Annotated in this window: 92 protein-coding genes, 7 tRNA genes and 1 other RNA gene (2 of these 100 running past the window's edge); 53 read left to right on the plus strand and 47 right to left on the minus strand. The window is 61.6% G+C overall.

What is annotated here, in order from left to right; genetic code table 11:
• The 7 genes from greA to groL form a co-directional block, all read left to right on the plus strand.
• Positions 1 to 216, plus strand: partial view of a transcription elongation factor GreA gene (gene greA / locus ACQRBR_RS02140; protein ID WP_040369181.1) — the end only. The gene continues 273 nt to the left of window position 1, outside the view; 216 of the gene's 489 nt are visible here — the last part of the coding sequence; the start codon falls outside the window, past its left edge; the stop codon is at positions 214 to 216.
• Between the two features lie 160 nt (positions 217 to 376).
• Positions 377 to 1,480: an AI-2E family transporter gene (locus tag ACQRBR_RS02145; protein ID WP_006004696.1), complete on the plus strand. Its 1,104-nt coding sequence runs from the start codon at positions 377 to 379 to the stop codon at positions 1,478 to 1,480.
• A gap of 5 nt (positions 1,481 to 1,485) precedes the next feature.
• Positions 1,486 to 2,343 (plus strand): D-alanyl-D-alanine carboxypeptidase family protein, encoded by an 858-nt coding sequence (locus ACQRBR_RS02150; RefSeq protein ID WP_168934984.1) that lies wholly within the window; start codon positions 1,486 to 1,488, stop codon positions 2,341 to 2,343.
• 86 nt (positions 2,344 to 2,429) lie between these two features.
• Positions 2,430 to 2,636, plus strand: a complete 207-nt coding sequence (locus ACQRBR_RS02155) for a twin-arginine translocase TatA/TatE family subunit (protein WP_006004692.1) — start codon at positions 2,430 to 2,432, stop codon at positions 2,634 to 2,636.
• A gap of 11 nt (positions 2,637 to 2,647) precedes the next feature.
• Positions 2,648 to 3,085: an ACT domain-containing protein gene (locus tag ACQRBR_RS02160; protein ID WP_006004690.1), complete on the plus strand. Its 438-nt coding sequence runs from the start codon at positions 2,648 to 2,650 to the stop codon at positions 3,083 to 3,085.
• Between the two features lie 476 nt (positions 3,086 to 3,561).
• Positions 3,562 to 3,852 (plus strand): co-chaperone GroES, encoded by a 291-nt coding sequence (groES, locus tag ACQRBR_RS02165; RefSeq protein ID WP_006004684.1) that lies wholly within the window; start codon positions 3,562 to 3,564, stop codon positions 3,850 to 3,852.
• Positions 3,853 to 3,912: 60 nt separating this feature from the next.
• Positions 3,913 to 5,559: a chaperonin GroEL gene (gene groL, locus ACQRBR_RS02170; protein WP_006004682.1), complete on the plus strand. Its 1,647-nt coding sequence runs from the start codon at positions 3,913 to 3,915 to the stop codon at positions 5,557 to 5,559.
• 463 nt (positions 5,560 to 6,022) lie between these two features.
• Here the strand turns inward: groL and ACQRBR_RS02175 are convergent.
• The 3 genes from ACQRBR_RS02175 to ACQRBR_RS02185 all read right to left on the minus strand — a co-directional run bounded on the left by ACQRBR_RS02175 (position 6,023) and on the right by ACQRBR_RS02185 (position 7,869).
• Positions 6,023 to 6,099, minus strand: a tRNA-Arg gene (locus ACQRBR_RS02175).
• Positions 6,100 to 6,413: 314 nt separating this feature from the next.
• Positions 6,414 to 7,109 carry a hypothetical protein gene (locus tag ACQRBR_RS02180; RefSeq protein ID WP_427812191.1) on the minus strand — a complete coding sequence of 232 codons (696 nt, stop codon included), beginning with the start codon at positions 7,107 to 7,109 and terminating at the stop codon, positions 6,414 to 6,416.
• A 196-nt stretch (positions 7,110 to 7,305) separates the two neighbouring features.
• The gene (locus ACQRBR_RS02185; RefSeq protein ID WP_427812192.1) at positions 7,306 to 7,869 is read right to left on the minus strand and encodes an HPP family protein; all 564 of its coding nucleotides are present in this window, start codon (positions 7,867 to 7,869) and stop codon (positions 7,306 to 7,308) included.
• A 755-nt stretch (positions 7,870 to 8,624) separates the two neighbouring features.
• Between ACQRBR_RS02185 and ACQRBR_RS02190 the strand changes: the two genes are divergently transcribed.
• From ACQRBR_RS02190 to ACQRBR_RS02215, 6 genes are all read left to right on the plus strand, one after another.
• On the plus strand, positions 8,625 to 9,833 hold the full coding sequence (locus tag ACQRBR_RS02190; protein ID WP_304020505.1) for an ammonium transporter: 1,209 nt from the start codon (positions 8,625 to 8,627) through the stop codon (positions 9,831 to 9,833).
• Between the two features lie 46 nt (positions 9,834 to 9,879).
• Positions 9,880 to 10,215, plus strand: coding sequence for a P-II family nitrogen regulator (locus ACQRBR_RS02195; RefSeq protein ID WP_427812193.1), 336 nt, complete (start codon positions 9,880 to 9,882; stop codon positions 10,213 to 10,215).
• A gap of 111 nt (positions 10,216 to 10,326) precedes the next feature.
• Positions 10,327 to 12,483 (plus strand): glutamine synthetase III, encoded by a 2,157-nt coding sequence (locus tag ACQRBR_RS02200; protein WP_427812194.1) that lies wholly within the window; start codon positions 10,327 to 10,329, stop codon positions 12,481 to 12,483.
• Between the two features lie 97 nt (positions 12,484 to 12,580).
• Positions 12,581 to 17,161 (plus strand): glutamate synthase large subunit, encoded by a 4,581-nt coding sequence (gene gltB, locus ACQRBR_RS02205; protein ID WP_427812195.1) that lies wholly within the window; start codon positions 12,581 to 12,583, stop codon positions 17,159 to 17,161.
• The gene (dapF, locus tag ACQRBR_RS02210; protein ID WP_427812196.1) at positions 17,154 to 18,053 is read left to right on the plus strand and encodes a diaminopimelate epimerase; all 900 of its coding nucleotides are present in this window, start codon (positions 17,154 to 17,156) and stop codon (positions 18,051 to 18,053) included. Before gltB ends, dapF begins: the two co-directional genes overlap by 8 nt.
• 2 nt (positions 18,054 to 18,055) lie before the next feature.
• Positions 18,056 to 19,291 carry an LL-diaminopimelate aminotransferase gene (locus ACQRBR_RS02215; RefSeq protein ID WP_427812197.1) on the plus strand — a complete coding sequence of 412 codons (1,236 nt, stop codon included), beginning with the start codon at positions 18,056 to 18,058 and terminating at the stop codon, positions 19,289 to 19,291.
• A gap of 259 nt (positions 19,292 to 19,550) precedes the next feature.
• Here the strand turns inward: ACQRBR_RS02215 and ACQRBR_RS02220 are convergent, their stop codons facing one another.
• From ACQRBR_RS02220 to ACQRBR_RS02275, 12 genes are all read right to left on the minus strand, one after another.
• Positions 19,551 to 21,218 (minus strand): sigma-54 interaction domain-containing protein, encoded by a 1,668-nt coding sequence (locus ACQRBR_RS02220; RefSeq protein WP_303878431.1) that lies wholly within the window; start codon positions 21,216 to 21,218, stop codon positions 19,551 to 19,553.
• A 318-nt stretch (positions 21,219 to 21,536) separates the two neighbouring features.
• Positions 21,537 to 21,613 (minus strand) — tRNA-Arg (locus ACQRBR_RS02225).
• 68 nt (positions 21,614 to 21,681) lie between these two features.
• Positions 21,682 to 21,951 (minus strand): 30S ribosomal protein S20, encoded by a 270-nt coding sequence (gene rpsT / locus ACQRBR_RS02230; protein ID WP_006004646.1) that lies wholly within the window; start codon positions 21,949 to 21,951, stop codon positions 21,682 to 21,684.
• 144 nt (positions 21,952 to 22,095) lie between these two features.
• Positions 22,096 to 24,186, minus strand: coding sequence for a glycine--tRNA ligase subunit beta (gene glyS / locus ACQRBR_RS02235; RefSeq protein WP_427812198.1), 2,091 nt, complete (start codon positions 24,184 to 24,186; stop codon positions 22,096 to 22,098).
• A 3-nt stretch (positions 24,187 to 24,189) separates the two neighbouring features.
• Positions 24,190 to 25,068: a glycine--tRNA ligase subunit alpha gene (glyQ, locus tag ACQRBR_RS02240; RefSeq protein WP_006004641.1), complete on the minus strand. Its 879-nt coding sequence runs from the start codon at positions 25,066 to 25,068 to the stop codon at positions 24,190 to 24,192.
• Positions 25,069 to 25,184: 116 nt separating this feature from the next.
• Positions 25,185 to 25,937, minus strand: a complete 753-nt coding sequence (gene recO / locus ACQRBR_RS02245; protein WP_427812199.1) for a DNA repair protein RecO — start codon at positions 25,935 to 25,937, stop codon at positions 25,185 to 25,187.
• Positions 25,937 to 26,941: a helix-turn-helix domain-containing protein gene (locus ACQRBR_RS02250; RefSeq protein WP_427812200.1), complete on the minus strand. Its 1,005-nt coding sequence runs from the start codon at positions 26,939 to 26,941 to the stop codon at positions 25,937 to 25,939. Before ACQRBR_RS02250 ends, recO begins: the two co-directional genes overlap by 1 nt.
• A 75-nt stretch (positions 26,942 to 27,016) precedes the next feature.
• Entirely contained in the window at positions 27,017 to 27,955 is a 939-nt protein-coding gene (locus ACQRBR_RS02255; protein WP_303878413.1) for a SurA N-terminal domain-containing protein, read from the minus strand.
• 81 nt (positions 27,956 to 28,036) lie between these two features.
• Positions 28,037 to 31,492, minus strand: coding sequence for a transcription-repair coupling factor (gene mfd / locus ACQRBR_RS02260; protein ID WP_427812201.1), 3,456 nt, complete (start codon positions 31,490 to 31,492; stop codon positions 28,037 to 28,039).
• Positions 31,493 to 31,704: 212 nt separating this feature from the next.
• Positions 31,705 to 32,025: an IscA/HesB family protein gene (locus ACQRBR_RS02265; RefSeq protein WP_081446798.1), complete on the minus strand. Its 321-nt coding sequence runs from the start codon at positions 32,023 to 32,025 to the stop codon at positions 31,705 to 31,707.
• Positions 32,026 to 32,201: 176 nt separating this feature from the next.
• On the minus strand, positions 32,202 to 32,528 hold the full coding sequence (locus ACQRBR_RS02270; RefSeq protein ID WP_168934998.1) for an IscA/HesB family protein: 327 nt from the start codon (positions 32,526 to 32,528) through the stop codon (positions 32,202 to 32,204).
• Positions 32,529 to 32,699: 171 nt separating this feature from the next.
• Entirely contained in the window at positions 32,700 to 33,026 is a 327-nt protein-coding gene (locus tag ACQRBR_RS02275; protein ID WP_006004629.1) for an IscA/HesB family protein, read from the minus strand.
• A gap of 120 nt (positions 33,027 to 33,146) precedes the next feature.
• On the opposite strand from ACQRBR_RS02275, the gene pyrR reads away from it, so the two are divergent.
• From pyrR to ACQRBR_RS02300, 5 genes are all read left to right on the plus strand, one after another.
• Positions 33,147 to 33,683, plus strand: a complete 537-nt coding sequence (gene pyrR / locus ACQRBR_RS02280; RefSeq protein ID WP_168935000.1) for a bifunctional pyr operon transcriptional regulator/uracil phosphoribosyltransferase PyrR — start codon at positions 33,147 to 33,149, stop codon at positions 33,681 to 33,683.
• A 345-nt stretch (positions 33,684 to 34,028) separates the two neighbouring features.
• Positions 34,029 to 35,123 (plus strand): YedE family putative selenium transporter, encoded by a 1,095-nt coding sequence (gene yedE / locus ACQRBR_RS02285; RefSeq protein ID WP_303953348.1) that lies wholly within the window; start codon positions 34,029 to 34,031, stop codon positions 35,121 to 35,123.
• Positions 35,123 to 35,341, plus strand: coding sequence for a sulfurtransferase TusA family protein (locus tag ACQRBR_RS02290; protein WP_303878386.1), 219 nt, complete (start codon positions 35,123 to 35,125; stop codon positions 35,339 to 35,341). Before yedE ends, ACQRBR_RS02290 begins: the two co-directional genes overlap by 1 nt.
• A gap of 48 nt (positions 35,342 to 35,389) precedes the next feature.
• Positions 35,390 to 35,986 (plus strand): DUF3343 domain-containing protein, encoded by a 597-nt coding sequence (locus ACQRBR_RS02295; protein WP_168935003.1) that lies wholly within the window; start codon positions 35,390 to 35,392, stop codon positions 35,984 to 35,986.
• The gene (locus tag ACQRBR_RS02300) at positions 35,974 to 36,873 is read left to right on the plus strand and encodes an NAD(P)H-hydrate dehydratase (protein WP_427812202.1); all 900 of its coding nucleotides are present in this window, start codon (positions 35,974 to 35,976) and stop codon (positions 36,871 to 36,873) included. The genes ACQRBR_RS02295 and ACQRBR_RS02300 overlap by 13 nt, the downstream gene beginning before the upstream one ends.
• A gap of 233 nt (positions 36,874 to 37,106) precedes the next feature.
• Here ACQRBR_RS02300 and ACQRBR_RS02305 read toward each other — a convergent pair whose 3' ends face one another.
• From ACQRBR_RS02305 to ACQRBR_RS02315, 3 genes are all read right to left on the minus strand, one after another.
• Positions 37,107 to 38,573, minus strand: a complete 1,467-nt coding sequence (locus tag ACQRBR_RS02305) for an SLC13 family permease (protein ID WP_427812203.1) — start codon at positions 38,571 to 38,573, stop codon at positions 37,107 to 37,109.
• 160 nt (positions 38,574 to 38,733) lie between these two features.
• The gene (locus tag ACQRBR_RS02310; RefSeq protein WP_297159220.1) at positions 38,734 to 40,452 is read right to left on the minus strand and encodes an FAD-dependent oxidoreductase; all 1,719 of its coding nucleotides are present in this window, start codon (positions 40,450 to 40,452) and stop codon (positions 38,734 to 38,736) included.
• 15 nt (positions 40,453 to 40,467) lie between these two features.
• A complete protein-coding gene (locus tag ACQRBR_RS02315; protein ID WP_427812204.1) occupies positions 40,468 to 42,108 on the minus strand; it encodes an FAD-dependent oxidoreductase in 1,641 nt (546 codons plus the stop codon).
• A gap of 213 nt (positions 42,109 to 42,321) precedes the next feature.
• Between ACQRBR_RS02315 and ACQRBR_RS02320 the strand changes: the two genes are divergently transcribed.
• A complete protein-coding gene (locus ACQRBR_RS02320; protein WP_427812205.1) occupies positions 42,322 to 45,363 on the plus strand; it encodes a sigma-54 interaction domain-containing protein in 3,042 nt (1,013 codons plus the stop codon).
• Between the two features lie 110 nt (positions 45,364 to 45,473).
• Here ACQRBR_RS02320 and ACQRBR_RS02325 read toward each other — a convergent pair whose 3' ends face one another.
• From ACQRBR_RS02325 to ACQRBR_RS02370, 10 genes are all read right to left on the minus strand, one after another.
• Entirely contained in the window at positions 45,474 to 46,982 is a 1,509-nt protein-coding gene (locus ACQRBR_RS02325; RefSeq protein WP_006004616.1) for a tripartite tricarboxylate transporter permease, read from the minus strand.
• Positions 46,983 to 46,992: 10 nt separating this feature from the next.
• A complete protein-coding gene (locus ACQRBR_RS02330) occupies positions 46,993 to 47,442 on the minus strand; it encodes a tripartite tricarboxylate transporter TctB family protein (RefSeq protein ID WP_303878347.1) in 450 nt (149 codons plus the stop codon).
• Between the two features lie 63 nt (positions 47,443 to 47,505).
• Positions 47,506 to 48,459: a Bug family tripartite tricarboxylate transporter substrate binding protein gene (locus ACQRBR_RS02335; RefSeq protein ID WP_427812206.1), complete on the minus strand. Its 954-nt coding sequence runs from the start codon at positions 48,457 to 48,459 to the stop codon at positions 47,506 to 47,508.
• 368 nt (positions 48,460 to 48,827) lie between these two features.
• Positions 48,828 to 49,727 carry a dTDP-4-dehydrorhamnose reductase gene (gene rfbD / locus ACQRBR_RS02340; RefSeq protein WP_427812207.1) on the minus strand — a complete coding sequence of 300 codons (900 nt, stop codon included), beginning with the start codon at positions 49,725 to 49,727 and terminating at the stop codon, positions 48,828 to 48,830.
• Positions 49,728 to 49,736: 9 nt separating this feature from the next.
• The gene (gene rfbC / locus ACQRBR_RS02345) at positions 49,737 to 50,291 is read right to left on the minus strand and encodes a dTDP-4-dehydrorhamnose 3,5-epimerase (protein WP_427812208.1); all 555 of its coding nucleotides are present in this window, start codon (positions 50,289 to 50,291) and stop codon (positions 49,737 to 49,739) included.
• Complete coding sequence (rfbA, locus tag ACQRBR_RS02350; RefSeq protein WP_427812209.1) at positions 50,282 to 51,178, minus strand: glucose-1-phosphate thymidylyltransferase RfbA; 897 nt, start codon at positions 51,176 to 51,178, stop codon at positions 50,282 to 50,284. The genes rfbC and rfbA overlap by 10 nt, the downstream gene beginning before the upstream one ends.
• 572 nt (positions 51,179 to 51,750) lie before the next feature.
• Positions 51,751 to 52,785 carry a dTDP-glucose 4,6-dehydratase gene (gene rfbB, locus ACQRBR_RS02355; protein ID WP_427812210.1) on the minus strand — a complete coding sequence of 345 codons (1,035 nt, stop codon included), beginning with the start codon at positions 52,783 to 52,785 and terminating at the stop codon, positions 51,751 to 51,753.
• A gap of 97 nt (positions 52,786 to 52,882) precedes the next feature.
• Positions 52,883 to 53,380, minus strand: a complete 498-nt coding sequence (locus ACQRBR_RS02360) for a helix-turn-helix domain-containing protein (RefSeq protein ID WP_427812211.1) — start codon at positions 53,378 to 53,380, stop codon at positions 52,883 to 52,885.
• Between the two features lie 152 nt (positions 53,381 to 53,532).
• The gene (locus ACQRBR_RS02365) at positions 53,533 to 54,444 is read right to left on the minus strand and encodes a glycosyltransferase family 2 protein (protein ID WP_427812212.1); all 912 of its coding nucleotides are present in this window, start codon (positions 54,442 to 54,444) and stop codon (positions 53,533 to 53,535) included.
• 155 nt (positions 54,445 to 54,599) lie between these two features.
• Positions 54,600 to 56,189 carry a hypothetical protein gene (locus tag ACQRBR_RS02370; protein WP_427812213.1) on the minus strand — a complete coding sequence of 530 codons (1,590 nt, stop codon included), beginning with the start codon at positions 56,187 to 56,189 and terminating at the stop codon, positions 54,600 to 54,602.
• A 473-nt stretch (positions 56,190 to 56,662) separates the two neighbouring features.
• Here ACQRBR_RS02370 and ACQRBR_RS02375 point away from each other — a divergent pair, with 473 nt between their 5' ends.
• From ACQRBR_RS02375 to ACQRBR_RS02420, 10 genes are all read left to right on the plus strand, one after another.
• Complete coding sequence (locus ACQRBR_RS02375) at positions 56,663 to 57,256, plus strand: recombinase family protein (RefSeq protein WP_427812214.1); 594 nt, start codon at positions 56,663 to 56,665, stop codon at positions 57,254 to 57,256.
• Between the two features lie 452 nt (positions 57,257 to 57,708).
• Complete coding sequence (locus tag ACQRBR_RS02380) at positions 57,709 to 59,478, plus strand: type I secretion system permease/ATPase (protein WP_427812215.1); 1,770 nt, start codon at positions 57,709 to 57,711, stop codon at positions 59,476 to 59,478.
• Complete coding sequence (locus ACQRBR_RS02385; protein ID WP_427812216.1) at positions 59,471 to 60,901, plus strand: HlyD family type I secretion periplasmic adaptor subunit; 1,431 nt, start codon at positions 59,471 to 59,473, stop codon at positions 60,899 to 60,901. The genes ACQRBR_RS02380 and ACQRBR_RS02385 overlap by 8 nt, the downstream gene beginning before the upstream one ends.
• Before the next feature lie 148 nt (positions 60,902 to 61,049).
• A complete protein-coding gene (locus ACQRBR_RS02390; protein ID WP_427812217.1) occupies positions 61,050 to 61,946 on the plus strand; it encodes a hypothetical protein in 897 nt (298 codons plus the stop codon).
• 27 nt (positions 61,947 to 61,973) lie between these two features.
• Entirely contained in the window at positions 61,974 to 63,281 is a 1,308-nt protein-coding gene (locus ACQRBR_RS02395) for a TolC family protein (protein ID WP_427812218.1), read from the plus strand.
• Positions 63,282 to 63,342: 61 nt separating this feature from the next.
• Positions 63,343 to 66,372, plus strand: coding sequence for a rhamnan synthesis F family protein (locus ACQRBR_RS02400; RefSeq protein WP_427812219.1), 3,030 nt, complete (start codon positions 63,343 to 63,345; stop codon positions 66,370 to 66,372).
• Between the two features lie 91 nt (positions 66,373 to 66,463).
• Positions 66,464 to 67,213: an ABC transporter permease gene (locus ACQRBR_RS02405; protein ID WP_427812220.1), complete on the plus strand. Its 750-nt coding sequence runs from the start codon at positions 66,464 to 66,466 to the stop codon at positions 67,211 to 67,213.
• Entirely contained in the window at positions 67,203 to 68,609 is a 1,407-nt protein-coding gene (locus ACQRBR_RS02410) for an ABC transporter ATP-binding protein (RefSeq protein WP_427812221.1), read from the plus strand. The genes ACQRBR_RS02405 and ACQRBR_RS02410 overlap by 11 nt, the downstream gene beginning before the upstream one ends.
• 2 nt (positions 68,610 to 68,611) lie before the next feature.
• Complete coding sequence (locus ACQRBR_RS02415; protein WP_427812222.1) at positions 68,612 to 69,751, plus strand: acyltransferase family protein; 1,140 nt, start codon at positions 68,612 to 68,614, stop codon at positions 69,749 to 69,751.
• A 9-nt stretch (positions 69,752 to 69,760) separates the two neighbouring features.
• Positions 69,761 to 70,702: a class I SAM-dependent methyltransferase gene (locus ACQRBR_RS02420; RefSeq protein ID WP_427812223.1), complete on the plus strand. Its 942-nt coding sequence runs from the start codon at positions 69,761 to 69,763 to the stop codon at positions 70,700 to 70,702.
• Positions 70,703 to 70,785: 83 nt separating this feature from the next.
• On the opposite strand, the gene ACQRBR_RS02425 is transcribed toward ACQRBR_RS02420, so the two are convergent.
• The 3 genes from ACQRBR_RS02425 to ACQRBR_RS02435 all read right to left on the minus strand — a co-directional run bounded on the left by ACQRBR_RS02425 (position 70,786) and on the right by ACQRBR_RS02435 (position 72,155).
• A tRNA-Met gene (locus ACQRBR_RS02425) sits at positions 70,786 to 70,862 on the minus strand.
• A gap of 327 nt (positions 70,863 to 71,189) precedes the next feature.
• Positions 71,190 to 71,266: transfer RNA gene (locus ACQRBR_RS02430), tRNA-Met, on the minus strand.
• A gap of 94 nt (positions 71,267 to 71,360) precedes the next feature.
• Positions 71,361 to 72,155, minus strand: coding sequence for an undecaprenyl-diphosphate phosphatase (locus tag ACQRBR_RS02435; RefSeq protein ID WP_427812224.1), 795 nt, complete (start codon positions 72,153 to 72,155; stop codon positions 71,361 to 71,363).
• 80 nt (positions 72,156 to 72,235) lie between these two features.
• Between ACQRBR_RS02435 and ACQRBR_RS02440 the strand changes: the two genes are divergently transcribed.
• Complete coding sequence (locus ACQRBR_RS02440) at positions 72,236 to 72,430, plus strand: hypothetical protein (protein ID WP_204674145.1); 195 nt, start codon at positions 72,236 to 72,238, stop codon at positions 72,428 to 72,430.
• Positions 72,431 to 72,847: 417 nt separating this feature from the next.
• On the opposite strand, the gene metG is transcribed toward ACQRBR_RS02440, so the two are convergent.
• Together metG and ACQRBR_RS02450 are read right to left on the minus strand one after the other, a co-directional pair.
• On the minus strand, positions 72,848 to 74,812 hold the full coding sequence (gene metG, locus ACQRBR_RS02445) for a methionine--tRNA ligase (protein WP_168935745.1): 1,965 nt from the start codon (positions 74,810 to 74,812) through the stop codon (positions 72,848 to 72,850).
• Between the two features lie 12 nt (positions 74,813 to 74,824).
• Positions 74,825 to 75,907 carry a PSP1 domain-containing protein gene (locus tag ACQRBR_RS02450; RefSeq protein WP_303740172.1) on the minus strand — a complete coding sequence of 361 codons (1,083 nt, stop codon included), beginning with the start codon at positions 75,905 to 75,907 and terminating at the stop codon, positions 74,825 to 74,827.
• A 298-nt stretch (positions 75,908 to 76,205) separates the two neighbouring features.
• Between ACQRBR_RS02450 and ACQRBR_RS02455 the strand changes: the two genes are divergently transcribed.
• From ACQRBR_RS02455 to ACQRBR_RS02490, 8 genes are all read left to right on the plus strand, one after another.
• Complete coding sequence (locus ACQRBR_RS02455; protein ID WP_303954747.1) at positions 76,206 to 76,754, plus strand: HDIG domain-containing metalloprotein; 549 nt, start codon at positions 76,206 to 76,208, stop codon at positions 76,752 to 76,754.
• A 27-nt stretch (positions 76,755 to 76,781) separates the two neighbouring features.
• Positions 76,782 to 78,101 carry an ATP-dependent 6-phosphofructokinase gene (locus ACQRBR_RS02460; RefSeq protein WP_427812225.1) on the plus strand — a complete coding sequence of 440 codons (1,320 nt, stop codon included), beginning with the start codon at positions 76,782 to 76,784 and terminating at the stop codon, positions 78,099 to 78,101.
• Positions 78,094 to 81,384, plus strand: a complete 3,291-nt coding sequence (locus tag ACQRBR_RS02465) for a UvrD-helicase domain-containing protein (RefSeq protein ID WP_427812226.1) — start codon at positions 78,094 to 78,096, stop codon at positions 81,382 to 81,384. The genes ACQRBR_RS02460 and ACQRBR_RS02465 overlap by 8 nt, the downstream gene beginning before the upstream one ends.
• Entirely contained in the window at positions 81,381 to 84,362 is a 2,982-nt protein-coding gene (locus ACQRBR_RS02470; RefSeq protein ID WP_427812227.1) for a PD-(D/E)XK nuclease family protein, read from the plus strand. The genes ACQRBR_RS02465 and ACQRBR_RS02470 overlap by 4 nt, the downstream gene beginning before the upstream one ends.
• 114 nt (positions 84,363 to 84,476) lie before the next feature.
• Complete coding sequence (locus ACQRBR_RS02475; RefSeq protein WP_303881162.1) at positions 84,477 to 85,607, plus strand: NAD(P)H-dependent flavin oxidoreductase; 1,131 nt, start codon at positions 84,477 to 84,479, stop codon at positions 85,605 to 85,607.
• Between the two features lie 64 nt (positions 85,608 to 85,671).
• Positions 85,672 to 86,151: a hypothetical protein gene (locus tag ACQRBR_RS02480; RefSeq protein ID WP_427812228.1), complete on the plus strand. Its 480-nt coding sequence runs from the start codon at positions 85,672 to 85,674 to the stop codon at positions 86,149 to 86,151.
• 186 nt (positions 86,152 to 86,337) lie between these two features.
• Complete coding sequence (rpmB, locus tag ACQRBR_RS02485) at positions 86,338 to 86,550, plus strand: 50S ribosomal protein L28 (protein WP_040369119.1); 213 nt, start codon at positions 86,338 to 86,340, stop codon at positions 86,548 to 86,550.
• 54 nt (positions 86,551 to 86,604) lie between these two features.
• The gene (locus tag ACQRBR_RS02490; RefSeq protein ID WP_427812229.1) at positions 86,605 to 87,573 is read left to right on the plus strand and encodes a rhomboid family intramembrane serine protease; all 969 of its coding nucleotides are present in this window, start codon (positions 86,605 to 86,607) and stop codon (positions 87,571 to 87,573) included.
• Between the two features lie 146 nt (positions 87,574 to 87,719).
• Here the strand turns inward: ACQRBR_RS02490 and ACQRBR_RS02495 are convergent, their stop codons facing one another.
• The 7 genes from ACQRBR_RS02495 to ACQRBR_RS02525 form a co-directional block, all read right to left on the minus strand.
• On the minus strand, positions 87,720 to 88,247 hold the full coding sequence (locus tag ACQRBR_RS02495; RefSeq protein WP_427812230.1) for a hypothetical protein: 528 nt from the start codon (positions 88,245 to 88,247) through the stop codon (positions 87,720 to 87,722).
• A gap of 156 nt (positions 88,248 to 88,403) precedes the next feature.
• Complete coding sequence (locus ACQRBR_RS02500) at positions 88,404 to 88,865, minus strand: PTS sugar transporter subunit IIB (protein ID WP_321127185.1); 462 nt, start codon at positions 88,863 to 88,865, stop codon at positions 88,404 to 88,406.
• Between the two features lie 5 nt (positions 88,866 to 88,870).
• Entirely contained in the window at positions 88,871 to 89,314 is a 444-nt protein-coding gene (locus ACQRBR_RS02505) for a PTS sugar transporter subunit IIA (RefSeq protein WP_006004575.1), read from the minus strand.
• A 68-nt stretch (positions 89,315 to 89,382) separates the two neighbouring features.
• Positions 89,383 to 90,285, minus strand: a complete 903-nt coding sequence (gene rapZ / locus ACQRBR_RS02510) for an RNase adapter RapZ (protein ID WP_427812231.1) — start codon at positions 90,283 to 90,285, stop codon at positions 89,383 to 89,385.
• 41 nt (positions 90,286 to 90,326) lie between these two features.
• Complete coding sequence (gene hpf, locus ACQRBR_RS02515) at positions 90,327 to 90,866, minus strand: ribosome hibernation-promoting factor, HPF/YfiA family (RefSeq protein ID WP_006004573.1); 540 nt, start codon at positions 90,864 to 90,866, stop codon at positions 90,327 to 90,329.
• Between the two features lie 22 nt (positions 90,867 to 90,888).
• Positions 90,889 to 92,319, minus strand: coding sequence for an RNA polymerase factor sigma-54 (gene rpoN / locus ACQRBR_RS02520; protein WP_427812232.1), 1,431 nt, complete (start codon positions 92,317 to 92,319; stop codon positions 90,889 to 90,891).
• A gap of 179 nt (positions 92,320 to 92,498) precedes the next feature.
• Positions 92,499 to 94,142: a CTP synthase gene (locus ACQRBR_RS02525; protein ID WP_006004567.1), complete on the minus strand. Its 1,644-nt coding sequence runs from the start codon at positions 94,140 to 94,142 to the stop codon at positions 92,499 to 92,501.
• Positions 94,143 to 94,350: 208 nt separating this feature from the next.
• On the opposite strand from ACQRBR_RS02525, the gene ACQRBR_RS02530 reads away from it, so the two are divergent.
• The 7 genes from ACQRBR_RS02530 (at position 94,351) to dtd (ending at position 100,801) form a co-directional block, all read left to right on the plus strand.
• A complete protein-coding gene (locus tag ACQRBR_RS02530; protein ID WP_006004563.1) occupies positions 94,351 to 95,163 on the plus strand; it encodes a phosphoribosylformylglycinamidine synthase subunit PurQ in 813 nt (270 codons plus the stop codon).
• Positions 95,164 to 95,356: 193 nt separating this feature from the next.
• A complete protein-coding gene (locus tag ACQRBR_RS02535; RefSeq protein ID WP_427812233.1) occupies positions 95,357 to 96,151 on the plus strand; it encodes a Nif3-like dinuclear metal center hexameric protein in 795 nt (264 codons plus the stop codon).
• Between the two features lie 10 nt (positions 96,152 to 96,161).
• Entirely contained in the window at positions 96,162 to 96,938 is a 777-nt protein-coding gene (locus tag ACQRBR_RS02540) for a zinc ribbon domain-containing protein (RefSeq protein WP_168935761.1), read from the plus strand.
• 13 nt (positions 96,939 to 96,951) lie between these two features.
• An RNA gene (gene rnpB, locus ACQRBR_RS02545) (RNase P RNA component class A) lies at positions 96,952 to 97,315 on the plus strand.
• A gap of 20 nt (positions 97,316 to 97,335) precedes the next feature.
• Positions 97,336 to 98,574: a 2-C-methyl-D-erythritol 4-phosphate cytidylyltransferase gene (gene ispD / locus ACQRBR_RS02550; RefSeq protein ID WP_427812234.1), complete on the plus strand. Its 1,239-nt coding sequence runs from the start codon at positions 97,336 to 97,338 to the stop codon at positions 98,572 to 98,574.
• On the plus strand, positions 98,571 to 100,310 hold the full coding sequence (locus tag ACQRBR_RS02555; RefSeq protein ID WP_427812235.1) for a long-chain-fatty-acid--CoA ligase: 1,740 nt from the start codon (positions 98,571 to 98,573) through the stop codon (positions 100,308 to 100,310). The genes ispD and ACQRBR_RS02555 overlap by 4 nt, the downstream gene beginning before the upstream one ends.
• Positions 100,310 to 100,801, plus strand: coding sequence for a D-aminoacyl-tRNA deacylase (gene dtd / locus ACQRBR_RS02560; protein WP_168935764.1), 492 nt, complete (start codon positions 100,310 to 100,312; stop codon positions 100,799 to 100,801). The genes ACQRBR_RS02555 and dtd overlap by 1 nt, the downstream gene beginning before the upstream one ends.
• A 464-nt stretch (positions 100,802 to 101,265) precedes the next feature.
• Here the strand turns inward: dtd and rnc are convergent, their stop codons facing one another.
• Positions 101,266 to 101,997, minus strand: a complete 732-nt coding sequence (gene rnc, locus ACQRBR_RS02565; RefSeq protein WP_427812236.1) for a ribonuclease III — start codon at positions 101,995 to 101,997, stop codon at positions 101,266 to 101,268.
• A gap of 144 nt (positions 101,998 to 102,141) precedes the next feature.
• On the opposite strand from rnc, the gene ACQRBR_RS02570 reads away from it, so the two are divergent.
• The 4 genes from ACQRBR_RS02570 (at position 102,142) to ACQRBR_RS02585 (ending at position 106,172) form a co-directional block, all read left to right on the plus strand.
• Positions 102,142 to 102,477, plus strand: a complete 336-nt coding sequence (locus tag ACQRBR_RS02570) for a hypothetical protein (protein WP_040369116.1) — start codon at positions 102,142 to 102,144, stop codon at positions 102,475 to 102,477.
• Positions 102,478 to 102,546: 69 nt separating this feature from the next.
• On the plus strand, positions 102,547 to 105,189 hold the full coding sequence (locus ACQRBR_RS02575) for a TIGR03960 family B12-binding radical SAM protein (protein ID WP_427812237.1): 2,643 nt from the start codon (positions 102,547 to 102,549) through the stop codon (positions 105,187 to 105,189).
• A 133-nt stretch (positions 105,190 to 105,322) separates the two neighbouring features.
• Positions 105,323 to 105,949, plus strand: a complete 627-nt coding sequence (locus ACQRBR_RS02580; RefSeq protein WP_427812238.1) for a GDSL-type esterase/lipase family protein — start codon at positions 105,323 to 105,325, stop codon at positions 105,947 to 105,949.
• Position 105,950: 1 nt separating this feature from the next.
• Positions 105,951 to 106,172 carry a hypothetical protein gene (locus ACQRBR_RS02585; RefSeq protein ID WP_040369113.1) on the plus strand — a complete coding sequence of 74 codons (222 nt, stop codon included), beginning with the start codon at positions 105,951 to 105,953 and terminating at the stop codon, positions 106,170 to 106,172.
• A gap of 412 nt (positions 106,173 to 106,584) precedes the next feature.
• On the opposite strand, the gene ACQRBR_RS02590 is transcribed toward ACQRBR_RS02585, so the two are convergent.
• Positions 106,585 to 108,396, minus strand: a complete 1,812-nt coding sequence (locus ACQRBR_RS02590) for a protein-disulfide reductase DsbD family protein (protein ID WP_427812239.1) — start codon at positions 108,394 to 108,396, stop codon at positions 106,585 to 106,587.
• A 199-nt stretch (positions 108,397 to 108,595) separates the two neighbouring features.
• On the opposite strand from ACQRBR_RS02590, the gene ACQRBR_RS02595 reads away from it, so the two are divergent.
• The 3 genes from ACQRBR_RS02595 (at position 108,596) to ACQRBR_RS02605 (ending at position 108,886) form a co-directional block, all read left to right on the plus strand.
• Positions 108,596 to 108,671 (plus strand) — tRNA-Lys (locus ACQRBR_RS02595).
• 32 nt (positions 108,672 to 108,703) lie between these two features.
• Positions 108,704 to 108,779: transfer RNA gene (locus ACQRBR_RS02600), tRNA-Lys, on the plus strand.
• 31 nt (positions 108,780 to 108,810) lie between these two features.
• Positions 108,811 to 108,886: transfer RNA gene (locus tag ACQRBR_RS02605), tRNA-Lys, on the plus strand.
• A 600-nt stretch (positions 108,887 to 109,486) separates the two neighbouring features.
• Here the strand turns inward: ACQRBR_RS02605 and glpK are convergent.
• Complete coding sequence (gene glpK / locus ACQRBR_RS02610) at positions 109,487 to 110,995, minus strand: glycerol kinase GlpK (protein WP_204625242.1); 1,509 nt, start codon at positions 110,993 to 110,995, stop codon at positions 109,487 to 109,489.
• Between the two features lie 105 nt (positions 110,996 to 111,100).
• Positions 111,101 to 111,916, minus strand: coding sequence for an MIP/aquaporin family protein (locus tag ACQRBR_RS02615; RefSeq protein WP_303881199.1), 816 nt, complete (start codon positions 111,914 to 111,916; stop codon positions 111,101 to 111,103).
• Positions 111,917 to 112,206: 290 nt separating this feature from the next.
• On the opposite strand from ACQRBR_RS02615, the gene ACQRBR_RS02620 reads away from it, so the two are divergent.
• Positions 112,207 to 113,151, plus strand: a complete 945-nt coding sequence (locus ACQRBR_RS02620) for a helix-turn-helix transcriptional regulator (protein ID WP_427812240.1) — start codon at positions 112,207 to 112,209, stop codon at positions 113,149 to 113,151.
• A 263-nt stretch (positions 113,152 to 113,414) separates the two neighbouring features.
• Here ACQRBR_RS02620 and ACQRBR_RS02625 read toward each other — a convergent pair whose 3' ends face one another.
• The 3 genes from ACQRBR_RS02625 to tpiA form a co-directional block, all read right to left on the minus strand.
• Entirely contained in the window at positions 113,415 to 114,407 is a 993-nt protein-coding gene (locus ACQRBR_RS02625; protein WP_321031577.1) for a Smr/MutS family protein, read from the minus strand.
• Between the two features lie 70 nt (positions 114,408 to 114,477).
• Positions 114,478 to 114,930, minus strand: coding sequence for a preprotein translocase subunit SecG (gene secG, locus ACQRBR_RS02630; protein WP_427812241.1), 453 nt, complete (start codon positions 114,928 to 114,930; stop codon positions 114,478 to 114,480).
• 42 nt (positions 114,931 to 114,972) lie between these two features.
• Positions 114,973 to 115,343 carry the 3' end of a triose-phosphate isomerase gene (tpiA, locus tag ACQRBR_RS02635; protein ID WP_303881210.1) on the minus strand. Its footprint extends 376 nt past the window's final position, so the window shows 371 of its 747 coding nt (coding positions 377-747); its start codon lies beyond the right edge, outside the window; its stop codon occupies positions 114,973 to 114,975.

Raw genomic sequence — 115,343 nt, forward strand, 5'->3', positions numbered from 1 at the left:
GTGGAAGACGTGGACACCGAAGAAAGCCGCACCTACACCATCCTTGGTCCCGATGAAGCCGAACCCGCCAAGGGCTCCATCTCCTTCCTTTCTCCCGTGGGCCAGGCCCTCCTGGGCAAGGAAGTGGGCGACGAAGTGAGCGTGGACATCCCGCGCGGCCGCGTCACCTATGAGATCGTGGACATCACCTTCCGCGGCTCCAGCATCTTCGACTAACCGTTGGCACCGGAACACTCTCAAGCCCTGCTGCATCCCTGCACAGGGCTTTTTTTCGGCTTCTGTCCCGCGGTCGTCCCTCTTCCCACAGGGAACTTGGCAGCTCCGGCCCCGCGTGCTATCCTCGCCCAGACCTATTCTGCCGCTTAAAGGTTCCCACATGCCCAACATGTTGCCGCGCCTCCTGTACATCCTTGCCGCACTGGCCTGGTTCCTGCTGCTCCGCCCCAACCCCGTCACCATCGTCATGGCCGGATGCTTCGCCTGCCTGACGCTGCCCGTCTACCGGCGTATGCGCTGCACGATCCGGCACTGGCGCAAGCGTCTGCGTCTGCGCCATCCGGGCAGGCTGGGGCACATCGTGATCTCCTGCTCCCATCGCCTACCGCTGTACGGCTATATCGTCATGATCTTCTCGGCTGTGGTCATCCCCATCAGCACCCTGGTACTGCTGGTGTCGCCCCAGGTGGCCGGCGGTCTGGCCAGGCTGCGGGAACTTCAGGCAAACAACTTCCAGCTGCCGCCCGAATGGGTCATGCGATTCCAGGAGCTGCGTCACAGCCTGGCGGACTATCCCAAAGTGGACAAGATGATCTCGGAGTTCCTCAGCAACCTCGATGCCATGCTGGCCGATACCATGGGCCTGCTCATCAACCGCAGCGTAGACGTACTGGGCGGCACCATGACTGTCCTCTGGACCCTTTTCCTCTTCGTGACGCTTACGGTCATCTTTGCCGCCTACGCAAGCCGCATCAACCTGATCACGGCCCGCATCTTCCATATCCCTGCCACCATGCTGCGCCGTTTCGTCCTGGCCATCCGCCGGGCACTGCAGGGCGTCATGCTGGGCATCGTCCTGGTGGCCATCGCCCAGGGGGTCCTGTGCGGTATCGGCTTTGCCGTGGCGGGCATCAAGCAGCCTGCCTTCTGGGGGCTGCTTGCCACGGTCGTGGCGCCCATCCCCTTTGTGGGCACGGCGCTTGTCTGGGGCCCGCTCTGTCTTTCCCTCTGGTTCTCCGGCGCCACCATGCCCGCCGTGGGCCTGGCCCTCTGGGGCACGCTGGCCGTGACCAGCGTGGACAACATCCTGCGCCCCCTGTTCCTGCAACAGGGCATCAACGCTCCTTTTTTCGTGCTGATCATCGCCATCCTCTGCGGTCTTGGCAGTTTTGGTCCCATGGGGCTCATCATCGGCCCCGTGCTGCTGGCCATCGCCATGCAGGCTGTGGAAGAAGCCCATCAAACCTACCACCATACGGCCTGAAGCTCATGTTCCACTCCCCCTCCATCCCGGGGCGCTGGCTGTGCGTCCTGCTGCTTGTCCTTGCCATGCTCTCGCTGCCTGCCGGTGCCGATGCGGCCCGCAGGGCCCGCGCTGCCGTCATGATCAACCTGAGCAACGGCAAGGTGCTGTACGAACACAACCCCAATCTGTCCATCCCGCCCGCCTCTCTGACCAAGGTCATGACCATGTATGTGGTCATGGACCGCATCAAGATGGGCCGCCTGAAACGCAACACCAGCATCCGTGTCCATCCTACGGCCCGGGTGGGCGGTTCCAGCATGCGTTTGCGTCCCCGCCAGCGAGTCACCGTGGACCAGCTCCTTACCGGTATGGCCGTGGCTTCGGGCAATGACGCCGCCATGGCCATATCCCAGCATATCAGCGGCAACAGCCGCAACTTCACCCACCTTATGAACCACAAGGCACGCCAGCTCGGCATGACCCGGACGGTCTTCAAGAACCCCACGGGCCTACCCGCAGCAGGCCAGCGCACCACGGCCCGCGACATGGCCACCCTGGCCCGCGCCTATCTGCGCAGCCATCCCCAGGCCATGCGCTACCACAGCCTGCGCTCCTTCCGCTTCAACGGGCGTACCCTGGGGGCCACCAACACCATGCTGGGCATCCCCGGTGTCGATGGTCTGAAAACGGGCTGGACCGTGGCCTCCGGTTACAACATCATCGTCACGGCCCGCCGTGGCAAGACCCGTCTGCTGGTGGTGGTCATGGGCGGCAGGAGCCGCGCCGCCCGCGACATGGTCGCCCACAGTCTCATCGAGGCGGGATTCAAGGCACCCGCCTCTCCCCAGCAGGTACGCAAGCGCATGCGAGGTGTCCTTTAGCGCAGCACGTCTTGACCTCGGCACCTTCACGTCGTATGTTTTTCAAATCAATGGCCTGAAAGGCTCAACATTCAAGGGAGGCCCCCATGTTCGGCATCGGCATGCAGGAACTGTTACTTATTTTGATCGTAGTGCTGCTCATCTTCGGCGCCAACAAACTGCCGGAGATCGGTGGCGGGCTGGGACGGGCCATCCGAAATTTCCGCCGGGCCTCGTCCGAGCCTGACGAGATCGACATCACCCCCGGCAAGGACAAAAAGCCCACCTCGGGCGACGATGCTCCCAAAGCGTAGAGGATCCTGCCATGAAAGCTGAACAACTTTCCGTTTTTCTGGAAAACCGCGCCGGCCGTCTGGCCGAAGTGACCCATACGCTGGCTGAGGCCGGCGTCAACATCCGCGCTCTTTCCCTGGCTGATACCTCCGATTTCGGTATCCTGCGCCTCATCGTTGATGACCAGGAAAAAGCCAAGTCCGTTCTTAAGGAACACAGCTTTACCCTGGGCCGCACCAGCGTGGTCGCCGTGCAGGTGCCCGATACCCCCGGCGGTCTGGACAGCGTGCTGCAGTTCGTCTCGCAGCATGGCATCAATGTGGAATACATGTATGCCTTCATCACCCGTGAAGCTGACTGTGCCATCATGATCTTCCGTTTCGACAAGACCGACCAGGCCGTGGACCTGCTCAAGGCCAACGGTTTCACGGTCCTGCCGCCGGATCAGCTGTTCGGCAACAAAGACTAGCCTATCTTGCAGATAGCTGTTTTCAGGCCCCGCCCATGCGGGGCCTTTCTTTTTTGGGGCCCGCAACCATCCCAGCGTCTGCCCCGATGCATCCGGTCTCCCCCCTCACCCCGGATTGCCTGTGCCGACACAAGGCTGGCTGCACGCTTGCAGCCGCATCCTCTACATTTTTTCACCCTGCTCCCGCCGCGTTTTTTCCGGCATCCCCCAGTACCCGGGAAAGCAGCTGGGAAGAAAAGTTTTTTATCTTTATAACATGTTGATATTATTTATTTTTATGATAAAAATCGACTTTTCTGCAAAAAAAATTCCTTTTTGCCCCTTTTCAAGCGCAAAGAGTGTCTTATCTACTATCCCGTTGCGGGACCGCAGCAATGGTTTACGGCGGTCATGACGCGATAATTTCAGCTCCGCCCCGCGGACGCTGTGCATGCCACCCAAGCGTGGCCATAAAAATTTTTGGAGGATCTGACACCATGAAACTGCAGCCCCTGAACGATCGTGTGCTGGTCAAGCGCCTGGAAACCGAAGAAAAGACCGCCGGCGGTCTGTACATCCCCGACACCGCCAAGGAAAAGCCCTGCAAGGGTCAGGTGATCGCTACCGGTCCCGGCAAGGTCCTGGAAAACGGCACCCGCGTTGAACTGGCCGTCAAGAAGGGTGATCAGGTGCTCTTCAACAAGTACGCCGGCACCGAAGTCAAGCTGGACGGCATCGACCATCTGGTGATGCGCGAAGAAGACATCCTCGCCATCCTGACCGACTAACGCACACGCGCCGGTCATACACTCTCTCCGCTTTTCGATTATTCCCAGGAGGAAAATATAATGTCCGCTAAAGAAGTTCTCTTCGACGTGAAAGCCCGCGAAAAACTGGCGCGTGGTGTTGATAAGCTGGCCAATGCCGTGAAGGTGACCCTCGGCCCCAAGGGTCGTAACGTTGCCATCGAAAAGTCCTTCGGCGCTCCCGTCATCACCAAGGACGGCGTGACCGTTGCCAAGGAAATCGAACTGGACGACAAGTTCGAGAACATGGGCGCCCAGCTGGTGAAGGAAGTCGCCTCCAAGACCTCCGACGCCGCCGGTGACGGTACCACCACCGCCACCATCCTGGCCCAGGCCATCTACCACGAAGGCGTGAAGCTGGTGGCTGCCGGCCGCAATCCCATGGCCATCAAGCGCGGCATCGACAAGGGCGTGGAAGCCCTGATCGGCGAACTGGCCAACCTGGCCAAGCCCACCCGCGACCAGAAGGAAATCGCCCAGATCGGTACCATCTCTGCCAACTCCGACGCCACCATCGGCAACATCATCGCCGAAGCCATGGCCAAGGTTGGCAAGGAAGGCGTGATCACCGTTGAAGAAGCCAAGGGCCTGGAAACCACCATGGACGTGGTGGAAGGCATGCGCTTCGACCGCGGCTATCTCTCTCCCTACTTCGTGACCAACGCGGAGAAGATGGAATGCGAGATGGACAACCCCTACATCCTGTGCACTGAAAAGAAGATCTCCAGCATGAAGGACATGCTGCCCGTGCTCGAACAGGTCGCCAAGGTCAATCGTCCTCTGGTGATTCTGGCCGAAGACGTGGAAGGCGAAGCCCTGGCTACCCTGGTGGTCAACAAGCTGCGTGGCGCCCTGCAGGTCGTGGCCATCAAGGCCCCCGGCTTCGGCGATCGCCGCAAGGCCATGCTGCAGGATATCGCCATCCTGACCGGCGGCCAGGTGGCTTCTGACGACACCGGCACCAAGCTGGAAAACATGACCCTCAACGACCTGGGTACCGCCAAGCGCGTGGTGGTCAAGAAGGAAGACACCACCATCGTTGACGGCGCCGGCAAGGCCGACGAAATCAAGGCCCGCGTGAAGCAGATCCGCGCCCAGGTGGAAGAATCCACCTCCGATTACGACCGCGAAAAGCTGCAGGAACGCCTGGCCAAGCTGGTGGGCGGCGTGGCCGTGGTCCATGTGGGTGCCGCTACCGAAGTGGAAATGAAGGAAAAGAAGGACCGCGTGGAAGATGCCCTGAACGCTACCCGCGCTGCTGTGGAAGAAGGCATCGTGCCTGGCGGCGGTACCGCTCTGATCCGCGTGTCCAAGGTGCTCGACAGCATCAAGCCCGCTGACGACGACGAACTGGCCGGCGTGAACATCATCCGCAACGCCATCGAAGCTCCTCTGCGCCAGATCGCCCACAACGCCGGCTTTGAAGGCTCCATCGTTGTGGAAAAGGTCCGCCAGGGCAAGGACGGCTTCGGCTTCAACGCCGCTACCGGCGAATACGAAGACCTCATCAAGGCCGGCGTCATCGACCCCAAGAAGGTGACCCGTACCGCCCTGCTGAACGCTGCTTCCGTGGCCTCCCTGCTGCTGACCACCGAATGCGCCATCTCCGAAAAGCCCGAACCCAAGAAGGACGCTCCTGCCATGCCTGACGGCATGGGCGGCATGGGTGGCATGGGCGGCATGTACTAAGCCGCCGCGAAGCCCCCGCTTCCGACTGAATAAAAAAGGCCCCGCTTCCGGCGGGGCCTTTTTTTGTATCCGAGGCTTCCCGGTAATACGATCACGACCAGGCACTCTTACTTCGTCAGCAGCGAAACTAAGGTGAACCAATTCCGGGTTGCTGACTTCTTGGGACTTCGAGAAACTACTCTCTTCCAGACTGTTCAAAATAATGAGGCGCCCCCCAGAGCGGGGAGGCCGGTGTCCGCCATGAGCGAGATCAATAAGGAAAGATAGCAGGGCAAAGCGATAGTCAGTCTCTCCACGCCTCGCCTTGGACGTGAAAACTGCTCACCATATCCTCTTCAAGTAAAGGGGGAGGCTCTGGACAGGGACAGCGCGATAGCATGCGGCATCTTTGCCCGCACGCCCTGCTGAAGAAAAGATACAAAAAAAGCGGTAGCCTGTTACAGCTAACCGCTTGTTTTTGTTGTGGTGCGCCCGAAGAGATTCGAACTCCTGGCCTACAGGTTCGTAGCCTGTTGCTCTATCCAGCTGAGCTACGAGCGCGTCGTGAGGGTGTTCTTATAGAAAAGCGGGCAGCCTGTCAATGCTCTTGAGGAAAGAAAACGATTTTTTTTTGAAGCGTACCTCGGGGGCGCGGTCACCGGACATTCTCCTGTGGGCCCCCTGCCCTCGAAGCCTTGCTAAAAAAACATTCCATCCCATATGCAGACATCGACAGACTGTTGGCAGCCCCCCGGCTGGCCTTCTAGTCAGCAGTCTTTCCATTTATCTTCTCTCCCACTATGTCCTGCCAAACAATACCGCCCCGCCTGAAAACATCAGACGGGGCGGTATGTTGTGATTACAGGAAGCCCGGCCTATTGAGCAGCGGGCGTGCCGCGCAGGCAGCGCAGCAGGGCATCGTAGCTGCCGATGCCGTTCAACCCAGTGGACATGGCCACACACTGGCGGAAAGCCGCCGTAGCTGCGGCCTCAGCGGCAGTACACTGCTGCATGACGTCAGCATTGCCCTGCGAGAGCTGGGTGCAGTAGTTGGCCGTATCGTAGCCCAGCAGGTTCGCCACAGGCGAGGCCGGAGCAGCCGCAGGAGCCGGGGCAGCAGCCGCGGCGGGCTGTCCACCTTCGGCAGGCGCAGCAGCGGTAGCGGCGGTGGCATCAGAGCCGGACAGAGCGCTGTTGAGCAGATAGCCGCCGGCAAGGCCGGCACCCACCCCCAGCAGGGCGCTGCCCATGCCGCTGCCCTGCGACTGCGGTGCGGCCATGGTCTGGCCGGGGGCCATCGTCTGGCCAAAGGGCATGCCCTGGGCCGTAGTGGGCTGGGTGGCCGTAGCGGCAGGAGCCGTGGTCGTCGTCTTGGAAGCGGTCGCCGTAGCCGCCGCTGCCGGGGCAGCGGTCGTCTGTTGCGTGGCCGTCGGGGCAGGCTGGGTCACCGGTTTGCTGACCGTACGCGGGCGCACGCGGTTACGCTTGACCGCCGCATCCGAACAGTCCACAGAAATCATGGCACCCGCCACCAGAAGGCCCAACAGCACGGTAAAGACCTTTTTTATCATCAACAATCTCCTTTAAAAAGGGAATAGCCACTGAGGGACAGTGCTTCGGTTACTCCTTTTATAATGTAGCCTATTCCCTTTCCGCAGGCAAGACAGACGGATAACAGGGAACATACAGGCAGGCCCGCCCCTTCTCTGCCGGATCCTCCGATCCTGTCATGCGACAGCCTGCGCCCTGCCGAACCGTCCGTGAACTTTACCTTCCTGACAAGATATGGAGCCCCGTCGTCTCTCCCTCTTTCACGCGCACACGACCGTACAGGCGGGTCCACAGATGTGCCGCTGCCGTCATGGCCCAGGCTACGGCTAGCATGAGGGCAGCACCCGCCAGGCAGGGGACTACAGCATACCAGAAGCCCAGCTGCCGGATCTGCTCTCCGCCTGTGACGGCGATAAGGGCCGTGGCCCCTCCCGGCGGATGTACTGTCCCGCTCAGCAGCATGACGGCGATGGCTGTGGGCACGCAAAGGCATACAGCCCAGAAGGGCGGCAGCCATTGTGCGCAGGCCACACCGACAAGAGCAGAAAAAAAGTGCCCTCCCAGCAGATTGCGTGGACGGGACAACGGACTGTCCGGGGCTGCGAACAGCAGTACCGCCGAGGCACCAAAAGAACCTATCAACATGGGCACGCCGTAATCGCCTACGGCCAGTCTGTCCAAAGCCGCCACCAGTAACAGGCCGCAGCAGCTCCCCAGCCAGGCGCGCCCTACCTTGAGAGCACTTGCGCCCCTTCCTGCCAACCATGCTTGTCCGGGCATCCTGATCTCCTTGTCTGTGTTTGAAGGTCATCCTCTTGTTCCACAGGGAGATACCCGCATCATGCTCTGGCTTCCGTGTGCGGGCGCACGAAAACCATCTTTTCCCGGCAAGAAGCAGGATGGGTTCCTCACCATGCAGGCAGGCCAGCTTCGCCTTTGCACAGATCCTGTCCAGGGCATATCTTTCCGCCCTTGTTGTCTTGGTCCGCAGGGAACTATCCGGCACAAAACAACGCTTCGTAACATAGCGTCTGTCCGTCCGGACCTGCGGCTCCGCTTTGTCCACATTTTGGTATAAATTTAAAAAAATATAATTATATTAATATGATATATTTCAATTTTTAGTGATTGGATGTTCAATCAATGTAGAGTGTATCCAGTTTCTACATCTTGGTAGAAAAATAAAAATATCTACATATCTAGTTGATTTATAAAGACTATCAATCTCAAATTCTGTTTGTGCCGCAAAGCGCATGTTCATGCATCCGGCATATTTCTACTATTTGGTAGAAATATGCCTTTCCCAATGATTCTTTTTCTCCTGCATTATGGTGCTTTTTCGTTAAATATAAATTTTTTATAAGTCATTTTAATATATTACCTCAACAAACCTTCCTCATATCTGCTTCTGGCACAGGGATTGCTTTGTCCTGTGACGTCTGCCGCTGCTCGCTGTCTGAGAAAACGGCAATCATGTTTTCCGCAGTGCACAGGCCCGATACCTGTCGCACCGCCAGACCACAGGAAGGTTTTCCATGAATCCTGCAGACACCGCGTTCATCATCCTTTGCGCCACGTTCGTCATGCTCATGACTCCGGCCCTGGCCTTGTTCTACGGCGGGCTTGTCCGGTCGAAAAACATCCTCTCCACGTGCATGCACAGCTATGCCGCGCTGGGGATGGTCTCCATCCTCTGGGCCCTGTTCGGTTACTCCCTTGCTTTCAGCGGCGATATCTCCGGCCTTATCGGCAACCTTGACCATGTGTTCCTCATAGGTGTGGGAGGCGAAGCCAACGGCCCCGCAGCCAACCTGCCGCACAATGTCTTCATGGCGTTCCAGTGCATGTTCGCGGCTCTTACCGTGGCGCTCATTTCCGGTGCCTATGCCGAACGCATCCGCTTCTCGGCCATGCTGGTCTTTTCCGCACTCTGGACGGTCTTTGTCTATTGCCCCATGGCGCACTGGGTCTGGGGCGGCGGCTGGATGGCCAAGCTGGGCGCCGTGGACTTTGCCGGTGGTGCCGTGGTGCACATGGCTTCCGCCGCGGCGGCCCTGGCCTGCGCCCATGCGGTGGGCCCCCGTACTGATCTCGGCAAGACGCCCATGATCCCCAACAACCTGCCCATGACGCTCTTTGGCGGCGGCCTGCTCTGGTTCGGCTGGTTTGGCTTCAATGCTGGCAGCGCCCTGGCTGCCAACGCCCTTGCGGGACACGCCCTGGTCACCACCCACCTGGCCACGGCCGCCGGCATCTTCGGCTGGATGCTCCTTGAATACCTGCGCTTCGGCAAGGCCACGACCCTGGGTGCCATCTCCGGTGCGCTGGCGGGCCTCGTCTCCATCACGCCCGCAGCCGGTTTCGTGGGAGCCATGCCCGCCCTGGTCATCGGCTTTGCCGGCGGCATGATTTGCTACGGCGGCATCCTGCTCAAGAACCGTCTGGGCTATGACGATGCCCTCGACGTGGTGGGCATCCACGGTGTGGGCGGAACCTGGGGGGCCTTTGCCACCGGCCTGTTCGCCTCGGCCAGCATCAACGGCGTCAACGGTCTGTTCTACGGCAACCCGTGGCAGCTCGTGGTCCAGGTCATCTCCATCGTCGCCACCTGGAGCTTCGTGTACCTGGTCAGCCGCATCCTGCTGAAGCTGACGGATTCCCTGGTGGGCCTGCGTGTGGATCCCGCCTCCGAAATCCGGGGCCTGGACCTTAGCCTGCACAACGAACGCGGCTACACCCTGTAACTGTCGAGACCTCTCCACCTGCTGTCAGGAATATCTGGAGCCCATCATGAAAAAGCTCGAAATCATCATCCGTCCGTCCAAGTTCGAAGAAGTGAAGCAGCAGCTGGCCGCCATCGGCATCCACGGCATGAACTACAGCGAAGTGCGCGGCTTCGGCCGCCAGCACGGGCATACGGAAGTCTATCGCGGCACCACCTACGCCGTGGACTGCCTGCCCAAGATCAAGATCGAGATCGTGGTCCATGACGAAGCGCTGGAAAAGGTGCTGCAGGCGATCGACGTGGCCCGCACCGGCGAGATCGGCGACGGCAAGATCTTCATCTACGACGTGCTGGATGCCATCCGTATCCGTACCGGTGAGCGCGGCCCCGCCGCCCTGTAAGGATCCGCTGCCCAAAGTTTTTCCGTTTTCCTCCCCATCAGGCCTGCCGCGAAAGGTCTCACCCTCTCCCCTTTCCGGCGGGCCTGAAAAAAGAGTTCCAAGGAGTCCCTCATGAACGCCCGTACCGACGCCATCCGGCAGATCGCCCAGAGCCATCCGGACCACCAGCCCCCCGCCACCGAGATCGACACCATCTTCGGTTGTGACGTCTTCTCCCTCGACATCCTGCAAAAGCGCCTGCCCAAGCCCGTGTTCCGCATGCTGAAGGCCACCATCGCCCGCGGCGAACGCCTTGACCCGGACATCGCGGATACCGTGGCCTGCGCCATGAAGGACTGGGCCATCAGCAAGGGCGCCACGCACTACACCCACTGGTTCCAGCCCATGACCGGCCTGACGGCCGAAAAGCACGACGCCTTCCTGACCCCCACCGGCGAAGGCCGCGTCATCAACGAATTCTCGGGCAAGATGCTCATCTGCGGCGAGCCTGATGCCTCCTCCTTCCCGTCCGGCGGTCTGCGCTCCACCTTCGAGGCCCGCGGCTACACGGCCTGGGATCCCACGGTCCCTGCCTTCATCATCGGCCGCACCCTGCATGTACCCACCCTGTTCTACAGCTATTCGGGCGAGGCCCTGGACCGCAAGATCCCGCTCATGCGTTCCATCTCCGCCCTTTCCCGGCAGGCCCTGCGCATCCTGCGCCTGTTTGGCAACGATACGGCCACCTTCGTGCGCCCCAGTGTGGGACCGGAACAGGAATACTTCCTTGTCGACCGCCGTCTGGCCGCCCTGCGCCCCGACCTGCTGCTGGCGGGCCGCACGCTGATGGGCACCCCGCCCGCCAAGGGCCAGGAGATGGAAGACCACTACTTCGGCTCCATCCCGGCGCGCGTCATGGCCTTCATGCAGGATGTGGAGGACGCCCTGTTCCGCCTCGGCATCCCGGCCAAGACCCGGCATAACGAGGTGGCCCCCGGTCAGTTCGAGATCGCGCCCATCTACGAGGATGCCAATATCGCCACTGACCACAACATGCTCATCATGAATCTGCTGCACGAGATCGCGCCGCGGCATGACTTCATCTGCCTGCTCCACGAAAAGCCCTTTGCCGGCGTCAACGGCAGCGGCAAGCACAACAACTGGTCCATCAGCGATTCCGAGGGCAACAACCTGCTCGATCCCGGCAAGACTCCGCTGGACAATGCCCAGTTCCTCGTCTTCCTGGCCGCCGTGCTGCGGGCCGTGCACAAGCACAGCGCCGCCCTGCGTCTGGGTACGGTGGGTGCGGGCAACGATCACCGTCTGGGCGCCAACGAAGCCCCGCCGGCCATCATCTCCGTCTATCTGGGCGACATGCTGACCGACGTCATCGACACCATCATGAACGGTGTGACCCACAAGCCCGGCCGCACCAGCATGGAGATCGGCGTTTCCTCCCTGCCGCCCCTGCCCGTTGATCTTTCCGACCGCAACCGCACCAGCCCCTTTGCCTTCACCGGCAACAAGTTCGAATTCCGGGCCGTGGGTTCCTCCCAGTCCATCGCACCGGTGAACATCGCCCTGAACACGGCCATGGCCTGCGCCCTGGACGACATCGCCACCGAGCTGGAAGCCACTGTGGGTTCCGGCACGAGCCTCAACGCCGCCCTGCAGGAGCTGCTGCCCCGCCTGTTCCGGGAACATCAGGCCGTGGTCTTCAACGGCAACGGGTATTCGGAGGAATGGCCCGTGGAGGCGGCCCGTCGCGGCCTGCCCAACCTGGCCACCACCGTGGATGCCCTGGAACGCTACAACACGCCTGAAGTCATGGACGTGTTCCTGCGCCAGAACGTGCTTTCCGAACGCGAGATGCTGGCCCGGCAGGAGATCCTGCTGGACACCTACGCCAAGACCATCGCCATCGAAGCCTCGCTCATGCTGGACATGTCCCGCACGCAGATCCTGCCCGTCGCCCTGCAGGAGCAGGCCGCTGCCGCCGACCTGGTGCTCAAGACCCGGGCCGTCAGCACCGAGGCCGCCATGGAAGAAGAGCGCTTCACCTGCCTGCGCGGCCATACCGTGGGCCTGAACGGTGCCCTTTCCGCCTTGGAACAGCAGCTCGCCACGCTGCGTGCCGCTGCGGACGCCCACACGGCCGCCCGTATCGCCCGTGACGGCGTGGTCCCTGCCATGCAGGCCTGCCGCGAACACTGCGACGCCCTGGAGCGCATGCTCAATGCCGCCGTCTGGCCGCTGCCCTCCTATGCGGAGATGCTCTGGCTGCACTGATCCCCGAACTTGTCCCTTTGTCTCCCCGGGCCGGGCATGACCATCCCCGCCCGGGGACATTTTCCCTCCACTCCCCCAGCCTTCCCAGGAGTGACATATGAACGGTCTTTTCGATCCCCGCCGGGAGCATGATGCCTGCGGTGTGGGTTTTGTTGCCTATCTGGACGGTCAGAGCCGTCATGACGTGATGCACATGGCCCTGGGTGCCATGACCCGCATGGCCCATCGCGGCGGCGGTGACGGCAGGAACGGTGACGGCGCCGGCATCCTCTTCCCCCTGCCGCGCGACTTTTTCCTGCGCCAGTGGCCCGCGTTGTCGGTGTGCGCCGCCCCCTGGGCCGTGGCCCAGCTTTTCCTGCCCCGGGATGCGGCGCTGCGGTCACTGTGCCTGCAGCGCTTCCGTGAGATCTTCACGGCCTGCGGCCTGCGCGTGGAAGACGAGCGCGACGTCCCTGTACGCGAAGACGTGCTGGCTCCCGCCGCCCGCCAGACCATGCCCGGCTTTTTGCAGCTGCTCGTCCTGCCGGATACCAGCTCCCCCGAAGCCGCCGAGCTCCATGATCCCGAAGCCCTTGAACGCCGCCTGTTCCTTGCCCGGCACATGGCCGAGAACCTGATCTGGAAGGAACTGCGCCGGCAGGGACAGGACACCCGCCTGTTCTATGTGGCCAGCTGCTCCTGCCGGAGCATCGTCTACAAGGGCATGCTCCCCGGCTCCCGGCTGGGCGAGTTCTATACCGATCTGACGGACGAGGACTGCGCCGCGCCTTTTGCCGTGTTCCACGAACGTTTTTCCACCAACACCCTGCCTTCGTGGCCCCTGGCCCAGCCCTTCCGCCTGGCCGCTCATAACGGCGAGATCAACACCCTGCGCGGCAACGCGGCCCACATGGGCGTGCGTGAGGCCGTACTTTCCTCGCCCCTGCTGGGGGCACATCTGAAGGACGCCCTGCCGGTCATCAATCCCGACACTTCTGATTCCGGGACCCTGGACAACGTGCTGGAGCTGCTGGTCCGCGCGGGCTACACCCTGCCCCACGCCCTGATGATGATGGTCCCCGAACCCTTCGGGCCCACCTTCGTCATGGGCGACAACAAGCGCGCCTTCTATGAATATCACTCGTCCCTCATGGAGCCCTGGGACGGACCCACCTGCCTCGTCTTCACCGACGGCTGGCGGCGCGTGGGCGCCATGCTCGACCGCAACGGCCTGCGCCCCTGCCGCTGGAGCGTCTCCCGGGACGGCCTGATGGTACTCGGCTCGGAAAGCGGCCTTGTGGACGTACCTGAAGAGGACATCATCCAGCGCGGCCAGCTCCAGCCCCGGCGCATGATCCTGGCGGACGTGGAACACCACCGCATCGCGCCTGATGCGGAGATCAAGGGGCAGGTCATCCGCTCCCAGCCCTGGCGCCGCTGGCTCCAGAAGCACGCCGTGCGCCTTGAGACCCTGAACGGCATGGGCGAAGAAAGCGATGCCGCGCACGCCCTGCCGCCCCTGGAACGCCGCCTGCGTCAGGCCGGTTGCGACAGCGGCTGGCAGCGTCAGGTCCTCGTGCCCATGGCCGAGAACGCCCAGGAGCCCGTCTGCTCCATGGGGACGGACAAGCCCCTGCCCTGCCTCAGCGACGAGCCGCAATCCCTGTTCCGCTGGTTCAAGCAGCGCTTCGCCCAGGTGACCAACCCGCCCATCGACCCCTATCGGGAACAGCTGTCCATGTCGCTTATGGGCCATGCCGGGCGTGCGGGCAACATCCTGGAACCGGGCCCCGAAAGCTGCGCTGTCCTGCGCCTGCCCCATCCTTTCCTCACCACGGACGACATGCGCCGGATCCGGGCCTCGCGGCGTCCCGCCGTCCGGGCCGTCACCCTTGACGCCACCTTCCCGGCCCACGGCGACGGAGAAGCCCTGCGCGCGGCCCTCGAGCGCCTGTTCGCTGACGCCGAGACTGCCATCGCCCAAGGGGCCACCATCCTGGTGGTGAGCGATGCGGCCATGACGGCGGACAAGGCGCCCATCCCCGCCCTGCTGGCCTGCGCGGGCCTGCACCATCATCTTATCCGTGCCGGACTTCGCCATGCCTGCGGCATCATCGCGGAAAGCGGCGAAGCCTGCGAGGTCATCCACATGGCGCAGCTCATCGGCTACGGCGTCAATGCCGTCTGCCCGCACGCGGCCCTGGATGCCGTCCGCCGCATGGCCCGGGAAGGCCGCCTGAGCACGGACGCCGGCCCTCTTGACGAAGAAGACGCCCAAGAACGCTATATCAACGCCCTGAAGAAGGGCCTGCTCAAGGCTTTTGCCCGTCTGGGCATCTCCACCCTGCGATCCTTCCGCGGCTCGCAGCCCTTCGAGGCCCTGGGGCTGTCACAGGATGTCATCGACCGTTATTTCACGGGCACACCCTGCTCCATCAGCGGCATCGGTCTGGAGACCCTGGCCCGCGATGCCGCCCTGCGTCACGCGCAGGCCTGGGACGATGCCGATACCACCGCTGCCGCCCCTGCGGCGCGTCTCTGGAGCCCCCGTACCGTGCGCACCCTGCATACGGCCGTTAATGAAGACACGGACGGACAGGCTCCCTCCCCGGCCTGGCAGACCTTCTCCAGCCTTTGCAACGAACAGGAAGCCCAGGGCTTCACGCTGCGCTCCCTGCTGGAGATCGCACCCGACCCGGCCCGCGCCCCCGTCCCTCTGGACGAGGTGGAGCCGGAAGAGGCCATCCTGCGGCACTTCGTCGGTGCGGCCATCTCCTATGGCGCCATCAGTGACGAAGCCCACCGCACCCTGGCCGAAGGCTGCAATGCCTGCGGCGTGCCCTCCAACTGCGGTGAAGGCGGCGAGGATCCGGCCCGCAACACGCCCCGGACGGACGCGGACGGACGCCGCCATGACGCACGCTCCCGCATCCGCCAGATCGCTTCGGGCCGCTTTGGCGTCACGGCGGAATATCTTGCCCATGCGGAAGAGATCCAGATCAAGGCGGCCCAGGGTGCCAAGCCCGGTGAAGGCGGCCAGTTGCCCGCCTACAAGGTCACGGTGGACATCGCCCGCGTCCGTGCCACCATGCCCGGGGTCTCCCTGGTATCCCCGCCGCCGCATCACGACATCTACTCCATCGAGGATCTGGCACAGCTCATCTACGACCTCCGTCACCTCAATCCTTCGGCCCGCATCTCCGTCAAGCTGGTGGCCGAAAGCGGTGTCGGGACCATCGCGGTGGGTGTGGCCAAGGCCGGTGCGGACTGCGTGGTCATCTCCGGCCATGACGGCGGCACCGGTGCCAGCCCTCATTCCGCCATCCACTATGTGGGCCTGCCGTGGGAATCCGGTCTGGCCGAGGCGCATCAGGCGCTGGTGACCTGCGGCATGCGCCGGCGGGTGTCCCTCCAGACCGACGGTCTGCTGCGCACCGGGCGCGACGTGCTCGTGGCCGCCCTGCTGGGTGCCGAGGAATTCGCCTTCGGGACGGCGCTGATGGTCAGCATGGGCTGCGTCATGTGCCGCAACTGCATGAAGGGCCGCTGCCCGGCGGGCATCGCCACCCAGGATGAAAAGCTGCGTGCTCGCTTCAAGGGCCGCCCCGAACATGTGGAACGCTTCCTGCGCCTGCTGGCCGGGGATGTGCGCCGCGAACTGGCCGCCCTGGGCTTCCGCTCCCTGAACGAAGCCGTCGGCCATGCCGATCTGCTGGCACAGCGTGCGGACATCACGGGCCGGGCGGCTTCCCTCGACCTCTCGCGCCTGCTCTGGACGCCTGACGCGGCCTGCGAACACCATGCCGGGGGCTTCCCCCGTGTCTGCGAACCTACGGCCCTGGAACAGGACCTCGATCAGGCCGCCGAACCCGTGCTGGCGGGCCGGTGCGACCATCTGCGCATCGAGCGGACCATCCGCAATGTGGACCGTGCCGTGGGCGCGCGCCTTTCCGGAAGCATCGTCCTGCGCCACGGGGCCGCTGGTCTGCCCCAGGACAGCCTGCACCTCCACTTCCACGGTCAGGCCGGGCAAAGCCTCGGGGCCTTCCTGGCCCCCGGCGTGACCCTTGAGGTGGAAGGCAGCGTCAATGACTACGCGGGCAAGGGCCTTGCCGGCGGCACCATCGTTGTCCACCCCGATGCCGGGGCCCGCTTCGTGGCGGCGGAACAGGCCGTGGCCGGCAACGTGGCTCTGTACGGCGCCACCGCCGGGGAGGCCTACTTCTGCGGCCAGGCCGGGGAACGTTTTGCCGTCCGCAACTCCGGTGCCTGTGCCGTGGTGGAAGGTGTGGGCGACCACGGCTGCGAATACATGACCGGCGGTACCGTCGTCGTACTGGGACGCACCGGCTACAACTTCGCCGCAGGCATGAGCGGCGGCACGGCCTTCGTCTACGATCTGGACGAGCATTTCCAGAACCGCTGCAACATCGAGAGCGTGGATCTGGAGTCCGTCTGGCAGGAAGAGGATCAGGCCCTGCTGCGCCGCCTAGTGGAACGGCACGCGGCCTGCACCGGCAGCGCCAAGGCCGCATCCCTGCTGGCCAACTGGGATGCCGCCCTGCCGCTCTTCGTCAAGGTCATGCCGCTGGATTACAAGAACGTGCTCCGCCGTCAGGCGGAAGCCGCCCACGACGCGGAGACCGCCTCCGCCACCGAAGAAGTGTTCCATGCACGAGGAGAGAACGACCATGCGTAAGATCGCCTTCACCAAGATGGAAGGCTGCGGCAACGATTACGTCTATCTTGACGGATTTTCGGAAGATCTGCGGCTTGCGGAAGGGGACATCCCCTCGCTGGCCCGTGCCGTCAGCGACAGGCATTACGGGGTGGGCTCCGACGGGCTGGTGCTTATCCTGCCGCCCACCTCACCGGACAGTGCCGACCTGCGCATGCGCATGTTCAATGCCGACGGCAGCGAAGCCGAGATGTGCGGCAACGCTTCCCGCTGCGTGGGACGCTTTGCCTGGGAACATGCCCTGACCGACAGGTCCGTCATCCGGCTGGAGACCCTGGCCGGGGTCAAGCTCCTGCAACGAGTGGACGATGCCGGGGGCTGCCCCTCCCGTGTCTGTGTGGACATGGGCACACCGGAACTGGCCCGGCAGCGCATCCCCGTCCGCCCCGACACGGCATCGGATCCCGAAAGCCCGTGCATCGCCCAGCCCATTCGGGTGCTGGATCGAGAATGGACCGTGACCTGCGTGTCCATGGGCAATCCTCATGCCGTGGTCTTCGTGGACGATGTGGACAATCTGGATCTGCCTGTGGTGGGCCCGGCCTTCGAACACCACCCCTGGTTCCCCAGCCGCACCAATACCGAATTCGTGCAGCTCATGGACGCGGGACATGTACGCATGCGCGTCTGGGAACGGGGCGCCGGAGAGACCCTGGCCTGCGGCACCGGCGCCTGTGCCGTGGCCGTGGCCTGCCATCTGACCGGCCGTACGGGAAGGGAAGTGGCGGTGCAGTTGCGCGGCGGCACGCTGGACATCCGCTGGGATGAACGGACGGGACACGTCCTGATGACCGGCCCGGCCCGCACCGTTTTTTCTGGAGAATACAGCCCTGCCCAGGGACAGGAGGACTAGCCATGATCCGCAGCAACGAACATTACGCCGGACTGCCCGGCGCCTATCTTTTCGCCACGGTGGCCGCCAGGGTCCGCGCGCACCGGGAACAGCATCCCACCCTGCCCGTCATCAGCCTGGGCATCGGCGACGTGACCCGCCCCCTGCCGCCCGCCGTCATCACGGCCCTGCATTCGGCAGTGGACGAGATGGCCTCGTCCGCCTCCTTCAAGGGGTACGGCCCGGAACAGGGGTATGATTTCCTGCGCGAAGCCATCGCCGCGCATGACTACCGGGCCCACGGTGTGCAGATGGACGCCGCGGACATCTTCATCAGCGACGGTTCCAAGTGCGACGTGGCCAACATCCAGGAACTGTTCTCCCTGTCCTGCCGCGTGGCGGTCACCGACCCCGTCTATCCCGTCTATGTGGATTCCAATGCCATGGCAGGCCGCGCGGGCCGGTGGACGGGCGAGCGCTGGAGCGACCTCATCTATCTGCCCTGCACGGAAGCCAACGGCTTCGTTCCGGACTTTCCCGACGCGGTGCCCGACATCATCTATCTTTGCTATCCCAACAATCCCACGGGCACGGTGCTGCACAGGGATGCCCTGGCTGCCTGGGTGGACTATGCCCGCCGCCACGGGGCCCTCATCATCTATGATGCGGCCTACGAAGCCTTCATCAAGGATACGGACAGCGAGGTGCCGCACAGCATCTTCGAGATCCCCGGCGCCGAAGAAGTGGCCGTGGAATGCCGCTCCTTCTCCAAGACGGCGGGATTCACGGGCCTGCGCTGCGCCTTCACCACCATCCCGGCCGCGGTGACCATCCCCGGCCCGGACGGTTCCCGCGTCCGTCTGCAGGACATGTGGAAGCGCCGCCAGAGCACCAAGTACAACGGCTGCCCCTACATCGTGCAGCGTGCCGCCGAGGCCGTCTACAGCCCGGAAGGACAGGAACAGGTCCGCGCCACTATCGCGGCCTACATGGCCAATGCGGCCCGCATCCGCTCCGGCATCGAAGGCATGGGGCTTTCCTGCTACGGCGGCATCCATGCCCCCTATATCTGGGTAAAGACGCCTGACGGCATGGATTCCTGGGAGTTCTTCGACCTTCTGCTCTCCCGTACTTCCCTGGTCTGCACCCCCGGTGCGGGCTTTGGACCCAGCGGCGAAGGTTATGTGCGCTTCACCGCCTTCGGCAGTGAGGAGGATACCACCGAGGCCCTGGAACGTTTGCAGGGACTGAGCTTATAAATCTCATTCGGGGGTGGGCCTTGCCAGCAAAGCGGCAGGGCCCATCCGCCACACTTTTGTCTTCTTTTGGAAGGACAGACACTCTTTTCCCCAAGGGCATACCGGAGCGCGGGGAAGGCACGAAGCGCTCCCTTATGCATAAGGCCCGCCAGAGCATGACTCCGGCGGGCCTTTTTTGTGCTGTACCAGGCAAAGAGCGGACGCTGCGGCCATCAACCATGGATGAGGGCGCCCTGCCTTTCCCAAGCAAATCCTTGCATCAGTGCTGGCGGAAATCCTTGTAGCTGATGCCATGTTTCTTCATACGCAGGGCCATGACGCGCTCCGTGAGCCCCAGGGCCTGGGCCGCATGCCCCATGTGCCCCTTGTGCCGGGCAAGGGCATCGGTGATGCAGGCGCGCTCCAGCTCGTCGAGACGATCCTGCAAGGTGCCGGAGGCCGTATAGGGCTCCACAGGTCCCTTGTGCGCCTCAGGGCCGAACGGACAATGCGTACTGTGCAGTTCACGCGGCAGATGCTGGGGCAGGATCAGGCCATCCTGACCGACCAGGAGCACGGCCCGCTCCATGACGTTCTCCAGCTCACGGATATTGCCGGGCCAGGAATAGCGTTGCAGCATGTCCATGACGGCCAGCGAGATGCGGATACCGGAGCGTCCGTTGGCCGCAGCGTACTTGTCCACGAAATAGGCCGCCAGCGGCTGGATGTCGTTCTGCCGTTCGCGCAGGGGCGGCATGTGGATGGGGAACACATTCAGGCGGTAATAGAGGTCGCGGCGGAACGTGCCCTCCTCCACCATGCGGGCCAGGTCCCTGTTGGTGGCCGTGATGATGCGCACGTCCACGGACAGGCTCTCCGTACCGCCCAGGCGCTCGAAACAGCGCTCCTGCAGGACACGCAGCAGCTTGGCCTGCGTCAGCAGGGAAAGTTCCCCCACTTCATCAAGAAAGAGCGTCCCGCCATCCGCCAGCTCGAAGCGGCCCTTGCGTATGCCCGAAGCACCGGTAAAGGCTCCCTTCTCATGGCCGAACAGTTCGCTTTCGATGAGGTTTTCCGGCAAGGCCGCACAGTTCAGCGAGATGAACGGCCCCTTGCTCCGCTTGCCGGCGGAATGAATGGCATGAGCGGCCAGCTCCTTGCCTGTGCCGCTCTCGCCGTACAGCAGCACCGTCGTCGTGGAAGGCGCCACCTGCGAGATCTGTTCATAGACAAGGCGCATGGCATCGGAATTGCCGACAAAACCGTGCGGGCGCAACGGCGCGGACAGAGCGTTGCGCAGGCGCATGTTCTCTTCGATGGCCGCGACACGCTCGTCCATGACGTTCTGACGCGCTCTGGCCGCATGGGCGATCATGGACGCGATGATGGTCAGGATGCGCTCGTCCTCTTCCAGTGTCACGGCATCCGCAAAGACCCGGTCCACGGAAAGGGCGCCCAGGACCTCGTCCTCGAACTTGATGGGCACACAGATGAAGGCGATGGTATCCTTTTGCAGGTCACGGGAACGGGTACGGTTCAAAAAGATGGGGCTGGCCGAAACATTGGAAACGACCATGGGCTGGCCGCTCTGGATGACGCGTCCCGTGACGCCCTCGCCCAGCGCATAATGACCCCGTCGCTGTTCGGCGGGATTCAGGCCGTGGGCCACCTCAATACGGATCTCGCCGGTATGGGGAGACACAAGGGTGATCATGCCCCGCATCATGTGCAGGTGCTGCGCCATCAGAGAGAGCGTCGCCTCCAGGCTGTGGCTGATGTCGCGGGAATGGTCGATGACCTGGGAAAGGTCGAACAGCAGCCGCAGCTCGCTGACCGTTTCGCGTACGCGCTGCCGGTGCGGCGGCAGTACAGGAGAGGTGGAGGGAGCCGCCCCTTCCTGATCAGGGGCGGAAGGATCCGTCGATGGCGTCTCTTGGTGTCGTTTCATGCGCAGGGCTCCCCTTTCCGGCTGCCTGCGGACATCCCGGCACGCCTCCAGCTCTTGGAGATCGGCCATCTCTCCTTTCCCGGCATCTCGGCCACCGGAAACGGCAGGCGAAACAGGATACCCAAGGGGCCTGCGCTCCATGTCATGAAAAAGGACACACCGAAGCCATGCGGGAAAGAGGTCCGTACCGGGAATGATGCGGCAGTACGGGCAGAGCCCCGAAAGATACCGGCCCGTGGCATCCCGGGGCCCTGAAACAAGGCATTGAGAATACAAAAAAAGCGGCCAGCCATAATAGCTAACCGCTTATTTTTGTGATGGTGCGCCCGAAGAGATTCGAACTCCTGGCCTACAGGTTCGTAGCCTGTTGCTCTATCCAGCTGAGCTACGAGCGCATGTTTGAAATATTACGTTACCCGGCCGTGTCCGTCAAGCAAAAATGACGGTGGCCGGTGCAGCCGCACTACTGAGCGTCGATAGCGTTGACGGCGCGAGACAGGCGGGACAGCTTGCGGGCAGCCTTCTTCCAGTGCATGGCGCCCTTGCCGGCAGCCTTGGCCAGCACGGAAGCGGCAACAGTCAGAGCGCTGCTGGCCTGTTCCTTGTCGTTGCCGGTGATGGCGGCGCGCACAGCCTTGACGGCGTTCTTCACGCGGGTACGGGCAGCGCGGTTGCGGGCGGCGTGTTTCAGGCTCTGCTTATGACGCTTGATGGCAGACTTATGGTTAGCCACGGTATTCCTCCGATATTTTGGCCTGCAATGCAGGTATAGTGCCTTCGTGTGAAGACGGATTTTTAGCAGAGCATGGCATATCTGTCAAGCTCTGCGGCCATATTGGCGCATTTTCATGCAAGGGGCAGTGCCCCTTGCCACATTTTAGATCTGCAGGGCGGCAAAATCCGCCAGCCGAGCAAACCGGGTGCCCAGGGCATTGAGCATGGCCAGGCGGTTGGCGCGCAGCGCCGCATCATCGCACATGACCATGACGCCGTCGAAGAAGGCATCCACCACAGGACGGACTTCCAGCAGCGTTTTGAGGGCGGCGGTATGGTCACCGGCCTCCCACAGGCTGTCCAGACGCGGCAGCAGATCGTCCAGCGTGGCGGCCAGGGCCTTTTCGGCATCTTCCTGCAGCAGGTCAGCCTGCCAGGCAGCGGCAAGCTGTTCAGCCGCGCCCTGCTTGCGGACGATGTTGGCCACACGCTTGAAGGTCTGCACGGCCTCGGCATAGCCGGCTTCCTTGCTGAACTGGGCAAGGGCGGCCAGACGGGCGCCGCACTGGCAGACATCAGCCACACCGGCGCCCAGAGCGGCATCCACCAGCAGGCTGTCTTCGCCACGGTTCTGCCAGTAATTGCGCACACGGCCCGCAAAGAAGTCCAGCAGCTTGTCCAGGGCTTCCTGCGGAGCCAGCTTCCACTGGCGGTCACCATAGAGTTCGTGAGCACGGGCGAACAGCTGACGGATGTCGAAGTGCAGGTCGAACTCCAGAGCGATACGGATGATGCCCAGAGCGCAACGGCGCAGGGCATTGGGGTCGGCAGCGCCGGTGGGGATCATGCCCAGGCCGAAGCAGCCCACCAGGGTATCGGCCTTGTCGGCCATGGACAGCAGCGCGCCGCACAGGCTGGCAGGCACGGGGCTGTCGGGACCGGCAGGCAGATACTGCTCGCGCAGGGCCTGGGCCACCACCGGGGTCTCGCCTTTGCGCTCGGCGTAGATGCCGCCCATGATGCCCTGCAGGGTATCGAACTCGCCCACCATGCCGGTCACCAGGTCGGCCTTGGACAGACGCCCGGCACGGGCGGCGTCCTCGGCGCTGACCTTGCCCTGGGCCACGTTCTCGGCCAACCAGCGGCACAGGGCTTCCAGACGGCGGGTCTTTTCGCCCATGGTGCCCAGACGGCCGATGAAGATGACGTGATCCAGCTTTTCCAGCCAGTAGTCGAAATTGTCGCGCAGGTCGGCATGCCAGAAGAAACGGGCGTCTTCCAGGCGGGCACGCAGCACGCGTTCCCAGCCGTGCTTGACCAGGCTCATGTCCTCGGGGGAGATGTTGAGCACGGTCAGGAAGTGCGGCATCAGGGTACCGTCGGCAGCCTCGATACCAAAGCTCTTCTGATGGCTTTCCATGCTGGTGAGCAGCACTTCGCGGGGCACTTCCAGATAGGAAGGATCGAAGTCGGCCAGCAGGGGCACGGGATGTTCGGTCAGGCCCTGCACCTCGTCCAGCAGGCCGTCACGCCACAGCACCTTGCCGCCGATGGCGGCAGCCTGGGCGTCACCGCCTTCCACGATGACCTTGCGACGGTCGGCGGCATCGGGCGTCAGGCCGCCCTTTTCCGCCAGCACGGCCAGCAGCTCATTGGCATGGGCCACGCTGAAGGGACCATGACCGTGGATGCGGTGGCCCATGGTCTCGCGACCGGAAGCCACGGGGCCCACGGTGAAGGGCACCACGGCGTCATCCAGCAGGGCCACGATCCAGCGCAGCGGACGGGCATAGGCCAGGGTATTGCTGCCCCAGCGCATGCGCTTGCCGAACGGCAGGGAGGTGATGACGGCGGGGCAGATCTCGGCCAGCAGATCGGCAACGGCAGCGCCGCCGATGCGTTTGCGCACGGCCACGTATTCGCCCTTTTCGGTGGTGATGCGGTACACATCGTCCACGCTCACGCCGTTGGTGCGGGCAAAGCCTTCCAGTGCCTTGGTGGGCTTGCCGTCAGCGGCAAAGGCCACGCGCACCGGCGGGCCGGCCACTTCTTCCTCGCGCTCCTGCTGCACGGGGTTCACGTCCTCGATGATGACGATGGCACGACGCGGCGTGCTCATGGTACGCAGGGCGCCGTGTTCCACACTGGCTTCCTGCAGGGCCGCCGTAAAACGGGCGGCCAGTTCGGCTTCTTCGCCGGCCAAAAAACGGGCAGGCAGTTCTTCGCTGCCAATTTCAAGCACAAAGGTCGCCATGCCTTACCTCGCCTCGGTGTTGAGCATCGGATACCCCAGCTCTTCACGCTGGGCCACATACAGTTTGGCCACGCCTGCAGCCAGAGCGCGCACACGGCCGATATAGCCGGCGCGCTCCGTGATGGAGATGGCGCCGCGCGCATCCAGCAGGTTGAAGGTGTGGGAACATTTGAGGCAGTAGTCATAGGCGGGCCAGGGCAGGTTCTGCTCCAGCATGGCCTTGCACTGGCCTTCAAAATCATTGAAATGACGCAGCAGCATCTCGGGGTTGCTGGCCTCGAAATTGTGCTTGGACTGCTCCACTTCGTTCTGGTGGTAGATGTGGCCGTAGGTCACGTTCTTGTTCCACTTCAGGTCGTAGACGGATTCCACGCCCTGCAGATACATGGTCAGACGTTCCAGACCATAGGTCAGTTCCACGCTGATGGGATGCAGGTCGATGCCGCCCACCTGCTGGAAGTAGGTGAACTGGCTCACTTCCATACCGTTGAGCCACACTTCCCAGCCCAGGCCCCAGGCGCCCAAGGTGGGCGATTCCCAGTCGTCTTCCACAAAGCGGATATCGTGCTGGGCGGGATTGATGCCCAGGGCGTTCAGGCTTTCCAGATACAGTTCCTGCACATTGGCAGGAGAAGGCTTCATGATGACCTGGAACTGGAAGTAGCGCTGCAGGCGGTTGGGATTTTCCCCGTAGCGGCCGTCAGTGGGACGACGGCTGGGTTCCACATAGGCCACGCTCCAGGGTTCGGGGCCCAGCACGCGCAGGAAGGTGTTGGGGTTGAACGTCCCCGCCCCGCATTCCACGCCTGAAGGCTGTTCCACGACACAGCCCTGCTCCGCCCAGTAGCGTTGCAGGGTAAGGATGACATCCTGAAAATACATGTGCAGTCCTTTTTTAACACATTTCGGCACGACGCGACGCTCGCGTCAGCTACGGCGCCGCCAGTCCGACGCGTCCCCTTCGTTCGTCTTTTGTCCCGCAGACGGGACGGGCAGACTCAAACCCGACGAAAATAATTTCCTTCCCAGGCCAGCCCCAGATGGTACTGGACAAAACCATCGATGGCCCGGGCACAGGCCCGCCGCACCGGGGGCGGCAGCTCGCCGTCCGGCCACCCGGACGGGAAACTTTGCTGTACATGGCGCAGAAGGTCAAGCCCCTGTGCGGGGACCTCTACGCCATAACGCTCCAGTTCGAAGCGGCTGCTGCGACAGGAGGAACAGCGCAGCTGGCCTTCATCGACCACAAAGAGCGCGTCCTCGCTGATGGTCCGGCCGCAGCGGCCGCACTGCCCCAGGTTGGGGGCAAAGCCCAGGGCCCCGGCCAGACGCAGGCGAAAATACAGGGGCAGGAGCACGGGCGGGGCTTTTTCCGCCTCCAGCACCGCGCGCAGATCCTCCACCAGCAGGAAGGCTTCCGTCGCGGCATCCTCCCCTACGCCCATGGCTTCCACAAAGCGCAGGCAGTTGGCCGCCAGCCCCATGCGCTGCCAGTTGTGGCGCAGCAGGCGCGGGCCCTGCAGCAGAGCCGCCTCCTCAAGATTGAGGAAACGTCCGTCCTTTGAAGAACGGACCCGGCACTGCAGGCTGTTCAGCACATCCAGGCAGCCGCAAAAGCGTCGCCTGCTGCGGCTGCCGCCAAAGGCGAACAGCGTCAGCAGGCCATGCTCACGACACAACAGCTTGAGCCAGAGGTCCGACTCACGAAAGGCCCCCATGCGCAGCACGAGGGCCTGGTCGGTCCATTCCATCAGTTGGCGGCAGGGGGGAAGACCAGGGTCTTCACCTGACCGGCCTGACCGGGAGCCGGCAGTTCCGCCCCGTCATACGAGACCTGGACGCCACCGGCGTTACCCAGCTTTACTTCCAAAGTTTTGGCAAATTCCAGGGTGATGATGTCGCCCTTGCGCACCGAGAACTGGCGCACTTCCCCGTCCACAGTGGCCCGCATCCAGCATTCGCCGATACCGGTCACGACCACACGGTGCATGCCCGCAGGCAGGGACGGATCCTGGGCGGCCGTATCCTGGACCGTGGCGGCATTGGCCGTCTGGCCCCAGGTCAGCTCCGCAGGCCGGGTATCCATCATGCCCGTGTATGCGGGCGCGGCACTGCGTTCAGGCTGCACGGTACCGGGCACAGGAGCCACACCACCGGCGGGAGCAGCCGTACCGCTATTGCTCTGGGGGGCAGGGGCAGCCTGACCGCCGGCCGGAGCAGATGCCGCAGGTGCGGCAGGCGTTGTTGCAGCCGGGGCCGGGGCTACCGGCTCAGGCGCAGGAGCCACGGCCGCGGGCTCCGCGGTCGGCAGGCTCTGTTCCTTACCACCGGTCAAATCCTTGAACACACCCCGCTGCCACAGCATCCAGCCGCCACCGGCCAGCGCCACCACCAGGATGAGCAGGATGAAGACACGCAGCCAGCCGGCGATGCCTTGGCGGGCACCGTGACGCAAGATGGCGGGATTGCTGCGCAGGTCCTCGTCGCCCCCCATGACGGTGCATTCCGTGGCCGCCGCGGGCTGCAGGGCGTGCGCCACTTCCGCCACGGCTTCGGGATCCAGGGCCATGTACGAGGCATAGGCCCGCAAAAAGCCCTTGGTATAGGCAGGATGGGGCAAGGCGGAAAGATCCCCGCTCTCCAGGGCCTGGATGAGCCGCGTGCTGATCTTCAGGTGGGCGGCCACATCATCAAGGCTCAGGCCACGGCGTTCGCGCTCCGCGCACAGCGCCGCACCCAGTTCTTCAAAAGTCATGCAAACCTCGATACGGGGAAAGCGGGTATCTGCCGACCGGGTCTCCCCGTCTGGTTCCGGCCGGAAGGCTGTGTCTTACAGACGAATATCGATGACGGCCTTGCTGCGCAGCTGCTGGGAGTATTCGTCAAAACGCTCCATGGCCTTGGGCTGGCGCAGAATATTGTCGATGACGGGCCGGGCTTCCTCAAAGGTCATGGGACGGCCGGGGCCGCTCTGTCCGGGACGGAACAGATGCACCTGGGCCTTGTGGCCCTGCACGGTGAAGATGTCGGTCACATCGCCGGGCTTCATCTTGTTCAGGCGGGTCTCCCACTCGGGATTGAGACGTCCCCACTCCACCGGGCCCATGTCACCGCCCTTTTCGCGATTGGGGGCGATGGAATACTTGCGGGCGGCCTCTTCGAACGAAAGGGCACCGGAAGCGATCTGCGCCGCGATGCTCTTAGCATTGACGTTGGGATTGTAGACGATCAGCCCCATATGCAGACCGTTGCGGTCATACATGGTATCCTTGTGCTTTTCATAGTAGGCACGGATCTCGTCATCGGTCACCACCACGCGGCGGCCAACCTCGGCCCCCATGACGCGCTGGCGCAACATGTTGGTCTTCAGGTTCTTGCGCAGCTCATCCACGCTCATGCCCTGCTTTTTCAGCTCGGCTTCGAACTGGGCACGGTTCAGGCGGCGCATCTTCATCATCTTAGTCAGTTCCTGATCGATCTCGCTGTCGGAAACCGTGATGCTCAGGCGCTTGGCTTCCTGTTCCAGCAGGATGTCCATAATCATGGAATCCAGTACCTTGCGGAAGACCACATTGACCTTGTCGGCCTGCTTGGGGTCATTGGGATTGAGACGGGCACGCCCCAGTTCAGGCAGCGCGGCCTTCTGCAGGTCGAACATGGTGATGACCTGGCCGTTGACCACCGCGGCAATTTTGTTGAGCTGGGCAGCCTGGGCCGTGCAGGCCAGGCAAAGCCATGCCATCAGGATCAGAAGGGCAGATTTTTTCAAGGCAAATTCTCCCGTTATGCGCATAGGCTGTAGTAGCAGCCGAAAATAGCCAATATTTCCCTCTTTGGCAATCGCCGCGGCCTAGGCCGCGCCGCCCGGGGCTTCCGGTGTGCGGATGTTTTCCAGGGCCTGCCGCAGCCCCTGTAACCCCTGGGCAAAATCCTTGTCTGCCGGCAGGGGCAGCATGAGCGACGCCGGCGGCAGCATCCGGGCACCTTTCATGGAAGCCACCAGCTGCAGGATGCGCTCCGGTTGCACGGCGGTCTGGCCGTCGCCCCACACCAGGCGGACATGATCCAGATAGATGTCCGCACGCTGAACCTGCAAATGGCTCAGGAACTGCTTGAAGTCGAGCACGGCGATGAAGTTGACCAATTCCTGCGGGAAGCTGCCGAAACGGTCGCGCATGGAAAGGGCCACTTCCTCGCGGGCCGCACCGCTGGTGGCCGACGTAAGCGCCTTGTAGCAACGCAGGCGCTCCCGGCCATCCTCGATGTAGGACTGGGGGATATGGGCAGGCAGACCGAGGTTGAGCTCGGTCTCCACGTCCTGGGTGACGGGCGTGCCTTTGAGGCGGGCCACAGCCTCTTCCAGCATCTCCAGATACAGGTCGAGCCCCACCCGGCCCATATGGCCGGACTGCACCTCGCCCAGAATGTTGCCCGCCCCGCGCAGACGCAGGTCTTCCATGGCCACCTGAAAACCGGCGCCCAGATAGTCCATATCCATGATGATGCGCAATCGCTCCTCGGCCACTTCGCTCAGGTGCTCCGTATCGGGCACCACGAAGAAGGCGTAGGCCTGACGGTCACTGCGGCCCACCCGGCCCCGCAGCTGATAGAGCTGGCCAAGGCCGAAGAGCTGAGCCTGGTCCACCACCAGGGTATTGGCGCGGGGAAAGTCCAGGCCCGACTCGACGATGGCCGTACAGACCAGTACATCCAGCTCGCCGTGCCAGAACTTGTGCATGTTGTTTTCCAGCTCGCTTTCCGACATCTGGCCATGCGCCATGCCTACCCGGGCGGTAGGCACCAGCTTGCGCACATATTCGGCCACGCGCTCCAGGCCCTGGACACGGTTGTAGACCCAGAAGACCTGCCCCTCTCGCGCCAGCTCGCGTTCCAGGACCGTGCGCAGGGTGGCATCGTCACGCCGCAGCACGGCCGTGGCCACAGGCTTGCGGTCCTGCGGCGCGGTCTCGATGACGGAAAGATCGCGGATGCCGGACATGGAAAGTTGCAGGGTGCGCGGGATGGGCGTGGCCGTCAGGGTCAGCACGTCCACGTTCTTTTTCAAGGCCTTGAGCTTTTCCTTGTGCCGCACGCCGAAGCGCTGCTCCTCGTCCAGGATGAGCAGGGAAAGATTGGGCAGGGACACGTCCGACGACAACAGGCGGTGCGTGCCCAGCAGGATGTCGATCTGCCCCTCGGCCGCGGCCTTGAGGACTTCCTTTTGCCGGGCACGGGGCACGAAACGGCTCAGCAGGCCCACCGTGACCGGGAAACCGGCCAGACGGGCCCGGAAGGTCTGGTAATGCTGCTCGGCCAGCACCGTGGTGGGACACAGCAGGGCCACCTGACGCCCCTCGCTGGCCGCGCGGAAGGCGGCGCGCAGGGCCACCTCGGTCTTGCCGAAGCCCACGTCACCACAGACCAGGCGGTCCATGGGCTCGGACTTGTCCATGTCGGACAAAACGTCCTCGATGGCCCGGGCCTGGTCCGGGGTCTCCTCAAAACCGAAGGTCGCCTCGAATTCGTGGTACAGCTCACCCGGCGGATCGTAGCGGAAGCCCTTGGCTACCTTGCGGTAGGCGTACATCTCCACCAGGTCGGCCGCGATTTTCTCAATAGCCTTGCGGACCTTCTCCTTGCCGGAACTCCAGCTGGCGCCGCCCAGACGATCCAGGGCCGGTTCCGCGCCCTCTCCGCCCTTGAAGCGCTGGATGAGCCCCAGACGGTCCACCGGCACATAGAGCCTGTCCTGCCCGGAGTATTCCACCAGCAAGAAGTCGTTGCCCTGCCCTCCCTGCACCAGATGGTGCAGACCGGCAAAGCGGCCGATGCCGTAATCCCGGTGGACGAGCAGATCCCCGGCCTTGAGGTCATCGAAACTGTCCAGTCCCTTGAACGCACGCGAGGAGGCGCGAGCCTTCTTTTCCGCACGCGGATAGAGGATGTCCTCGCCCAGCACGAGCACATCGTCCCAGACCAGCTCCGCACCCGAACGCCAGGGGGACACCAGGGCGAACAGTCCGCGCTGTTCCGGCGCATACCGCAAGGCAGGTGTGATGCCTTCCTGCTCGGCCAGTTTGAGGAACTTGGCCCGGCTGCGCTGCGAGGAGAAGCTCAGCACCACCTGACGGCGCCGGTTCTGCCATTCCTTCAGACCGGCAGACAGATGCTGCCACGGCCGGTCGGCCGCGCCGGGGACGGGAAAAAGATCCGTAAAGGCATGGAGCGGACGTTCCTGGACGTCGTCCCCCACGGCGTCCACGCCCATGACCAGGGGCTCCAGATAAAAACGGCGGGCCTTTTCCCAGGGCAGATCCTGCAGACTGCCGCACAGGCACAGGGCGGACGGCTGCGGCAGGGGCGCATCTTCTTCCAGCTGGTCGCGCAGCTGCATGGCCGTCCCGTGCAGGGCCGCATCGCAGTCCGCCTGTCCGGGCAGAAACCAGAGCGGCTCCTCGGGCAGCCAGTCCGCGATGGTGCTGGCCTTTTCGTGCACCACGCCCGGCAGCAGGCCCAGACCGCCGGCATCCAGGGTCTTCTTGAAGGTGTAGCAGTCGTTCTCGCTGATGCGCGCCCCGGCGAACAGGGCATCCATGCGTTTGCGGGCCGCGGCCAAGCCTTGCGCGTCCAGCACGAAAGGCAGGGCCGGCAGCAGGGTCATCTCGTCCAGGTTCTGCAGAGAGCGCTGGCTCTCGGCATCGAACAGGCGCAGCTCTTCCAGCGTATCGCCGAAAAACTCCATGCGCACAGGACGCGGATAGCCGGACGGGAAGATATCGAAAATGTCGCCGCGCCGGGCCATCTGCCCCGGCCGGGTCACCAGGGGAACACGTTCGTACCCCCACTCCACGGCCTGATCGAGGATCAGCTCCGGGGGATAGTCGCTGCCTCGCGTCAGATCGAGCGTGTGCTCGGCAAAAAAATCGCGGGGCACATGGCGCAGCAGCAGCGCTTCCGTGCTCAGGATGAGGCAGCGGGGCCCGCCCTGGGCAAGGCCGTACAGGGCCGCCAGCCGTCCTGCCCACGAATCCCGGTCACGACGCAGCAAAAGACCGGCGGGAAGCGCGGCAAAGGGCAGTTTCCAGGCAGGGACATCAGGGGCCATGTCCGCCAGGGAAAGCGAAGGAGAAAAAAGGGTCAGCAGTGCGCGCGCCGCCGTGTATTCCTCACGGTCGCGCACCAGGATGACGCTGCTGCGTCCCTGGGCCAGCGCGGCGCAGGCAAGACGGCAACAGGACGCCATGCCGCTGCGCTGCCAGTGTCGGGCCTCGGCCGGCCCTGAAAGCAGGGAAAGGATATCTGCCATACTGTCCGCCGGAAAAGCAAAAACGACGCCACCAACGACGCCGAATCCTGGGAAAGGGTTCAAAAAAGGCGGCCCGAAGGCCGCCTTGCGGGATCTCTTATCTGTAGCTGTCGGGGGCCATGCTTCAAGCGACCCGGGGGGATGCGTGCATGCACATCCCGGGCGGTGTGGGAACATTTCCCCGCACGGACAGCCGACGGATCACGATCCGCCTAGTGACTGCCGCAGCTGCTGCCGCAACTGCCGCAGCTGCTGCCGGAAGAGGCCAGCGGCACCTCGGGATCCACGGTGAATCCCATGTAGGTCATATCAATCTTGACGCCCTTGATCTGCGCCACCAGGTCGGTGGCCATGCAGAAGGTGAAACCGTCAACTTCCTCGGTGCTGTCCTGTGCGTTAGGCTCATCCAGAGCCAGGGCGAGACGCGGGCCGCTTCAGCCGCCGGGGGCAAGAAACACGCGGATGGACTGGCGTTCCTTGTCCGCGAAGTAGGCTTCCAGCTCTTTACGAGCGTTTTCAGACAGAGTGATCATTCCTATTCCTCTCTGGGCCGTATCTGCGGAGCGTCCTGCCCGTCAGGAGCCGGGACCGATGCCCTGGGGCAACAGGCCCTCTCCGCCGGTAACGGCAGTTGATGGAAACAGAAGACGGGACCTTCTGTTATGACAAAACCGGCCGGGCCGGGACAGCCGGCCCCACCGGACAGGGACTACTGATGACTGCCGCAGCTGCCGCAGCAACCGCCGCAGGAACTGCCGCCCGACGAAGGCAGGGGCACTTCGGGGGTCACGGTGAAGCCCAGATAGCTCAAGTCTATGCTGACGCTCTTCACCTGTTGCAGCAATTCCTTGTTGATGCAGAACGCAAAGCCGTCCTGTTCGAACCTGGCGTCCTCGTCCCCGGGTTCGTCCAGAGCCAGGACGAGCCGGGGGCCGGAGCAGCCGCCGGGAGCGAGATACACACGGATGGTCTGCCGTTCCTTGTCCGCAAAATAGGCTTCCAGCTCTTTGCGGGCATTTTCAGACAAAGTGATCATTCCTTCTCCTTGACGATGCCGCGTCCCGGACTTCCCGTATCCCGCAGGGGAAGAGGCGCCGTTCAAGGCAGCGCCCGTTGCCGGTGCGGCAACTGTTGACGCAGGAGGTGACAGGTATCGTCAGAGCAGGGATGACGCGGGAAGGAACATGCTGCGCCTTCCCGTCAAAGGCTACTGGTGGCTGCCGCAGGCACCGCAGCAACCGCCGCAGGCGCTGCCGCCCGACGACGGCAGGGGCACTTCGGGGGTCACCAGAAAGCCAAGGTAGTTGGCATCGATACTGACGCTTTTCACCTGCTGCAAAAGTTCATTGTTGATGCAGAAGGCAAAACCGCCCTGTTCGATCCGGGTATCGTTCTCACCGGCTTCGTCCAGCGCCAGAGCAAGGCGCGGGCCGGAGCAGCCGCCGGGGGCAAGGTAGATGCGAACGGTCGCTTTTTCCCTGTCGGCAAAAAAACCTTCCAGTTCCTTCTGGGCGGCATCGGTCAACGTAAGCATGGCACTACCTCCAGTGTTGCCCGTAACATGTAAGGTCAGCCCCAAAGATTGTCAATCGCTCGCGGGGCTTTTCTCCGCTGCCAAAAAGGCGTATGGAAAGACATCACTTCTGGAGGAATTATGCCCACGACATTGCTGCTGGACAAAGAGGAAATGACCCGTATTCTGGAACGTCTTGCCTGCGAAGTGCTGGAACGGCACGGGCAGTGCGAGCGCGTCATGCTGGTGGGCATCGAACGCCGCGGCGCCGACCTGGCCCGCCGTCTGGGCGCCCTGATGCAGCAGAAGCTGCAGCGCCCCCTGCCCCTGGGCACGCTGGATATCAACCTGTACCGTGACGACTGGACCAGCCTGGAAGGCAAGCCCCACATCGGCCAGTCGCGCATCACCGCCCCGGTGGACAACGCGGAGATCATCCTTATAGATGACGTGCTGTTCAGCGGCCGCACCATACGTGCCGCCCTGGAGGCCCTGCTGGATTACGGCCGTCCCCGCAAGGTGGAGCTGCTGGTGCTCGTGGACCGCGGCCACCGCGAACTGCCCATCCAGGCCGACTACATCGGCCGCAGCGTGGACACCCGCCCGCAGGAGCAGGTGGACGTTCTGCTGGAAGAACGGGACGGACGGGACGAGGTCCTGCTGACCGCCAAGAACTGACCTGCAGGGGCATCCGCCGGATGCCCCTTTTTTCATGCCCGCCCTGCTCCCGGTCCGGCCGCCTGTCCCCTTTTTTCCCAAAAGCACTTGACCCGCCCCTGTTCTTTTCCTAGGCTGCCCTTATCCATCACGACCCGTCTGATCCAAGGAGCACGTCCATGCCCATGCACCATACCTGACGCAACACCACCGGCTTCACGGTGTGGAGCGCAGCGGGGTGGTCGCGCCGACGGCATGTCCTGATTCCTTGACCTTCGCCATATCACGGTCCCCCATCCCCTAGGTCCGTCACGGATCTGCGCGCATTTTTTCAACTTTTGCCGCATCCCGTCTTTGGGGGGTCGCATGAAAAACAGCTTCAATTTCTTCTCGTCCACCACGGGCATCGTGGTCACGGGCCTTATCCTGGGCCTGATAGCCGTCTTTTTGCAGTTCTCCGGCAACCCCGGCAACATGGGCATCTGCGTGGTCTGCTTCAACCGCGACATCGCGGGGGCCGTGGGCCTGCACCGCGCGCCCATCGTCCAGTACCTGCGTCCCGAAATCATGGGCATGGTGCTGGGCTCCCTGGCCGCTGCCCTTTGCTTTGGTGAATACCGCGCCCGCGGCGGCTCCGCTCCGGCCGCCCGCTTCCTGCTGGGCGTCATCGCGGCCATCGGCGCCCTGGTCTTCCTGGGCTGCCCCTGGCGCGTCATCATGCGTCTGGCCGGCGGCGACGCCAACGCCCTGTTCGGCCTGGCCGGCCTGGTGGTCGGCATCGGTCTGGGCACGGTCTTCTTCCGCATGGGCTTCTCCCTGGGCCGCAGCCAGAGCCAGAGCAAGGCGTCCGGCCTGATCCTGCCCGGCATCATGCTCGCCCTGGTCGTCGTCTATCTGTTCAACCCGCCCATGGAAGGACAGGCCCAGAACGGCGTCCTCTTCTACTCCCTCAAGGGCCCCGGCTCCATGCACGCCCCCTTCCTGCTTTCGCTCGGTGCCGGTCTGCTGGTGGGCTTTCTGGCCCAGCGCAGCCGCTTCTGCACCATGGGCGCCGTGCGTGACGTCCTGCTGTTCAACCAGTGGCATCTGGCCCTGGGCTTCCTGGCCATGCTGGCCGCCGCGCTGGTGGCCAATCTGGCCATCGGCGGCTTCCATCCCGGTTTTGAAGGCCAGCCCGTGGCCCATACCGACGGCCTGTGGAACTTCCTGGGCATGGTGACGGCCGGTCTGGCCTTTGCCCTGGCCGGCGGCTGCCCCGGCCGCCAGCTCTTCATGGCCGGTGAAGGCGACAACGACGCGGCCGTATTCGTGGTCGGCCTCATCGTGGGCGCGGCCTGCGCCCATAACTTCGGCATGGCTTCCAGCACGGCGGGCATCGGTCCCAACGGCATGCTGGGCGCTCTGGGCGGCCTGGCCGTCTGCCTGCTCATCGGTTTCTTCAATTGCAAGCGAGGTGCGTAATGGCGACCCTTATCGATACTTGCGGGCTCTCCTGCCCCCAGCCTGTCCTGATGTTCCTGACCGCTGCCAAGAAGCAGCCCGAAGGCCCCTTCTCCGTCCTGGTGGACAATGAGGCCAGCCGCGAGAACGTGACCCGCGCGGCCCGCAACAGCGGCTTCCAGGTGACGGAAAGTGAAGAGAACGGCATCTGGCGGCTGGAGATCAGCCGTCAGGCCTAAAAAAAATCCATGCAGGGGCGGCTCCGGCCGCCCCTTTTCAGGAAACGCATGACCTCGAAGCATTCCCTTTTTTCCTCTCTCGGTCGCCGTCTGGGCGGCCTGTTCAAAAAAGAGTCCGCTCCCGATGCAGGCCCCCGCGCCCTTTCCGACCGGGGGCTGCTGGCTTTTTCCCATACGGGCGACGTCATCCGGGCCGAGCGCCTGCTGCGGCAGCAGGGTTTTGACGTGGACGTCAAAGGTCCGCCCCCGCAGATGCGTACCGGCTGCGACATGGTGGTGGTCTTCCCGCTCATCCGCCAGGCCGCAGTGCTGGCCAGCCTGAAAACGGCCGATCTGGAGCCGGAACAGGTGGTCAGCGCCCATGACGTACTGCTGGAGCCCGTGTCCCTGTTCCAGACCAGCCGTCTGGAACACTGGCTCATGGTACGCGCGGCCAACATGAAGATCACGGTGGACTGCCGCGACCGGCGCATCGTCAACATCTCCGGCGGCGGCTGCCCGGACGTGCCCTGGCTGGCCCACTGCCTGTGCGGCAAAACGCTGGATACGGCCCCCGAACCGCTGAGCATGGGGCAGACCCTGTGCTGCTACAGCCTGCAAAAAGCCTTTGAGGAGATACGGAGACAGCTCGCATGTGGATCATAGCCGGAACCATCCCCGACCCTGATTTTTCCCTGCTGGTGCCGGAAGGCCCCGCCCCATGTAGCGCCAGCCTTTCGGAAGCGGGCCTGCACCTGCCTGACGGTCGTACCGTGCCCGTGGAACGGGGCACCGCGGCCCTGGCCGCCACGGCCCTGCAGACCTGCGCGGCCCTTGGCTGTACGCCCCCTGCCCTGCTGCTGGCCGGGGATACCGGCTCCGGTTCCGGCAGCCGCCGGCTCTATGCCTGGCTGGAAAAAGCCCTGCCCGCCCTGGCCCCGCGCGGCCTGACCTTCCACTACCTCTTCCCCGACGTGGACTGGCACAACCGTCTGCTGCTGGCTGTCCGGGAACTGGAGAACGCGCCCCTGATGGTGGCCGATGCGGGCTTCATGTACGTGGCCAAGATGAGCGGCTATGCCGATGCCTACGAACTCTTCACCCCGGACGTGGGCGAACTGGCCTTCCTGGCGGATGAAAAAGCGCCCCACCCTTTCTATACGCGCGGCTTCCTGCTGGCCGAGGAACAGAACATCCCCGTGCTGCTGGCCCGGGCACAGGAGCATGGCAACTGCCCGGCCAATCTGATCATCAAGGGCAAGGCCGACCATATCATCCACGAAGGTCGCCTCCACGCCGTGGTGGACAATCCTTCGGTCCCGGCCATGGAGTGCATCGGCGGTACCGGGGACATCGTGACCGGTCTCGTCACCGGCCTGCTGTGCGCCGGTCTGCCCACCGCCACGGCCGCCCTGGCCGCCGCACGTCTGGCCCGCCTGCTGGCCGCCCATTGCCAGCCCGATCCCTCCACACCGGTGAGCCGCCTCATCGCCGCCCTGCCCGATGTCCTGCCCCGCAGCAGGGACGAGATCCTCGCCCTGGGCCGGGCCTGAGCCCGCTTTGCAGCAGGTTCCCTCAAGGCCTGGAACGAGACCTTACTCCTGTCCTGAGTTCCTGTTTTCTCCATCAAAAAGCTCCGCCTGCGGTCTTGTGCGCGGGCGGAGCTTTTTTGATGGCTGGTTTGCGGTGATGACCGGCTGCCGGTCGTCACCTTTGCGGGAGCGGCCCTCCAGCAGGGCCGCTCCGGTGGAGGCACGCATCCAGGGCGTGCCGCCTGGGGGAATGCCTAGGAATACAGCAGGCTGCCCAGCAGCAGGGTCACGATGGCCGTGGCCGCGTAAGCGCCCAGGATGGCGATGGGCGAGGACTTCCAGATGGCCTTGGTATTGCACCATTCGTTGCCGTGCAGCAGGGCCGCACTGGCACTGGCGGCAGGCGTCAGGAAAGCGAAGTGGACGCCCATGACCACCATGATGAGCGGCAGCTCCGGCGCCATACCGGAGGCCTGGCAGAAGCTGTGGATGACCGGCATGAGCACCACGCCCACGGCGCCGTTGTTCATGACCTGGGTCAGGGCCACGGCGGCGAAGCCGATGAACAGGGCAAACGTGATGGAAGAGCTCTCGCCGAAGAAAGGCGTCAGCAGCTGCATGAGAAAGTCCGTGATGCCGCTGCCCGGGGCCGCCATGGCGATGGTCAGGGGTTGTACGAAGGCCAGCAGCAGCACGATGCCCCAGGTGACGCCGGAATCCACCATGACCTTGAAATTCAGCAGGGGCTTGCCTTCCACCTTGATGGCCGCCATGACCGTCACCAGCAGGATGACGATACCCGTATTGCCGATGGCCTTGAGGAAGCGGGTCAGGAAGAAGTCCGCAGGCAGGAAGTTGGGGGCCAGGAGCAGCAGCACCAGCAGGAAAAGGAAAAGGAGCACGGTCTTCTGCACGCCGGTCAGGTTCAGACTGCCGTCGGTATCCAGCTTGTCCGCTTCCAGATTGAGCAGCTTGCTCATGTCGGGACGGAAGATGTACTTGCCGAGCACGATGAAGAACAGGGCGCACAGCAGACAGATCAGGCAGGCGATGAGCATGTACTTGGCATAGTCGATGCCCATGCCGGACATGGTCTCATAGGCACTGAACACGGTCAGGGCCACCTGCTTGAAGGGGATCATGGACTGGCCGATCTGGGCGGCGAAGACGATGCCGAAGACCATCATGGTCGGGTAGCTGTCGCCCTTCTTGTAGCCGCAGACCTCGCACACGCCGTACAGGATGCTCCAGCCGATGAGCGCCGCCGGAGAGGCACTGGTCAGCGCCCCCAGGATGAAGATGGAGGCCAGGAAGGTGAAGCTGAACAGCCACGGCCTGCCCGCCACGAATTTGCGCGTGATGAACCAGAGGGAGATGAAGCGCGAAAGACCGTAATGGTTGATGGTGGCGCAGAAGACGAAGATGAAGAACATCATCTGCACGATGGGGTGGCCGAAACTGTTGTTCAGCAGGGTCACGGGCTTCATGCCGCCCACCAGCATCATGGCCAGCAGGCCGGCCAGGCTGGGCCAGACGATCTCGATGAACACCCAGCCGTACAGCACCCCCAGGAACACGCCCACCAGGCGCATCCCCAGCGGGGTCAGGGGTTCCACAGGGTCCAGCAGGCCGAAGCCGAACATGATGCACAGACAGACGAGGCTGTGGACATAATAGGCAAGAGACAGGGGAGCTTTCTTCTCCGGGGTCGTTGCTGACATATCGTTTCCTGTAAATCGCGCAGGCGCGGGGCCCTGCGCGGGGATGAAGTTGCGGACGGAATGAGCCGGAGGCAGGGAGAAGACGCCCCCGGCTCACAGAAGGAACCGCTCACGGCTCATGCCGCAAGGGATGGCACCGGCCAGTCACCGGGCCGTCGGCCTAGTCCGCACGCGGAGGTTCGGGCCAGGTGAAGTTGTCCATGTAATAGCGGTACGGCTTCACGGGATAGTCATCCAGGGGCACGGGCACGGTGTGCAGTTCATGGCGTCCGTCCACCTGCCGCTGTTCGATCCACTTGAGCCAGTTGGCATTGTCACGCTGGGGGTAATCCTCGCGGTAATGACCGGCACGGGATTCCTTGCGGGCCAGGGCCGCGGTCAGGCACAGATCCGTCAGCAGCACGGTGGAGGTCGCTTCAAAGAGCTTGGCCAGCTCGTGGGCATCGCGGGCCCCCAGCTCGGGCAGGAACTCTTCCCGCACTTCGGCCACACGATCCAGGCCACGGCTCAGGCCGCGTCCCGTCTTCATCAGGGCCACGTCGGGCGCGCTCATGACTTCGCGCATGTCGGCGATGACGTCCTTGGGCGCGATGCCGTCACGTCCCAGATAACGCAGGATGCCGTTCAGGCGGTCAGCGGCATAGGCCTTGTCGAAGGGAACGGCGTCATGGCCTTCCACGAAACGGGCCGCGGCCTCACCGGCGGAATAGCCCGTGGTGGCCGTGATGCAGGTGGCCCAGCCGCCCATGTAGACACCGGGGTCGGGGTTGCGGGCCAGACCGGCGGCGTACAGGCCCTTGATGGCCGTGGCGCCGTCCAGGTCGGCCACGATGCCGCCGTAGGTATGGCGCACCTGCGGCATCCACTCCAGCTTCTGGGCAAAAAAGTCCATGCCCATGGCCCGCAGCTTCTTGTCGTTAAGGCCCATCCAGCCCGCACGCGGGCGCATGGTCTCCACGTCTTCGGCCGACATCTTGCTGCAGTCGAAAAGGATGGGGCCGTTACCGGCGCGCACTTCGCAGATCATGCCGCGCGTATTGTAATGCGGGTCGGCCTTGGCGCCGAACTTGGGGGAATACTTGAGCATGAAGTCTTCGCCCTTGTTGTTGAGGAAGCGGGCCCCCTTGGGCAGCAGACCGGTCTGTCCCTCCCAGGCAAAGTCCACCGGCACGTTCCAGACCTTCCAGAACTCGAAGTTGCGCATGGCGCAGCCGGCGTTCCAGGCGATGCTCACGCCTTCGCTGGCAGGGGTATTCTGATGGTAGGAAGGCTTCCAGCCGCCGGTATTGGTGGCCAGCAGCACGGCACGGGCCCGGATGTAGACGGGCTTGCCGCTCTGGGCGTGAAAGCCCACGGCACCGGTGACGCGCTCGCCGTCGGTGATGACATCGGTGATGACCACACGGCCCAGACGGCGCACGCCGCGCTTTTCGCATTCCCGCTTGAGCAGGCGGGCCTTGTCGATGCCGCCCATGCCGTAGGGATGGTAGTAATAGAAGCGCATGTAATCCAGCGCACGCTGGGGGATGAAGCACAGCTCGCCCTTGTCGTTGCGGACGAACTTGTGGCCCCAGTTCTCAAAATCCATGAAGCGGTCGTAGGACTGGGTCAGGATCTGCCCCAGCAGCTTCTGGTCGGCCAGGCCATCGTAGTAATAGACCAGATCGTCCAGCAGGTCATCAAGGTTCATGTCGGGCTGCTTGACGATCATGTCGCCGCCCGAAAGGCCGCCAAGGCCGCCCCAGTCACGGGGGCCCTTGTCCACCACCAGCACGTCGTCAAGAAAATCCTTGGCGCGCATGGCCGCCCACATGCCACTGAAACCACACCCGACCACGAGCAGGTCCGTCGTGTATTCGTATCCTCTGGGTTCTTTCATGATGTCCTCCGGCAGTTAGCTCTTTACGACGTCAACCTGATCAAGGGTCCGCGCAAACCGTTCCTTGAACGGATGCACGAAGATGGCCCCGGAAGGACAACGCAGCTCACAGGTGAAACAGGTCATACAGTCGTCATTGTAGGCGATACGCGAACGGCTGCCGCAGGTCATGCAGCGCAGGGCTTCGGCAAAGCAGGCTTCCATATCGAGGGGGCGCACGTTCTCCGCCATGAGATCCTGCGGATCGGCGGGCACACGGCCGCGTTCATGGCGGGGCTCCTGGCCGATGCCCTGGCCGGGCAGGCGGTCTTCGGGAACCTGGGGACGCTTGCGGCCGCGCTCGCCCTGGATGTCGGCCCCTTTTAGCATGCGGTCGATGGAGATGGCGCACTCACGGCCACCGGCGATGGCCGCCACCACAGAGGCCGGGCCCGTGGCCGCGTCACCGGCGGCGAACACGCCCCACTGGCTGGTGGCCAGGGTGATGTCCTCCACCACGATGCGGCCCCGCTCCACGTTCACATCACCGGCAAAACCGTCCAGCTCCGAGACCTGGCCGATGGCGAAGATAACGTGCGACGCCGCCAGACGCAGGGTGGACGAAGCATCGAAGCGAGGGGCGAAGCGGCCTTCCTCGTCCTTGAGGCTGGTGCAGGCATGCAGTTCCAGGCCCACCAGACGACCATCTTCCTGCAGCAGGCGGGCCGGCCCGAAGCCGCAATGGAACTCGATCCCTTCGTCTTCGGCATCCTTCTGGTTGTGGGGATAGGCGGGCATCTCTTCCCGGCTTTCCAGGCAGGCCATGTGGACTCGGGCGGCACCGAGACGACGGGCCGTGATGGCCGCGTCCACAGCCACGTCACCGCCGCCCACGACCACCACGTCACCGCTGATGACAGGCTTTTCATCGCTGCGGCAGGCGCTCAGGAAATCCAGCCCCCAGTGCACGCCGGGCAGATCGCTGCCTTCCAGTTCCAGGCGGCGGCTGGCGGAGGTACCGGGGGCCAGCATGACGGCCTTGTAGCCGCGGCGCTTCAGTTCGGCCAGACTGACGTCCGCGCCCTTGCCCACGCGGGTATTGCAGCAGAAACGCACGCCGATCTCTTCAAGGCGGCGGACCTGGGTGGCCACCACATCATCGGGCAGACGGTAGGCGGGGATGCCGTAACGCAGCATGCCGCCGGGGAACGGACGGGCTTCGAAGACCGTGACAGGATAGCCCATGAGGGCCAGGAACCAGGCGCAGGAAAGACCGGCCGGACCGGAACCCACCACGGCCACCTTGCTGATATGACGGCGTACGGGCTTTTCCAGCGGCATCTGCGCGGCCCAGTCGCCGAGCACATGCTCCACGGCATTGATATTGACAGCGCTGTCCACACGGGCACGGGCGCATGCGGATTCACAGGGATGGAAGCAGACACGGCCGGTGATGGCCGGGAACGGCTGGACAGCCAGATAATTGCGCGCGGCTTCGTCCAGGTTGCCCTGCTGAATCAGATAATGGTTGCCGCGAATATCCACACCCGCAGGACAGGCCGCCATGCACGGGGATATCTGCTCCTGTGCTGTCTCAAGGCGAAATACGTCAAGCGGGCAGGTTTTCGTGCAGCTGCCGCAACCGGTACAGGCTGCGGGATCGATACTTTGAATCATAACCGCTCCTTTGCATGGGATGTGCAGCACGAGGCTGCCCCTGAATTTTCCCTTCTATTAGCAAGGAGCATACCAAAATATATTTTATTGTTTTTACTGACTATTTTTCACAAGAGATCTTAACTTGTGATTTTTTGTGCTTAAAAAATACATTTTTGTATCTTGTATTCCAAAAAAAGGACAGGTAGCCTGTGTGGTGGAGGGGCCCGAGATATGCACAGAAACGACTGGTACCGACATCACGACTGCGGGAATTTCCTGCATGCCCTGCTGGGGGAATGCTGGCAGCCCGATCTGCTGGTACAACTGGGGGGCCTGCCCCCGGAAACGGCAGCAACGGCTTTCTGTCCTGCTGCGTCTCCGCAGCCGGACTTCGTTCCCCTGAAAGACCTGCTGGGCGCATACCCTGCCGCCGGGACGATATTCCGCCGGTTGCCGGAGCCGGATGGCCTGCCCCCGATCCTTGCCCTGCTGGGGCAGGAACGCGAGCTCGAAGCGCTGGAAGCCCTGCTGGCCCTCTGCCTGCGCCGTATTGACAGCCTGCGGCCCGGAATCATCAAGGGCCTGCTGCTCTGCCTGTCGGAACGTCTGCTCCGCCTGCCCCTGTCTTCCGCTGATACCGTGCGCCCCTATCTCCGGATCTGCCGGGAACTCCATATGACCATCACCTGTTCGGGCAACTTCATCCCGAAACTTCCCGCCCTCTGCTTCCGGGCCAGGGCACAGGCCTTCCGCATCGCCGACAGGGAGGAGATGGCGCTCTTCGACCTGCTGATCGGGACGCTCAATGTCTGCAATACCCCGCGGCACAACGATCCGCGCCTGCATGCCATCATGCTGCGCGGCCGCCGCCAGCTGGAATCCCTGCGCAAGCCCGACCTGTTCGAGACCGCGGCTCCCTACCTGGGCATCCTTGCCTTCCTGGAAGGGGATTACGATCAGGCCATGAGCATCTTTACCCGCGTCAGCCGCAAACTGCGTGCCCAGGAGCGCCATCTGTTCGAACTTTTCTATGTCCGCCACTGGAGTTTTGCCGCGGCCAACCGCGGCGACTTCGATCTGGCGGCCAGCCTGCTGCTCTCCCGCCTGCGCCAGTCGTCTGTCCGTAACGACATGTCCCTGACCCGCAGCCTCCGCAGCCAGCTGGCCTCCCTGTACCTGCGGACAGGAAAAATCGACAAGGCCCTGGAGCAGCTGGATATCGCTCTTTCCGACATCACGGAACAGACGGACATCACGAGCATGGTCACCACGGTGCGTCATCTGGCCTGCTACCACATGCGGGAAGGTCACGCCGATGCAGCCTACCATGTGTTGCAGAACGTCTTGCAAAAGGCGGCCCAGCGCGGTTTCCAGCGTCCCACCTATCTGAACGGCATGGTGCTCGAGCTGCTCGAGGCCCTCCATGACAAGGGCTTTCCCCCCCTGCCCTGCTATGATTTTCCCCAGGAGCTGCAACGCTGCCTCAACGGCCCCAACCGTCTGCTGCGGGGCGTGGCCCTGCGCCTGCACGGCAAGCAGCTGGCCGCGGCGGGACAGACGGCCCGGGCCATCGAGGCCTGCCGCCATAGCATCACCCTGCTGGACGCCCTGCATGACGCGCTGGAAGCGGGCAAGAGCCGCCTGCTGCTGGCCCAGCTGCTGCTGCCGGAAGATGAAGGCAAAGCCCGCCTGCTGCTCCATGAAGCCTGGGCGGTCTACCCTTACCTGAAGCATCACTTCTGGCCGGAATCCCTGCTCCCGCTCATCCCCCGCTACCTGCGGGAAGGCCAGGACCAGGCCGTCTCCGAGCGTTCCCTGCTGGCGGCCTATCGCGAACATTTTGCCCCGCAACGACTGCGGACCTCGTTCGAATCCTTCCTGCCCATCCTTCTGACGGAATCCGCCCAGATCCTGGGAGCGGAGCACAGCTGCCTCTTCCTGCAATCCCATCCTTCGGCGCCCCTGCGCCAGCTGGCAAGCCAGGACAGCGCCACCGTCGGGCCGGAGCTCTCCATCCCCTCCACCCTGGACGAGATCGCAGGCATCGTGGCCGAAGGCTCCCCGCTCCTGCTGGACAATCTGGGCGGCAGCAGCGGTGCCCGTGTCATCCTGGCGGGCATCCCCGTGGACTGCCGCCCCTACGGCATCTACGTCCTGTGTCACATGGGTTCGTTCCGGGAAGAGATCCGCCCCATGCTCAGTGAGGACCTTTTGCGGGACATCGGCAGGATACTGGCCTGGTCCTGCACCACGGTCCTGGAGACGGAACAGAGCGTGCTGCGCAATGCCCCCCTGCCGGAAGGCCATCAGGAACTGGTCTGCGCTTCGCCGGAGATGCGGCGTTTTCTTGAAGACATAGATACCGTGGCCGGGACGGATGCCTCCATCCTGCTCAACGGGGAATCCGGGGTAGGCAAGGAGATGCTGGCCCGCCGCATCCACGAAAAAAGCGGCCGCAGCGGGCGGCTTGTCACCATCAACATGGCCAGCCTTCAGGACGACCTGTTCGAGAGCGAATTCTTCGGCCATGAAAAAGGCTCGTTCACCGGCGCCATCAGCAGCAAGATCGGTCTGGTGGAACTGGCGGAAAACGGCACGCTTTTCCTCGACGAACTGACGGAAGCCAGCCCGCGGGTCCAGGCCAAGCTTTTGCGTGTCCTGCAGGAGCGGACGTTCCTGCGGGTGGGCGGGACACACCCTATCAACATCAATTTCCGCCTCGTGGCGGCATCCAACCGCCATATGAAGGAGGCCGTGCGCCAGGGCAGGTTCCGGGCGGACCTCTATTACCGGGTCGCCGTCATCTACCTGAAGATCCCGCCCCTCCGGGAACGACGGCAGGACATCCTGCCGCTGGCCCGTTATTATCTGCACTACTTCGCCAACCGTCATGCCCGCCCCTGCGTGCAGGATTTTTCCGACGAGAACCGCCGGCTGCTGGAACAATGGCCCTGGCCGGGCAATATCCGGGAACTGCGCAACGTGGTGGAACAGTCCGTGATCCTGAGCGGTGGCCGCACCTTGTTCTTCCACGAGAACATCCTGGACGACGATCCTCCGGCCGTACCGCAGGAAGCGCCTTCTGCCGTACCGCCCGCCGTACCGGCGCGGCTCTCCTCTCTGGAAGAGATGGAAAAGGCCCATATCGCGGCTGTCCTGGAGCATACGGCCTGGCGCATCGACGGCAAGGGCGGCGCGCTCACCATCCTTAAGATCAGCCGCTCCGCCCTGTACGCCAAGATCCGCAAGTACGGGCTCAGCCGCAACGCCTGAGCCTTCCCTGCCCTGCAAAAAAGGCCGGCAGACACCTTTTCGGTATCTGCCGGCCTGCATCGTCAGCATGTCATGCCACCACGGCTTCACAGCCGGGAAGCATCCGTCCGCTAGCTTTCGGCGCTTTCGCGCATACGGCGCTCCATGCGCTCCATGAGCAGGGGCGACAGCACGCCCAGCACGCACAAAGCGATCAGGATCCAGCAGAGGGACGTGGAGAAGAGGATGGACGGATCCCCGTCGCTGATGAGCAGCGAGCGGCGCAGGCCGCGTTCGCCGATGGGGCCGAGGATCAGCCCCAGCACGATGGCGGCGGCATTGAAGTCGAACTTGCGCGCCAGATAGCCGATGACACCAAAGATGAGCATGATGACCACTTCCACCACGTTGTTGTGGATGGCGTAGGAACCGACCACGCACAGCAGGAAGATGGACGGGATGAGGATGGCATCGGACAGGCGGGAGATCTGGGCAAAGCCCTTGCAGCCCAGCATGCCCACCCCCAGCATGAAGAACTGCACCAGCACGAAACCGGCAAAGAAAGTGTAGGTCATGCCGGCATAGGTGGTGAACAGCTCCGGTCCGGGCTGCAGGCCGTGGATGATGAGGCCGCCCATGAGCACGGCGGTCACGGACTCGCCGGGGATGCCCAGGGTCAGGGTGGGGATGAGCGAACCGCCGGTCACGGCGTTGTTGGCCGCCTCGGAACCCGCCACGCCTTCGATGGAGCCCTTGCCGAATTCATCCTTGTGCTTGGAGAAGCGGCGGGCCTCGTTATAGCCCATGAAGCAGGCGATGGAGGCACCCGCACCGGGCAGGATGCCCACGATGTTGCCGATGAGCCACGACCGGATGATGGTGGGCGAGATGCGCTTGTATTCCGCCTTGCTCAGGCCGAAGCGGTCGGTCATGGCCGAGGCCTTGGGCCGCTGCACGATGCGCTTTTCCGCCAGGATGAGCACCTGCGACATGGAGAACAGGCCGATGAGGGCGCAGGTGGTGTTGACGCCGTTATACAGGGTCGTCTGCCCGAACATGAAACGCGGCACCCCTTCCATGGGGTCCATGCCGATGGTGGAGATGAGCAGACCGATACCGCCGGAGATGAGGCCCTTGAGGATGGACTTGGACGATACGCCCGCGATGATGGTCAGACCGAAGAGCGAGAGCCAGAAATATTCCGGGCTCTTGAACTTCATGGCCAGCTGCGCCAGCAGCGGGGAGAAAAAGTACAGCGAGATGCAGCTCAAAAGGCCGCCGCAGAAGGAAGCGAAGCAGGCCGTGAACAGGGCCTTGGCCGCCTTGCCGCGCAGGGTGAGCTGATAGCCTTCGATGGCGGTGGCCGCCGAGGCGGGCGTGCCGGGCGTATGGATGAGGATGGCGCTGATGGAGCCGCCGAAGATGGCACCGCAATAGATGCCGCCCAGCACGATCAGACCCGTGGCCGGGTCCATGCCGAAGGTGACGGGCAGCAGCAGGGCCACGCCCATGGCGGCGGAAAGGCCGGGCAGGCAGCCGATGGTGATGCCCACGATGGTGGACGCCAGCATGGCCAGCAGATTGATGGGCGAGATGGCATGCATGAAGCCTGCAGCCATGAGAGCCAGAGTATCCGTCATGACGATCCCCTTACTTGAACAGCAGGCCCACAGGCAGCGGGACCTTGAGGAAAAGCGTGAACACCGCGTAGATGAGCGCGGCCATGACCACTACCGTCAGCACGATATGCCAGCGCGGGACACGCAAAAAGGCCAGCGTGCCCACAAGATAGCAGATGCTGGCGATATAGAAGCCCGCCACATGCATGAGCAGCATGTAGCCCACGCAGCCCAGGCAGATGAAGGCGAACTGCTTCCACTGGAAGCCCGAGAACAGATCGGGCAGATCATTGTGGATGCCCGCCTGGCGGCGCAGCTGCCACAGGCAGCGCACCAGATAGCAGGTATTCAGGACCAGCAGGCCGGCGATGAGGCAGAGGGGATAGGTCTGCGCGTCCGGCGGCAGTTCCAGGGTCATGTACAGAAAAAAGAGCGTGAAGGCATACACCAGTGCCGTCACGCCGATATCGGATCGTTTCATACGGACCGCCTGAATGGAAAACGGCGGGAAAGGTCGCCCTTCCCCGCCGGGACATGACAGAGATTACTTCTTGTGCAGCTTGGAGACCACGTCGCGGCAGAAGATCTCCTGCGCGGCGATGAGCTCGGCCAGCTGCTTGTTGTCCTTGAAATCAAGGCTCATGCCGGCCTTGTTGTGGGCTTCGATGCAGGCGGGATCCTGCATGGTCTTGCGGAAGGCTTCCACATAGAAGTCCACGATCTCCTGCGGGGTGCCCTTAGGCAGCACCAGCGCACGGGCGGAACCGTACCATTCCTTGTAGTAGCCCAGCTCGCCCAGGGTGGGCACGTCGGGATATTCGGGCAGACGGGCGGTGTTGAACACGCCCAGGATGCGCAGTTCGGGCTTGTCACCGCTGCACAGGGCGGCCACGTCGGCCACCTTGGCGCAGGAGAAGTGCACTTCGCCCTGACGCAGGGCCAGCAGCTGGTCGGCGGTACCGCCGTAGGGGATGGCCTTGTAATCGAAGCCGGCGGAAGTGGCCAGCAGCTGGGCGGCGGTGTGGTTGGAAGCTTCCACACCATTGGTGGAGCAACGCAGGTTGCCCTTGGCCTTGCAGGCATCCACCAGTTCCTTGAGGCTCTTCCAAGGGCTGTTGGCACGCACGACCACCACGCCGGTCTCGCTCAGCTGGTTGCAGACGGGCACCACGTCGCTGACGGCGAAGGTGGAGCCGGGCTGCACGGCCAGGGTGGTGAAGGTGGGCAGGTTGATGAAGCCGATGGTGCGGCCGTCGGGCTTGGAGTTGACCAGCTCGGTCCAGCCGATCTTGCCGTCGCCGCCGGGCAGGTTGTTGATGATCAGGGTCTTACCCACATATTTCTCGGCCTGAGAAGCCAGCAGGCGCGCACCGGTATCCGTGCCGGAACCGGCCTTGTAAGCCACGATGACGGTCACATCGCCGTCAGGGGTCCACGCAGAAGCTGCCAGCGGCATGGCCAGCAGGGCCATGACCAGGAAAGCAAGGATCTTTTTCATGTTTCCTCCTCAAAAGACCTGTCGAACTGTGGCGCTTTGGTGACATTTTGGTGACAAGCGTCCGTTTTCCCTTACCGCCTTGCCCTGATGGCGTCAAGGAATGGAGCCGATCAGCCTTCACACGCAACAGACGCCTTCCCAGTAACGATAGGCCACACCGGTACCAGCAAAGGCCTGGAGAAAGTCTTTGCCCGTTCAGATCATGCAGTGTGCAACGGGGCCCCGCTCTCCCCCGGAGTGCAGCCCACACGATTGGATGTCCCGATGCAGAGTATCCTTCTGCCTCTCTGACAACAAAAAAGCCAGAGGGCATCCCTCCGGCTTTTGTTCTCCAAAATCATGGTCGCCACTGGGCGAGGTATCGGCCATCACCGGCCGGCATCCAGTACGGAAGCCGCAGGGATGCCCAGCTCGCAGGCTTGTGAGCGCATGAAATCCGCCAGACTTTCCTTCCAGTGCGGCATGGAAGGCAGACCAAGCAGGCGCAGCATGCGCTTTTCAAGGCAGGAATTTTCCGGACGCCGGGCCGGCGTGACATATTCCGCCGAAGTACAGGGCACAACACACTGCTCCATACCGGCAAGACGAAATATCTCGCGGGCAAAGCCATACCAGGTCGTCTCGCCCTCGCAGGTCAGATGGAACGTGCCCACCAGACCGGGACGAAGCAGGATGTGACGCAGGGCCGCAGCGACCGCACTGGTGCTGGTAGGATTGCCGCGCTGGTCATCCACGACCCGGAGCACCTCGTGCCCCTGCCGGGCCAGGCGCAGCATGGTGTGCACGAAGCTGGGACCGCCAGGACCGTACAGCCAGGAGATACGCGCGATGACATGATCCGGACAGTAGGTGCGGACAGCCTGTTCGCCTGCCCATTTGCTCTGCCCGTAGACATTGATACCACCGTCCGGCACATCGAACTCATGGTACGGCCTTTGCCCCGTACCGGAAAAGACATAGTCCGTGGACAGTGCCACGAGCCGAATATGACGCCGGGCGCACGCAGCCGCCACATTGGCCGACCCCAGCGCGTTGAGACGATACGCAAGGTCCGGCTCTGCCTCGCACCTGTCCACTGCTGTCATGGCCGCACAGTGGATGACCACATCAGGCGCTATCCTGTCCAGCTGGCGGGCAAGCGCGTCTTCCTGCAGGATATCCGTCTCGGGGAGGTCCGTGGAGATGACCTCGAACCCTTCCAGTTCACGGCAAAGAGTCCTGCCAAGCATCCCCTTGCCACCGGTAAGCATGACCGTCGTACGGGACATGGCGCCCTCCTACCCCATATGGACGCCACACTCGGCGCAGTATTCCCTGAAACTCATACCCTGCCTGTCCTTGCTCGAACATTGCGGCCCTGATACAGGCCAGTCCACGGCAAGATCAGGATCATCCCAGCGTATGCAGCCTTCGTCTTCAGGATGATAATAGTCGGTGCATTTGTAATGGAAGTGCGCCACATCGCTCAGCACGGCAAAGCCATGGGCAAGCCCCGGAGCGATCCAGAGCTGATACTGATTGGCCGCGGAGAGCACCGCCCCGTACCATCGGCCAAATGTGGGCGACCCGGGCCGGATATCCACGGCCACGTCAAAGACCTCGCCCAGCGAGACCATGACCAGCTTGCCCTGCGGATGTGTCTTCTGAAAGTGGAGCCCGCGCAGACAGCCCCGGCGTGACATGGAGTGATTGTCCTGTACGAAGGGAAGATCCACTCCTTCTGACGCATAGCGCTGACGCTGCCAGGTCTCTACAAAATAGCCGCGCTCGTCGCCCCATATCCTGGGCTTGACCAGCAGCACGCCTTCGATGCCCGTTGCCGTCACTTCCATGCTCTCCCCCCCATGTCCACCAGTTCGTACAGGTATTGCCCGTACTGGTTCTTGTCCATCTCGTGGGCCAGGGCCCGTACATCATCGGCAGAGATGTATCCCTTGCGCCAGGCGATCTCCTCGGGGCAGGCAATCTTCAGGCCTTGCCGCATCTGGACGGTCTGTACGAAATTGGCGGCAGCCAGCAGGGAGTCGTGGGTACCAGTATCCAGCCAGGCCATACCGCGCCCCATGAGCTCCACCTGCAGGAGGCCCTTTTCCAGATACATATTGTTCAAATCCGTGATCTCCAGCTCTCCACGAGCCGAAGGACGCACCTGACGCGCCATGTCCACAACGTCACCGTCATAGAAATAAAGTCCGGTCACGGCAAAATTGGAGCGGGGCTCCTCCGGCTTTTCCTCGATGCTGGTAGCCCGTCCCCGTTCATCGAAGGCCACGACACCATAGCGCTGGGGATCGGTAACATGATACCCAAAGACTGTGGCTCCCTTCCCCTGTGCCATGGCGTGCTGGAGCAGAGCGTCCAGCCCGTGACCAAAAAAGATGTTGTCACCAAGGACGAGGCAGGCCGGGGATCCGGCAAGGAAATCCTCTGCCAGCAGAAAGGCCTGTGCCAGCCCTTCGGGACGAGGCTGTTCGATATAGGAAAAAGAGCAGCCCCAACGCCTGCCGTCACCCAAAAGATCCTCGAACAAAGGCAGGTGGACGGGGGTGGAGATAATGACGATATCCCGGATGCCCGCCAGCATGAGGACACTGAGGGGATAGTAGACCATGGGCTTGTCATAGACCGGCATGAGCTGTTTGCTGATGCTGCGCGTCAGAGGATACAGGCGCGTGCCCGATCCGCCGGCAAGAAGGATGCCTTTGCGTTGTTGTTTCATGAAGGAGCCTCGTTCGCTAAAAACGGCCCTGCCGGACCATCATCAGGGACTGATGCAGCGTTAGGCTGCTGTGCAAAAAGGCAGGGGGGCCACTCCTCCCCCCTGCCGCCGTGCGGCATACACGGCCCGGGCATGACGAGTCCGCGGTAACCCTGCAGCCCGGAAAACCGGCCTTGCGGCTGGGCTGCGTCCCGGCGCAGGCATCTGCTGCAGCCCGGACACATGGACCGCCGGGCAGCCTCCAGACCGGCAGGCAGGGACACGGCTGTGCCAAACACGTGTCCTGCGGCGTATGATGTCGTGCCCGCGTGCTGCCGCATCACGCCTCTGCTGCGGAAGGTGATACAGCAGGCAGCATGGGACAGCTGGAAAAGATAACATGCTCCACGGGACCCAGCGGGGCGGCAGGGAGCATGCCTGCCCCCTGCCTGCGGCATGCGGAGATACCCCGCACGGACACACGCCTGCATGCGACCGGAGCCGCCGGCCGCACCCCGCCAGGAACCGGACGGCTGGGGGGCCAGCCAGCCCGGGCTGCATGCCGCTCCCGGTGCACTGCCACCGGAAAGATCTTATCGGGCCGCGCGCCGGCGGGCCCGCTCCATCCAGCCTTCATGTTCCAGATACCAGCGCACGGTACGGAGCATGCCTTCCTCCAGCCCCACACGCGGCTGCCAGCCAAGCTCGTCCCGCATGCGTGCGGTATCCATGGCATAACGCCAGTCATGCCCGGGCCTGTCGGCCACCCGGCGCACCAGCTCCCGGTAGGAACCGGCCGGGCGGGGACGCTCTCTGTCCAGTGCGCGACACAGGCTGTCCACCAATTCAAGATTGCTGCGCTCGCAATTGCCGCCGATATTGTAGCTGCGCCCGGGCAGGCCATGGCCCAGCACCCGTTCCAAAGCCTCGCAATGCTCTTCCACATACAGCCAGTCGCGCACGTTCTGCCCCGACCCGTACAGGGGCATGGGCTCTCCGGCCAGTGCCCGCGAGATGAACAGCGGGATGAGCTTTTCCGGGAACTGGCGCGGCCCGTAATTGTTGGAACAATTGGTCACCAGCACGGGCAGGCCATAGGTATGGCAAAAAACCCGTGCCAGATGATCGCTGGCAGCCTTGCTGGCGGAATAGGGGCTGTTGGGGGCGTAAGGGGTATCCTCACGGAAAGGCACGTCATCCGGCCCCAGGGAACCGAAGACCTCGTCCGTGGAAACATGCAGGAAACGGAAATCCTGTTTTTCCTGGCCGGCAAGACCCTGCCAGTAGTCCAGGGCACAATGCAGCAGATTGGCGGTCCCCATCACGTTGGTGCGCACAAAGACGCCCGGATCGCTGATGGAACGGTCCACGTGGCTCTCTGCGGCAAAATGGACGATGGCCGAAGGACGGTGCGTGCGCAGCAGATACGCAACCAGTTCCCTGTTGGCTATGTCGCCCTGCACCAGCATATGGCCCGGATCATGATCCAGGGAGGCAAGGTTTTCGGGATTGCCGCAGTAGGTCAACTTGTCCAGGTCGATGACAGGGATGCCGGCGGCACGGGCTCGCAAAACGAAACAGGAACCGATGAAACCGCAACCACCGGTGACCAGATACAAAGCCTGCATGACGAACGTTCTCCTTCTTCACCTTTTCCACCGGAGCTGGGGCCCCTCCAGATGACATGGCCACTTTGGCAGGATGCCTCTGCCGGATATCCGCGCATCACATTTTGCGGGACGATGCCGCTCCAGCCTGCGTAGCAGCGTCGCCCTCTTCCCCGCCGGCCTGTTCCAGCCGTGCAAGACGTTCTCCCAGATCAGCAGTGCGCTGCCAGAGGAACCTGTTCTCGCGGCTCAGGTCGCGGCGTTCCTCCTCCATGGCATCCAGCCGCTGTTGCAACCAGGCACAATGGCGGCGCAGCAGTTCCCCGGTCTCGCCACCGGCCGGATGTGCCGCTCCGTCTGCTCCATGGTCGCCCGCGACGGGGCCCTCCGGGACTCGCGTGTCCGCCATCTCCCCTTTGCCGGTCATAAGCCATTCCAAGCTGACATGGCACAAACGGGAGATATTCAGGATGACTTCCACATTGGGACAGTTGACGCCCCGCTCGTAACACCCCAGCGCCCCCTTGCTGATACCGAGCTGCCGGGCAAAAGCTTCCTGTGATGTGTACCCGCGTACCCGCCGGATACGCTCACCAAGATCCTGCATGGCATCCATCTGTCCACCACCTGTAACTGTCCATGTGACACAAAAAAGCGTTTTTTCTGCCCCTGCGGTCATTTTTTTGATCTACATGCCACATTCTGGAATATATCCATGTCCCAAAAGACCATCCGGACGATACCGGGACAGATCCGTAGCAGGTGGCGTCAGCTTCTGCGCCGGCCCAGGCGCTCCGCGACCTGCCGCAGGCTCCTGCGCAGGCCCTGGTACACGACCATGCGCCCCAGCCGTACCGCCAGCCGTACCGCTGCGGGCAGGTGCAGGTACCACAGCCAGCGCCGCCGCCCACCGGCCGTGAGTTCCGGGCCCAGCAGACGGGCCAGACCCCGGCCCATGCGGGCATAATCGTGCAGGTAGCCGCCGCCCACGCCGTGATGCTGGCTGGTCGCATGCAGACGCCAGCGCACGAGCCGGTGCGGCACAAAGAAAAAACGGGTACGGCAGGCCAGCTGGCACCACAGCCACCAGTCCGTCCAGCGCGGTACCGGCGACTGCCAGTCACAGGCACGCAAAAGCTCTGTCCGCACCATGGCGCAGGAAAAGGTAGGGATGGCATTTTCCACCAGCATGGGCCCGCACAGGGAAAACGCCCGCTGCCCTGCCCTGCCCCGGCGGGCATGCCCGGCCATGACGCGCGGGACGTAACCTGCAAACCAGCCTGTGGCCGCACCGGGCATGGGCCAGAGCTCCACGTCGTTAAAGATCACCCCGGCATCCGTGCCGTCCGCGGCGGCCAGGCGCAGGGCCAGGTTGTCCCGCGTCCAGACGTCATCGGCTTCGAGAAAGGCCGTCCACCGGCCGCGCGCGACCGACAGTCCCAGCGCCAGGGTGGCGGGCAGGCCGTGGTTGCCGCCGTCCGCATGGGTGAGGACGCGCACGCGGGCATCCCGTGCGGCAAAGTCCCGCGCCACGGCCAGGGATCCGTCCGCGGAACCGTCGTCCACCACCAGCAGCTCAAAGTCCGCAACGTACTGGTCCAGCGCACTTTGCAGGGCCTGGGACAGCCATTGCTCATAATTGTAGCTGGCCACGATGATACTGACAGCAGGAGAGGACATATGCACGATCTTGCAAAATATGCCGCGGCGCCGCTCTGCCCCGGCGGGACACAGGGGCGCCGCTTTGTGAAGGCGCCCCCCCGGGGACGGGAGGGCGCCTGTATCAGTCAGTTCACACTTGCGTGGAGACGACTAGGCACCGGCAGTACCGTCAGTCACATCCACGAAAAGATCAGCGGCATTCTCCACACCGGTCCGCCCACGAGAGTGATCTCAAGGTCAGTGGAAGTCACAGCACCAGGAACACCGGAATTGAAGAAGTCAGCATCGATGGTGACAGTGGTATTCCCGTCCTTTTCCGTAAGGGTCACAAAGCCCTGATCTGCCGCTTCCGACATATCCAGGACACCGTTCAGATACACGCCGGACACCATCAGTTTGTCCTGACCGACCTCAAAGTTGTAGATGGTATCGTGGCCGAGCTGCTTGCCGCCGCCAAGGTTGTCCATGCCCCACGAGTTGAACAGGAAGACATCCTTGGCGCCATCCAGGCCAACGAGGGTGTCGTCGCCCTTGCCGCCTTCGAGGATGTTGTTGAACTTCCCGGCGGCGATGGTGCCGGTGAATTCCTTGTCACCGAACTCGTTACCTTCCGAAGTCCAGGTCCAGTCCAGCTTGCCCTTCAGGCTGTCAAGATTGATGACGGATTCATCGTTCGTGGCAACCAGCAGGTCATCGCTGGTGGTGTCCCAAGGCTTCGTCAAGTCGTCAGCGGCAGAGACGACACCGGTATCGCTGCCGAAAACATGATCGCCGAAGCTGTCAAGAGAAACGCCATCATCCCCAAGATCGGTGATGGTTACCTTTTCGGCATTCTGGATCAGGCTGTCAGCACCGGCAACGATATTAGCAAGGGTATCCTTGATATAGTAACCACCTTCAGAACCCATCAGCACAGCAGTGCTGGCATTGGCGATAGCATCCACGGTATCCACCAGAGTATAGGTGGGATCCGCCGTGATGGCAGGCGTGGCACCGGCCAGAAGGTCGGCGATACCGGCCTGCTGAGCCACGGTCACATCACCGGCACTAGCATAGTCCTCGATAGTGTAATTTTCAGCCAGCGAGCCACTGGCCTGCGCGGCAAGGGCATCCTCCAGCGTCGCATAGGTCTTGACGCCAGTGTAGATGTCAAAGCTGTCATCAGGCTCAATAGCAGCAGTCGTAAAATCACCGTAGGTGTCAATCTTTTCGTCTTCACCGTAGAGCTGATAATGCTCCAGAGCGGTCAGGCCCTGTTCGGCAAAGGCGGCCTTCACTTCATCGACGGTCCAGTTGCTGCGGCCTTCGTAGGCGGTCGAGTTCAGCTGCTTCACCTTGGCGACGAAGTAGGCTTCGCTGTCGAAGTCAGCGCTGGTAGCGATGCCTTCGCTGGAGCCGTACAGCTGGTAATGTTCCCAGGCGGACTCGATACCGGCGGCCTTGAAGGCATCCATGACAGAGGCGGCATCCCACTCTTTGCCTTCGTAGTTGACAGCATTCAGGGCAGCAGCCTTGGACTGCAGATAGAACATCGCATCAAAGGCTTCATTGGGGCTGATGTTCTCGTCCATGCCATGATCGACGAAGTGCTGGTACAGACCTTCGTCACCTTCGTAGCCGGCAGCTTCGAGGGCAGCCTTCACGTCATCCACAGACGACCAGGCCTTGCCGTCGTTCAGCTTGCCTTCAGGGTCGACAGCCTTCAACTGGGCCAGCTTGCCTTCGAGATAGAAGTCCGCATCAAACCAGGTAGGATTAGCCATTTTTATCCTCCGGAGGATAATGAAAGGTTTTGTGCCTGGGGCACACGCCGCATCCACCCTGTGCGAATGCGGCCCAGAAGGGACGAACCGCTGGCTACCTTGGTCTCGGTAACAGTGTGCGGCCTCGTCACCAGCATGGAGGTACCTAGCCACGTCGGTCCCGGACATGTTGTCCGGCCGCATGCGCGGGGACGTCCCTCCTCCGGTGTACGGCACCGGTACGGATGACGCAGGAGACACTCCCCTTTCTCCCGGATTTCCGGCTTACACCGCACGGGAGCGTCATCCGCAGATATTGACAGGTACGACAGCATATTATGTAGCGAATATGGCGCACCATAAATGTATAACTGCAGGCCTGTCTCAGTGGGGTACAGTCTATTGAGGCGTATAAATGACTGCACTTATCCCAAAAAAGCATGATAACCTGCAGAGAATACAAGAATATTTACAGCTTTTGAAACGGGTATCACGTGAATATTGGATATATTCGTGTCAGTAGCTGCGGCCAGCGTACTGACAGACAGCTGGAAGGTATCGCTCTGGACAGGATCTTTATGGACAAAACGAGCGGCAAGGATATGGACAGACCGGAATTTCAGGCCTGTTTACGTACTTTACAGGCAGGAGACATGTTGCATGTCCACAGCATCGACCGCCTCACACGCAGCCTGCAGGATCTACTTGTGATACTGGAAGAGATGGCAGACAGGAACATAACTGTTAAATTTTACAAAGAAAACTTGATATTTAGTGGTGAGAGTTCACCATTCCAGCGTCTGCATCTGCAGATCATCGGTGCCGTGGCCGAATTCGAACGCGCCCTCATCCGGGAGCGCCAGCGAGAAGGCATCGCTCTGGCAAAACAGCGGGGCAAATATAAAGGAAGGAAAAAGCGCCTTACGGAAGAGGAGATAAACGCCCTGGTATCACGGGCCCTCAAGAACAAGGAGAACGTCATGGGCCTGGCGCGAGAGTTCGGCATTTCGCGCCAGACTGCTTATCGTTACCTGCAATACGCACGCTGCCGGAGCGCATCCTGTACAGCAGAGGCATTCCTGATGTGACCAGAATTCTGTAACTGCCCGTATTGACATTACTATTTAAAAAGGACAAAAAAGATTGACAATCGTTCGCAACATAGGATAATTAGTTCAACTCGTCCGGGCTGTCTCAATAGACTGTACCCCACTGGGACGAGATCTGCTCTGGCAGGCAGAATCGACGGTTTGCACTGTACGGAATGCCTCGGCAACCTGCTCCAGGAGAAATAAAAAAGAGATAACCACGCAACTTTTTTAAGATTTTTTTGATGCCATGATTTTGTTGCGGCCGCAAGTATTTTTTCTTGTGGTCTTTTTGGCGTTGGTTTGCCTTCTGGACAAGAAAGGGCTTCGTGCGTATAGTGCGCCCTGCAAACCGTCGCCCGGGGACATTTCTGCCAGATATCCATGGTCCCCACGCTGCCAACAGGCGTCCTTCCCCAAGGGGGCGGCATTACCGCCGGATATGCCCCCACATGCAAGAATTTTTGCGCTCGTGCAGGTATTTTTTCGGATATGCCTTTTTTTTCAGCATGTTCGTCAACATCCTGCAACTGACTTTCTCCATCTACATGCTGCAGGTCTATGACAAGGTCCTGACCAGCTACAATCTTTCCACACTCGTCGTCATCACCCTTGCCGCCGTCATCTGTCTTGTCGTACTGGCCCTGCTGGAGTGGATACGCTCCCGCCTTCTGGTGCGTGCGGGCATCGCCTTCGACAACATGCTCAGCGCCACCGTGCTCAGCATGAACCTCAAGCATGCCGCCGCAGTTCCGGGCGGGACAGGCAGCCGAGGCAATCTGCGCGACGTGCAGCAGCTGCGCAACTTTCTGGGCGGCAATGCTGTCTTTGCCTTTTTCGACCTGCCGTGGATGCCCATCTACTTTGCCCTGATCTTCGTGCTGCATCCGGCCCTGGGCTGGGTGGCCGTCGGGGGCGGGATCATCGTCTTCATCCTCGGCGTCCTCACGGAGCGCCTGACCCGTACCCGGCTGGAGAATGCCACCCGCCTCAATGCCATGGCTGCCGGATTCACCGGTGCGGCCCTGCGCAACGCCAGCATCGTGCGCGCCATGGGCATGGTTGGCCATGTGACCGCGCGCTGGCGCAGGCTCAATGACGCGGTCATCGGCCTGCAGACCCGCGCCAGCCACAAGGCAGGTCTGTTGCGGGCCGTGAGCAAATCCCTGCGGACCGGCCTGCAGGTAGCCATCTATGCCGTGGGCGCCTACCTGACCGTCATGCACGAGTCCACGGCCGGTGTCATGATCGCGGCCTCCATCGTCATGGGCCGCGCCCTGGCGCCCATCGACCAGGCCATGGCCACCTACAAGCAATCGCTTGACGCCCACAGTTCCTACAACCATCTGAAAGACCTGCTGGATACTCCTCCGGCCCCCCCTTCCATGGATCTGCCCGCCCCTGCCGGCGAGCTGACGGCCGAAAACCTTTTCCTGACCATCAACGGCCGTCCCCTCGTCCGGGGCGTCTCGTTCCGCCTGCCTGCCGGGCAGAGCCTGGCCATCATCGGCCCCAGTGCTGCCGGCAAATCCACCCTGTGCAAGCTGCTGCTCAGCATCTGGGCACCTACGGCCGGCAAGGTACGCATCGACCGTGCCGACATCCACAGCTGGGATTCAGAAAAACTGGGACCCTACATCGGCTATCTGCCACAGGATGTGGAACTTTTTGCAGGATCTGTAGCCGAGAACATCGCCCGTATGGGTGACGTGGACAGTCAGAAGGTCATCGCTGCCGCGCAGATGGCCGGCGTGCACAGTATGGTGCTGGGCCTGCCCAAAGGCTACGACACCCAGATAGGCGAACACGGCGCGGCCCTTTCCGGCGGTCAGCGCCAACGCATCGGGCTGGCCCGGGCACTGTACGGCGATCCCCGCCTCGTGGTCCTGGACGAACCCAACTCCAATCTGGACGAAGAAGGCGAACAGCAGCTGGCCCGCGCCGTACTGAACCTCAAGCAGCGCAATGCCACCGTCGTGCTGGTCACCCACAAACCCAGCATCCTCAATATCGTGGACAACATCATCGTCATGCAGGAAGGACAGATAGCCCTTTCCGGCCCCCGCCAGGCCGTGCTGGAAAAGCTTGCCGCCATGCGCCATCAGCAGGAACAAGCCGCCCAGGCCCGCATGCAGCAGGAAAAGATAGCCCGCCAGCAGCAGGCATTGCAGAAACAGCAGGAAGCCCTGCAAAAAACGCAGGAGGCTGGCGGCAATGCCTGATACGTCCCCCAAAGAAAATACGCCCCTGGAGACCACAGGACGCACCATCGCCCGCATCGCCCCGGTAAAAGTCCCGGCCGGCAAGGCCAGCAGCGGCCACAGTGAAGATCAGGCCCCCGGCAGCAGGAAAAACAGCGCCATAGAAGATCCCCGCAGCATCATACGCCAGGGGATGGCAGTGATCCTGCTCTTCTTTGGCGTACTTGGCGCCTGGGCATTCTGGGGCGAGATAAGCGGTGCCGTGGTCGCTCCCGGCAAGATCAAGGTGGAAAGCGAGCGCAAGACCGTCCAGCATCTGGAAGGCGGCATCGTGGACGCCATCCTGGTGCGGGAAGGACAGGAGGTGGCAGAGGGCCAGGTGCTGGTGGAACTGGAATCCGTGCAGGTGGATGCCTCGGAAAACATGCTGCAAAAACAGCTTGTTGCCCAGTGGGCCGCGCATTCCCGTGCCCTGGCCGAAAAGTCTTTCAAAGATGAACTCGTCTGGCCCGATGGTCTGGTGGAGCTCGCCCACATGGTGAACAGCGCTGACGTGCTGGACAACGAGCAGAAGATCTTTCAGGCCCGCCGGGAAGCTCTGCGCGGCCAGCTTTCCCTGCTGGAGACCCAGATAGCCCAGCTGCAGGCCCAGGTAAGCGGGTTTGAGGACCAGGTCAGGGCCGAGACCACCATCATCGGTACCCTCAATGAGGAGCTGCGGGCCAAACGCCAGCTTTACAAGGAACGCTATCTGGAAAAATCCCAGATCCTGGAGCTGGAACGCAATTTGGCCAGCCATATGGGCGAACGGGGCCGACTGCGTCAGGCCATCGCCGAAACCAAACAGCGGGATGCCGAATTGCGCCTGCGCATGGAAGACCTGCGCAACCGTTTTGTGGAAGAAGCCACCAGTGAAGCCGGGAAACTGGAGAACGACATCATCCAGACCCGTGAACGTATCCGTCCCCTGCGCGACGCCAAAAAGCGCCTGCAGGTCAAGGCACCTGTCAGCGGCAAGGTGGTCGATCTCAAGGTCCATTCCCGCGGTGGTGTGGTCCGCCCGGGTGAGCCCCTGATGGACATCGTGCCCCACGACACCCCACTTATCGTGGAGACCCAGGTACCCATCAACAAGATCACCGAAGTCTATATCGGTCAGGACGCCCTGGTACAGCTGGATGCCTTCGATACCCGTATCATCCCCCATATCCCGGCCAAGGTGACCTATATCTCGGCCGACCGTCTGGAGGACAAAACTTCCGCCGGGACCATGCCCTACTACCTTTGTTATGTGGTCATCGACCCGCAGGCCCTGAAGGAGGCCCAGCTCTATCTTTCGCCCGGTATGCCGGCCACGGTGTTCATCACCACCAAAAAGCGTACCGTGCTCTACTACATGTTCGAACCCTTGCTCAAAAGCTGGGACCGTGCCCTGCGGGAGTGAAGCTGCCATGTGTTTTCCTCTATGGCACCCGCGCCAGATACGGCTACGTCCCTGCCCGGACGATACACGGGGAACACCTCTGTCCGCAGGCTCAGGGACAGGCTTTTTTTTCATCGCCTGTCTGCTCCTGCTGCTGACGGGACACGCCGTGGCGGCTCCCTTTCCCCGCCTGCAGGCCGGACAGGTCTACAGCGCGGTCTGCAAGAACGACGACCTTTCCTATACAGCCCGTCTGCGTCTGCTGGATCGCCATTTTTTCGAACTGTCGGAGACCATCATGATGCGGGGCGAACCGGAATTACGGCGAAAGAGCACCGGGCGCTGGCTGCCGATACGGCAGGGAGGCATGCTGTTGCTGCATAACCATTATGGCCTGTCGCGCCTGCTGAACCTGGGACGTGCCCTGACCCTGTATGCAGACATGCCTCTGAAAGGCGGGCGCCCCAGCCTGGGGGTACGCTTTCACCTCGATGCTCCTGACAGCGCTCCTGTACAGGTCATGGGCGTACTGGAGAACCGTGAAGGGATGCCGATACTACATGAAGGCGGGGCCGGGCTGGATTTTGCTTTGGAGGATTCCCCAGCGCTGCAAGAACTGCTTCAGACGCCGCTCCCGCTATTCATTGAAGCGGACTGCCAGATGCATCGTGACACGCTCCGGATCGTCAGCGTACGTGCCAGCTCCGCCCGTTTGCCCGGCAGCGATGCTACACCTGACTTTCATGCTGCCGTCGACAAAACAAACTGGCGTCTGGGGCTTGAGGATGGAAGTACGCTGTCCTGCAGCTTTGCTCCCTCGTCTCCTGCCACAGGAATCATGGACGCTTCCGCCCGGGGGATTTTCCTGCAGGTGCCCTATGCGGCACAGGCACGGGAACTGGGCTTTGCCCTGCGGCCAGAGGACAGAGAGATGCTCATGGCCCTGGGTATGGAGGCTCTGGCCAGCGTATTGGACAAGACCCGTCACTGGAGCTTCCATGACCGGGTCCTTGCACTCGAAGACGAGCACGACATTCTCTGCATCCTTGAAGTAAACGAACGTTGACCGCTCTGTATCGATACAGGAGATCGAATGAAACGCTGTTTTATTCTGCTGGCCGTCTTTGTTTGCCTCTATTCCGGCAATGTCCGGGCAGCCAGCTTCACCATGGAGCAGGCAGTCAGCCGCGCACTGGACGTCAACCCCACCATCCAGTCCAAGCTGCTGGTACTGGAACAAGCACGCATGAACGTCGGCGTGGCCCAAAGCTATTTCTGGCCGCGTGTATCGATCGTGGCTTCTTACAACGAGCTCCAGAACCGCTCGGAAGTCCAGACCTACAGCAGTGATGACCTGAGCAGCAAAAGCTGGTCCCAGGGCTGGCGGCTGACGCTTTCCCTCTTTGCCGGCTTCGCCCACCTGAACAACGTGCAGAAATCCCTGCTGCAAGTAGATGTGGAAAAAGCCCGGCACCGGCAGGCACGCCTGGAACTCATCACCAATGTGCAACTGCAGTTCCTGGCCCTGCTGCAAGCCCGTGAAGATCTTGCGACTGCTGAGGAATCAGTCAAACGCATCCAGAAACAGCTGGAGGCTTCCGAAGCGTTCGTAAAGGTGGACATGGCCCCGTACGCCAACGTGCTGCAGAACCGGGTGGAGCTTTCTCGTGCCCAGCAGGAAGTCATCCGCTGCAAAAACGACATCCGTAACGCCGAAGTACAGCTCAACCGCTATCTGGGATTTTCACCCCATGAGCACATTACCTATAGCGGCAGACTGCAGGATTTTCATGGTGCCGTCTCCTACACGGAAGACCAGGCCATAAAAACGGCACTCTATAGCCGCCCGGACCTGATCGTCGCCCAGAAAAGCGTGGCTGTAGCTTACAAGGACACCCATATCGCCATGGGGGAATTTGCCCCCAGAGTGGATGCCAGCTACGAGGATACCCGCTTCAGCAAAGATTATGACGACAGACGGTATAATGACTATACCCGCAGCTACTGGGCCATCGGCCTCAACTTTTCCTGGGATATCTTCAGCGGCGGCAGCGCCGTGTTCAACACCCTGGCCGAACGGAACAGGGCCAGGGCCCTACAAAAAGACTATGAGGACGCCATGGCCGGCGCCAGGACGGACGTCATCAAGGCCATGCTCGACATGGACGCTGCTCGGGAGCTCATCACCACTACTCGCTATGGTGTCGATTCCGCCCGGGAAAATTATGCCATGTCCCAAAAGCGCTATATGACCAATATCGGAACCATCACGGACCTTGTGGATGCCCAGGTACGTTTGACAGAGGCCGAACGGGATGCCAGCCGGGCACTGGCGGATTATCATAGTGCCCGGGCCCGTTTCTACTTCAACATCGGCCAGGAAAACCCCGGACTGAGATAAAATCTGCTTCCGTCTGTCCTGCAACGACAGACAGAATACCTAGCCAACACAGAGCTATATCATGTTGTATCGCATCATCGCAGCCTTTTTCCTCCTGCCCGCATCCTTTGTCGTCTTTGGACGGGAATGGTTCTCTTCCTTGCGTTTAGGCCCTTGGTATTTTTTCGGCAAGGTCATCAAGGATGGTCCTCAATTTGTCAGAAAACGCAGCAGGCTGTTCAACCTGCTCGTCTTCTATCCCATGAGAGCTGGTATCGAGATCGTGCACCGCAAGGACCTCAAGTTCGTAGTGCGCGCCGCCCTGCGGGTCTGTCTGCGGCCAGTACAACGCCAGCTCGGGATTTCCTCCGGTACTGTTCCTGCCGTCGATATGTCCTGTGACCTGCCGCCAGTCCCTCCCCTGCCGCCCCTGAGCCTGGAATCTCTCGTCCGCATGGTACAGGCGCCCTCAGTACGGATCCTGAGCCTCGACATATTCGATACTCTGCTGACCCGTCCGGTCGTCGATGACCCGCGGGACATCTTTCACCTCGTCGCCGCCAAGGTCGATGACGCACTCGATCTGGATTTCATAGCCCTGCGCTGGCATGCGGAAAAAGAGTTAGGGGATCCTTACGCCACGCTGGATGATATCTATGCCCATATCCAGCGCAGGCACGGGCTTTCTCCTGAGCTGGCTGCACGTCTAAAAAAAGAAGAAATGTTGTGCGAGCGAACCCTACTGCAGCCACGCCCCGACATGCTGGAACTGTGCCGCGCAGCCCAGGCCGCCGGTAAACGCATCGTTGCTGTCAGTGACATGTACCTCCCTTCGTCGTTCCTGCTCGAAGTACTGCATGAAAAAGGCTTCGCTGCTGTGGAGGCTGTCTATGTCTCGGCAGAGCACAAGGCCCGCAAAAGCGATTCTGGCGCTCTTTTTGACATCATGCTGCGCAAGGAACAGGTGGAGGCGGCACATGTTCTGCATATGGGGGACCACCTCCGCAGTGATGTGGCTATCCCGCTGAGCAAAGGCATGGCTGCCGTGCATATTCCTTCTGTCCGGCAGATGCTGCGCGCACGCGGCGGAGATATGGCTGCCGTACTGGTTGAGACTGCCCGACAAGATCCCCTATGGGGCCTGCTTTTGGGGCAGGCTCTGGACCAAATCTTTGCCAGGCCGGAGTGTTCACCCGAAATGCTGGATCGCTGCCCGGACACTGCGGCCATCTCCCGCCTCGCCTTGGGCCCACTGGTGACCACCCTGTGCCTCAAGGCACGGGACATCGCCATGCATGAAGGCTATCCGCGTGTCTATTATGCTTCACGCGATGGCTGGCTGCCCTCCCGTGTCCATGCCGTACTGCAGAAAAAACTGGGGGGACCGGAAGGGGTCTATTTCCATGCCGGCCGCCGGGCATATTTCCCCTTTCTGGCAGACTCCTTCATCGAATATGCCCGCACCCGCAAGCTGGCCGCTGATCTGGACAGCTATACTCTGGAGGACTTACTGCGCGGGCACTTTTCTTCGGAAGCCGACCAGCTGCTGCCCTTGCTGACAAAAGAGGAGCTGGATATCCCGTTTTGCAAACAGCAGCAGAGATGTCTTGGCATCCTGGAGCGCATCGACGGACCGCTCTCGAACCTTATGGAGATACGCAAGGAGCGGGCGCGGCGGTACTACGCCTCTGTCTTCCCGTCTGCTGCAAATCGCTTCCTCGTTTTTGATATAGGTTATTCCGGGTCCATATCTACAGCGCTCTCGACCATCACGGGCAGACCCTTCGACAAGCTCTACTGCTGGCAAAACGAAGCAAATCAGACCGCAGACGCCCAAAATGGTACGAAGACGTTCCTCCTCATGCAGAAGGAAAACTATTTACCGTACCACCTCATCCTCGAAGAGATGTTCTCTCCTTGCAGCGGCGGAGTGGTCGACTTTGACGAGCAGGGACACCCCTGCCATGAAATCTTCATGCCGGCTCCGCCCATGCGCGAGGCCCTCGACGCTGCGCATACAAGCTGTCTGAAGTATGCCCAAGCCACAATCGACAGATTCGGCCAGTACAGCCCGCTTCTGGCGAGTGCCCGTGCGGATGGTGCACTGGAGATCTTCCGCCAGTGGTTCCAGAAAAAACCTTTGAGCAATCGCGCTGCACTTCGCGCTATCGTTTTCCCTGACCCGGTCTATTGTGATCGCCTTCTGTCGCTGGAAGACAAACTGGATAGTCACCTGGCTCACGCCACTGTCTTTACCGCTACGGGATTCGACGATGCCGCCAATGTCCTGCCCCTGTACTCACTTTCCTGCCCTGCCTGTCGGGAACTGCCGCGGATAGGCCTGCACATCCATATCTACAATGGAGCTCTTGCACAGGAGTTTGCCCGCTACCTGCAGCAGTTCCCGGTTCCGTTCGATGTATTCGTGACGCATGTGAAGAGTGCGGATCGCTGCCATCTTCAGGCATTGTTCAATCGGGATGTCCTGCCGCTGGCCAATGCTGTCACCATAGTGCAGACCCCTAACAGAGGACGTGATGTCGCTCCCTGGCTGTCAGGCGTCGGGCAGGAGCTCCAGAAATATGACCTGTGCTGCCATGTCCATGCCAAGGAATCCGTATATGCAGCTCCCGGTTTCGGGACAGCATGGCGCACCTATCTGCTGGATAACCTCTTGCGGCCTGAGGCTGTGTGGGCGACATTGGCAGCTTTCGCTAAAGATCAATACCTAGGCTGCGTATTCCCGGCATTTTATCAACTTTTGAAAGAAGGCATGACAAATGCAGGTACACCTCCTTACAGTACCCAAATAGAATATTCCATGATCCTTGGGTTGATGTCCCGCATGGGGCTGCCTGGGGAATACGCACGTAATGAACAATTCTTCTCCGGCGGGACCATGTTCTGGTACCGTCCGCAGGCCTTGCAGCCCCTGCTGGAATGTGATTTGCGCTTCGAAGACTTTCCGGAAGAACCCATAGGCGTAGGCGGGACCCTTGCCCATGCCCTTGAGCGCGTCCCGCCGCTGGTCTGTACACGGCGCGGTTACCGTGTCCGCTCGCTGACCTGCTTTCCAAGTATCCATTACCTTCCGGAATGTTTTCAGGACTAAGGTCATGAAGCAGCTCTTGCACATCCCGCCTTTATGGCATCCACTCCTCCTTAGCAGGATCCTTGCGGGCAATGCGTCCCTTATCCTGCACATGACCCGCCGTCAGCTGGCTTTGCGCTATAAAGGGTCCATCCTCGGCTGGTTCTGGAGCCTGGCACAACCGCTCATGATGCTGCTCGTCTACACCTTTGTATTTGGGATCATCTTCAAGGCCCGCTGGGGCAATATGCCCGAAAGTGGTACCGGCAGTTTCGCCGCAGCTATGTTCTGCGGCATGGCGACATTCAACCTTTTTTCCGAAACCGTGAATGGCGCGGCCCCTTCCGTGCTGCTTAATGCCAACCTGGTAAAAAAAGTCGTTTTCCCCCTGGAGATACTGCCCATCATCCATCTGGCCTCTGCCATCATCCTGGGGGCGAGCTGGTTCCTGTTGCTTTTTGCCGGTGCTGCTATGCTGGGCATATCATTCCACCTGTCCGCGCTGCTCCTGCCCCTGCTCCTGTTGCCTGTTCTGCTGCTGGCACTGGGCGTGGCCCTGTTCGTGGCAGCTTCCACAGTCTATGTGCGTGACATGCCCCATCTGACGGCAGTCCTCATCCAGATACTCTTTTTCATGACGCCCATCTTCTATCCTGTGGAGATGGTGCCGGTCTCTCTGCGCTGGATCCTGGCCCTCAATCCGCTGGCCGCCATGGTCGACGAAGTCCGCAACGCAGTCCTGTTCGGTATCTGGCCGGACTGGGGGACCTTTGCCTGGAATATGGGACTGGCTTTCATCATCTGCCGGCTGGGGTTGTGCTGGTTCCTCAAAACCAAAAAAGGATTTGCCGATGTCCTTTGATCCGCAGACACCGCCGCAGCCTTCTCCTCCGACAATTGCCCCTTCGCAGGAGGCAGCCATCATCTTGCAGGATGTGAGCAAGGTTTTCGAGATCTACGACCGTCCTGTCCATCGTCTGCTCCAGATGCTGTGTCGGGGCCGCCGCAAGTTCTACCGCAGTTTCGAAGCCCTGCACCATATCGACCTTACCATCCGTAAAGGAGAATGCGTCGGTATCGTAGGACGCAATGGCGCCGGCAAGAGCACTCTTTTACAGATCATCGCCGGAACTCTGGCCCCCACGACAGGCAGTGTCAGGACGTGCGGACGGGTAGCCGCTCTCCTGGAGCTGGGCAGTGGCTTTAATCCCGAATTCACCGGGCGCGAGAACGTATTCCTGAACGCAGCCATCTTGGGACTGAGCGATGCGGAGATCCGGACCCGCTATGACGACATCGTAGCCTTTGCAGATATCGGCGATTTCATCGACCAGCCTGTACGTAATTACTCCAGCGGTATGGTCATGCGTCTGGCGTTTGCCGTAATTGCCCATGTAGACGCGGATATCCTTATCGTAGACGAAGCCCTTTCCGTAGGAGATGCGTACTTCACACAAAAATGCATGCGCTTCCTGCGCCAGTTCATAGCCACAAAGACACTGTTCTTCGTCAGCCATGACGTGGCCGCCATCAACAGCCTCTGCACCCATGCTATTTTTCTGGAACGGGGCCGCATCAAAAGTGCCGGTGATCCCAAGCAGATCACAGAGCTCTATCTCGAAGATATCTTTCAGGCTGCCCAGGGAGAAAAACCTGCCGGAGCAGCTCCGTCTGCCTTCAAACGCGGGCTGGTGCTTCGCCCGGAAGAAGAAGATTTTCGCGATGCCAGGCAGGATTTCATCAATAAGTCGACGCTGCGTAACGATATCCAGGTATTCCGCTTCGATCCTGATGCGCCTGCCTTTGGCCAGGGAGGCGCCTGTATCGAGCGGGTCGTACTCATGGATCAGAAAAAAAGGCCTCTATGCTGGTGCACTGGGGGCGAAATCGTCACCCTGCGTATCGATTGCCGGGCCCGACGGCCCCTGAACAGTCCTATCGTCGGTTTTTATCTCAAGGACAGGCTGGGGCAGACACTATTCGGCGACAATACCTATCTGTCCTATATGGATCAGCCACTGCATGTGGCCGCAGATGAGCCTTTTTATGCCGCATTCTGCTTTCGCATGCCGGTTCTGACCGCAGGAGACTATTCATTTGCCATAGCTGTCGCCGAGGGCACACAGGAAGAGCATATACAGCATGAATGGCGCCATGATGCTTTGATCCTGACCTCTGTCGCCTCCAGCGCCAGTGCGGGCATCATGGGACTCCCCATGAGGTCCATCGAACTTACCATTGGTATTAGCAATAGATAAACATGGAAAAAGAACGGTTAATTGGTCTTGATATTCTTCGTGGATTTGCAGTTCTTACAGTCTTTATTGCTCATATCCTATTATTAATACCAAAAGAATTTTTTATTCAAATTCACGCTATCACATGGCGTATCACATATCTTGCAAATTATTCCGTAGATTGTTTTTTTGCCTTAAGCGGATTTCTTATTGGAGGATCGTTATTAAACTATGAAAAATATGACTTTAAATCACTTTATAATTATTCAATTGATAGAATAACAAAAATATTCCCATGCTATTATATTATCTTTCTAGCGACTGTATCTATTTACATAATATTTGGACACACATATCCGTTAAGCTATCTAATATTTATTCAAGCATACACAAATGATCTTTATTTTATTGGTGTAGCTTGGACTTTATCAATAGAAATGTTATCATATCTTCTCATGCCATTTTTTTTATATCTATTTAAATTTAAGATAAAAATATTTAGCAATTTATATATAAATATAATATTCTTTATTTGTATTTTTATTATTATAGAATCAATTAGCAGATATTTAAGCGTATTAAATATCACTAGTATAGTTCTAGATGATGCTGTAAGGAAAATGCCTCATCTTCGCATGGATGCCTTATTTTATGGTCTTGGCATATCGTGCATTAAAAAAGCTTTTCCAGTGTTGTATGATAAAATAGCATCACCCTGGATATTCATTATTTCTATTTTAGCTATATGTATTTTTTTAGAATGGCAATATTCTGACTCTTTTATTCAAAATACAGAATTTGAAAAAAATAAAGAAATTCATTCGCTTGTAAGTTTTACCCTGTCAGGTTTTTTGTCATCAATAATACTACCCTTCTTGAGCAAAGCTACTTTTAATAATGATAAATTATATAAAATAAAGTCATATTTTATATATCTTGCAAAAATTTCATACCCACTTTATCTCGTCCATCTCCAAGTCCTTAGTTTTGCTATATCAATATATTATAAAATAGACATTCAAAATATATTTCTAAAATATATTTCATTTTCCTCAATTATAGCCATATCAATAACAATAATATTTTCTGCTTCACATTTTTTGCATACCTACATTGAAAATCCAAGTATGCAGCTAAGAAAACGACTAAAATTTTATAAATAAAAGGAGAATATGGATATGGACAAGGAAATACTTCAATTTTTATTGCACTATACTACCTACGAATATAAAGGTCCGAATGAGATACTAGCTGGAGGGGCAACTCCATGGATTGGGCATGTTATTTTTGCCGATATGCTTATTCGAGCATATCGCCCTCAATGCCTAGTAGAACTTGGTAGCCATACTGGTGTTTCTTTTTTTGCTTTCTGTGAAGCTGTCAAACAATCATGTTTTGAAACATCATGCTATGCAGTTGATACATGGAAAGGTGACGAACAAGCAGGCTTCTACGAAGAAGATGTATACAGAAAATTTTCAGAGCATACTGAAAAATGCTATTCAAAATTTGCAACCATGTTGCGTATGAAATTTGATGATGCAATACAATGTTTTAAAGATGGATCTATTGATATACTCCATATTGATGGACTTCATACGTATGATGCAGTTAAGCACGACTTCTATACCTGGCTACCGAAAGTAAAGCCTGGAGGAATCATACTTTTTCATGATGTCGCCGAACAAGGAAATAATTTTGGTGTCTATAGATTATGGCATGAGATAGCAGAAATATCTCAAGAGATTTGTGTTTTTCCCCATTCTCATGGCCTCGCTGTATGGAGGAAACCTGGAGGTCCAGCTCTCGACAACTCGCTATTACAAAATCTCTTATCACAAGACAAAGAGATAGCAGTACCAATCATTGGAATAATAAAATTAACCTCTGAATATTTTGTTAATAGCCACAAATTAAAAGATATCGAATCCAAATATGACAATCTTAATGAAGAATATAACAATATATCCCAAGATAATATCAATTTAAAAAATATAAATATCCAGTTAAAAAGTGAACTTGAATCAATTTTGAATTCAAATTCATGGAAAGTTACGTTTCCTTTACGAGAAATATCTCGTTGGCTGCGGAATAAATTACAAAAAAACGAATAGCTGTTCTTCATAAAATCGAAGGAAAGAGCTACCAAAGGTAATAAAAAAGGCCCGGGAAAATCCCGGGCCTTTTTTATTACCTTTGGTAGCAAGGGAGGGATTTGAACCCCCGACACTGCGGGTATGAACCGCATGCTCTGACCAACTGAGCTACCTTGCCGTGATGGCGTTTCGTATCCACTCAACGCAGAGATGTATCTACAAAAATTACGGCACGCTGGCAAGTCTTTTTTGTACCTTTCTTCCAGTGACTACAAGTCGTCTACTCCAGCATCCTTTGGCATCTTTGAGACCTGAACGTGCAACAGGAAATCATCACGTGGGAAGCTCGCGATAACAGAACTTTTCCCTGCGCTATCCAGCCGTCATTTTGAGGCTGAACTGAAGAAAATATCATCAAATTCTGATTCTCTATCGGCGGACTTACTACAGACGGAATCACATAACAAAAGAAGCCCGGAAAATTTCCGGGCTTCCTATCGTATTCTGGTAGCAAGGGAGGGATTTGAACCCCCGACACTGCGGGTATGAACCGCATGCTCTGACCAACTGAGCTACCTTGCCGTGATGGCGTTTCGTGTCCCACTCAACGCAGGGATGTATCTACAGAAGTTGCGCCCCTTTGGCAAGCATTTTTTGGGGATTTTCCCATTTTTTTTTAATGCACCATGAAATACCAGATAAAGGGAGCCAGCAGCAGGCGGTACACGGCAAAGGGTACCAGGGTCATATGACCCACCAGCCTCACGAAAGCCTTGACCGCGATCAGGGCGGAAATAAAGGAGCCGATCATGCCCACGGCAAAGAAGGGGATGTCCGCCGCGGTGAACAGATGCAGGCTCTTGAGCAGGTCAAAGCCCGTGGCCGCCACCATGATGGGCACGGCGGCGATGAACGAATATTCGGCCGCCAGCGGACGGCGGGCCCCCAGGATCATGCCGCCCATGATGGTGGCCGCCGAACGGGAAAAGCCGGGGAACAGGGCCAGGCACTGGAAGCAGCCGATGCCGAAGGCCAGACCGGGCGTCATGTCGTCCAGGGTCTCATAGCGGGGATGGAACCGGCGGCGCTCCACAAAGATCATCAGCAGGGCGCCGATGACGAAGGGGATCAGCACCATACTCGGCGTGAACAGGCTCTTGATCTGGGAGTGCAGCAGCAGGCCCAGTACACAGGCGGGCACGCAGGTGAGGAAGAGCATCCAGATGCCGCGCAGACCGGCAAAGGGCACGCCCTGTTGCGGCCGCAGCAGGCCCCAAAAACGTCCCCAGTAAAGGACGACCACCGCCATGATGGCGCCCAGCTGGATGACCACCTGGAAAGTGGCAGCTTTTTCACCGCTGAAATTGAGCAGATCGCCCACCAGCACCAGATGGCCCGAGGACGAGACCGGCAGGTATTCCGTCAGCCCTTCCACGATGCTGAGGATGAACGCAACCCACAAATTATCCATATATGCCGTCCTTTGGATCCGAAGACCCGTTGTTTCCCGAAACGGACTCGGCTAGAGTGGTCCACAAAAAGGAGAACTCCATGGCCACCATCATGCCCGCTTCGGAACTGGTACGGCGAGCCGCCGCCTGGCTGGCGGAACAGCGCGCCCTGTATCCTGAAAAATCCCTGGCCGCCCTTCTGGACGAAGCCGGGATGCGCTTCAACCTCAACCCGCTGGACGCGGCGGCACTGGGCCGCCTGTTCGATCCTGAAACGCAGGAAAAGAGCGAATAGGTATCGCCTTTGAACAACGGCCGGAACCCGCACAGGGGGGGGATCGCCGTCCTCTCCGGGAACCCGGTCCCGCAGGGGCCGCGCTTCCCGGATGGCAGCAATCCATCCCCGGCTGCCGCCCCGGTCGCAGCGCCTGCGGCCAGCCTATAGACGGAAATGCCGGGCATTGCAATCCCCGTCGTGCGCATCATGCCGCGAGGTATGAAAAAAGGGAAGGCGGCCTGATGGTCGTACTCCCCTTGTTCCAGTCTCCCCCATCCCTTGCGGACGGGGGAGTTTTTTGTCTCTGCCCGGGGGCTCCCCGCTGCTCTCCCCTGCTCCCTCTGAGGGCGCTGAAAAAGGAAGAGGTATGGGGAAGGGAGGCCCTCCTTGCCGCCGGCAAAAAGCCCTCCCCGCCCTTGTCGAGAATCGTTTATCCTAGGCGATCTGGCTGCCGTTGGGCACAGGCGCGGCAGGCGTCAGGACGGAGAGCTTGCCGTCCTTTTCCGCGGTCAGCACCATGCCGTTGGACATGAGGCCACGGATCTTGCGCGGGGCCAGGTTGAGCACGGCGATGACCTGCTTGCCCACCAGTTCCTCAGGCTTGTAGTAGTCGGCCAGGCCGGACAGGATCTGGCGCGGCTGGCCTTCGTCAAAGTCGATCTCCAGACGCAGGATGCGGTCGGCATTGGGATGCTTTTCCGCCACGACCACGGTCCCGGCGCGCATCTCCACGGCCTTGAACTGGTCGAAGCTGATCTCACCGCTCTGGCCTTCGGCGGCAGGAGCGGCCTTGGGGGCTTCCTGCTTCTTTTCCTTCTTGGCCTTGGGAGCCTTTTCGGCCGGAGCTTCCTGCTGCAGGGCCTTGACGTCGATACGCGGGAAAAGATTGGAGCTGGCCGCCACTTCGGTGCCGGGCTGCAGACCGTCAAAGTTGCCGGCCTCGGCTTCCAGAGAGGTGGTCACAGGGCCTTCGCCGGGCTGCTGGCCCAGCTGCTCCAGCAGGGTGCGGGAGGCATCGGGCATGACGGCCCACAGGCACAGGGCCACCTTGCGCATGGCCGACAGCAGCACGTACATGACCGTGCCCAGACGCGTGGTATCGCCCTGCTTGAACAGGGTCCACGGCGCCTGCGAATCCACGTACTTGTTGAGCGCGCGCACCAGATCCCACAGGGAATCCAGGCCCTGGGCGAACTGGGTGTTGCCGAACAGCTGGATGTAATTGGTCATGGCCGTGGCGCACAGTTCGACGATGGCCTTGTCGTCCTCGCTGAATTCGCCGGGCTGGGGCACCTTGCTCTCAAAATACTTGGCCGTCATAGACAGCACGCGGCTGAACAGGTTGCCCAGGTCGTTGGCCAGGTCGGCGTTGATGCGGGTCACCATACCTTCTTCGCTGAAGGAGGCGTCGGAACCGAAATGCATCTCGCGCAGCAGGAAATAGCGGAAGGCGTCCAGACCGTACTTCTGGCGCATCTCCAGCGGTTCCACCACGTTGCCCAGGGATTTGGACATCTTGGTATCGCGCACCAGCCAGTAGCCGTGCACGTTCAGGTGCTGGTACACGGGCAGACCCGCGGCCTTGAGCATGGTGGGCCAGAACACGGCATGGGGCTTGAGGATGTCCTTGGCCACCAGATGTTCGCCGGGCCAGAAGGTCTTGTACTTTTCACCGTCAGGCCAGCCCAGGGCGCTGATGTAGTTCAGCAGGGCGTCGAACCACACATAGCAGACGTAATCCTTGTCGAAGGGCAGTTCGATGCCCCAGGTCAGGCGGGACTTGGGACGGGAGATGCACAGGTCTTCCAGCGCGCCCGATTCCAGCATGGACAGCACTTCGTTGCGGTAGCGCTCGGGGCGGATGAAGTCGGGATGGCTCTCGATGTATTCCCGCAGCCAGGGAAGGTATTTGGACATGCGGAAGAAGTAGTTCTTCTCGCTGATGAATTCAGGCTTGGTCAGATGCTGGGGGCACAGACCGTTCTCCAGCTCCTTTTCCGTATAGAAGCGTTCGCAGCCGTAGCAGTAGTGGCCGCCGAACTCGCCGAAATAGATGTCGCCGGCATCATAGACCTGCTGCAGGAAGCGCTGCACGCGGGCCTTGTGGTCTTCGTCGGTGGTACGCACGAAAGCGTCGTTCTCGATGCCCAGATGCGGCCACAGCTGCTGGAACAGGCCGCTGATGCCGTCCACGAATTCCTTGGGGGAGACGCCCTGTTTTTCGGCGGCCTTGACGATCTTGTCACCGTGTTCGTCCGTACCGGTCAGGAACATGGTGTTGTCGCCCAGGGTCTTGTGGAAACGCGACAGGGAGTCGGCCACGATGGTGGTATAGGCATGTCCCAGATGGGGCTTGGCATTCACATAGTAAATGGGGGTGGTGATATAAAAGTTCTTCACGTCTGACTCCGTTTATTCGGCGGCGCCGTCCTGCCGTTGCTGCGACTTGCGGCGACGGCGGCGGCGACTTTTGCTGTTCTCTGCGGGGGCGGCCTCGGCCTGCGGCTGGGCCTGCTGCGGCTGGGCTTCCGGCCCGGCGGTCAGGGGCGCGTCGGGCGGCAGCACATCGGCAAACAGGTTGGGATCGTCCACGTTCTCCGGCGTGACGGAGACCACCAGCAGACCATCCCCCTGTGCCGCCTTCTGGGGCTGCTGCGCCTGTTTGGGCTGGGCATTGTTGGGATGGGGCTCGGGACGATGCGGATCCAGGGCCTGCCATTCTTCCAGCGTCAGTTCCTGTTCCTCGTTGTTCTCGTTGAGCACGGACAGCGAATTGCGGAACATGTTGGCCCGCAGCACCTTCATGGTGCCCTGCGTGGTCTGGTATTTCTTGCCCAGACGCGGGCAATTGTGATGGAAGCGGTCGTAGTTCTCCTGCTCGTAGGAAAGGCAGCAGAGCAGGCGGCCGCAGATGCCCGAGATCTTGGCAGGGTTGAGGAACAGGTTCTGCTCCTTGGCCATGCGGATGGTCACGGGAGCGAACTTGCGCAGGTACCGGCGGCAGCAGCAGACCATGCCGCAGTTGCCCACGGCCCCCACCATCTGGGTCTCGTGGCGCACCCCTATCTGGCGCAGTTCGATGCGGGCGCGGTATTCGCGCACCAGATCCTTGACCAGCTCGCGAAAGTCGATGCGGGCCGGCGCCGTGAAATAGAAGATGAGCTTGCTGCGGTCAAAAAAGACCTCAACGTCCACGAGCTTCATGTCCAGGCGGCGGTCACGGATGCACTGGCGGCAGAACTCCGTGGCCTCGCGGGCCAGTTTCTCGTTGGTGCGGCCCTCGGCCAGGTCTTCTTCCGTGGCCCGGCGCTCGATGGGCGTCAGGCTCTCCGGCTCCACACCGGCCACATAATCATAGGGACCGGAGACCACCTGCGCCAGGGCCTGCCCCTGATCGGCCGCGATCAGCACATGATCGCCCACGGCCAGATCGGCAGGGCCCGTATGGTACAGGGTCTGTCCCAAAGCGCGAAAGCGCAAACCGTATATTGGCATAGTTCCCAATCTTTGTTGCGGGGATTATCTGAATCCCTTTACATCGGGCATATCCGGGCCGCTGTCAACAGGCAGCGTCCGCGACCGGCACAGGCCGGAAAAAGTCCTCCCCTTCCTGCCCCGTCCATCAAGTCCCTGCCCTGCCGCTATCCGGCAGTATCCATATAATAGGGAAGGACCTCAACGGGACGGCATCACTCGCTCTGTTGTCTCCGTCTGCTTCCTTTCCTGAACAGCGGGGCTTTCCCTTGCTATGCAGTTCTGCCTGTTTTAGAATCGTGACAAGGAGAATACCATCATGATCTCACGAGACGAAGCGCTGGCCCTGCTGGCGGAGAACCATGTCCAGGCGGGCCTGTTGCAGCACTCTATTGCTTCCGAGGCCGTCATGCGGGCCCTGGCCCGTGAATTTGGTGAAGATGAAGAACTGTGGGGCCTGACCGGCCTGCTGCACGATGTTGACTATCCCGCCACGGAAGCCACACCGGAAAAGCACGGTCTGGAAGGCGCCCGCCTGCTGGAAGGCAAATTGCCCGAAGAGGCCCTGACCGCCATCCGCGCCCACAACGGCGAGATGACCGGTTGTGCGCCCCAGACCCGTTTCGACTATGCCCTGCGTTGCGGCGAGACCATCACCGGTCTCATCAGCGCCGCCGCTCTGATGCGACCCACGGGCTATGAAGGCATGGAAGTCAAGAGCATCAAGAAAAAGATGAAGGACAAGGCCTTTGCCGCCAGCGTCTGCCGCGACAACATCCGCCAGTGCGAACAGGCGGGCCTGCCGCTGGATGCCTTCCTGGCCCTTTCCATCGCCGCCATGCGCGACTGTTTCTCGCAGCCTGCCTGAACCGAGCATCCCACCACGAGGTGAAGCATGACCCAACCCGGCGCCATCGATACCAGCATCCGTACTCTCGGCACCCCCAAACTCACGTCCCGGCTGCCCTACCGCACCTGGGTGGATGACGTGCGCCTGCCCATACAGGTGGACAGGGAACTCTGCGACGAGTTCACCGAACCCGTACGCCTGGATTTCGAGGCTGCCGGCCCCCGGAAAAAACTTTACTTCGACCCCAGCCGGGCAAAATGCGCCATCGTGACCTGCGGTGGCCTTTGCCCGGGGCTCAATGACGTCATCCGCGCCATCGTCATGGAGGCGCACCACGCCTACCATGTGCCCTCCATCATGGGTATCCGCTACGGGCTGGAAGGCTTCATCCCGGCCTGCGGGCACCAGCCCATGGAACTGACGCCCGAACGCGTGGCCGACATCCACCGCTTTGGCGGCACCATCCTGGGCTCGTCGCGCGGTCCCCAGTCCGCGGAAGAGATCGTGGACAGCCTGGAACGCTCCAATGTCAGCATCCTGTTCGTCATCGGCGGTGACGGCAGCATGAAGGCCGCCCTGAGCATCAGCCGTGAAGTGCAGGCGCGCAACCTCAAGATCGCCGTCATCGGCATTCCCAAGACCATCGACAACGACATCAACTTCATCCCCCAGTCCTTCGGCTTCGAGACGGCCGTCTACAAGGCCACCGAGGCCATCGAATGCGCCCACACCGAGGCCAAGGGCATGCCCAACGGCATCGGCCTGGTCAAGCTCATGGGCCGGGAATCGGGCTTCATCGCCGCCCAGGCCACGCTGGCCATGAAGGAAGTGAACTTTGTCCTGATACCGGAAGCGCCCTTCACCCTCGAAGGGGAAGGCGGCCTGCTGCCCGCGCTGGAAGAACGCCTGAAGAGCCGCCATCATGCCGTCATCGTGGCGGCCGAAGGCGCCGGCCAGCATCTGCTGGACCGCTCCGGTGCCACTGACGCCTCGGGCAATCTGCTGCTGGGCGATGTGGCCGACCTGCTGCGCTCGGAGATCAAGCGGTATATGGACGCACGCGGCATCCCCCACGCACTCAAGTACATCGACCCCAGCTACATCATCCGTTCCGTGCCGGCCACGGCCAACGACAAGGTCTACTGCGGCTTCCTGGGCCAGTATGCCGTCCATGCGGCCATGGCCGGTCGTACCGACATGGTGGTGGGCAAGATCCAGGACCGCTACGTGCACCTGCCGCTGGAGCTGGTGACGCGCCGCCGCCGCAAGCTCAACATCTATTCCGACCTTTGGCGCGCCGCCCTGGAATCCACGGGACAGGGCATGCTGGCCGGTATGCTGCCGCAACAGGAGACGCATGGCTAGTCTGTATCAAGTCAAGGCATCTGCCGGGTCAGGCAAGACCTATGACCTGACCCGGCGTTTTTTGTGTCTGCTGGCGGCCTGCGGGGCCCCGGCACCGGCCGCTGCCGCCTCCTGCGGGCTGGGCACCGGCCCCTCGGGCTGGGACGAGATCCTGGCCATCACCTTCACCAATGCCGCCGCCGGTGAGATGCGTGACCGCGTCATCGGCCGCCTTAAGGCCATCGCCCTGGGCACGCCGGAAAAGGACATCCCCCTGACGCCCGCCATGGCTGCCCGCTGGCTGGATGTCATCCTGCGTGACCTGGCCAGCCTCAACATCCGCACCATCGACAGCCTGCTCCACGCTATCGTGCGTTCGGCCGCCCTGCAGCTGGATCTGCCCCCGGACTTCCAGCCCGCTTTCGTGAGCATGGATGCCGTGACGCCCTATCTTGACAGCTTGCTCAACCTGGCCTCTCAGGGCAATGAGAGGATGGAAAAACTGCTGCGCGACCTCTACTGGGCCATCGTCCATGTGCAGCAAAGCAAGGGCTTCAATGCCGGGGAAAAGCTGGGCGACATCATCCGTCCCCTGCTGGACGGCATCCTGCGCGGCGAATTCACAGACATCACGAGCCCGGAAGAACTGCAAAAACGTCATCAGCAACTCTGGAACAGGGCTCTTGACCTGGTTATGGCTGTACTGGATGCGGAGGAGCAGGCCGACACCAAGCTCCATGCCACAAGCCGCAAGGCTTTGGTACGCCTCCATGAGCGGGACGAAAGCGCCCTTAAGCTCAAATCCATCGCTGAGCCCGAGGTCGACAAATTCCTCACGGCCAAAACGAAGCGCACGCCAGAGCTGCTGGCGGCCCTGGAAGCGCTGACGGCCTGGCTGCCTGATTTCAGCCGCCGCCATGCCCTGCTGCGTTCGGCCCGCAATTTTGCCCCGGCCGTCCAGCTGGCCACCCTGCTGGTCCAGGCCATGCGGGACAACCAGCAGCAGGAGGCCACCCTGCCCGCTGTTTTGGTACCGGAGATGGCCGGTTCGGTGCTCAGCGGCAGCTTTGGCGTCTCCGAGGCCCTGTGCCGTCTGGGCAGCCGCCTGCAATATTTCCTGCTGGACGAATTCCAGGATACCAGTCGCGAACAGTGGCAGGCCCTGAGCCCGCTGGTGGAGGAAGCCCTTTCCCGGGGCGGCTCCCTGACCTGGGTGGGTGACGTCAAACAGGCCATCTACGGCTGGCGTGGCGGGGATGCCGCTCTTTTTGACGGCATCGAAAAGCCCTTGCGCCGTCTGGCCCCGGACGTGTGCCACGAGACGCTCATGGCCAATTGGCGCAGCTGCCGCCAGATCATCGCACACAACAACGCTCTGTTCTCACCTCTGGAGGATGCCTCTGTTGCCCGGCAGGCTCTTGCCGCGCTGATGCCGCAAGACACCCCGGACGACCTGCTGGACAGCTATGCGGAACGTGTGGCCGCGGGCTATGCCGGGACGGCCCAGGATTTTTCGCCCAGCTCGCCTTCCGGCGGCCTCGTGCGTGTGGAGGCCATCGACGGTGACAGCAGCGAGGAACTCAACACCGCCGTGCTGGCGCGCCTGCGTCATGTGCTCCGGCAGGACCTGGCCCCGCGCCGCCCCTGGCAGGACATGCTGGTACTGGTGCGCAGCAATGCCCAGGCCGCCCTGGTTGCCGAAGATCTGGCCGCTGCCGACATCCCCATCGTCACGGAGAACAGTCTGCTGCTGTCCACCCATCCTCTGGTGATCCAGAGCGTGGCCCTGCTGCAGTTCCTGTGCAATGCGGAAGACGAGCTGGCCCTCTGGACCGTGGTCACGGGCAGTCTGGTACAGCAGGGTCCCCTGCCGGTCCCCGACCTGCAGGCCTTGCACGACAGTTGCGTGGACAGGGGCAGCATCCCCCTGGTGCAGCACCTGCAACGGTGCTTCCCCGGATTCTGGGCCTCCGTACTGGCGCCTTTCCACAATCAGGCCGGGCTCATGACACCGTATGACACGATTATGGAATGGTACGACCGCCTGCAGGTCTTCGAACGCTATCCCGATGCCGATGTCTTCCTGCGCTGCTTTCTCGAAGTGCTCAAAAATGCCGAGGATCAGGGGCTTGCCACCCTGCCTGACTTTTTGGCCCACTGGCAGGAAAAGGGAGAGGAAGAAAAAGTCCCCATGCCTGAGGGCATCGACGCCGTGCGCATCATGACCGTCCACAAGTCCAAGGGCCTCGAGGCCCCTGTGGTCCTCCTGCCCTGGACCGATGCCTCCCTGAAGGCGAACGACCCGGTGCTTATGGAGGAAGACGGCCTGCGCATGGTCTGCAAGAATGGTCCGCATTGCGGCAGGATCTACTACGAGGCTCTGTTGCGGCAGGCCATGGAACTGCTCAACCAGTTCTATGTGGCCTTCACCCGGGCACGGGAAGAGCTTCTCGTCTTCCGTACCAGCGCCGCCACCGTGCACAGGGGCTGCGGCAGCCACGCCCTGGACGTCCTCTGGCAGCAGGCCGGGCTCGAGGTCCCCTATCAGCTGGAAGGCGGGGACGACGTGCGGCATCCGGTCCAGCCCCCGGTGGCGGATGCCGAGGGGGAAGATACGGCCCCGACAACAGAAGCCGCAGGAGCCGATAGCGCCTCCGACCAGCTCTCCGGCGGGCAGACGGCAGTGCCGCCTGATCTGGAAGAAGACTGGCGTCCCATGCAATGGCTGCCCCGGCTCAAGATCTACCGCAACCCACTGGAACGGATGCACTTTTCCGCACGGGATCGCGGTACCCTGCTCCATGCCTGTCTGGAACAGCTGCCCCTGGGCGGCCTCAGTGAGGACAACATCAGGGCTGCCGTACGGGAAGTGCTCGCCACCATCCCCCTTGCCGACGGACAGGACGCCCCCGACAGGGAAAGTGTCGCCGCCGATATGGAATCCTGCCTGCTCTGGCTGCTGCGCCTGCCCCAGTTCAGTCTTTGGCAACGACGCGGTGTGCCGGAACAATCCATGCTGGCCGCCGAGGGGTCCCGCCGGAACCTTTTGCGTGCCGACCTCATCGTCCCGCTGTCCTGGGGGACCCTGGTGGTGGACTACAAGAGCGGCATGGTCATGGACGAGCATGTCCGGCAGGTGCAGCGCTATCTGCGCTGTCTGGAGCAGAGCGGCACGGCCGTAGCCCGCGGCCTGCTCATCTATCTGGACAAGCAGTCTTTTCGCCTGGTGGAACCCGACAGCGCTTCGGAACTGTTTACGGATCTTGGGGCCTATCCCCGCTACTTCTGTGAGGACGAGGCATGAGCAGCCCCTTCCATATCTTTTCCTGGCAGCAGCCCTTCCTGCCTGCTCTGAAACAGGCCACCGACCTCTGGAGCGACGGACGGCCCGGTGATGCCGTCATCATCGTCCCCCACAATCGTCCGTGGCGCTACCTTGTGGACATCTATGCCGCTGCCGGGACCACCGGCCTGCTGCCCAAGGTCCTTTCCCTGCCGGACATGGTGCGCCTGTGGCGCATGCATGCCAGTCCCGTGCCGCTGCGCACGGCCTGCCTGCTGGACAGGGTGGCCCTGCTGCGGGACTGCGTCCTCGATCTGGCCGACGAAGACCACGAGCTGGAAAAACGCTTCGGCAAGCTATCCCCGGACGCCTTCCTGCCTTGGGGCATCCGCCTGGCCAACCTGCTGGAAGAGCTGCTGGGCCAGAACATGGTCACGGATGACCTGCCTTTCATCGACGAGGTGAGCCCCCCGGCCGCTGCTCTGCTGGGCGCCCTGGGACGCATCCGCGATGCCTATGTAACGGCGCTGGCCCAGAAGGGCTGGACCACGCCGGGCCATGATTTCTGGCTGGCCGCCCGCCATGCGGAGGACATCCCCGACCTGCTGCGTCCGGCTGACGGACACCCCGTGCTGCTGGCCGGTTTCTCCCTGCTCACCGAGACCGAGGACATCCTGCTCCGCAGTCTCTGGCAGGCCGGCGCCCGCGTTTGCCTGCACACGGATCCGGCTCTGGCCCGGTATGACGGGGAAGACCGACCGTCTGTGCACTGGGCCTGTCATGAACACGTCCAGTGGCTGCAACGCTGGCAGGCCACGGCCCGGCCCTGGGAGACGGACACGCCCTCCCCGGTGGAAGACGCGCAAAAATGGCACTATTTCGCGGGTTATGACCTCCACTCCCAGCTTAAGGCCCTGCAACAGGATCTGGATGCCCCTTCGGAAGCTTCCACGGCCATCCTCCTGACCCACGGCGATCTTCTGCTGCCCGTGCTGCATCACCTGCCGGACAAGGAAGTCAACATCTCCATGGGCTATCCTTTGGACCGCTCGCCCCTCTTCCATCTGCTGGACAGCCTGTTCCGCCTGCATGAAGGCCGGGACAAGGACGGGCTTTTCTACTGGCGCTATCTGCTGGCCTGCCTGCGCCACCCCTATCTGGGCATGCTGCAGGCTACGGCCCCCGAAGGGGAAACAGAATCAGGGCAGTCCCTGCGGCCCCTGTTGCGCCGTCTGGAACGCCGTATCCGCAGCGGCAGGCGTCTGGTGGCCCTGGAGGATCTGCTGGACACACTGGCCGAAGGGGAAGAATGTGCGGATGTCCCGCCTGGCCCGGATGGAGCCCCTCCTGCCCCCAGTCCCGAGCGCGCCCTGCTGGAAGACCTGCTGCACCTGCTGCTGGAAGATTTCGGTGACGTCACCACGCTGGCCGGTCTGGCCGGGGCCCTGCTGCGCCTGAGCGACTTCCTTACCCGCCACGGACAGGCCGTCTGGGAACGCTTTCCCCTGGATGCCGAGGCCCTGTACCGGCTGGTGCGCCATTGCGTGCCGGAGTTGCAGCACAATGCCCTGTCCGGCGAGGAGATGGGCTCCCGCCTTCTGCACGGTCTGGCCCGCCAGCTGCTGCAACAGCAGCGCATCCCCTTCGAGGCCGACCCGCTGGGTGGTGTACAGGTACTGGGCATGCTGGAAAGCCGTCTGCTCCAGTTCGACCGCATCTTCATCGTCGATGCCACCGATGACGTCCTGCCCGGTGCCCCCGGTCAGGACCCGCTGCTGCCGGACAGCCTGCGCCGCATCCTCGGCCTGCCTGATGCCCGCCGCCGGGAACGGGTGGCATCCCACACCCTCTACCGCCTGTGCGCCTGCGCCCACGAGGTGCATTTTTACTGGCAGGAGAGCCAAGGGCGTTCCGGACTCATGGACAGCAAGAAAGCCCGCAGCCGTTTTGTGGAACAGCTCATCTGGGCGCACGAACAGCGCACCGGCGCTATCCTCAAACCGGGTACGCCGCCGCTGGCTGTGGCCACCTGTGCCGTGGCCCCCATGCCGCCCCGCGAATTGTCCCTGAAGCGCAACCAGGCCCTGCAGGATGCCATGCGGACTTTTCTGGCCGCGCCCATCTCTCCTACGGCCCTGGATACCTATCTGCATTGCCCGCTGTCCTTCGTCTGGAAGCACCTGTGCCGTTTCCGGCCCGTCCAGGAGGTCAACGAGAGGGACGACCCGGCAGAAGTGGGCTCCGTGCTGCACGATGTGCTGCAACAACTCTACCGCCCGTATCGCGGCAAGCTGGTGGATGCCGGGACGTTCGACATGGCCGTCATGCGCGCCGAGCTGCAGCGTCAGATCGAAAGGCATGATCTGCGGACCCAGCTGCCGCCCGACAGTCTGATGATGTTCTCCATGGCGGCCCCGCGCCGTCTGGAGGAATATCTTTGCCACCAGCCGGACGCAACTATCCTGGAGCTGGAATATCCCCTGACCCAGGTTATCAGCTGTAACGGCCGGGAATATACTTTCAAGGGACGCCTGGACAGACTGGACAGACGTGAGGACGGCCTCTGCATCGTGGACTACAAGACCGGTACCATCAACAGTCCTGCCGGGGCCCTGTGGGACGACGAGTCCCTGTTCGCCCACATGGCGCAGGTCCAGGATGCAAGGATACCTCTGGAAGAACGCCGCCGGCTGGCTGCCGGAATTTTCGACCAGCTGGCCGAGAAGTTGCGCATGATCCAGCTGCCCGCTTACCTGTGCATGCTGCACGCCGCCGGTTTCAAGGATCTGCACGATGCCGCCCTGGTGGAGCTGCGCGACAAGGGGCGGGAATACTGGCTGTTCGGCCCCAGGCTGGATCTGGACAATGACGAACGCATCCGTCAATGTTTCGACGTCCTTTCCCTGCTGCTCTGGCATATGGAGCATGGACCGGATTTTACCGGCCGCCCGGGTGAAGGCTGCCGCTGGTGCGACTATCAGGCACTTTGTCATGCCTGACAGATGTAGCAGCCTTGTGAAAATAGGTTTTTTCTGGTAATGCTTTCCGAAAATCGATTTCAATACCGCCCCTTCGGGGGCTTTACCTTATAGCGCCATGTTGGAGGTTGCATCATGGCTTTTCCTTCTTTGTCCATTGGAGACCTGACCGCTAAAATGCCCATCGTCCAAGGCGGCATGGGTGTTGGCATTTCCCTTTCCGGCCTCGCCTCTGCTGTTGCCAATCAGGGCGGCATCGGCGTCATCGCCGGAGCCATGATCGGGATGAAAGAGCCCGACGTGGCCAAGAACCCCATCGAAGCCAACCTGCGCGCCCTGCGCCAGGAGCTGACCAAGGCCCGGGAAAAGACCCAGGGCATCATCGGCGTCAACATCATGGTGGCGCTGACCACCTTCAGCCAGATGGTGCGCACGGCCATCGAAAATCGTGCCGACATCATCTTTTCCGGCGCCGGTCTGCCCCTGGAGATGCCCAAGCATCTTCTGCAGGCCTGCGAAGAAAAAAAGGAAGAGTTCAAGACCAAACTGGTCCCCATCGTCTCTTCCGCCCGTGCGGCGACCCTGATCGCCCGCAAGTGGCTCTCCCGCTTCGACTACCTGCCCGACGCCTTCGTGGTGGAAGGCCCCAAGGCCGGCGGCCATCTCGGCTTCAAGCGTGAAGAGATCAACGACCCGAACTTCGCCCTGGAAGTCCTGGTCCCCCAGGTGGTCGAGGCCGCCAAGCGCCTTGAAGACCAGAAAGGCCGCGCCGTGCCCGTCATCGCCGCCGGCGGCATCTACACCGGCGAAGACATCAAAAAGTTCCTCGACCTCGGTGCTTCCGGCGTCCAGATGGGCACCCGCTTCGTGGCCACCAAGGAATGTGATGCCGATGACCGCTTCAAGCAGAGCTACATCTCTGCCCGCGAAGAAGACATCACCATCATCAAGAGCCCGGTGGGCATGCCCGGCCGCGCCCTGCAGAACGACTTCATCGAGGCCGCCCGCCAGGGCAACAAAAAACCCTTCAAATGCGTCTTCCACTGCGTGCATACCTGCGACCAGGAAAAGACGCCCTACTGCATCGCCCAGGCCCTCATCAGTGCCATGAAGGGCAACCTGGAACGCGGCTTCGCTTTCTGCGGCGCCAACGTGGCCCGGGTCAACAGCATCGTTTCCGTCAAGGAACTGATGGAATCCCTGCAGCAGGAATTCGACCAGACCATCAGCAAGGGCAAGCAGACCCTGCAAGGCCTGCTGAAGTAACCCCCGCCGAATCTGTCATCCTGGGGCCGGCCCTGCCGGCCCCTTTTTTTGCCCCTGGAGGACCATGGACGACACCCTTCCCCTGGTGGACAGCGCCACGCTGCCCGATATTGAAAAAAAACGCCTGCGGAACAGCCATCCCCTGTACGGGCGCATGAATGGTGAAGTGATCTGGATGGCGTATGAAGAACTGGGCTATGATGCCGAGGCCTGCGCCACGGCCATGGATGCCGAGCTGGATCTGCGCCACCGCACCGTCAGCCTCATGGCCACGCTGGAGCAGTCCCCGGATGCCTGCTGCGTGCTGGAACTGCCGGATGCCCCCTGCGCTTCCTGCACCGCCTGCCCGGATCTGGCACGACTTGCCATCGACGCCGCGACACCACAGTGGCGGCAGTGGCTGCCCCCCTATGCCATCGGCTGCCGCGTCCATGCCCGCCTGCTGTCGCATACGGAAGCCGGACAGGCAGGATGTCGCCCTCCGGAAGGGGCCGCCCTCCCCCGGCGCCAGATGCTCTGCCCGTGCCTGACGCCCGAAAAATAGCCCACAGCAAAGAAATTTGGGCTTTTCCCGGAAAAAGGCTTGCCTTTTTGGCAAAGCTTGGGTAAAGGAACTGCTTGCGCGGCCATGCTGGATGCATGGCTCATTGCCTGCGCAATGCGCGGCCGCTGTTACCCGGCTTTGCCGCATAAACGATACACACAGTTTTCTGCATATACGGAGGACATCATGAGCAAAGAATGCGATTTCTGCGGCAAAAAGCCCCAGGTCGGCAATCTTGTCAGCCATTCCAACATCAAGACCAAGCGCCGCTTCAACCCCAACCTGCAGCGCGTGCGTCATCAGTTCGCTGACGGCACCGTGCGCACCCTGACCGTGTGCACCCGTTGCCTGCGCTCCGGTGTGGTGACCAAGCCCGCCGCCCGCGCCAAGCAGGACTAACTTGTTTTTTGTCCGCAAAGCCCCGGTTGCCACTGCAATCGGGGCTTTTTTGCTATGAAGCCCCGTCTTCTGCGTCTGCCTGCCCCTTTTGCGGGATACTGGCACGCCCAGCGCCGCCCGCGTCCCCTGCCCTTTCACTGGCGCTCTCTCACCGGCCCTGAGGGCATCACCTCCTACAGCCAGCGCCAGGAAATGATCCTTGTGCTCAGCGCCTGCGGTCTGCCCCATCAGCTCTGGCGCTTCCGCCAAAAAGAATACATCTATGTACCTGCCCTGCTGGAAGATCTGGCCCGGCAGGAATTGCAGCACTTCCATGCGGAAAAACAACGCCCTCCGGTCCCCCGGGGCCTGCCGCCCGCGCTCCATGCCCGCTGCTGGCTGGCTGCCCTGCCCCTGCTGCTGCTCGTTTTCTGGCACGGTCTGCGTAGCGGCTGGTGGCCGCTGCCCGACGGCCTGCCCTTGCCGGCGAGCTGGGAACAGGCCGGAGCGCTGGACAACGTCCGCCTGCGCATCTACGGCGAATGGCAACGCCTGTTCACGGCCCTGACCCTGCATGCCGACGCCGCTCACCTGACCGGCAATGTCCTGCTGGGCGGTATCATGCTGCCCCTGCTGGCCCGGCTGACAGGTCCGGGGCGCGCCCTGCTGCTGACCGTACTGGGCGGCGGGCTCGGCAATCTGCTCACCGTGGCGCTGCGACGGGAATTCGTCCTCAGCCTGGGCTTTTCCACAGCTGTCTTCGCGGCCATCGGAGCCCTGGCCGGGTATATGGTCCTGCATCATGAAAGCAAACGCTATCTGCCGCTGGCGGCCGGAGTAGGCATTCTGGCCATGTGGGGCATGGGCGAAGGGAACGTGGACTATCTGGCCCATATCTGCGGCCTGGTGGCCGGCATGCCCCTCGGTTTCTGGGAGGCCCTGCGTACCAGACGGCGCTGGCCGGGCCTGCCGCAATGGCTGTCCGCCTTGTTGGCCCTGCTCTTGCCCGTGCTGGCCTGGATGCAGACTTTTCACCAGGGATGACGGCAAAAACCGTCTTCCTCCGGCACTGTCCTCCACCACAGATGGCAACCGAAAAAAGCTGCGTCCGCACGGCAATGCCCTGCAGGACGCAGCTTTTTTATAGCAAGGTTATGAAGGATCTGTTCCCCGAAAGCGCCCGGCAGCTCCTAGAACATGTCCAGTCTGGTCACGGCCAAAAAGCCACAGACAGCTACGAACATCCCCGTAAGGCAGGCATACGCCCGGCGTGTACGTAACGAAAGGATGCCGCCCACCATGCTGGCAGCAAACAATATGGGCCAGCTCATCTGCCCTTCAAAAAGGAAGATCGCATCTCCCAGCAAATCACAGGCCAGCCACAAGGCCACATAGCACAGCATGTAGAGCGAGAACTGCCAGGCAGCGCGCACAACGGTCCCCAGTGCCACGGCCTGCCCCGGCGTACAGCCGCGACCGGAAGAAAACCACGCCGTGACCAAGTCCACCAACGGATTGAGGGCCACCCGCTGGTAACGCTCCGCATAGCTGGCTCCGTAAGCCGCGAATACCGCGAACATCAGGGGAGCTAGGAACTGATGGGCCTCGGACCAGCCCGGAATGATGGACAGGGGGAAAAGCAGCAGGAAGGCCAGGGTCCCGAAAGGCGGGACCACACTGCCCAAGGCGATGACATCGAGCCAGAGCAGCTCCACCACGATCCCCAGCGAGAGCGCGGGCTGCCACTGGCCGGAAAGACCGCCCAGCAGCAGGGCCCAGAACAGGGGCCTGTCAGCCAGCCTGAAGACAAAAGAGGAACGGGCTACCCCCGCGAGGACAAAAAAAAAGCGTATTGCACGCCCAGCCAGAGGGCATCAGAGAAGCTGCTCATAAGCATCCCGGATTTTGTCGGAAGGCACACAGCGGAAATCCAGCTCTACCTGCTGTTGCAGCATGGCCCGCAAGTCCTCCCTGTCCTGTTCGGAAAGGGCCACATGCGGGAAGACCTGGATCTTGCCCGGTGCGTAGTGCAGATTGCCGATATTGAGGGCCCGGATGGCGACGCCGCTTTCCAGGGCCCTGCGGGCATCCTGACAGTCGGCAAAGAGGACGAGGCTGCTCTCGCCACAGCAGGCCAGGGTCTCGAGCAGAGCGTCCACCGGTACGAAGTGGATGGCCACCTGCTCCGGCACGGCCAAGGAGACGATCTGCTGCTGCAGCAGGTCCGCCGACATGGCGTCATTGGCAACTATCAGGTGCCGGGCGGCCACATAGGGCAGCCAGCCTTCGATGACCTGCCCGTGCACCAGACGGTTGTCCACTCTGAACCAGAGCATACGGATCAATCGCCTGTTTTTTCTTTGTTCCGGGAACGCAGCATGCTGCCGGCCACGACGATGCCCTTGGTTCCGGCCTCTCCGGCCAGCTTGGCCAGCTCGGCCAGGGGCTTTTCGCGACAGGTGAAGACCTTGAGCAGCATGGGCAGGTTGACGCCGGTGACGACTTCCACATTATGGCTCCCCAGCAGGGAGAGGGCCAGATTGGTGGGGGTGCCGCCGAACATGTCGGTGAGGATGATGACCCCGGCGCCCTTGTCCAGCCGCTGGGCGGCATCGTCCAGACGGCGCACGGTCTCGGGCACTTCCTGGGCGATGTCCACGCTGATGGAGGTGCAGTCGCTCAGGGTACCAAGAATGAACTCCGCCGTGCGCAACATGGCAGAGCCATAGTCGGCATGGGCGACAACGATGATGCCGACCTGGGTGGAAGATTGCTGTTCCGACATGACATACCTCGCGCTGGAACTGAAATTTCTGCAAAATGCAGCACGTAAGGCCAAGAGTGCCAGCTTTCCTAGCCAAGTTCAAGGTGCCTGTGTTCGATACTGGCCGGATAATCCGCCTGACGCAGCATCTGGAACAGGGCCTCGGCCGTGGCGACGGAACGGTGGCGGCCACCGGTACAGCCCACGGCGATGGCGACCCGGTAGCGGCCTTCCGCTTCCATCTGCGGCAGCATGAAGCGCACCAGGTCGAAAAGCTTCTTCTCGAATTCCTGCGCGGCCTCGGAGGCAAAAACATAGTCACGGACAGCTTTGTCCTTGCCGCTGAGGGGACGCAACTTTTCTACAAAATAGGGATTGGGCAAAAAGCGCAGGTCAAAGACGAAATCCGCCTCGCGCGGAACACCGTACTTGAAGCCGAACGAGATAACGTTGACCCGGATGGCCCGCAGCTTGCCCGATGTCCTGCTCCAGCGCTTCTGGATGGCGCGGCGCAGGTCATGGATGGAAAAACGGCTGGTATCTATGACCAGATCCGCCATCTCGCGCACAGGGGCCAGACGAGTGCGTTCCTCGCGCAGGGCATCCTCAAGGCCCATGCCCTCACGCTCCAGCGGATGGGGCCGGCGAGTGGTGGCATAACGGCGCATGAGTTCCTGCGCTCCGGCTTCCAGAAAAAGCAGTATGGGCCGGACCCCATGCTCGGAAAGCTGGGCAAGGGCCACATTGAGCTCTTCCAGAAAGTCCTGCTGGCGCATGTCCATGCCCAGGGCCATGCCCCGGAAGCGTTCCATGGATCCGCGCCGCATCATCTCCACCATCTCGACGGCCAGCCCGGCAGGCAGCCCGTCCACAGTGAAATAGCGCAGGTCTTCAAAGACCCGCAGCGCCGTACTTTTACCGGCCCCCGAAAGCCCGGTGACTATACAGACCTGGACAGGCGCTGCCGCGCCCTCGGATGGTGTCTGGCTCATGGCAATCTCGAAGGGGCCCCCTTGCGGGGGCCCCGAAGTCTTTACAGGACAGGGTCGATGACGGCATAGCCGCCGATACGACGGCGGTACACCACATTGACGCGGTCGGTCTCGGCATTGATGAAGACCAGGAACTCACTGCCGATGGATTCCAGCTGCATCAGGGCTTCGTCCAGATGCAGGGGCTTGGGCGCAAAGCGCTCAGTGCCCACCACGGTGGGTTCTTCATCGGGATCGGCTTCCAGGTTGTAGGTGAAGACGTCCACGTTGGCATTGCGGGCCTGACGGCGCTGTTCCTTGACACGCGAGACGTGCTTCTTGATCTGGGCCTCGACCTTGTCCACCACAAGGTCGATGGCGGCATACATGTCGGAAGACTGCTCGGAAGCACTCAGGTGCAGCCCCTCGCCGGCGATGGTCACTTCACAGCGATGCCGGAACTTGTCCACAGTAAGCACAACACCGACTTCCAGTCCGGAAGCCTTGCCAAAAAAGCGTCCCATCTTCTCCATGCGGCGACGGGCATACTTCTTCAGATGATCGGAGGCCTCGAAGTTCTTGAAAGTGAAAGCAATGTTCATAGAACCTCCCGTGGTGCAGGAATCAGAAATGTTCCTTGCGCTTTGAGGATGAGGGGATGTTCAGCGCCGTGCGGTACTTGGCCACCGTGCGCCGTGCGATATTGACCTTCAACTGTTCCTTGAGCAGCTCGCCGAGCCGCTCGTCGCTCAGGGGCGATTTGGGATCTTCGCCAGCGATGAACTTTTTGATCAGTGCCTTGACGCTCTCTGAGCCTACCTGACTTCCATCGTCCAGTTCAAGCCCGCTGTTGAAGAAAAATTTGAGTTCGAAGATGCCGTGCGGCGTCGCCACATACTTGTTGGTGGTGATGCGGCTGACCGTGGATTCATGCATCCCGATATCGTCGGCGATATCCTTGAGGATGAGCGGCGCGAGCTTGGTGACGCCATCACGGAAAAAGGGCTGCTGATGTTTGACGATGCTCTCCACCACTTTATACAGCGTCCGCTGCCGCTGGTACAGACTGCGGATGAGCCAGGAGGCGGAACGTACTTTTTCCGAAACGTAGTCCTTCTCTTTTTCATTACAGGAGGGAACGCCATCACGCAACATGCTGGAGAGCTGCAGATGCGGCAAACCATCTTCATTGAGCAGGATGACGAACTCGTCACCGACGCTGTACACGAAGACGTCAGGGCTCACATAGGTGGGCTCGCTGCCGTCGAAGCTGGCACCGGGCAGGGGCTCCAGGGACTGGATGATGTCCAGGTACTCGCGCAGGCCTTCCATATCCAGCTTGAACTTGCGCAGCAAAGGCTTGTAGCGGTGGGCTTCCAGGTCTTCCAGATGCGACTGCACCAGCTCCAGCAGGATGGGGTCACGGTCATAGCGCAGGTTTTTCAGCTGCACCAACAGACATTCACGGGCATCCCGGGCAGCCACGCCCACCGGGTCGAAAAGCTGTACGCGCTCCAGCACGGTCTGCACGGCCTCCGGCGTGGTGGACGCCATCTCGGCGATCTCTTCCACGCTGGCCCGCAGATAGCCCGACGAGCCCAGATTGCCGATAATGATCTCGCCGATCTCCTTCTGCTCGTCCGTCAGGGTCGAAAGATGCAGCTGCCAGAGCAGATGGCCTTCCAGCGTGGGCTTGGCCGAGTAACGAGCCTCCAGGGGAGATATCTCTTCCGCGATCTCCAGTTCCCGTCCCTGCGAGGTGCGCGGCGTGCTGGCGAATTCACCGAGGTATTCCTCCCAGTCGGCATTGCGGGAAAGATCTTCGTCATAAACTTCGTCCTGGGGCTTCTCGTGCCGCGCCTCTTCCTGATCCTGCGGAGCCACGGGCTCATTGGCCGGAGCCTCTTCCAGGAAGGGGTTCTCCAGCAATTCCTGCTGGACGGTCTCCAGAAGTTCGACACGAGAAAGCTGCAACAGCTTGATGGCCTGCTGCAGCTGGGGGGTCATGACCAGCTGCTGCGACAATTTGAGTTGTTGACGAAGTTCCAATGCCATGGGGTGCTATCCTGTCAGTAAAAATTTTCTACGTTTCAAATACCATGCCACATGCTGCACCAATAGGCAAGGGAGGCTGGCCTGGGAGCACAAAAAAGGGAATATTTCAAGTCATTGCATAAAAAAAGGACGCCCCGCGCCAGCGGAGCGTCCTGAACGGCTTTTCTTGCACAAAAGCCCTATTTCTTGTGGTTGTTCTTGGCGGCCTTGATGAATTCACGGAACAGGGGATGCGCCGCCATGGGACGGGACTTGAACTCGGGGTGGAACTGGCAGCCCAGGAACCAGGGATGGTCGGGCAGTTCCACGATCTCCATCAGGGAACCGTCGGGGGCGGTACCGCTGAAGACCATGCCCTTCTCTTCCAGCAGATCCTTGAAGGCGTTGTTGAACTCGTAACGGTGACGATGGCGTTCTTCCACCAGTTCCTTGCCGTACGCTTCAAAGGCACGAGTATCGGGGATGATCTTGCAGGGGTAGGCGCCCAGGCGCATGGTGCCGCCCTTGTCGCTCTCGGCGTCGCGCTTTTCCAGGTTCTTGGTGCGGAAGTCGAACCATTCGGTCATCAGATAGATGACCTTGTGGGCGCTCAGGGGATCGAATTCTTCGGAGTTGGCGTCTTCCAGACCGGCCACGTGACGGGCGAACTCGATGACCGCGCACTGCATGCCCAGGCAAATGCCGAAGAAGGGGATGCGGTTCTCACGGGCATAACGGATGGCGGCGATCTTGCCTTCCACACCGCGGTAACCGAAGCCGCCGGGCACCAGGATGCCGTCGCAGCCGGCAAAGGTGGCGGCCACGTTGCTGTCGTCCACGTTCTCGGAATTGACGTAGCGCAGGTTCACGGAAACGCGGTTGGCCACGCCGCCGTGGATCAGGGCTTCATGCAGGCTCTTGTAGGCTTCCTTCAGGTCCACATACTTGCCCACGATGGCGATGGTCACACTGCCCTGGGGATTGGCACAGTCGTAGACCAGCTTTTTCCAGTCTTCCAGGTGGGCGTTGCGCGCGGGCAGGCGCAGCATGATGGCCACTTTCTGGTCGAAGCCTTCTTCGTAGAAGCGCAGGGGCACTTCATAGATGTTGCCCACGTCCACGGAGGAGAACACGGCATCCTGATCCACGTTGCAGAACAGGGCGATCTTGCGGCGCATCTCTTCGGGGATGCTGTGCTCGCAGCGGCAGAGGATGATGTCGGGCTGGATGCCGATGGAAAGCAGTTCCTTGACGCTGTGCTGGGTGGGCTTGGTCTTGTGCTCACCGGCGGCCTTGAGATAGGGCACCAGCGTCAGATGGATGTTCAGGCAGTTGTCGCGGCCCAGCTCGGACTTGAGCTGGCGGATGGCTTCCAGGAAGGGCAGGCCTTCGATGTCGCCCACGGTGCCGCCGATCTCGATGATGGCCACGTCAGGGGCGTTGTCGCCTTCGGCCAGGGAAAGCACGGTGCGCTTGATCTCGTCGGTGATGTGGGGGATCACCTGCACGGTGCCGCCCAGGTAGTCACCCCGGCGTTCCTTGGCGATCACGTGGTTGTAGATGGCACCGGAAGTGGTGTTGTTCTTGCGCGACATGGGCACGTTGAGGTAACGCTCGTAGTGGCCCAGGTCCAGGTCGGTCTCGGCCCCGTCATCGGTCACGAACACTTCGCCGTGCTGGAAGGGATTCATGGTGCCGGGGTCAACATTGATATACGGATCCAGCTTTTGGATGGTGACGGAAAGTCCCCGGGTCTGCAACAGGGCGCCCAGCGAAGCCGCGGCAAGGCCCTTGCCCAGGGAAGACAACACACCGCCCGTAACAAAAATGAACTTGGTTTTCATGAACTCCTACCTTTTGATGACATACAGCGGACCGTGGTCCGGACCGCATGTGCTGCGCCCGGGCGAACCGCCCTCGCGCAATCGGGAGGTTTTACACCAATCTGAATCATTTTACCAGCATTGACTATTATAAACTTTGCAGGTAGTCTCTTTTTCCATTTCTATAGTGGCCCTTTGTGGCTACCGCTTGCAAGGAGGCTTCTGCCGCATGGGCACAGTCAATACTCTCGTCATCACCGGCTATGGCACCAATTCCCATCTCGAAACCGCCCACGCCGCCCGTCTCGCGGGTGCCGACCGCGCTGACGTCGTGCACTTTTCCGACATCGTGGCCGCCAAAGTCCGCCTGAGCGATTACCATTTTCTCGTGTTCCCCGGCGGGTTCCTGGATGGTGACGACCTGGGTGCCGCCCAGGCTGCCAGCATGCGCTGGCGCTATCTGAAGGACAGCACGGGCACTCCCCTGCTCCAGTCCCTGACCGAATTCATCAACGACGGCAAACTGATCCTGGGCATCTGCAACGGTTTCCAGCTTCTGGTCAAGCTGGGCGTGCTGCCCGCCCTGGACAACAACCGCTTCGAACGCCAGGTCTCTCTGAGCCACAACGACTCCGCCCGTTACGAAGACCGCTGGGTGCATCTGCTGCCCAACCCCAAAAGCCCCTGCGTCTTCACCAAGGATCTGCCCATGATGGCCATGCCCGTGCGCCACGGCGAAGGCAAGCTCATCGCCCGTGACGACGCCACCCTGCAGCGCCTGGCCGATGAAAACCTCATCGCCCTGCAGTATGCCGATCCCGAGACCGGCAAGGCGACCATGGAATATCCGCTCAACCCCAACGGTTCCAGCCTGGCCATCGCCGGCCTGACGGACCCCAGCGGGCGTGTGCTGGGCCTCATGCCCCACCCCGAAGCGTTCCACCATGTGACCAACTACCCCACCTGGACCCGCGGCTCCATCGACGTGCCCCCGGCCACCCAGCTGTTCTCCAACGCCGTGCGCTACCTGCGCGCCCTTTAATATAAGGAGGGGAGGGGACTTCCCGCTTGACAGCGGGCTCAGGGCCAGCTAGATTCTTTGAACCATTTTGCTGGTTACGGCCCCAGTGGTCGCAGACACAGGTGTCGATCATTTGCAGCGAGCCTGCCGCCCTTTGCTTTTGAAAGCACTTTTCTGGTTTCAGGGAAGTGCTTTTTTACTGTGAGGGATCGATATGCATATAGCAGAGATCATTAGCATCATAGAACAGATGGCCCCCCTGCAGGGCGCCGCGTCCTGGGACGCTTCGGGCCTGCAGGTGGCCGCGCACAGGACCGACGCCACGCGTCTGGCTGTCTGCCTCGATCCGAGTCCGGCTTTCGTCTCGGCCGCGCTCGAGCTTGGTGCGCAGTGCATCCTCAGCCATCATCCGCTGGCGCTCAAGCCTTCGCTGCCCAACCGCATCGGCCATTATCACGAAGTCCTGCGTCTGCTGCTGACCAACGATGTGCCGCTTTACGCCGCGCATACCTCGCTGGACGTCAACAGCGACGGCCCGGTGTCCTGGCTGGCCCGCGAGCTGCATCTGGACAATCTGGCCGTGCTGGAACCCACCGGCCCCGGCACGGGGGATCTGCCGCACGGCTTCGGCCTGGCCGGCGATCTGGCCGAGCCCGTGGACCTGCAGCAGCTGGCCGACATGTTGGCCGCGCACATCGACCTGAGTACCGCCACCGTCAGCGGTCCCTGCCCGGAAAGCATCCGGCGTGTGGCCTACTGCACCGGTTCGGGTTCCTCCCTGCTGGAGGAGGCCCGCGCCGCAGGTGCCGACATTTTCATCACCGGCGACGTCAAATACCATACGGCGCTGGATACGCAACTTTGTCTTTTCGACGTGGGCCATCACAGCCTGGAAGAAGAAATGATGCGGCGTGCCGCCATCCACCTGCAGCACGCCTGCCCGACGCTCGAAGTCGTCTTCGTGCCTTCGGCCTCCCCTTTCCAGCCTGTCCATCCCCGCGTTCTTTAGGAGGAACCTCATGAGCACCGCTGTCTACCTTGACCAGATCCGCCAGCTTGTCGAGCTGCAGAAAGTGGACGACGCCATCTTTGCCGTGCGTCAGGAACTGGAATCCGCTCCCCGTCAGCTGGACGAGCTGCAGGCCAAATTCGATGCCAGCAACGCCCAGCGCGAACGCATCGTGGAAAAGCTGACCCACCTGCAGGAACAGCAGAAGCGCCTCGCCATGGAGATCGACGACGACTCCGCCCGCATCAAGAAGAGCAAGAACAAGCTCATGCAGGTGGAAAACACGCGCGAATACCATGCCATGATGCGCGAAATGGACAGCATGGAAAAGATCAACCGCTCCCGTGAGGAAGAAAAGATGACCCTCATGGAAGAGGTGCAGCGCCAGAACGAAGCCCTGGCCGAACTGGACCTGACCCACGGTGCTCTCCAGGCCGAACTGGAAGTGCGCCGCGACGGCCTGGAAGAAAAGATCCAGCTGGCCCAGGCCAAACTGGCCGAACTGGAAGAAAAGCGCCAGCATGCCGCCGGCGTCATCCCCCAGCCCGTCTTCGTGCGGTACGAATTCATCCGCAAGCGTCTTGAGCACCCCGTCATCGTCGGTGTGCGCGAAGGCATCTGCTCCGGCTGCCATATCGCCATCCCGCCGCAGTCCTTCATCGAACTGCAGCGCGGCCAGCAGATCCTGAGCTGCCCCAACTGCCAGCGCCTGATCTTCTGGAACGAGCACTTCCCGGATATGGAACTGCAGGCCGCTCCGGCCAAACCCAAGACTCTGGTGGACTAAAAATCAACAGGCAGGAGCCGGACAGATCGCCGCTGCGGGCATTGGCCCGGAGAGGAAAGTCCGGGCTCCACAGGGCAGGACGCTGGATAACGTCCAGGAAGGGCGACCTTCGGACAGCGCCACAGAAAGCAAACCGCCCGGCCGGTCCCGTACCGGCCGGGTAAGGGTGAAACGGTGGAGTAAGAGACCACCAGATGCCGTGGTGACACGGCATGCTCGGCATACCCCGTCTGGAGCAAGGCCAAATAGGGAAGGAGGCTGGCCCGGCCATACCTTCCGGGTAGGCTGCTTGAGAGGGCAGGCAACTGCTCTTCTAGAGGAATGGCGATCGCGCGCCCCGGCGCGAACAGAACCCGGCTTATCGTTCGACTCCTGCCTGTTTTTTTGCGAGTACAGCATGACACGAATTCCCGTCCGTCCCTGGGCCCTCGTTCTGGCCGCAGGACAGGGCAAGCGCCTGTCCGCCGCTACAGGCGGCCACTCCAAACAGTTCCTGCTCTGGAAAGGGGTTCCCCTTTACTGGCATTCAGCCCGCACTCTGGCCCGTTCCGGGGCCGTGGCGGGCCTTGTTTTTGTCTTCCCCCAGGATTGCCTGGAAGCAGAAAAACAGCGCTTGGCCCAGCTGGCCCGTGACGAGGATCCCGGCATCCCCTGGCTGGCCGTGGCCGGCGGGGCGGAACGGCAGGACTCCGTGCGCCACGGGCTGGCCGCCTTGCCCAGGGAAGCCACGCATGTGCTGGTGCACGACAGTGCGCGCCCCTTCATGAGCGCGGCCCTCGTCCACCGTGTGTGCGATGCGCTCGCCGCAGGTGCCGTGGCCGTCATCCCGGGCCTTGCCGTCACGGACACCATAAAGGTCGTCTGCGACGATCTTGTGACGGACACGCCGCCCCGTGCCCGGCTGCGTGCCGTGCAGACCCCCCAGGGCTTTGCCCTGCCTCCCCTTTTGGCCGCCCATGATGCCGCCCGGCAGGAAAGCGCCGCCGGACGCGCGGCCACGGACGATGCGGCCCTGATGGAAGCCCACGGGCACCCCGTACTGGTGGTGCCGGGCGAAGCCGCCAATATCAAGATCACCCATCCCGAGGACCTTGCCTTGCTGGAAGAACGCTCCCCCGTCATGCCGGTGCCGCGCGTGGGCATGGGCTATGACGTCCACCGCTACGGCAGCGGCCGCCCCATGAAGCTGGGCGGCATCATCATCCCCAATGCTCCCGAGGTCATCGCCCATTCCGACGGCGACGTCCTGCTCCATGCCCTGATGGATGCCCTGCTGGGCTGCGCGGCTCTGGGCGATATCGGCCGTCTTTTTCCTGATGCCGACGCCCGTTTCGACAATATTTCCTCTGCTGTCCTTCTGGACGACGTGCTGGAACGCTTCCGGGATGCCGGTCTGACCCTCTGCCACGTGGATCTGACCGTCGTGGCCCAGACCCCCAAACTGGCTCCCCACCGTGAAGAGATCCGCAAGAACGTGGCCCGTCTGCTGGGCCTGGGTACGGACTCGGTCAACATCAAGGCCACCACGGAAGAAAAGCTGGGCTTTACCGGTGCCTGTGAAGGCATCAAGGCCTATGCCGTGGCCACGGCGTTCCAGCTTCCCCCTCACCCGCGCAACACCAAGGAAATGGCATGACCCCCGAGCTGCACCGTCCCTGGTTCTCCCATTACGAACCGTCCGTTCCCCGTACCGTCACTGTTTTCGACCAGCCCCTGTACAGCCTGCTGGACGAGGCCGCCGCGCGCTATCCCAAGCGCCCGGCCCTGATCTTCCAGAACACCCGCCTGAACTACAAGGCCCTGCATGAGGCCGCGGAGCGCTTTGCCGGGGCCCTGCGCCGCGCGGGCATCCAGCCGGGCCAGCGCGTGGCCGTCATGCTGCCCAACCTGCCCCAGACCATGATCGCCTTCTGGGGCGTGGTCAAATGCGGGGCCGTGGCCGTGATGGTCAACCCCCTCTACATGGAACGGGAGCTGCTCCAGAACCTCAATGACGCCGGTGCCGAATGCCTTGTCCTGCTGGACATGCTCTGGCCCCGCGTGGCGCCGTTGCGTGACCGCCTGCCCATCAAAACCTATGTGGTCACCGGCATCACCGACGCCCTCTCCTTCCCGCTGAACCTCATCTACCGTTTCACCAAGGGGCGCCAGAAGGCCGTCCCCATCCCCTATGATGACAAGGTCATCGCTTGGAAGGACTTCAGCAAGGGCGCCCAGCCCCTGAGCGAGCCCATCGCCGACCCGCAGAACACGCCCGCGCTGCTGCAATATACCGGCGGCACCACCGGCATCCCCAAGGGCGTGGCCCTGACCCACAGCAATCTGGGCACCAACTGCCGCCAGATCCTGAGTATCATCCAGGAAACCGCCGAGACGGAACACCGTTTCGTGGGCCTGCTGCCCTTTTTCCATGTCTACGGTCTGACCACGGGCCTGACCATCCCGGCCGCCCTGGCCGCCACGGTGCTGCCCCTGCCCCGCTATGTGCCCCAGGACGTGCTGCACCTCATCGGCAAGCACCGCCCCACGGTCTTCCCCGGTGCGCCCGCGGTCTACAGCTCGCTGCTGCAGCAAAAGACTCTGGGCCAGTACGACCTGACCTGTATCAAGCTCTGCATCTCGGGTTCCGCTCCCCTGCCCCGCGATACCTTCCGCCGCTTCCAGGAGCTGACCGGCGCCATCATCCTCGAAGGTTACGGTCTGACGGAAGCCTCGCCCATCACCCATATCAATCCCCGCGAAGACAGCAAGCAGAAGGAAGGCTCCATCGGCATGCCCCTGCCCGGCACCGATGCCCGCATCGTGGACAGCGAAAGCGGCACCGCTCCCCTGCCTGTGGGCAAGCTGGGGGAACTGGTCATCCGTGGCCCGCAGGTCATGCAGGGCTACTGGCACCTGCCCGACGAGACCGCCAGCGCCCTGCGCAACGGCTGGCTCTATACCGGCGACCTGGCCGTCATGGACGAGGAAGGCTATTTCTTCATCATGGACCGCAAGAAGGACATGGTCATCGTGGGCGGCTACAACGTCTATCCGCGTGAAGTGGACGAAGTCCTGCTGGAGCACCCCGACGTACTGGAAGGCGTGAGCGTCGGCATCCCCGACGGCGTGCGCGGCGAGGCCCTCAAGGCCTATATCGTGCCCCGTCCCGGTGTGGAGCTGACCAAGGCCGACATCGTGGGCTGGTGTCGCCAGCGCCTGGCCTCCTACAAGGTGCCCCGCCTGGTGGAATTCCGCGAGGAGCTGCCCAAGACCATCGTGGGCAAGGTCCTGCGCCGCGCCCTGCGTGAAGAAGAGATGGCCAAACAGGCCAAGAAAGCTGCCCGCCACGCCGCCCGGCAGGACGGTGCCGCGACCACCAAGGAGGACTGATGCGACTTCTGGTTCAACGAGTCCTCGAAGCGGCCGTCACTGTGGACGGCCAGACCACCGGCGCCATCGGCAAGGGCCTGCTGGTCATGACCGGTTTTGGTGATGAGGACGGCCCGGACTTCCACCACAGCCCTGTTTTTGAGGGCATGGCGCGCAAGCTGCTGGATCTGCGCATCTTCCCCGGCGAAGGGGATCGCTGCGACAAGTTCGACCGCTCCGCCCGGGATTGCGGGGCCGATGTCCTGCTGGTGCCGCAGTTCACGCTGTATGCCGACTGCCGCAAGGGCCGCCGCCCCTCCTTCTCCCATGCCGGCGATCCTGCCTGGTCCCGCGAGATGTTCGATCGCTTCACTCGAAAAGTCAGCGAGGAAAGCGGCCGCCCCGTGCCTACGGGCGTGTTCGGCGCGGACATGCGCGTCCACCTCATCAACTGGGGCCCCGTGACCATCTGGCTGGATTCCCGCGAGGTGCTGCCGCATCTGTATCTTTAAGGCGGCAAGGGGATCCCTCTTCCTCGCCTGAAAGTTCTCTTCCAGGGGCAGTACCGCTCTTGCAGCCTGTAACGTCCGCGACGAACGGGGTACAGGCCGACCGGCATCCGATCGCTCCTCTTCCCCATACGCTTTCCCCAAAGCCATAAAAAAGGACAGCCATACGGCTGTCCTTTTTTATGGTCTCCCGTCCAGCGAATACTGCCAGCAAAAGAGAAAGAAGAAGAAGAAGAAGAAAGAAAGAAAGAAAAAAGAAAAACAAAAAGCCTGACCAGCACAGGCCAGGCTCAACATTTTTTCGGGGGACCATCAGTAGCGGCAAATTTGCCACAGGCAGCCACCCATCATCCTCCATAGCAAAGCGCGTTTGGGAGGGATGGGGGGAGCTTGAGGGGGGAAGGGAACCTTTTTGTGCGCCAGCCAAAAGGTTCCCTTCCCCCCTCAAAAAACATCCACCCTGCAGCCTATCCCCGTGCATCCAGCGCGCATAATGCCAGGCGAGCGGCCTCCTGCTCGGCCTTTTTGCAGCTGGTGCCGGTGGCCGTGAACTGCTGCCCCGAGGGCAGGGAGACCTGCACGGTGAAGTGCCGGGCATGTTCCGGGCCTTCACAGGCCAGGGTCGTATACACAGGGCGATCGTGGAAAAGGGCCACCGAGCGTTCCTGCAAACTGGTCTTGAAATCCTTGGTTTTGGGTTTGCCCACACTGACCTCGTCCAGAAGCGTCCCGAAGATGCGGGCCACGACCTTTTGGGCCGCGGCATAGCCGCCGTCTTCGTACACGGAGGCCAGCACGGCTTCGAACACGTCGCTGAGCACGGCGTCACGGCTGCGGCCGCCCTGCTGCTCCTCGCCGCGCCCCAGACGCAGCAGCTGGTCGATGCCCGTTTCCCGGGCCCGCTGGGCCAGACTGGTGGTGCCCACCAGCTGGGAGCGCACACGGGTCATGTCGCCTTCGCGGGCCTGCGGGAAGCGCGTGAACAGCTCCCACGAGATGCACAGTTCAAGGACGGCATCGCCCAGGAACTCCAGGCGCTCGTTGTGCGCCTGCCCCAGCCCGTGCTCATTGGCCCACGAGCTGTGGGTCAGGGCCAGGGCCACCCGCTCCGGGCGTGAAAAATGATAGTCCAGAATCCGTTCGATGCGTTCCAGGTCCGCCGCCGAGATGCTGAGGTCGATTTTTTTGCTGTGTTCCATGCGCAGCAGTCTAGTCACTTCAGGACGCAAGGCAACAGAAATTTTCTTGACACCCGGCCTTTCAGCGCCTACCTATTTGGAGCAAAATTCAGAGACTTCCGCATGTCCGGCCGTCATACGGCCCCATGCTGGCGAGGAGACATTATGGCTTACGATATCCGCCTCATGAAGCTGGTGACCGGCGAAATGGTCATCGGCAAGTACGACGCCGAAAAAGACTGCCTCAACGAAGTGGCCAGCCTGCAGAGCATCCCCACCCAGCAGGGCATGCAGATGATGCTCCTGCCTTACGGCTATCCTTTCGAGCCCAACTTCACCGGCACCCTGGAAGGCCGTCACTTCCTGTACCGCTACGCCGACACCCCCAAGGAACTGCAGGACAAGTACATCGAAGCCTGCACCAACCTCACCGTGGCCGGCGGTCTGGGCAAGCTGAGCTTCGGTCCCTCCGTGCAGACCGGCAGCGGCCTCATCAAGTAGCCCGTTTTCCATCAGGTTTCCGGGGCGGCATCTGCCGCCCTTTTTTGTATCCAGACAACAGGGATGTTTATGCGCGCACTGCTCCCCATTCTGCCCCGCCCCAGCCGCTACGCCGGTATCGAAGAGGGCGCCTGCCACAAAGACCCTGCCCAGGTTCGCCTGCGTGTGGGCCTGGCCTTTCCCGATACCTATGAAGTCGGCATGTCCTATCTGGGGCAGAAGATCCTTTACGGTATCGTCAACAGCCACGAACACTGGTGGGCCGAACGGGTCATGGCCCCGGAACGCGAAGCAGGCGACATCCTGCGGCAACACGGCTGCCCGCTGGGCACGCTGGAATCCGGCACGCCGCTGCGTGACCTGCACTGCCTTTCCTTCTCCATCACCCATGAGCTGTGCTACACCAACGTGCTCTATATGCTGGAGCTGGGCAACATCCCCCTGCGCACGGCCGACAGACCGCAGGATCTGCGCCAGTGCCCGCTGGTCATCGCCGGTGGCGGCGCCCTTCTGAGCGCCGAGCCGCTGGCCCCCTTCATCGACCTGATGGTACTGGGCGACGGCGAAGAATCCCTGCCCGACGTGCTGCGCCTGCTGGAACAGGCCCTGGACGAAGGCTGGACGCGTGACCGCTGCCTGGAAGAAGCCCGCCACATCCCCGGCGTCTACATCCCCTCTTTCTTCACCCCGGATGCGGAAGGCCGTTTGCAGCCCCGTTTTGCCGACCACGCCCGGCCCTCGCGCCGCATCGTGGCCGACTTCGACAAGGTGGCCTACCCCACCAGCCAGGTGGTGCCCATCGGCGCGGTGCACAACCGCCTGTCGCTGGAGATCGCCCGCGGCTGCACGCGCGGCTGCCGTTTCTGCCATGCGGGCATGGTCTACCGCCCCGTGCGTGAACGGTCGCTGGACACCATCACCGGCCTGCTGGACGACTGCCTGAAAAAGACGGGCTTCGACGAGATCTCCTTCCTTTCGCTGAGCACGGGCGACTTCTCCGCGCTCAAGACCCTGAGCCACGGCGTGCTGGGCCGCTGCGCCCAGGAACAGATCAGCCTTTCGCTGCCGTCGTTGCGCGTGGGCTCCATCGACGACGAGATCATGCAGCGCATGTCCGACCTGCGCCGCACGGGCTGTACCCTGGCCCCCGAAGCGGGCAGCCAGCGCCTGCGTGACGTCATCAACAAGGGCGTTACCGAGGAGCAGGTGCTGCTGCATGTGCAGAAGCTGCTGGAATACGGCTGGCGCCAGGTCAAGCTTTATTTCATGATCGGCCTGCCTACCGAGACCGACGAGGACCTCAAGGCCATCGCCGACCTTTGCCGCAAGGTGCGCGACGCCGCGGGCAAGGGCAATCCGCGCCTGCAGGTCACGGCGGCGCTCTCGCCCTTCGTGCCCAAGCCCTTCACGCCCTTCCAGTGGGTGGAACAGATCAGCCAGGAAGAGATCCAGCGCCGTGTGCAGCTGGTGCGTAACGAATTCAAGGGCCAGAAGTTCCTCAAGCTGCGCTGGCACGAACCGGCCATGAGCCATCTGGAAGGCATCCTTTCCCGTGCTGACCGCCGTCTGGCCGATGTGGTGGAAAAGGTCTACCGCAAGGGCGGCATCTTCACCAGCTGGATCGAAGGCTTCGATCTGGCCCCCTGGCTGGAAGCCCTGGAAGAATGCGGCCTGACCGCCGACGAGTTCACCCGGGCCCGCGGCATGGACGAATACCTGCCTTGGGAGCATCTGGAGGCCGGCATCTCGCCCGAATTCCTGCGCCGTGAATACGAACGTGCGCTGGAGGGCAAGGTCACGGAAGACTGCCGCTACCATGCCTGCCGCCAGTGCGGCGCCTGCGACACCAAGGCCGGGCCTTCGCGCATGCCCCACGCCAGCCTGGGTGAGGACGGCCGGCCGCTGGAGCACCACAACCGTCTGGTCTTCCCCCAGCGTGACCAGCAGGCCCACCAGCCCGCCCGTGACGAAGAAGGACGCATCATCTGCCGTACTCACGAGAACAAACCGCCGCAGATCGCGCCGGAGCTGGCCGTCAAGGCCGTCCAGTACCGCATCTGGCATACCAAGACCGGCGGCAGCTCCTACCTCAGCCAGCTGGAGCTTCAGGCCATCCTCGACCGCGCGCTGCGCCGTGCCGACCTGCCCATGGCCTTCTCGCAGGGCTTCCATCCCATGCCGCTGATGTCCTTTGGCCGGGCCCTGCCGGTGGGCATGGAAAGCCGGGCCGAATGGTTCGCCATCACCCTGCGTACCCCCATGTCCGCGGCCGAAGTGCATACTCGTCTGGCCGCGGCCCTGCCCACGGGCATGGCCGTCATCCGCGTGGAAGAGGTGGACAAGAGCCGCCGCACGGAACAGTCCGTGGCCGAGACCTTCCGCCTGCGCACCGGCAATATCGACGGTGAAGGCCTTTCCCTCGCCGCCGTACGCGACTGCTTCGCGGCCTTTGCCGCCCAGGAAAGCGTCATGCTGACCCGCGAGACCAAGAAGGGCCCGCGTACCAGCGATATCCGCCGCCACCTGCTGCGCTGGAAGGAATTGGAGGACGGCAGCCTGGAATTCAGCCTGGACTGGAGCGACGGCTACCTTTCGCCCCTGCTGCTCTGCACCAGCATCTGCGCCTCGCTGGGTGACGAGTCCCGTCTGCGGGCGTTGCTGCGCCTGAGCAAGACGGCCCAGCATTTCGCGGACGGCCAGGTCTGCCCGTAAAGGTTCATTTCAGGGCCTTCCGTGGATGGATGCTCCATCCGGCTGCGGAAGGCCCTTTTTGCGGCTCTGTTCCGGCCGTGCCATCATGCCGGAAAGCATCCGCCAATATGTTCTGCTCATATCAGGAGGCATCATGGCTCCCCGTTCCACCACGGAAACGTTCTTCTTTTTCGGTGATTCCCTGACCCTGGGCGTCAATGACAATGCCATGCCCGGCGGCTGGGTCAGCCGCCTTGTGCTGCTGGGTTCCCAGGCCGGCTGGTACGCTATGCCGCCCGCCACCTTCTACAACCTGGGCGTGCGCCGCCATACCTCCACGGACATCGCCGCCCGCTGGCAGGCCGAAGTGGCGTCCCGCCAGATCCCCGGCACCATCAACCATCTGGCCTTCTGCCCGGGCGTGGTGGACATGTCTCCTGCCCAGATGCGGCCGGTGGACGAGGTCTGCGCCACGGTCATGCAGATGCTGGATCAGGCCTCGGCCCTGGGTCCGGTCTTGCTTATCTGCCCGCCTCCTGTTAAAGAGCCCGCCATGCGCCAGCGCATCGCCTCGCTCTGCGAGGCCTATGTGACGGCATGTGCCCGCAAGGGACATCCCTGTGCCAATGTGCACGCCGCTCTGGCGGCCTCGCCCGAGTACATGGATGATCTTGAGGATGGCCTGCATCCCGGCCCGCAGGGCGCTGCCCTGATGGCCCGTCTGCTGGCCGAAGACCCGGCCGTACGCCGCTTTTTTCTGACCGCCAAACAGGATGATTGATATGGGCTCCTGCCAGCCTTTCGTCGATGATGAACCCTTTGACAAGCGCGTGAAGACGCTTGCCGACAATGAATTGCTGGAGATCTGGGAAGAGACCCAGCAGCTGGAAGATCTGCTGCGCACCCAGATGCAGACCGACCTTGCCATGGCCCCCGAATACGAGCGCCTCATCGTCAGTGAGCTGCAGCTGCGCAGCAACAGGGCTTTGCTGCACGTCCGCTAGCGTTGTTGGATCTGGGGCACGGCCCCGTAGGCTTTTCTTGCTCACAGACACAATCTGCGACCGCCAGAGCGCCGTCTGACGCACAGAGAGAAGCCTTCTCCCATCCCTGCCCCTTCCTCAAGCACGCTTTCCCAGGCCGGTCCCCTCGCGGGGCCGGCCTTCATTTTTCCCAAATTTTCGCATCATGCGGCCCGGAACGTTCCTTTTTGGCGCCACGAGCCTAGGAAAGCCGCAGCGTTCGCGCCCCTGGAATGGCCGCAGCCGCAAACGCCCTCTTCCTTTCCGGGAGATCCATCATTCGCCAGGCCTCAAATCCTCCATGCCAGACAGGGATACCTGCAAAAAAAGCCCATAAAAAAGGCCTGTGGCGTCACCACAGGCCTTTCAACATTTTCAGGTCTTACGGCTCAGGCTATTGCCCGAACGCCTTTTCCAGGGCATCTTCCAGGGTCCCGGCCGTGTAGACGTCACGCAGTACCAGAGGGGACGAGGCCTGCTCGCCTGCCGGGAACAGGGCCGTCAGCGGAATGCTCTTGCTGCCCAGGGCCTCCAGCAGGCGGATGCCATACGCATTGACGCCCGTCAGGTCCACACGGATCAGCTCCATGCCGTAGCGCGCACGCAGCTTGCGCATCCGCTCATCGGTCAGCACCGTGGCTTCCAACACCTTGCAGTTGGGGCAGGAATCCGCCGTGAATTCCAGCAGCATGGCTTTCTGGCCCAGATCGGCCTGAAACTGTTCGGGGCTGAATTCCCGCCACTGCACCAGCGGTGCGGCAGGTCGCAGGACCCAGATGAAGGAGCCCACCAGGATCAGGACCGTCAGGGCCCCGATGATGCGGCAACGCAGGCGGGGGGAGGCGGGACCGCAGAACTGGCCCCAGAGCCAGGCCACCAGCGAAAGCACCAGCAGTACGCACAGGACCTGCATATGCTTTTCCACCGGCAGGATGGAGAGCAGATACAGGGCCGTGCCCAGCAGGCAGAAGCCCAGGACGCGTTCAAAGACTTTCATCCAGTTGCCCGGACGCGGCAGGATGCGGGCCAGCTGGGGCCAGATGCTGAACAGGATGTACGGCAGGGCCATGCCCAGGCCCACGGCCCAGAAGACCACCATCAGGACCAGCAACGGCTGGGTGAAGGCCCAGCCCAGCACCCCGCCCAGCAGCGGGCCGCTGCACGGCGTGGCCAGGAAGGTGGAGACCAGACCGGTCAGATAGGGTTGCAGACGGGGATTTTTGCTGTTGGCCCCGGCCTTGAGATCGATGACAGGCAGGGTGAAGACCCCCAGCATGGACAGACCCATGAGGAAGACCAGCATCACCAGGCCCAGCAGCAGGCTCTGCTGCTGATAGAGCTGCCCCCAAATCATGTCGGCAGCGCCCAGCACCAGGGCCAGCAGGGTGAACAGGGTCATGATGCCTGCGGAGAAAAAGAGGTTGTGCTCGCGGAAACGCCGCAGGCTCTCCTTGTCTCCCCTGCCGCCCATGAGCAGCAGGCCGCTGATCTTGAAGGTCAGCACCGGAAGGACGCAGGGCATGGCATTGAGCAGCAGGCCCGCCAGAATGCCTACGGCAAGCGCCATGCCGAATCCCGAGATCTCCACAGAGCCGTCAGCATACTGCGGCGTCAGCTCCAGGGCAAAACCGTCCGGGGGCGGCAGGGGCTTTTCGCCGTCTTCCTCCTGCAGGGCGGCCAGCGGGTCCTGCGCCGGATCCGTGACGGCACTCAGGCCGCCCGCTCCGCCCTCGTCCATGGCAAAAGGCAGACCGGAAACAGGGGCGCTGCCTTTGGAGAGCACGGGCGGCAAACGCCGCAATTCTTCCCAGCGGGCCTTCCAGGGCGTCTCTTCCAACCCGGGCAAGGTATCCGGTACCTGGCCGCTGATGGTCTGCGAGACCGGAAGACAATTGCGCGAGGAACAGAGCAGCATGCTCAGGACAGCCTCAAAGCCGCGATGCCGAGCCTCGTGCGGCAAAAGGACGAACAGGGTCGTGGGGCTTTCGTAAACGTAGACGGTCGCATCAGGATCGAACAGATCCCGCTGCATGAAGCCCTGCGGATACCAGACGGGCAGACCGCTGCCGTCATCCAGACGGATGGAAAGCGTGGTCGGGCGTCCGGCATCTCCGGATTCATGGGCATAGGCATGGTAGCCTTGCGGGAATGCCATCTCCACAGCCATGACGATGCCGTCAGGGCCTTCAGCAAAATGCGGCTGCACGGATACGATGTCCGCCGCGGCAGACTCTTTCGTATCTATTTGGAATATAAACAAAAATAAAACAAGCACCCCGATCAGGGCAGCAAAGTTCCGTGTTTTTTTCATCAAATACCTCTGGGAAGGCACTATAAAATCTTTTTTTTTCTTTTAAAAGTGTTGACAGAGAGGCCGCAAAAGGGTAGGTCTCTTTTTCGCGGATGGGTCATTAGCTCAATTGGTAGAGCAGCTGACTCTTAATCAGTTGGTTCGGGGTTCGAGTCCCTGATGGCCCACCACCATGATACCAACCGCTTTTTGCGGATATCGTGGGTCATTAGCTCAATTGGTAGAGCAGCTGACTCTTAATCAGTTGGTTCGGGGTTCGAGTCCCTGATGGCCCACCACAAGATATCAACCGCCTTTTGCGGACATCATGGGTCATTAGCTCAATTGGTAGAGCAGCTGACTCTTAATCAGTTGGTTCGGGGTTCGAGTCCCTGATGGCCCACCATATTTCGCCCTTGCAGGAAACTGCAAGGGCTTTTTTTATGCGCATCGCCTCTGCCTAACTGCGGGCGGTCTTTCCGGGTGCGCTCCGCCACGCCGTCGCCCCCTGTCCTTCCCTCCCACTGTTTTTGAGCGGGCTGCTTCAAAGCCCCGCACGTCCTCCCCGGCCAGCTTTTGCAGCCAGCCTGGGGTATCCTGCAAGCATCTGCACCCGCCGCATGACCCTTCCCCGCCCTTCCCGATGCGGCCGGCCATGTTTTTGCGCTGGAACAAGCGCTCTGAGCCCTTGTTCCGCTTCGATCCGGCTCCCGCTCAGGGATATGGCTCTGCCGCCTCATACGTCCAGCCTGCGGCAAAACAGTGTGACAAAGAGGCATCTTTTTTCCAGGGGCTCACATGCCAGCCTGCAGAGGGCTACGTCTCCTCTGCCCTGCGTGCCTACCCCGCCATGCCGTCCCCCCTCGCGCATCGCGGACTTTATCGCCCTACGCCGCGGCCCGACAGTCTGACGCCCATAAAACGAGGAGGAAGGAAAGCCGGGGCTTCCCTTCCTCCTGTCAGCGCGGCGGTCACCGCGCATCACAGATCTTGTCTCAGGCTGTAGCTAGTCTTCCACGTCGATCCACTGCAGGGCGCGGGACACGGCCTTTTTCCAGCCCTTGTAACGCTGCACCTGCTTTTCCTTGTCCGCGGAAGGCTCGAAAACACGTTCGATGTGCAGGCGGTTGCGCACGTCGTCCAGGCCGCTCCAGTAGCCCACGGCCAGACCGGCCAGGAAGGCGGCCCCCAGGGCCGTCACTTCCAGAGTGGCAGGACGTTCCACATTGACACCCAGGATGTCGGACTGGAACTGCATCAGGAAGTTGTTGGCGCTGGCGCCGCCGTCCACACGCAGGGCCTGCAGCGGGATGCCGGAATCCGCCTGCATGGCTTCGATGACGTCCTTGCTCTGGTAGGCGATGGATTCCAGCGTGGCGCGGATGATGTGGCTGGCGTTGGTGCCGCGGGTCAGGCCCACGATGGCGCCGCGGGCATAGGGATCCCAGTAGGGAGCGCCCAGGCCGGTGAAGGCCGGGATCACATAGACATCGTTGGAGGTCTCCGCCTTGTTGGCGAAGTATTCCGTATCACGGGCATCGTTGACGATCTTCAGCTCGTCCCGCAGCCACTGGATGGCGGAACCGCCCACGAAGATGGAACCTTCCAGGGCGTAGCAGGCTTCGCCACGAGGACCGCAGGCCAGGGTGGTGATAAGGCCGTTCTTGGAGCTGACGGCGGTCTTGCCGGTGTTCATGAGCATGAAGCAACCGGTGCCGTAGGTATTCTTGGCCATGCCGTTTTCCACGCACAGATGCCCGAACAGGGCCGCCTGCTGGTCACCGGCAATGCCCGCGATGGGGATGCGCGTACCGCCCTTGCCGCCGATGTTGGTCTGACCGTAGACCGTGGACGAAGGCTTGACTTCGGGCAACATGGAACGCGGGATGCCCAGCATGGAGAGGATGTGCTCGTCCCACTCCAGCTTGTGGATGTTGAACAGCATGGTGCGCGAGGCATTGGTATAATCGGTCACGTGCACGCGGCCCTGGGTCATGTTCCAGATCAGCCAGGTGTCGATGGTGCCGAACAGGAGCTGCCCCTTCTCCGCCTTCTCACGGGCGCCGGGCACATTGTCCAGGATCCACTTGATCTTGGTACCGGAGAAATAGGGGTCCAGCAGCAGGCCGGTATTTTCCCGCACGTATTCCTCAAAGCCTTCGTTCTTGCGCAGCTCGTCGCAGATCTGCGCGGTACGACGGCACTGCCAGACGATGGCATTGTATACGGGCTTGCCCGTATCCTTTTCCCAGACCACCGTGGTCTCACGCTGGTTGGTGATGCCGATGGCCGCCACTTCGTCCGACGAGATGCCCACACTGGCCAGGGCTTCGGTCAGCGTGGAGCTCTGGGTGGCCCAAATCTGGCGGGGGTCATGCTCCACCCAGCCCGGACGGGGGTAGATCTGGGGGAACTCGCGCTGCACCACAGCTACGATGTTGACGTCCTGATCCAGCACGACGGTGCGGGAGCTGGTGGTACCCTGGTCCAGGGCGACGATATATTTGCCTTGCATAGCTTTTCTCCAGTGATGTTCAAAAGGGACCGGCAGACACCGGTCTGCGTGACAGGATAACCGCAGAATGCGGCGCCTGTCCATCGGCCCCTTGGTTCGGGGCTTTTAGGCCTTGTCCTCGGCGGCCGCGTTGCGATCCAGGGCCACCACGATGATGCGCTTGTAGATCCAGCCGCCGATACAGGCCCCGATGATGGGCGCGATGAGCGGCACCAGGAAGTACGGCAGGCTCAGGTTGTCGTTGAGCGGATAGCCGGTCATCACATCCGTGCCCCAGCCCGCCAGAGCGGCGAACAGACGCGGACCGAAGTCACGCGCGGCATTCATGGCAAAACCGGTCAGCGGGCCGAAGCTGGCACCGATGAGCGCCACCAGCAGGCCGATGAGCAGGCCGCCCAGATTGCCCTTGGGAGCCGTATTGCGGCCATCCACCAGGGCATAGATCAGGCACATGAGCACGGCCGTGATGACGAGCTCCACGAAAAAGGCCTGGAAAAAGGTGATGTTGGGATGGGGAAAGGTGCAGAAGACCCCGGCCAGCGCCGTCAGCTTGGCAGGATCGCCCGCCGTGGCGGCCACGGCATCGGCAAACAGATTGTAATACATGGCATAGGCCAGCGCCGCGGCACAGAAACCGGCCACCATCTGCACCAGGATGTAGGGTACAACCTTGCGCTTGTCGAAATCCCCGAACAGCGCCAGGGCGATGGTCACGGACGGATTAAGGTGCGCGCCGCACACGCCCCCGCAAACATAGACACCCATGGCCACGGCAAGGCCCCAGACGATGCTGATCTCCCACTGGCCAAAGCTGGCCCCCGCCAGCTTGAGCGCCCCCACGCAGCCGATGCCGCACAGCAGGAAGATAAAGGTGCCCAGAAATTCTGAAAGATAAATGTGCGTATTACCTGTTTTTTTCATAAACTCTCCACCATTGTTTCCCAATTCCTGCAAGAAGACAAAAGCTTTCTCCATAAGGCTCTTGCGGCTCTTCCAGGACCACCAGTTGCTCTGTGGCAGCACATCTACCACGCTATTGTGACAATTCTGTAACAAAGAGGAATGATTGTCTTTTATTTGTCATATCATCCTGCATCCGTGCACAGGTCACAAAAAACAGCCAAAACCTACAAAAAAACACCTGTCTGTGCAATATTGACCTTGCTTCACGGCATGTCAGCATCTAGCATAAGCCGGACAGGAGGTTCGCCATGCCCAGCAAACTGGATCCCGATGCCCGTACCGGTGACAAGCTGCTGCGTCTTTTCCGCAAGCTGCTCTTCGATAACAGGCGCCATTTCCAGCAGGATCTGGCGCGCGAACTCAACTGCTCGCCCCAAACGGTCATTCGTTTGATGGAACAGATAGAAAGTGCCGTAGGCATCGCCCTGGAGATGGGCACGGAACAGCGCCGCCGCTGGTATCGCCTGAATCCCGGAGAAAAGGGGCATCTGGGCCTCGATTTCGAGGAGCTGCGCTTTCTGACTCTGTGCCGCCGTATGGCGGGAGGCATCCTGCCGGAACAGACCCTGCAACGTGTGGACAGGACCATCCAGCGCCTGGCCATGCACATGGCGGATCCACACTTCCAGGATCAGGACGATTTTGCCTTCTACATCAAGGGGCGCATCAATTACACGCCCTTTGCGGACACCATCGAGCGCCTCGTCCAGGCCGCCCGCTGCCAGACCGTCTGCCGGATCCGCTACAAAGCCGTGGGCAAGGCGGAGCCGCGAATCCACCGCTTCATCCCTGTACGCATGGCCGCCATGAACAATGCCCTGTATGTGCTGGGCGGCCAGTTGGGTGAGGAGGGGCTCGAAGTCGAGCATCCCTGTACCCTGGCCGTCCATCGTATCCAGGGGGTGGAATTGACCGGGGAGCATGTGTGCTACAGCCGCGACGATGACGAACACGGCGGTTTCGGCCTGCCCTGGCACGAACCGCGGACCTTCCATATCCGCGTATCCCCCAGTGCCGCCGACTATGTGCGGGAACGCATCTGGGCCACCAACCAGCAGATCGAAGACTGCGAGGACGGCGGCCTCATCCTGACTCTAACCACCCGCAGCGAGCCGGAACTGCGCGCCTGGGTACGCAGCTTTGGAGATGCGGCCGCCCTGCTGGAAGACCGTACGCCCCGGGAGCAGGACTAAAAGCCGTCCCCTCCGGGACCTTCCTGCCCCAGCAGAAAAGGCAGGCACCGTCGCATGCTCTCCTTCCCACCAAACGCGTGCTTTCCTTCTGCCTTGCCAATGTACCGGCCATCTGTGCGCTCCCTGCTCTTGCCGCCCCAAGCGATACAGCTTGTCCAACAACCTGCGTTTGAGGGAACAAAAAACAGGCATAAAAAAAGGACGTCCGAAGACGTCCTTTTTTATGCCTGTCATCAAAGACACGCAGCCCGTAAAACGACTGCCTATTCGTAAAGATCCGCGTCAGCGGGCATCCGCTCCCAGTAGACACGGCCCTTTTTCTTGTATTTGCGCAGCAGCACATAGACGCTGCCGGGGCCGCCGTCATGCGGCTGGGCCGTACAGAAGGCCAAGACAACGCGCTTGAAGGGATCCTGGGTGAGCCAGGACTGCAATTTGCCGCGCAGCACCCCCACGCCGTCCGGGGAGTTCTTGCCGCGGCCGGGCACCACCAAGATGGTCCGCAGGCCCTTGTACCAGCTGCCGCGCATGAAGCCGCGCAGGGTCTCGAAAGCCTGCTGGGCATTGAGGCCGTGCAGGTCGAGGTGCGCCTCGGGGCTCAGGCCTCCGGCGCGCAGCTTGTTCATGATCATCTGGTCCAGTCCCACCACATGGCCTTCCATATATTCATCGGTCATGGACAGGGCAAATTCCAGCTTGCCGTCCAAAAAATCCTGCAGGCTGGTATCCGCGGACGGCGGCGGCGTGCTCTGGGCCACTGCGGGCGGTACATCCCGCCCCTTACCCTGGAGGGGCGTTACCTGCTTCATGGCCAGCAAAAAGTCATCTTCCTCACTGGCCGCCACCACAGCTTCCAGTCCGGCGGCCGCATCCGCCTTACCGGTAGATGCGGCAACAGCTCCGGCAGCTGCGGGGATCGCGGCTCCGCTCTCCTTGTGGGGGGTGCTGCCCTTTTTCTTCTTTTCCTTGAGCTTCTTCACCTGCGGCATGGCGCACTGCTCTTCCATGGCAAAGCCGCCCTGCCCCGCTCCCTGACCGCGGGCCGCACCGCCGTGAGCCGACTGGCGCTCCACATTGCTCATGGCGGACAGGAACAGAGAGGCGTCCTCGTCGTCCGCAGGCACGGCAGCCTGGCGTGTGATGCGCTTGCCGCGTTTTTCCGGCGCCGCAGGGGCACCCGTCTTTTTCTGCTGCGGAAACCGTCCTTTTTCCAGCGCCTTGAAGGGATTGTTCTTGAAGCTGTTGTCGTCTGTCATGGGAGCCCCCTGTTGCTGAAAAAAAAGCCGCGGCAGGACCGCGGCTTTTTCCATTGGATCAAAAAAACGTCTACTGCTGGGCAGGCTGGGCTGCGGGAGCTTCCGTCGCAGGAGCCTCGGCGGCGGGAGCTTCGGAAGCCACAGGGGCCTCAGGAGCATCGGCAGGAGCAGCAGCCGGAGCTTCGCTGGTCGCGGCAGGCTGGGCCGGAGCAGCAGCTTCAGGCGCGGCAGCGGGCTTGGCAGGCACGTCTTCGATGGTCAGGGGTTCGACCTTGAGCACGGCGGACTCATCGCTGGGACGCGAGCTGGTCACATAGGTGTAGCTCAGCGAGGTCACCACGAAGACCACGGCCATGAAGGCGGTCATCTTGGCCAGCATGCCGCCGGCACCGCTGCTGCCGAACACAGAGGTATTGCCGCCACCGAAAATGACGCCCATACCTTCCTTGCCAGCCTGCAAGAGAATGAGAATGACGAGCACCACACAAACAATGATATGAAGCGTCAGAATAAGGGTCTGCACAAGAGCCTCCCAGGGGCACGACGTAAATGAAGAACTTCAGGCCTAGGCCCGGATAATCTGCACAAAACTTTGCGCGTCCAAAGAAGCGCCACCTATCAGAAGACCATCCACATTGTCAAGTCCGATAAGGTTCCCGGCGTTGGCCGGTTTGACGCTCCCACCATACAGGATCGGGATCCTGTTGCCGGTCTCGCCCAGGCGCTCGCACAGCAGGCGGCGCACCACGGCGTGGGTGGCCAGCACTTCGTCGGGACCGGCGACCTTGCCGGTACCGATGGCCCACACGGGCTCATAGGCCACAGCAAAGCGGCCTTCCAGCGCATTCTCCCCGGTGGGCAGGCCGCTGTCCAGCTGGCGGCGCAGCACGTCTTCCAACTGGCCGGATTCGCGCTCTTCCAGCTTTTCCCCGATGC

Origin of the sequence: Desulfovibrio sp. SGI.133, from assembly GCF_050313955.1 — a bacterium.
In the GTDB taxonomy this organism is placed as follows: Bacteria; Desulfobacterota; Desulfovibrionia; order Desulfovibrionales; family Desulfovibrionaceae; genus Desulfovibrio.

Bases quoted from the DNA above. Each gene is read 5' to 3' on its own strand.
- pyrR (WP_168935000.1), top strand. From the start codon at position 33,147: ATGCCCACGACATTGCTGCTGGACAAAGAGGAAATGACCCGTATTCTG.
- ACQRBR_RS02620 (WP_427812240.1), top strand. From the start codon at position 112,207: ATGCCCAGCAAACTGGATCCCGATGCCCGTACCGGTGACAAGCTGCTG.
- dtd (WP_168935764.1), top strand. From the start codon at position 100,310: ATGCGACTTCTGGTTCAACGAGTCCTCGAAGCGGCCGTCACTGTGGAC.
- hpf (WP_006004573.1), bottom strand. From the start codon at position 90,866: ATGAACATTGCTTTCACTTTCAAGAACTTCGAGGCCTCCGATCATCTG.
- glyQ (WP_006004641.1), bottom strand. From the start codon at position 25,068: ATGTATTTTCAGGATGTCATCCTTACCCTGCAACGCTACTGGGCGGAG.
- ACQRBR_RS02190 (WP_304020505.1), top strand. From the start codon at position 8,625: ATGAATCCTGCAGACACCGCGTTCATCATCCTTTGCGCCACGTTCGTC.
- ACQRBR_RS02540 (WP_168935761.1), top strand. From the start codon at position 96,162: ATGAGCACCGCTGTCTACCTTGACCAGATCCGCCAGCTTGTCGAGCTG.
- ACQRBR_RS02180 (WP_427812191.1), bottom strand. From the start codon at position 7,109: ATGATAAAAAAGGTCTTTACCGTGCTGTTGGGCCTTCTGGTGGCGGGT.
- ACQRBR_RS02420 (WP_427812223.1), top strand. From the start codon at position 69,761: ATGGATATGGACAAGGAAATACTTCAATTTTTATTGCACTATACTACC.
- ACQRBR_RS02295 (WP_168935003.1), top strand. From the start codon at position 35,390: ATGACCTCGAAGCATTCCCTTTTTTCCTCTCTCGGTCGCCGTCTGGGC.
- ACQRBR_RS02525 (WP_006004567.1), bottom strand. From the start codon at position 94,142: ATGAAAACCAAGTTCATTTTTGTTACGGGCGGTGTGTTGTCTTCCCTG.
- ACQRBR_RS02250 (WP_427812200.1), bottom strand. From the start codon at position 26,941: ATGACTTTTGAAGAACTGGGTGCGGCGCTGTGCGCGGAGCGCGAACGC.
- ACQRBR_RS02270 (WP_168934998.1), bottom strand. From the start codon at position 32,528: ATGATCACTTTGTCTGAAAATGCCCGCAAAGAGCTGGAAGCCTATTTT.
- rfbB (WP_427812210.1), bottom strand. From the start codon at position 52,785: ATGCAGGCTTTGTATCTGGTCACCGGTGGTTGCGGTTTCATCGGTTCC.
- ACQRBR_RS02145 (WP_006004696.1), top strand. From the start codon at position 377: ATGCCCAACATGTTGCCGCGCCTCCTGTACATCCTTGCCGCACTGGCC.
- yedE (WP_303953348.1), top strand. From the start codon at position 34,029: ATGAAAAACAGCTTCAATTTCTTCTCGTCCACCACGGGCATCGTGGTC.
- ACQRBR_RS02330 (WP_303878347.1), bottom strand. From the start codon at position 47,442: ATGAAACGATCCGATATCGGCGTGACGGCACTGGTGTATGCCTTCACG.
- ACQRBR_RS02585 (WP_040369113.1), top strand. From the start codon at position 105,951: ATGGGCTCCTGCCAGCCTTTCGTCGATGATGAACCCTTTGACAAGCGC.
- groL (WP_006004682.1), top strand. From the start codon at position 3,913: ATGTCCGCTAAAGAAGTTCTCTTCGACGTGAAAGCCCGCGAAAAACTG.
- ACQRBR_RS02305 (WP_427812203.1), bottom strand. From the start codon at position 38,573: ATGTCAGCAACGACCCCGGAGAAGAAAGCTCCCCTGTCTCTTGCCTAT.
- ACQRBR_RS02450 (WP_303740172.1), bottom strand. From the start codon at position 75,907: ATGCCAATATACGGTTTGCGCTTTCGCGCTTTGGGACAGACCCTGTAC.
- ACQRBR_RS02380 (WP_427812215.1), top strand. From the start codon at position 57,709: ATGCAAGAATTTTTGCGCTCGTGCAGGTATTTTTTCGGATATGCCTTT.
- ACQRBR_RS02185 (WP_427812192.1), bottom strand. From the start codon at position 7,869: ATGCCCGGACAAGCATGGTTGGCAGGAAGGGGCGCAAGTGCTCTCAAG.
- glpK (WP_204625242.1), bottom strand. From the start codon at position 110,995: ATGCAAGGCAAATATATCGTCGCCCTGGACCAGGGTACCACCAGCTCC.
- ACQRBR_RS02290 (WP_303878386.1), top strand. From the start codon at position 35,123: ATGGCGACCCTTATCGATACTTGCGGGCTCTCCTGCCCCCAGCCTGTC.
- ACQRBR_RS02325 (WP_006004616.1), bottom strand. From the start codon at position 46,982: ATGACGGATACTCTGGCTCTCATGGCTGCAGGCTTCATGCATGCCATC.
- ACQRBR_RS02160 (WP_006004690.1), top strand. From the start codon at position 2,648: ATGAAAGCTGAACAACTTTCCGTTTTTCTGGAAAACCGCGCCGGCCGT.
- ACQRBR_RS02220 (WP_303878431.1), bottom strand. From the start codon at position 21,218: ATGAAACGACACCAAGAGACGCCATCGACGGATCCTTCCGCCCCTGAT.
- dapF (WP_427812196.1), top strand. From the start codon at position 17,154: ATGCGTAAGATCGCCTTCACCAAGATGGAAGGCTGCGGCAACGATTAC.
- ACQRBR_RS02475 (WP_303881162.1), top strand. From the start codon at position 84,477: ATGGCTTTTCCTTCTTTGTCCATTGGAGACCTGACCGCTAAAATGCCC.
- recO (WP_427812199.1), bottom strand. From the start codon at position 25,937: ATGGAATGGACCGACCAGGCCCTCGTGCTGCGCATGGGGGCCTTTCGT.
- ACQRBR_RS02300 (WP_427812202.1), top strand. From the start codon at position 35,974: ATGTGGATCATAGCCGGAACCATCCCCGACCCTGATTTTTCCCTGCTG.
- ACQRBR_RS02395 (WP_427812218.1), top strand. From the start codon at position 61,974: ATGAAACGCTGTTTTATTCTGCTGGCCGTCTTTGTTTGCCTCTATTCC.
- ACQRBR_RS02570 (WP_040369116.1), top strand. From the start codon at position 102,142: ATGGCTTACGATATCCGCCTCATGAAGCTGGTGACCGGCGAAATGGTC.
- ACQRBR_RS02415 (WP_427812222.1), top strand. From the start codon at position 68,612: ATGGAAAAAGAACGGTTAATTGGTCTTGATATTCTTCGTGGATTTGCA.
- ACQRBR_RS02400 (WP_427812219.1), top strand. From the start codon at position 63,343: ATGTTGTATCGCATCATCGCAGCCTTTTTCCTCCTGCCCGCATCCTTT.
- ACQRBR_RS02440 (WP_204674145.1), top strand. From the start codon at position 72,236: ATGGCCACCATCATGCCCGCTTCGGAACTGGTACGGCGAGCCGCCGCC.
- glyS (WP_427812198.1), bottom strand. From the start codon at position 24,186: ATGGCGACCTTTGTGCTTGAAATTGGCAGCGAAGAACTGCCTGCCCGT.
- ACQRBR_RS02465 (WP_427812226.1), top strand. From the start codon at position 78,094: ATGGCTAGTCTGTATCAAGTCAAGGCATCTGCCGGGTCAGGCAAGACC.
- ACQRBR_RS02575 (WP_427812237.1), top strand. From the start codon at position 102,547: ATGCGCGCACTGCTCCCCATTCTGCCCCGCCCCAGCCGCTACGCCGGT.
- ACQRBR_RS02335 (WP_427812206.1), bottom strand. From the start codon at position 48,459: ATGAAAAAGATCCTTGCTTTCCTGGTCATGGCCCTGCTGGCCATGCCG.
- mfd (WP_427812201.1), bottom strand. From the start codon at position 31,492: ATGGCAGATATCCTTTCCCTGCTTTCAGGGCCGGCCGAGGCCCGACAC.
- ACQRBR_RS02555 (WP_427812235.1), top strand. From the start codon at position 98,571: ATGACCCCCGAGCTGCACCGTCCCTGGTTCTCCCATTACGAACCGTCC.
- rapZ (WP_427812231.1), bottom strand. From the start codon at position 90,285: ATGAGCCAGACACCATCCGAGGGCGCGGCAGCGCCTGTCCAGGTCTGT.
- ACQRBR_RS02405 (WP_427812220.1), top strand. From the start codon at position 66,464: ATGACCCGCCGTCAGCTGGCTTTGCGCTATAAAGGGTCCATCCTCGGC.
- ACQRBR_RS02320 (WP_427812205.1), top strand. From the start codon at position 42,322: ATGCACAGAAACGACTGGTACCGACATCACGACTGCGGGAATTTCCTG.
- ACQRBR_RS02490 (WP_427812229.1), top strand. From the start codon at position 86,605: ATGAAGCCCCGTCTTCTGCGTCTGCCTGCCCCTTTTGCGGGATACTGG.
- ACQRBR_RS02365 (WP_427812212.1), bottom strand. From the start codon at position 54,444: ATGTCCTCTCCTGCTGTCAGTATCATCGTGGCCAGCTACAATTATGAG.
- groES (WP_006004684.1), top strand. From the start codon at position 3,562: ATGAAACTGCAGCCCCTGAACGATCGTGTGCTGGTCAAGCGCCTGGAA.
- ACQRBR_RS02505 (WP_006004575.1), bottom strand. From the start codon at position 89,314: ATGTCGGAACAGCAATCTTCCACCCAGGTCGGCATCATCGTTGTCGCC.
- ACQRBR_RS02470 (WP_427812227.1), top strand. From the start codon at position 81,381: ATGAGCAGCCCCTTCCATATCTTTTCCTGGCAGCAGCCCTTCCTGCCT.
- rnc (WP_427812236.1), bottom strand. From the start codon at position 101,997: ATGGAACACAGCAAAAAAATCGACCTCAGCATCTCGGCGGCGGACCTG.
- ACQRBR_RS02195 (WP_427812193.1), top strand. From the start codon at position 9,880: ATGAAAAAGCTCGAAATCATCATCCGTCCGTCCAAGTTCGAAGAAGTG.
- ACQRBR_RS02460 (WP_427812225.1), top strand. From the start codon at position 76,782: ATGACCCAACCCGGCGCCATCGATACCAGCATCCGTACTCTCGGCACC.
- ACQRBR_RS02615 (WP_303881199.1), bottom strand. From the start codon at position 111,916: ATGAAAAAAACAGGTAATACGCACATTTATCTTTCAGAATTTCTGGGC.
- rfbA (WP_427812209.1), bottom strand. From the start codon at position 51,178: ATGAAACAACAACGCAAAGGCATCCTTCTTGCCGGCGGATCGGGCACG.
- ACQRBR_RS02360 (WP_427812211.1), bottom strand. From the start codon at position 53,380: ATGGATGCCATGCAGGATCTTGGTGAGCGTATCCGGCGGGTACGCGGG.
- ACQRBR_RS02500 (WP_321127185.1), bottom strand. From the start codon at position 88,865: ATGCTCTGGTTCAGAGTGGACAACCGTCTGGTGCACGGGCAGGTCATC.
- rpmB (WP_040369119.1), top strand. From the start codon at position 86,338: ATGAGCAAAGAATGCGATTTCTGCGGCAAAAAGCCCCAGGTCGGCAAT.
- rfbC (WP_427812208.1), bottom strand. From the start codon at position 50,291: ATGGAAGTGACGGCAACGGGCATCGAAGGCGTGCTGCTGGTCAAGCCC.
- ACQRBR_RS02150 (WP_168934984.1), top strand. From the start codon at position 1,486: ATGTTCCACTCCCCCTCCATCCCGGGGCGCTGGCTGTGCGTCCTGCTG.
- ACQRBR_RS02435 (WP_427812224.1), bottom strand. From the start codon at position 72,155: ATGGATAATTTGTGGGTTGCGTTCATCCTCAGCATCGTGGAAGGGCTG.
- ACQRBR_RS02310 (WP_297159220.1), bottom strand. From the start codon at position 40,452: ATGAAAGAACCCAGAGGATACGAATACACGACGGACCTGCTCGTGGTC.
- ACQRBR_RS02385 (WP_427812216.1), top strand. From the start codon at position 59,471: ATGCCTGATACGTCCCCCAAAGAAAATACGCCCCTGGAGACCACAGGA.
- ACQRBR_RS02625 (WP_321031577.1), bottom strand. From the start codon at position 114,407: ATGACAGACGACAACAGCTTCAAGAACAATCCCTTCAAGGCGCTGGAA.
- ACQRBR_RS02480 (WP_427812228.1), top strand. From the start codon at position 85,672: ATGGACGACACCCTTCCCCTGGTGGACAGCGCCACGCTGCCCGATATT.
- ACQRBR_RS02275 (WP_006004629.1), bottom strand. From the start codon at position 33,026: ATGCTTACGTTGACCGATGCCGCCCAGAAGGAACTGGAAGGTTTTTTT.
- ACQRBR_RS02535 (WP_427812233.1), top strand. From the start codon at position 95,357: ATGCATATAGCAGAGATCATTAGCATCATAGAACAGATGGCCCCCCTG.
- ACQRBR_RS02370 (WP_427812213.1), bottom strand. From the start codon at position 56,189: ATGGCTAATCCTACCTGGTTTGATGCGGACTTCTATCTCGAAGGCAAG.
- ACQRBR_RS02455 (WP_303954747.1), top strand. From the start codon at position 76,206: ATGATCTCACGAGACGAAGCGCTGGCCCTGCTGGCGGAGAACCATGTC.
- ACQRBR_RS02155 (WP_006004692.1), top strand. From the start codon at position 2,430: ATGTTCGGCATCGGCATGCAGGAACTGTTACTTATTTTGATCGTAGTG.
- ispD (WP_427812234.1), top strand. From the start codon at position 97,336: ATGACACGAATTCCCGTCCGTCCCTGGGCCCTCGTTCTGGCCGCAGGA.
- ACQRBR_RS02410 (WP_427812221.1), top strand. From the start codon at position 67,203: ATGTCCTTTGATCCGCAGACACCGCCGCAGCCTTCTCCTCCGACAATT.
- gltB (WP_427812195.1), top strand. From the start codon at position 12,581: ATGAACGGTCTTTTCGATCCCCGCCGGGAGCATGATGCCTGCGGTGTG.
- ACQRBR_RS02530 (WP_006004563.1), top strand. From the start codon at position 94,351: ATGGGCACAGTCAATACTCTCGTCATCACCGGCTATGGCACCAATTCC.
- ACQRBR_RS02200 (WP_427812194.1), top strand. From the start codon at position 10,327: ATGAACGCCCGTACCGACGCCATCCGGCAGATCGCCCAGAGCCATCCG.
- ACQRBR_RS02315 (WP_427812204.1), bottom strand. From the start codon at position 42,108: ATGATTCAAAGTATCGATCCCGCAGCCTGTACCGGTTGCGGCAGCTGC.
- ACQRBR_RS02215 (WP_427812197.1), top strand. From the start codon at position 18,056: ATGATCCGCAGCAACGAACATTACGCCGGACTGCCCGGCGCCTATCTT.
- ACQRBR_RS02580 (WP_427812238.1), top strand. From the start codon at position 105,323: ATGGCTCCCCGTTCCACCACGGAAACGTTCTTCTTTTTCGGTGATTCC.
- rfbD (WP_427812207.1), bottom strand. From the start codon at position 49,727: ATGTCCCGTACGACGGTCATGCTTACCGGTGGCAAGGGGATGCTTGGC.
- rpoN (WP_427812232.1), bottom strand. From the start codon at position 92,319: ATGGCATTGGAACTTCGTCAACAACTCAAATTGTCGCAGCAGCTGGTC.